Source organism: Dietzia sp. IBK-p2-16D, assembly GCF_057773085.1.
The window spans coordinates 519,045-631,963 of record NZ_JBYMTL010000001.1 but is presented as its reverse complement, the minus strand read 5'-3'; the positions used below and the strand labels follow the sequence as shown (position 1 = coordinate 631,963).

Annotated in this window: 110 protein-coding genes (2 of these 110 cut by a window edge); 62 read left to right on the top strand and 48 right to left on the bottom strand. The window is 70.3% G+C overall.

What is annotated here, in order from left to right; all coding sequences use genetic code 11:
- On the top strand, positions 1-264 hold the 3' end of the coding sequence (locus AC3DE3_RS03030) for a 4-hydroxy-3-methylbut-2-enyl diphosphate reductase (protein ID WP_260487959.1). The gene continues 717 nt to the left of window position 1, outside the view; 264 of the gene's 981 nt are visible here — the last part of the coding sequence; the start codon falls outside the window, past its left edge; its stop codon occupies positions 262-264.
- Positions 265-336: 72 nt separating this feature from the next.
- Here the strand turns inward: AC3DE3_RS03030 and AC3DE3_RS03025 are convergent, their stop codons facing one another.
- Both AC3DE3_RS03025 and AC3DE3_RS03020 read right to left on the bottom strand, forming a co-directional pair.
- Entirely contained in the window at positions 337-834 is a 498-nt protein-coding gene (locus tag AC3DE3_RS03025; RefSeq protein WP_488368903.1) for a DUF6542 domain-containing protein, read from the bottom strand.
- Positions 835-845: 11 nt separating this feature from the next.
- Positions 846-2,357, bottom strand: coding sequence for an AI-2E family transporter (locus tag AC3DE3_RS03020; protein WP_260487957.1), 1,512 nt, complete (start codon positions 2,355-2,357; stop codon positions 846-848).
- A 99-nt stretch (positions 2,358-2,456) separates the two neighbouring features.
- Here AC3DE3_RS03020 and ychF point away from each other — a divergent pair, with 99 nt between their 5' ends.
- Entirely contained in the window at positions 2,457-3,536 is a 1,080-nt protein-coding gene (ychF, locus tag AC3DE3_RS03015) for a redox-regulated ATPase YchF (RefSeq protein WP_260487956.1), read from the top strand.
- Between the two features lie 217 nt (positions 3,537-3,753).
- Positions 3,754-5,358: an MFS transporter gene (locus AC3DE3_RS03010; protein ID WP_488368902.1), complete on the top strand. Its 1,605-nt coding sequence runs from the start codon at positions 3,754-3,756 to the stop codon at positions 5,356-5,358.
- A 154-nt stretch (positions 5,359-5,512) separates the two neighbouring features.
- On the opposite strand, the gene AC3DE3_RS03005 is transcribed toward AC3DE3_RS03010, so the two are convergent.
- Positions 5,513-5,998, bottom strand: coding sequence for a hypothetical protein (locus AC3DE3_RS03005; RefSeq protein WP_260487954.1), 486 nt, complete (start codon positions 5,996-5,998; stop codon positions 5,513-5,515).
- A 300-nt stretch (positions 5,999-6,298) separates the two neighbouring features.
- The gene (locus AC3DE3_RS03000; RefSeq protein ID WP_260487953.1) at positions 6,299-6,871 is read right to left on the bottom strand and encodes a YdeI/OmpD-associated family protein; all 573 of its coding nucleotides are present in this window, start codon (positions 6,869-6,871) and stop codon (positions 6,299-6,301) included.
- Between the two features lie 117 nt (positions 6,872-6,988).
- Between AC3DE3_RS03000 and AC3DE3_RS02995 the strand changes: the two genes are divergently transcribed.
- Together AC3DE3_RS02995 and AC3DE3_RS02990 are read left to right on the top strand one after the other, a co-directional pair.
- Positions 6,989-7,351: an iron chaperone gene (locus AC3DE3_RS02995; RefSeq protein WP_260487951.1), complete on the top strand. Its 363-nt coding sequence runs from the start codon at positions 6,989-6,991 to the stop codon at positions 7,349-7,351.
- Positions 7,352-7,377: 26 nt separating this feature from the next.
- Complete coding sequence (locus AC3DE3_RS02990; protein WP_488369100.1) at positions 7,378-8,001, top strand: mismatch-specific DNA-glycosylase; 624 nt, start codon at positions 7,378-7,380, stop codon at positions 7,999-8,001.
- On the opposite strand, the gene AC3DE3_RS02985 is transcribed toward AC3DE3_RS02990, so the two are convergent.
- Together AC3DE3_RS02985 and AC3DE3_RS02980 are read right to left on the bottom strand one after the other, a co-directional pair.
- On the bottom strand, positions 7,980-8,597 hold the full coding sequence (locus tag AC3DE3_RS02985; protein WP_488368901.1) for a hypothetical protein: 618 nt from the start codon (positions 8,595-8,597) through the stop codon (positions 7,980-7,982). The genes AC3DE3_RS02990 and AC3DE3_RS02985 overlap by 22 nt on opposite strands.
- The gene (locus AC3DE3_RS02980; protein ID WP_260487947.1) at positions 8,594-8,998 is read right to left on the bottom strand and encodes a hypothetical protein; all 405 of its coding nucleotides are present in this window, start codon (positions 8,996-8,998) and stop codon (positions 8,594-8,596) included. The genes AC3DE3_RS02985 and AC3DE3_RS02980 overlap by 4 nt, the downstream gene beginning before the upstream one ends.
- Before the next feature lie 178 nt (positions 8,999-9,176).
- Here AC3DE3_RS02980 and AC3DE3_RS02975 point away from each other — a divergent pair, with 178 nt between their 5' ends.
- The gene (locus tag AC3DE3_RS02975; RefSeq protein WP_488368900.1) at positions 9,177-9,494 is read left to right on the top strand and encodes a VOC family protein; all 318 of its coding nucleotides are present in this window, start codon (positions 9,177-9,179) and stop codon (positions 9,492-9,494) included.
- Between the two features lie 36 nt (positions 9,495-9,530).
- On the opposite strand, the gene AC3DE3_RS02970 is transcribed toward AC3DE3_RS02975, so the two are convergent.
- The 7 genes from AC3DE3_RS02970 to AC3DE3_RS02940 all read right to left on the bottom strand — a co-directional run bounded on the left by AC3DE3_RS02970 (position 9,531) and on the right by AC3DE3_RS02940 (position 17,968).
- Positions 9,531-9,920, bottom strand: a complete 390-nt coding sequence (locus AC3DE3_RS02970; RefSeq protein ID WP_260487944.1) for a VOC family protein — start codon at positions 9,918-9,920, stop codon at positions 9,531-9,533.
- A gap of 66 nt (positions 9,921-9,986) precedes the next feature.
- Entirely contained in the window at positions 9,987-11,108 is a 1,122-nt protein-coding gene (locus AC3DE3_RS02965) for a Rossmann-fold NAD(P)-binding domain-containing protein (RefSeq protein ID WP_488369099.1), read from the bottom strand.
- A 232-nt stretch (positions 11,109-11,340) separates the two neighbouring features.
- Entirely contained in the window at positions 11,341-13,575 is a 2,235-nt protein-coding gene (locus AC3DE3_RS02960) for an NADP-dependent isocitrate dehydrogenase (RefSeq protein ID WP_488368899.1), read from the bottom strand.
- Between the two features lie 113 nt (positions 13,576-13,688).
- Positions 13,689-15,488 carry an ABC transporter ATP-binding protein gene (locus AC3DE3_RS02955; RefSeq protein ID WP_488369098.1) on the bottom strand — a complete coding sequence of 600 codons (1,800 nt, stop codon included), beginning with the start codon at positions 15,486-15,488 and terminating at the stop codon, positions 13,689-13,691.
- Between the two features lie 41 nt (positions 15,489-15,529).
- A complete protein-coding gene (locus AC3DE3_RS02950) occupies positions 15,530-17,122 on the bottom strand; it encodes an ABC transporter transmembrane domain-containing protein (RefSeq protein WP_488368898.1) in 1,593 nt (530 codons plus the stop codon).
- An 11-nt stretch (positions 17,123-17,133) separates the two neighbouring features.
- Positions 17,134-17,574 carry a hypothetical protein gene (locus AC3DE3_RS02945; RefSeq protein WP_260487939.1) on the bottom strand — a complete coding sequence of 147 codons (441 nt, stop codon included), beginning with the start codon at positions 17,572-17,574 and terminating at the stop codon, positions 17,134-17,136.
- Between the two features lie 160 nt (positions 17,575-17,734).
- Positions 17,735-17,968: a dodecin gene (locus AC3DE3_RS02940; protein ID WP_488368897.1), complete on the bottom strand. Its 234-nt coding sequence runs from the start codon at positions 17,966-17,968 to the stop codon at positions 17,735-17,737.
- Between the two features lie 70 nt (positions 17,969-18,038).
- Between AC3DE3_RS02940 and AC3DE3_RS02935 the strand changes: the two genes are divergently transcribed.
- Both AC3DE3_RS02935 and AC3DE3_RS02930 read left to right on the top strand, forming a co-directional pair.
- Entirely contained in the window at positions 18,039-18,812 is a 774-nt protein-coding gene (locus AC3DE3_RS02935) for an isocitrate lyase/PEP mutase family protein (protein ID WP_488368896.1), read from the top strand.
- Between the two features lie 68 nt (positions 18,813-18,880).
- Positions 18,881-19,345: an SRPBCC domain-containing protein gene (locus AC3DE3_RS02930; protein WP_488368895.1), complete on the top strand. Its 465-nt coding sequence runs from the start codon at positions 18,881-18,883 to the stop codon at positions 19,343-19,345.
- 45 nt (positions 19,346-19,390) lie between these two features.
- On the opposite strand, the gene AC3DE3_RS02925 is transcribed toward AC3DE3_RS02930, so the two are convergent.
- Complete coding sequence (locus tag AC3DE3_RS02925; protein ID WP_260487932.1) at positions 19,391-20,848, bottom strand: MFS transporter; 1,458 nt, start codon at positions 20,846-20,848, stop codon at positions 19,391-19,393.
- Positions 20,849-20,960: 112 nt separating this feature from the next.
- Between AC3DE3_RS02925 and AC3DE3_RS02920 the strand changes: the two genes are divergently transcribed.
- The 5 genes from AC3DE3_RS02920 (at position 20,961) to AC3DE3_RS02900 (ending at position 24,995) form a co-directional block, all read left to right on the top strand.
- On the top strand, positions 20,961-21,425 hold the full coding sequence (locus tag AC3DE3_RS02920; protein ID WP_260487930.1) for a MarR family winged helix-turn-helix transcriptional regulator: 465 nt from the start codon (positions 20,961-20,963) through the stop codon (positions 21,423-21,425).
- 180 nt (positions 21,426-21,605) lie between these two features.
- Positions 21,606-23,375 (top strand): lipase family protein, encoded by a 1,770-nt coding sequence (locus AC3DE3_RS02915; RefSeq protein ID WP_488368894.1) that lies wholly within the window; start codon positions 21,606-21,608, stop codon positions 23,373-23,375.
- 106 nt (positions 23,376-23,481) lie between these two features.
- Positions 23,482-23,826 carry an ArsR/SmtB family transcription factor gene (locus AC3DE3_RS02910; RefSeq protein WP_260487927.1) on the top strand — a complete coding sequence of 115 codons (345 nt, stop codon included), beginning with the start codon at positions 23,482-23,484 and terminating at the stop codon, positions 23,824-23,826.
- A gap of 3 nt (positions 23,827-23,829) precedes the next feature.
- Positions 23,830-24,345 carry an SRPBCC family protein gene (locus AC3DE3_RS02905; protein WP_488368893.1) on the top strand — a complete coding sequence of 172 codons (516 nt, stop codon included), beginning with the start codon at positions 23,830-23,832 and terminating at the stop codon, positions 24,343-24,345.
- Positions 24,342-24,995, top strand: coding sequence for a dihydrofolate reductase family protein (locus AC3DE3_RS02900; RefSeq protein WP_488368892.1), 654 nt, complete (start codon positions 24,342-24,344; stop codon positions 24,993-24,995). The genes AC3DE3_RS02905 and AC3DE3_RS02900 overlap by 4 nt, the downstream gene beginning before the upstream one ends.
- On the opposite strand, the gene AC3DE3_RS02895 is transcribed toward AC3DE3_RS02900, so the two are convergent.
- Positions 24,973-25,947, bottom strand: coding sequence for a pseudouridine synthase (locus AC3DE3_RS02895; protein WP_488368891.1), 975 nt, complete (start codon positions 25,945-25,947; stop codon positions 24,973-24,975). The two genes, AC3DE3_RS02900 and AC3DE3_RS02895, sit on opposite strands and share 23 nt — an antisense overlap.
- A 138-nt stretch (positions 25,948-26,085) precedes the next feature.
- On the opposite strand from AC3DE3_RS02895, the gene AC3DE3_RS02890 reads away from it, so the two are divergent.
- Positions 26,086-27,003 carry an endonuclease/exonuclease/phosphatase family protein gene (locus AC3DE3_RS02890; protein ID WP_488368890.1) on the top strand — a complete coding sequence of 306 codons (918 nt, stop codon included), beginning with the start codon at positions 26,086-26,088 and terminating at the stop codon, positions 27,001-27,003.
- Complete coding sequence (locus AC3DE3_RS02885; RefSeq protein WP_488368889.1) at positions 27,000-27,620, top strand: DUF2238 domain-containing protein; 621 nt, start codon at positions 27,000-27,002, stop codon at positions 27,618-27,620. The genes AC3DE3_RS02890 and AC3DE3_RS02885 overlap by 4 nt, the downstream gene beginning before the upstream one ends.
- On the opposite strand, the gene AC3DE3_RS02880 is transcribed toward AC3DE3_RS02885, so the two are convergent.
- Together AC3DE3_RS02880 and AC3DE3_RS02875 are read right to left on the bottom strand one after the other, a co-directional pair.
- The gene (locus AC3DE3_RS02880) at positions 27,557-28,168 is read right to left on the bottom strand and encodes an NAD(P)-dependent oxidoreductase (RefSeq protein WP_488368888.1); all 612 of its coding nucleotides are present in this window, start codon (positions 28,166-28,168) and stop codon (positions 27,557-27,559) included. The genes AC3DE3_RS02885 and AC3DE3_RS02880 overlap by 64 nt on opposite strands.
- Before the next feature lie 7 nt (positions 28,169-28,175).
- On the bottom strand, positions 28,176-29,534 hold the full coding sequence (locus tag AC3DE3_RS02875) for a cation:proton antiporter (RefSeq protein ID WP_488368887.1): 1,359 nt from the start codon (positions 29,532-29,534) through the stop codon (positions 28,176-28,178).
- 99 nt (positions 29,535-29,633) lie between these two features.
- On the opposite strand from AC3DE3_RS02875, the gene AC3DE3_RS02870 reads away from it, so the two are divergent.
- Together AC3DE3_RS02870 and AC3DE3_RS02865 are read left to right on the top strand one after the other, a co-directional pair.
- Entirely contained in the window at positions 29,634-30,653 is a 1,020-nt protein-coding gene (locus AC3DE3_RS02870; RefSeq protein ID WP_488368886.1) for an LLM class oxidoreductase, read from the top strand.
- 106 nt (positions 30,654-30,759) lie between these two features.
- Positions 30,760-32,148, top strand: coding sequence for a cryptochrome/photolyase family protein (locus AC3DE3_RS02865; RefSeq protein ID WP_488369097.1), 1,389 nt, complete (start codon positions 30,760-30,762; stop codon positions 32,146-32,148).
- A 12-nt stretch (positions 32,149-32,160) separates the two neighbouring features.
- Here AC3DE3_RS02865 and AC3DE3_RS02860 read toward each other — a convergent pair whose 3' ends face one another.
- Both AC3DE3_RS02860 and AC3DE3_RS02855 read right to left on the bottom strand, forming a co-directional pair.
- Positions 32,161-33,810 carry an arylsulfatase gene (locus AC3DE3_RS02860; RefSeq protein WP_488368885.1) on the bottom strand — a complete coding sequence of 550 codons (1,650 nt, stop codon included), beginning with the start codon at positions 33,808-33,810 and terminating at the stop codon, positions 32,161-32,163.
- A 17-nt stretch (positions 33,811-33,827) separates the two neighbouring features.
- Positions 33,828-34,718 (bottom strand): bile acid:sodium symporter family protein, encoded by an 891-nt coding sequence (locus AC3DE3_RS02855; protein WP_488368884.1) that lies wholly within the window; start codon positions 34,716-34,718, stop codon positions 33,828-33,830.
- Positions 34,719-34,869: 151 nt separating this feature from the next.
- Here AC3DE3_RS02855 and ilvD point away from each other — a divergent pair, with 151 nt between their 5' ends.
- Positions 34,870-36,609, top strand: a complete 1,740-nt coding sequence (ilvD, locus tag AC3DE3_RS02850; protein WP_488368883.1) for a dihydroxy-acid dehydratase — start codon at positions 34,870-34,872, stop codon at positions 36,607-36,609.
- Positions 36,610-36,660: 51 nt separating this feature from the next.
- On the opposite strand, the gene AC3DE3_RS02845 is transcribed toward ilvD, so the two are convergent.
- Complete coding sequence (locus AC3DE3_RS02845) at positions 36,661-37,056, bottom strand: VOC family protein (RefSeq protein ID WP_260487915.1); 396 nt, start codon at positions 37,054-37,056, stop codon at positions 36,661-36,663.
- A gap of 61 nt (positions 37,057-37,117) precedes the next feature.
- The gene (locus AC3DE3_RS02840; RefSeq protein ID WP_260487914.1) at positions 37,118-37,804 is read right to left on the bottom strand and encodes a phosphate signaling complex PhoU family protein; all 687 of its coding nucleotides are present in this window, start codon (positions 37,802-37,804) and stop codon (positions 37,118-37,120) included.
- A 160-nt stretch (positions 37,805-37,964) separates the two neighbouring features.
- On the opposite strand from AC3DE3_RS02840, the gene AC3DE3_RS02835 reads away from it, so the two are divergent.
- From AC3DE3_RS02835 to AC3DE3_RS02815, 5 genes are read left to right on the top strand one after another with little or no spacing between them, the layout of a single operon-like run.
- The gene (locus AC3DE3_RS02835) at positions 37,965-38,507 is read left to right on the top strand and encodes a DUF4242 domain-containing protein (protein WP_260487913.1); all 543 of its coding nucleotides are present in this window, start codon (positions 37,965-37,967) and stop codon (positions 38,505-38,507) included.
- Positions 38,504-39,616 carry an acyl-CoA dehydrogenase family protein gene (locus AC3DE3_RS02830; protein ID WP_488368882.1) on the top strand — a complete coding sequence of 371 codons (1,113 nt, stop codon included), beginning with the start codon at positions 38,504-38,506 and terminating at the stop codon, positions 39,614-39,616. The genes AC3DE3_RS02835 and AC3DE3_RS02830 overlap by 4 nt, the downstream gene beginning before the upstream one ends.
- Before the next feature lie 44 nt (positions 39,617-39,660).
- Positions 39,661-40,362, top strand: coding sequence for an ABC transporter ATP-binding protein (locus AC3DE3_RS02825; protein ID WP_488369096.1), 702 nt, complete (start codon positions 39,661-39,663; stop codon positions 40,360-40,362).
- 7 nt (positions 40,363-40,369) lie between these two features.
- Positions 40,370-41,557, top strand: coding sequence for an ABC transporter substrate-binding protein (locus tag AC3DE3_RS02820; RefSeq protein WP_488368881.1), 1,188 nt, complete (start codon positions 40,370-40,372; stop codon positions 41,555-41,557).
- On the top strand, positions 41,558-42,430 hold the full coding sequence (locus AC3DE3_RS02815; protein ID WP_488368880.1) for an ABC transporter permease: 873 nt from the start codon (positions 41,558-41,560) through the stop codon (positions 42,428-42,430).
- Between the two features lie 57 nt (positions 42,431-42,487).
- Here AC3DE3_RS02815 and AC3DE3_RS02810 read toward each other — a convergent pair whose 3' ends face one another.
- The 5 genes from AC3DE3_RS02810 to AC3DE3_RS02790 form a co-directional block, all read right to left on the bottom strand.
- Positions 42,488-42,766 (bottom strand): DUF7218 family protein, encoded by a 279-nt coding sequence (locus AC3DE3_RS02810; RefSeq protein WP_488368879.1) that lies wholly within the window; start codon positions 42,764-42,766, stop codon positions 42,488-42,490.
- Positions 42,767-42,886: 120 nt separating this feature from the next.
- Positions 42,887-43,369 (bottom strand): heme-binding beta-barrel domain-containing protein, encoded by a 483-nt coding sequence (locus AC3DE3_RS02805; protein ID WP_488368878.1) that lies wholly within the window; start codon positions 43,367-43,369, stop codon positions 42,887-42,889.
- Positions 43,370-43,409: 40 nt separating this feature from the next.
- On the bottom strand, positions 43,410-43,937 hold the full coding sequence (locus tag AC3DE3_RS02800; protein ID WP_488368877.1) for a DUF488 domain-containing protein: 528 nt from the start codon (positions 43,935-43,937) through the stop codon (positions 43,410-43,412).
- Positions 43,937-45,019: a DUF808 domain-containing protein gene (locus AC3DE3_RS02795; protein ID WP_488368876.1), complete on the bottom strand. Its 1,083-nt coding sequence runs from the start codon at positions 45,017-45,019 to the stop codon at positions 43,937-43,939. Before AC3DE3_RS02795 ends, AC3DE3_RS02800 begins: the two co-directional genes overlap by 1 nt.
- Before the next feature lie 86 nt (positions 45,020-45,105).
- Complete coding sequence (locus AC3DE3_RS02790; RefSeq protein ID WP_488368875.1) at positions 45,106-45,981, bottom strand: oxygenase MpaB family protein; 876 nt, start codon at positions 45,979-45,981, stop codon at positions 45,106-45,108.
- Between the two features lie 83 nt (positions 45,982-46,064).
- On the opposite strand from AC3DE3_RS02790, the gene AC3DE3_RS02785 reads away from it, so the two are divergent.
- Entirely contained in the window at positions 46,065-46,802 is a 738-nt protein-coding gene (locus tag AC3DE3_RS02785; RefSeq protein WP_488368874.1) for a CPBP family intramembrane glutamic endopeptidase, read from the top strand.
- Here the strand turns inward: AC3DE3_RS02785 and AC3DE3_RS02780 are convergent.
- The 3 genes from AC3DE3_RS02780 to AC3DE3_RS02770 are packed head-to-tail and all read right to left on the bottom strand — an operon-like array spanning position 46,777 to position 50,133.
- A complete protein-coding gene (locus AC3DE3_RS02780; protein WP_488368873.1) occupies positions 46,777-48,021 on the bottom strand; it encodes a multidrug effflux MFS transporter in 1,245 nt (414 codons plus the stop codon). The genes AC3DE3_RS02785 and AC3DE3_RS02780 overlap by 26 nt on opposite strands.
- Positions 48,018-49,601 (bottom strand): cation:proton antiporter family protein, encoded by a 1,584-nt coding sequence (locus tag AC3DE3_RS02775; RefSeq protein WP_260487900.1) that lies wholly within the window; start codon positions 49,599-49,601, stop codon positions 48,018-48,020. The genes AC3DE3_RS02780 and AC3DE3_RS02775 overlap by 4 nt, the downstream gene beginning before the upstream one ends.
- 28 nt (positions 49,602-49,629) lie before the next feature.
- The gene (locus tag AC3DE3_RS02770; protein ID WP_488368872.1) at positions 49,630-50,133 is read right to left on the bottom strand and encodes an LGFP repeat-containing protein; all 504 of its coding nucleotides are present in this window, start codon (positions 50,131-50,133) and stop codon (positions 49,630-49,632) included.
- Between the two features lie 156 nt (positions 50,134-50,289).
- Here AC3DE3_RS02770 and AC3DE3_RS02765 point away from each other — a divergent pair, with 156 nt between their 5' ends.
- Complete coding sequence (locus AC3DE3_RS02765; RefSeq protein WP_488368871.1) at positions 50,290-50,775, top strand: VOC family protein; 486 nt, start codon at positions 50,290-50,292, stop codon at positions 50,773-50,775.
- Between the two features lie 124 nt (positions 50,776-50,899).
- Here AC3DE3_RS02765 and AC3DE3_RS02760 read toward each other — a convergent pair whose 3' ends face one another.
- The 3 genes from AC3DE3_RS02760 to AC3DE3_RS02750 form a co-directional block, all read right to left on the bottom strand.
- Positions 50,900-52,597 carry a fumarate hydratase gene (locus AC3DE3_RS02760; protein WP_488368870.1) on the bottom strand — a complete coding sequence of 566 codons (1,698 nt, stop codon included), beginning with the start codon at positions 52,595-52,597 and terminating at the stop codon, positions 50,900-50,902.
- Between the two features lie 62 nt (positions 52,598-52,659).
- Positions 52,660-53,226, bottom strand: coding sequence for a protein-L-isoaspartate O-methyltransferase family protein (locus tag AC3DE3_RS02755; RefSeq protein WP_488368869.1), 567 nt, complete (start codon positions 53,224-53,226; stop codon positions 52,660-52,662).
- 70 nt (positions 53,227-53,296) lie between these two features.
- Positions 53,297-53,596, bottom strand: coding sequence for a hypothetical protein (locus tag AC3DE3_RS02750; RefSeq protein WP_488368868.1), 300 nt, complete (start codon positions 53,594-53,596; stop codon positions 53,297-53,299).
- Between the two features lie 196 nt (positions 53,597-53,792).
- Here AC3DE3_RS02750 and AC3DE3_RS02745 point away from each other — a divergent pair, with 196 nt between their 5' ends.
- The 8 genes from AC3DE3_RS02745 (at position 53,793) to AC3DE3_RS02710 (ending at position 62,491) form a co-directional block, all read left to right on the top strand.
- The gene (locus AC3DE3_RS02745; protein WP_488368867.1) at positions 53,793-54,704 is read left to right on the top strand and encodes a siderophore ABC transporter substrate-binding protein; all 912 of its coding nucleotides are present in this window, start codon (positions 53,793-53,795) and stop codon (positions 54,702-54,704) included.
- A 19-nt stretch (positions 54,705-54,723) separates the two neighbouring features.
- On the top strand, positions 54,724-55,746 hold the full coding sequence (locus AC3DE3_RS02740; RefSeq protein WP_488368866.1) for an iron chelate uptake ABC transporter family permease subunit: 1,023 nt from the start codon (positions 54,724-54,726) through the stop codon (positions 55,744-55,746).
- Positions 55,739-56,788 carry an iron chelate uptake ABC transporter family permease subunit gene (locus tag AC3DE3_RS02735; RefSeq protein ID WP_260487890.1) on the top strand — a complete coding sequence of 350 codons (1,050 nt, stop codon included), beginning with the start codon at positions 55,739-55,741 and terminating at the stop codon, positions 56,786-56,788. Before AC3DE3_RS02740 ends, AC3DE3_RS02735 begins: the two co-directional genes overlap by 8 nt.
- A gap of 14 nt (positions 56,789-56,802) precedes the next feature.
- Complete coding sequence (locus AC3DE3_RS02730; RefSeq protein WP_260487888.1) at positions 56,803-57,672, top strand: iron ABC transporter ATP-binding protein; 870 nt, start codon at positions 56,803-56,805, stop codon at positions 57,670-57,672.
- Positions 57,673-57,782: 110 nt separating this feature from the next.
- Complete coding sequence (locus AC3DE3_RS02725; RefSeq protein WP_260487886.1) at positions 57,783-59,018, top strand: glucose-1-phosphate adenylyltransferase family protein; 1,236 nt, start codon at positions 57,783-57,785, stop codon at positions 59,016-59,018.
- A gap of 80 nt (positions 59,019-59,098) precedes the next feature.
- Positions 59,099-60,085, top strand: a complete 987-nt coding sequence (locus tag AC3DE3_RS02720; protein WP_488368865.1) for an LLM class F420-dependent oxidoreductase — start codon at positions 59,099-59,101, stop codon at positions 60,083-60,085.
- A 113-nt stretch (positions 60,086-60,198) separates the two neighbouring features.
- Positions 60,199-61,428, top strand: a complete 1,230-nt coding sequence (locus AC3DE3_RS02715; RefSeq protein WP_488369094.1) for an acetyl-CoA hydrolase/transferase family protein — start codon at positions 60,199-60,201, stop codon at positions 61,426-61,428.
- A 94-nt stretch (positions 61,429-61,522) separates the two neighbouring features.
- Positions 61,523-62,491, top strand: a complete 969-nt coding sequence (locus AC3DE3_RS02710) for a hypothetical protein (RefSeq protein WP_488368864.1) — start codon at positions 61,523-61,525, stop codon at positions 62,489-62,491.
- 84 nt (positions 62,492-62,575) lie between these two features.
- On the opposite strand, the gene aqpZ is transcribed toward AC3DE3_RS02710, so the two are convergent.
- The 3 genes from aqpZ to AC3DE3_RS02695 form a co-directional block, all read right to left on the bottom strand.
- Complete coding sequence (gene aqpZ / locus AC3DE3_RS02705) at positions 62,576-63,352, bottom strand: aquaporin Z (RefSeq protein ID WP_488368863.1); 777 nt, start codon at positions 63,350-63,352, stop codon at positions 62,576-62,578.
- Positions 63,353-63,508: 156 nt separating this feature from the next.
- Complete coding sequence (locus AC3DE3_RS02700; protein WP_488368862.1) at positions 63,509-64,291, bottom strand: SIR2 family NAD-dependent protein deacylase; 783 nt, start codon at positions 64,289-64,291, stop codon at positions 63,509-63,511.
- Positions 64,288-64,968, bottom strand: a complete 681-nt coding sequence (locus AC3DE3_RS02695) for an Rv1157c family protein (protein WP_260487879.1) — start codon at positions 64,966-64,968, stop codon at positions 64,288-64,290. The genes AC3DE3_RS02700 and AC3DE3_RS02695 overlap by 4 nt, the downstream gene beginning before the upstream one ends.
- A 354-nt stretch (positions 64,969-65,322) precedes the next feature.
- Between AC3DE3_RS02695 and typA the strand changes: the two genes are divergently transcribed.
- Genes typA through AC3DE3_RS02675 form a run of 4 tightly spaced genes read left to right on the top strand, consistent with a single transcriptional unit; the run spans position 65,323 to position 70,406 of the window.
- Positions 65,323-67,245 carry a translational GTPase TypA gene (typA, locus tag AC3DE3_RS02690; RefSeq protein WP_488368861.1) on the top strand — a complete coding sequence of 641 codons (1,923 nt, stop codon included), beginning with the start codon at positions 65,323-65,325 and terminating at the stop codon, positions 67,243-67,245.
- Between the two features lie 10 nt (positions 67,246-67,255).
- Complete coding sequence (locus tag AC3DE3_RS02685; protein ID WP_488368860.1) at positions 67,256-69,115, top strand: ABC transporter family substrate-binding protein; 1,860 nt, start codon at positions 67,256-67,258, stop codon at positions 69,113-69,115.
- On the top strand, positions 69,112-70,008 hold the full coding sequence (mshB, locus tag AC3DE3_RS02680) for an N-acetyl-1-D-myo-inositol-2-amino-2-deoxy-alpha-D-glucopyranoside deacetylase (RefSeq protein ID WP_260487873.1): 897 nt from the start codon (positions 69,112-69,114) through the stop codon (positions 70,006-70,008). The genes AC3DE3_RS02685 and mshB overlap by 4 nt, the downstream gene beginning before the upstream one ends.
- Positions 70,005-70,406: a hypothetical protein gene (locus AC3DE3_RS02675; RefSeq protein ID WP_488368858.1), complete on the top strand. Its 402-nt coding sequence runs from the start codon at positions 70,005-70,007 to the stop codon at positions 70,404-70,406. Before mshB ends, AC3DE3_RS02675 begins: the two co-directional genes overlap by 4 nt.
- On the opposite strand, the gene AC3DE3_RS02670 is transcribed toward AC3DE3_RS02675, so the two are convergent.
- Both AC3DE3_RS02670 and AC3DE3_RS02665 read right to left on the bottom strand, forming a co-directional pair.
- Positions 70,377-72,041: a PH domain-containing protein gene (locus AC3DE3_RS02670; RefSeq protein WP_488368857.1), complete on the bottom strand. Its 1,665-nt coding sequence runs from the start codon at positions 72,039-72,041 to the stop codon at positions 70,377-70,379. The two genes, AC3DE3_RS02675 and AC3DE3_RS02670, sit on opposite strands and share 30 nt — an antisense overlap.
- Positions 72,038-72,715 (bottom strand): PH domain-containing protein, encoded by a 678-nt coding sequence (locus AC3DE3_RS02665; protein ID WP_260487867.1) that lies wholly within the window; start codon positions 72,713-72,715, stop codon positions 72,038-72,040. The genes AC3DE3_RS02670 and AC3DE3_RS02665 overlap by 4 nt, the downstream gene beginning before the upstream one ends.
- A gap of 99 nt (positions 72,716-72,814) precedes the next feature.
- On the opposite strand from AC3DE3_RS02665, the gene AC3DE3_RS02660 reads away from it, so the two are divergent.
- From AC3DE3_RS02660 to dapC, 3 genes are all read left to right on the top strand, one after another.
- Positions 72,815-75,394 (top strand): bifunctional FO biosynthesis protein CofGH, encoded by a 2,580-nt coding sequence (locus AC3DE3_RS02660; protein ID WP_488368856.1) that lies wholly within the window; start codon positions 72,815-72,817, stop codon positions 75,392-75,394.
- 86 nt (positions 75,395-75,480) lie between these two features.
- Positions 75,481-75,804: a ferredoxin gene (fdxA, locus tag AC3DE3_RS02655; protein ID WP_067718452.1), complete on the top strand. Its 324-nt coding sequence runs from the start codon at positions 75,481-75,483 to the stop codon at positions 75,802-75,804.
- A 5-nt stretch (positions 75,805-75,809) separates the two neighbouring features.
- Positions 75,810-76,922: a succinyldiaminopimelate transaminase gene (dapC, locus tag AC3DE3_RS02650; protein WP_488368855.1), complete on the top strand. Its 1,113-nt coding sequence runs from the start codon at positions 75,810-75,812 to the stop codon at positions 76,920-76,922.
- 173 nt (positions 76,923-77,095) lie between these two features.
- Here the strand turns inward: dapC and dapD are convergent, their stop codons facing one another.
- On the bottom strand, positions 77,096-78,064 hold the full coding sequence (gene dapD / locus AC3DE3_RS02645; protein WP_260487860.1) for a 2,3,4,5-tetrahydropyridine-2,6-dicarboxylate N-succinyltransferase: 969 nt from the start codon (positions 78,062-78,064) through the stop codon (positions 77,096-77,098).
- Between the two features lie 52 nt (positions 78,065-78,116).
- Here dapD and dapE point away from each other — a divergent pair, with 52 nt between their 5' ends.
- The 8 genes from dapE (at position 78,117) to AC3DE3_RS02605 (ending at position 84,857) form a co-directional block, all read left to right on the top strand.
- A complete protein-coding gene (dapE, locus tag AC3DE3_RS02640; protein WP_488369092.1) occupies positions 78,117-79,295 on the top strand; it encodes a succinyl-diaminopimelate desuccinylase in 1,179 nt (392 codons plus the stop codon).
- A gap of 82 nt (positions 79,296-79,377) precedes the next feature.
- Positions 79,378-80,178 carry an LOG family protein gene (locus AC3DE3_RS02635; protein ID WP_488368854.1) on the top strand — a complete coding sequence of 267 codons (801 nt, stop codon included), beginning with the start codon at positions 79,378-79,380 and terminating at the stop codon, positions 80,176-80,178.
- Positions 80,175-80,732, top strand: a complete 558-nt coding sequence (locus tag AC3DE3_RS02630; RefSeq protein WP_488368853.1) for an LOG family protein — start codon at positions 80,175-80,177, stop codon at positions 80,730-80,732. Before AC3DE3_RS02635 ends, AC3DE3_RS02630 begins: the two co-directional genes overlap by 4 nt.
- Positions 80,733-80,818: 86 nt before the next feature.
- Complete coding sequence (gene folP / locus AC3DE3_RS02625) at positions 80,819-81,631, top strand: dihydropteroate synthase (RefSeq protein ID WP_488369091.1); 813 nt, start codon at positions 80,819-80,821, stop codon at positions 81,629-81,631.
- A gap of 75 nt (positions 81,632-81,706) precedes the next feature.
- Entirely contained in the window at positions 81,707-82,075 is a 369-nt protein-coding gene (locus AC3DE3_RS02620) for a DivIVA domain-containing protein (protein WP_488368852.1), read from the top strand.
- A gap of 92 nt (positions 82,076-82,167) precedes the next feature.
- A complete protein-coding gene (locus tag AC3DE3_RS02615) occupies positions 82,168-82,335 on the top strand; it encodes a DUF3117 domain-containing protein (RefSeq protein WP_260487855.1) in 168 nt (55 codons plus the stop codon).
- A 78-nt stretch (positions 82,336-82,413) separates the two neighbouring features.
- Positions 82,414-83,901 (top strand): leucyl aminopeptidase family protein, encoded by a 1,488-nt coding sequence (locus tag AC3DE3_RS02610; RefSeq protein ID WP_488368851.1) that lies wholly within the window; start codon positions 82,414-82,416, stop codon positions 83,899-83,901.
- Positions 83,898-84,857 (top strand): putative RNA methyltransferase, encoded by a 960-nt coding sequence (locus tag AC3DE3_RS02605; RefSeq protein ID WP_488368850.1) that lies wholly within the window; start codon positions 83,898-83,900, stop codon positions 84,855-84,857. The genes AC3DE3_RS02610 and AC3DE3_RS02605 overlap by 4 nt, the downstream gene beginning before the upstream one ends.
- Here AC3DE3_RS02605 and glgA read toward each other — a convergent pair.
- Positions 84,846-86,012, bottom strand: a complete 1,167-nt coding sequence (glgA, locus tag AC3DE3_RS02600) for a glycogen synthase (protein WP_488368849.1) — start codon at positions 86,010-86,012, stop codon at positions 84,846-84,848. The genes AC3DE3_RS02605 and glgA overlap by 12 nt on opposite strands.
- 143 nt (positions 86,013-86,155) lie before the next feature.
- Between glgA and glgC the strand changes: the two genes are divergently transcribed.
- Positions 86,156-87,382: a glucose-1-phosphate adenylyltransferase gene (gene glgC, locus AC3DE3_RS02595; RefSeq protein WP_488368848.1), complete on the top strand. Its 1,227-nt coding sequence runs from the start codon at positions 86,156-86,158 to the stop codon at positions 87,380-87,382.
- Between the two features lie 18 nt (positions 87,383-87,400).
- On the opposite strand, the gene AC3DE3_RS02590 is transcribed toward glgC, so the two are convergent.
- Positions 87,401-88,009 (bottom strand): O-methyltransferase, encoded by a 609-nt coding sequence (locus AC3DE3_RS02590; protein WP_488368847.1) that lies wholly within the window; start codon positions 88,007-88,009, stop codon positions 87,401-87,403.
- Between the two features lie 198 nt (positions 88,010-88,207).
- Between AC3DE3_RS02590 and sigE the strand changes: the two genes are divergently transcribed.
- From sigE to tatB, 4 genes are all read left to right on the top strand, one after another.
- Positions 88,208-88,828, top strand: coding sequence for an RNA polymerase sigma factor SigE (sigE, locus tag AC3DE3_RS02585; RefSeq protein ID WP_260487849.1), 621 nt, complete (start codon positions 88,208-88,210; stop codon positions 88,826-88,828).
- A 137-nt stretch (positions 88,829-88,965) separates the two neighbouring features.
- On the top strand, positions 88,966-89,403 hold the full coding sequence (locus AC3DE3_RS02580) for an anti-sigma factor family protein (protein WP_260487848.1): 438 nt from the start codon (positions 88,966-88,968) through the stop codon (positions 89,401-89,403).
- Positions 89,404-89,413: 10 nt separating this feature from the next.
- Complete coding sequence (locus AC3DE3_RS02575) at positions 89,414-90,931, top strand: S1C family serine protease (RefSeq protein ID WP_260487847.1); 1,518 nt, start codon at positions 89,414-89,416, stop codon at positions 90,929-90,931.
- A 65-nt stretch (positions 90,932-90,996) separates the two neighbouring features.
- Positions 90,997-91,470, top strand: coding sequence for a Sec-independent protein translocase protein TatB (tatB, locus tag AC3DE3_RS02570; RefSeq protein WP_260487846.1), 474 nt, complete (start codon positions 90,997-90,999; stop codon positions 91,468-91,470).
- Positions 91,471-91,572: 102 nt separating this feature from the next.
- On the opposite strand, the gene AC3DE3_RS02565 is transcribed toward tatB, so the two are convergent.
- The 4 genes from AC3DE3_RS02565 to AC3DE3_RS02550 all read right to left on the bottom strand — a co-directional run bounded on the left by AC3DE3_RS02565 (position 91,573) and on the right by AC3DE3_RS02550 (position 95,850).
- Positions 91,573-92,712, bottom strand: coding sequence for an Mrp/NBP35 family ATP-binding protein (locus AC3DE3_RS02565; RefSeq protein ID WP_260487845.1), 1,140 nt, complete (start codon positions 92,710-92,712; stop codon positions 91,573-91,575).
- A gap of 39 nt (positions 92,713-92,751) precedes the next feature.
- On the bottom strand, positions 92,752-93,900 hold the full coding sequence (locus AC3DE3_RS02560) for a lytic transglycosylase domain-containing protein (RefSeq protein WP_488368846.1): 1,149 nt from the start codon (positions 93,898-93,900) through the stop codon (positions 92,752-92,754).
- A 73-nt stretch (positions 93,901-93,973) separates the two neighbouring features.
- Positions 93,974-94,525 (bottom strand): DUF1003 domain-containing protein, encoded by a 552-nt coding sequence (locus AC3DE3_RS02555; RefSeq protein ID WP_488368845.1) that lies wholly within the window; start codon positions 94,523-94,525, stop codon positions 93,974-93,976.
- Positions 94,522-95,850 carry a magnesium transporter MgtE N-terminal domain-containing protein gene (locus AC3DE3_RS02550; RefSeq protein WP_488368844.1) on the bottom strand — a complete coding sequence of 443 codons (1,329 nt, stop codon included), beginning with the start codon at positions 95,848-95,850 and terminating at the stop codon, positions 94,522-94,524. The genes AC3DE3_RS02555 and AC3DE3_RS02550 overlap by 4 nt, the downstream gene beginning before the upstream one ends.
- A gap of 69 nt (positions 95,851-95,919) precedes the next feature.
- Between AC3DE3_RS02550 and AC3DE3_RS02545 the strand changes: the two genes are divergently transcribed.
- The 3 genes from AC3DE3_RS02545 to AC3DE3_RS02535 are packed head-to-tail and all read left to right on the top strand — an operon-like array spanning position 95,920 to position 98,062.
- Positions 95,920-96,954, top strand: coding sequence for an HpcH/HpaI aldolase/citrate lyase family protein (locus tag AC3DE3_RS02545; RefSeq protein ID WP_260487841.1), 1,035 nt, complete (start codon positions 95,920-95,922; stop codon positions 96,952-96,954).
- Positions 96,951-97,457 (top strand): YflT domain-containing protein, encoded by a 507-nt coding sequence (locus tag AC3DE3_RS02540; protein WP_260487840.1) that lies wholly within the window; start codon positions 96,951-96,953, stop codon positions 97,455-97,457. The genes AC3DE3_RS02545 and AC3DE3_RS02540 overlap by 4 nt, the downstream gene beginning before the upstream one ends.
- The gene (locus AC3DE3_RS02535; protein WP_488368843.1) at positions 97,457-98,062 is read left to right on the top strand and encodes a suppressor of fused domain protein; all 606 of its coding nucleotides are present in this window, start codon (positions 97,457-97,459) and stop codon (positions 98,060-98,062) included. The genes AC3DE3_RS02540 and AC3DE3_RS02535 overlap by 1 nt, the downstream gene beginning before the upstream one ends.
- Here the strand turns inward: AC3DE3_RS02535 and AC3DE3_RS02530 are convergent, their stop codons facing one another.
- The gene (locus tag AC3DE3_RS02530) at positions 98,063-99,136 is read right to left on the bottom strand and encodes a magnesium and cobalt transport protein CorA (RefSeq protein WP_396119338.1); all 1,074 of its coding nucleotides are present in this window, start codon (positions 99,134-99,136) and stop codon (positions 98,063-98,065) included.
- Between the two features lie 140 nt (positions 99,137-99,276).
- Here AC3DE3_RS02530 and AC3DE3_RS02525 point away from each other — a divergent pair, with 140 nt between their 5' ends.
- On the top strand, positions 99,277-100,191 hold the full coding sequence (locus AC3DE3_RS02525; RefSeq protein WP_260487837.1) for a glycine betaine ABC transporter substrate-binding protein: 915 nt from the start codon (positions 99,277-99,279) through the stop codon (positions 100,189-100,191).
- Positions 100,192-100,298: 107 nt separating this feature from the next.
- On the opposite strand, the gene AC3DE3_RS02520 is transcribed toward AC3DE3_RS02525, so the two are convergent.
- From AC3DE3_RS02520 to AC3DE3_RS02510, 3 genes are all read right to left on the bottom strand, one after another.
- Positions 100,299-104,120, bottom strand: coding sequence for a multifunctional oxoglutarate decarboxylase/oxoglutarate dehydrogenase thiamine pyrophosphate-binding subunit/dihydrolipoyllysine-residue succinyltransferase subunit (locus tag AC3DE3_RS02520; protein WP_488368842.1), 3,822 nt, complete (start codon positions 104,118-104,120; stop codon positions 100,299-100,301).
- Between the two features lie 130 nt (positions 104,121-104,250).
- Positions 104,251-104,946: a hypothetical protein gene (locus AC3DE3_RS02515; protein WP_260487835.1), complete on the bottom strand. Its 696-nt coding sequence runs from the start codon at positions 104,944-104,946 to the stop codon at positions 104,251-104,253.
- A gap of 82 nt (positions 104,947-105,028) precedes the next feature.
- Complete coding sequence (locus tag AC3DE3_RS02510; RefSeq protein ID WP_488368841.1) at positions 105,029-106,363, bottom strand: D-arabinono-1,4-lactone oxidase; 1,335 nt, start codon at positions 106,361-106,363, stop codon at positions 105,029-105,031.
- A 141-nt stretch (positions 106,364-106,504) separates the two neighbouring features.
- On the opposite strand from AC3DE3_RS02510, the gene AC3DE3_RS02505 reads away from it, so the two are divergent.
- The 5 genes in view from AC3DE3_RS02505 to AC3DE3_RS02485 are tightly spaced (at most 55 nt apart) and all read left to right on the top strand, a layout consistent with a single transcriptional unit that may run on beyond the window.
- Complete coding sequence (locus tag AC3DE3_RS02505) at positions 106,505-107,143, top strand: TetR/AcrR family transcriptional regulator (RefSeq protein ID WP_260487833.1); 639 nt, start codon at positions 106,505-106,507, stop codon at positions 107,141-107,143.
- 25 nt (positions 107,144-107,168) lie between these two features.
- Complete coding sequence (locus AC3DE3_RS02500; protein ID WP_260487832.1) at positions 107,169-108,332, top strand: type III PLP-dependent enzyme domain-containing protein; 1,164 nt, start codon at positions 107,169-107,171, stop codon at positions 108,330-108,332.
- Positions 108,329-109,663, top strand: a complete 1,335-nt coding sequence (locus AC3DE3_RS02495) for a M20/M25/M40 family metallo-hydrolase (RefSeq protein WP_488368840.1) — start codon at positions 108,329-108,331, stop codon at positions 109,661-109,663. The genes AC3DE3_RS02500 and AC3DE3_RS02495 overlap by 4 nt, the downstream gene beginning before the upstream one ends.
- Positions 109,660-110,889: an MFS transporter gene (locus tag AC3DE3_RS02490; RefSeq protein ID WP_260487830.1), complete on the top strand. Its 1,230-nt coding sequence runs from the start codon at positions 109,660-109,662 to the stop codon at positions 110,887-110,889. Before AC3DE3_RS02495 ends, AC3DE3_RS02490 begins: the two co-directional genes overlap by 4 nt.
- Positions 110,890-110,944: 55 nt before the next feature.
- A protein-coding gene (locus AC3DE3_RS02485) for a DEAD/DEAH box helicase (RefSeq protein WP_488368839.1) crosses the window boundary here: on the top strand, positions 110,945-112,919 show its 5' portion. The gene runs 77 nt beyond the window's last position; only the first 1,975 of its 2,052 coding nucleotides appear in the window; it begins with the start codon at positions 110,945-110,947; its stop codon lies beyond the right edge, outside the window.

The following is a 112,919-nucleotide window of genomic DNA, read 5'->3' as shown; positions in this document are numbered from 1 at the left end:
GTGCGACTGGTGGAGGTCGCGCTGCAGGCGGGAGCCCGCGACGCGCACTTGGTGGACTACGCCAAGGAGATCGACACGTCCTGGTTCGAGGGCGTCACCACGGTCGGGGTCACCTCGGGCGCGTCCGTGCCGGAGATCCTCGTGCGGGGTGTGGTGGACCTGCTTGCCGACCACGGCTTCGGCGACGTCTCCACGGTGCGGACGGCGCAGGAGACCATCACGTTCTCGCTGCCCCGTGAGCTGCGGGTCCCCAAGAAGGTCTGATCGGTCGCCCCCGCCGGAGAAGCGGCGGGGGAGACGTGGTGTATCCGGAGAGCGCCGCGGCGCCCCCTGCCTTCAGCGGCGGGAGTGCGCCGGGGCGCTCCGCTGTACGATGGGGGCCACCGGACGGGAGTTCCGGGGACGCGGTTCCCACACGAAGGCCCGGATCAGGGCGATCCCGACCACCACGATCGTGGTGGTCATCATCAGCGGGAAGCGGGTCGCCAACGGCAGGATGATCGAGACGAGCTGCGTCCGCGAGAAGACGTCCGCGCCGGCACCGACGCCGGAGGTGACGTAGACCAGCGGCACCAGCACGGCCATGATGATCGGCGGCTGAACCCCGGCGACGAACACCGAGCGACGGACGACCGCGAGCACGGACACGAGGCAGCCGAGGAAGAACGTGATCGTGAACGCCGTGCCGAGCTCTCCGGAGATCGAGTCGATCGCCACGCCGGTCAGTGAGATCGCCACCGCCAACAGGACCGCTGTCCAGGCGGGAAGCCCCCTTACGGAGGACACCACGGACCGTTCGTCCGCCGGTACCCGGCCACTCCTGCGTCTACTCACGGGACATGACTCTAACCTTCGAGGCGTCGCGCGAGGAATCGGCCGAAGCGTCTCAGGGGGTTGGTCCTGCCTTCCGACGGCGACGGGCGGTCGCCGGTCACGGCGTCGGGGTCGACCGGGCCGGTGGGCGGATCCGCCTCGTCCGCAGACGGATCGGTGGCATCGGGGGTCGGGGGGACGACCTCGTCGTCGTCCCCTCCGGTCCCCACCGCTGTGGCGCCCGGTCGGGGCACCACGGGCGGGACCATCCCCGGCGCCCCGACCCCGAGACCCGGGCGCGCGTCCATCATCCCGGCCATGATGGCGCTACTGCTCTTGCGCAGGGGGGCGAAACGCGAGCTCGACAGTTCACCCAGCCAGGCCGTCAGGCGACCCTCGTCTGTCGCCGACGCGAGGTCGGAGGCGGTGACGTCCCCGGTCCGCAGATCGATCTGTTCGCCCAGATACCGCAGGATGACCGCGACCACGGCCAGGATCGGGACGGCGAGGAACGCGCCGACGATGCCGAACAGGGTACTGCCGGCGGCGACGCCCAACAGCACCACGACCGGATGCAGGTTCATCGCCCGGGACTGCAGGATCGGCTGGAGGATATTGCCCTCGAGCTGCTGCACGGCGACGATCACGATCAGCACGATGATCGCCGTGGTGAACCCATTGGCGACGAGTGCGATGAGGACCGCCAGTGCGCCGGCGGTGAACGCACCGACGATGGGGATGAAGCCGGCGAGGAACGTGATCACAGCCAGCGCCCACGCCAGGGGGACCCCGAGGACGACCAGGGCGATTCCGATGAGGGAGGCGTCGACGAACGAGACGATCGCCTGCGTCCGGATGAACCCGCCCAGGGTGTTCCACGCGCGGGTGGCGACCTCGGTGAGGTGGCGGCCGGCGTTGCGGCCGGCGATCCGACGGACGAACGGGAGGAAGCGCGGGCCGTCCTTGATGAAGAAGAAGGTGAGGACCAGCACCAGGACGAGGGTGACGACGAGGGAACCCACCGCGGTCACCCCGGTGAACACCCCGTTGGCGATCTGGTCGCCGCGATCCTGGAGGGTCGAACTGAGCTGACCCAGGACACCGTCGAGTTGCTCGTCACGGATGTTGAGCGGGGGCCCGCGGAGCCAGTCCTGGACCTCGCCGATCGCGTCGGAGGTCTGATCCGCGAGCTGGACACTCTGCTCGACGATCGACGGGGCGATCAGCGCGATGACCCCGGCGACCACCCCGAGGGACCCGACCAGGGAGATGAGCGCGGCCAACGACTTGGGGACGCCGTGTCGGGTCATCCACCCCGTCGGGGGCCACAGCACGGTGGAGACGATGAGCGCCAGCAGGATCGGGAGGATCCCCACCCACAGTGCGCCGCCGATACGGGACACGAGCCAGCAGGCGACGAGCAGGATGGCCAGCCGCAACGCCCAGTCGGTGACCCAGCGACCCCCGATGCCGATGAGGACGGACCGGTCGACGTGCTCCTCCTCTGCACCCGGCGCGGGAGGCGGTTTCGGCTCATCACTCATGCCCCACATGATGACAGAGGCCACGCGGGCGCGCTCACTGTCGAGGGCCGGGGTGGCGGGGCGGGAGCCCGGGGGAGGCGGGACGTAGACTCGGGCCTCGTGAGCCTCACCCTCGGAATCGTCGGACTGCCCAACGTCGGTAAGTCGACCCTGTTCAACGCCCTGACGAACAACGACGTCCTCGCGGCGAACTACCCGTTCGCCACCATCGAGCCCAACGTCGGCGTGGTCGATCTGCCCGACCCCCGCCTGAACCGACTCGCCGAGATCTTCGGGTCCGAGCGGATCCTGCCGGCCGTGGTCTCGTTCGTCGACATCGCCGGCATCGTCAAGGGCGCCAGCACCGGCGAGGGCATGGGTAACAAGTTTCTCGCCAACATCCGCGAGGCCGACGCCATCTGCCAGGTCGTGCGGGTCTTCGACGACCCGGACGTGATCCACGTCGACGGCAAGGTCGACCCGATGGCCGACATCGAGGTGATCGCCACCGAGCTGATCCTGGCGGACCTGGAGACCATCGAGAAGGCGATCCCGCGGCTCGAGAAGGACTCTCGCAAGGACAAGTCCCTCGTCGCGACCCTCGACGAGGTCCGCAAGGCGCAGGCAGTTCTCGAGGACGGCCGGACCCTGTTCAAGGCGCAGGACGAGGTGGACCGTACCCTGCTCCGGGACCTGCACCTCATGACCGCCAAGCCCTTCCTCTACGTCTTCAACGCCGACGAGGCCGTGCTCACCAACGAGGAGCGCCAGGCCGAACTGCGTGCCGCGGTGGCCCCGGCCGACGCCGTGTTCCTGGACGCGAAGGTCGAGGCCGAGCTCCTCGAGCTCGACGAGGCCGACGCCATGGAACTGCTGGAGTCGATCGGTCAGCACGAGCCGGGTCTGAACTCGCTCGCCCGCGCTGGCTTCCACACCCTCGGCCTGCAGACCTACCTCACCGCCGGCCCCAAGGAGTCGCGCGCCTGGACCATCCGCAAGGGCGACACCGCCCCCAAGGCCGCCGGCGTCATCCACACGGACTTCGAGAAGGGCTTCATCAAGGCCGAGATCGTCTCCTTCGAGGATCTGGACGCGGCCGGGTCGATGGCCGCCGCCAAGGCCGCCGGCAAGGTTCGCATGGAGGGCAAGGACTACGTCATGGTCGACGGCGACGTGGTGGAGTTCCGCTTCAACGTCTAGTAGGCACTCTGATCGCCCCGAATCCAGTCAGCGGATCCGGGGCGATCGGCGTTCGATGGGCGGATGTACCCGGCGGGCGACTCGCGTTCGTGTGCGGGCATCCAGGAGTATGCTGACGTGGTGTCAGTAACCTCTGGCGCCGAGTGACTCTGCTTCGAGAACGAAGGACCACGTGGGCGAACCGCAGATTTTCCCTCATCCCAAGCGTTGGTATGCGATGGCGATCGTGTCGCTGGCCGTGTCGATCATCATCATGGACGCCACCGTGGTTAACGTGATCCTGCCGGTGCTGATCCAGGATCTCTCGCTCAACGTGTCCGAGGCCGAGTGGGCGAACTCGATCTACGCGCTTGTCTTTGCGGCGCTGCTGATCACGGTCGGCCGCATGGGAGACCTGTTCGGTCGCCGACGGTTCCTGCTCATCGGCATCACGGTCTTCGTGCTGGCGAGCCTCATCGCCGCCGCAGCACCGAACGGCTCGGTGCTTCTCCTGGGCCGAATGCTGCAGGGTGTCGGCGGCGCGATGATCCTCCCCTCGACCCTGGCCACGGTGAACGCCATGTTCACCGGGCGCGAGCGCGGCATCGCGTTCGCGATCTGGGGCTCGACGATCGGTGGCATGGCCGCGGTCGGCCCGCTCGTCGGCGGATGGCTCGCGACCTACGTCAGTTGGCACTGGGCTTTCCTCATCAACCTGCCGATCGGCATCATCATCGTGATCGGCACGATCCGCTGGGTGCCCGAGACTCGCGATCTCCACACCGAGCGCGGAATCGATATCGCCGGGATCGCACTGTCGGTGATCGGCTTGTCTGCGCTGGTGTTCGGCCTGATCGAGGGCCAACGTTACGGATGGTGGAACATCGACACCCCGCCCTCGATCGGCGGCTGGACCTGGCCGTCGTCACTGTCGCCGGTGCCGTTCGCGTTTGCCCTCGGGGTGCTGGCGATGGCGGCCTTCGTGTCCGTTGAACGCAGGCGTGTCCGCGCCGGACGCCCGGTGCTGCTGGACCTCGGACTGCTCCGGATCCGGAGCCTGCGCTACGGATCGATCGCCGCGCTCATCGTCTCGCTAGGCGAGTTCGGCATGCTGTTCGCCCTCCCGCTCTACGTCCAGGGCGTGCTCGGATACACCCCACTCAACACCGGCCTGCTGATCCTGGCCCTCGCATTGGGTACGTTCCTGATCTCCGGTGGCACAGCCCAGCTCGCCGGCCGCATGGGCGGACGCAGCATCGTCCGCATCGGGCTGTTGCTCGAGATGATCGCGGTGATGGGCCTGGCGCTGAGCATCTCGGCCACAGCCGACGCCTGGGTCCTGGCCGCGTGGCTTTTCCTCTACGGCGTGGGCGTGGGTCTGGCCACAGCGCAGCTCACCAACGTGATCATGGTCGACGTCCCGGTGGCCCAGAGCGGGCAGGCCTCCGGGTTCCAGAGCACAGTGCGGCAACTCGGCTCGGCTCTCGGCGTAGCCATCCTCGGCACGGTTCTGGTGACCACTCTCGCCAACGCGGCGTCGTCAAACCTCGAGGACCTCGGTGGATTCACCCCGCAGGAACAAGAGCAGATCGTCTCGGCGGTGAAGGGGTCCGCGGGTACGGCGATTCCGGGCCTGGCTGAGATGCCGGGCTCGAACGAGGAGGTGCAGCAGGCCGCGGAGGATGCCATGGTCACCGCCGCCCGCGTCGCGACCTTCGGTGCAGCGGGTGCCCTGCTGATCGGGCTCCTCGCCACCGTGGGACTACCGGCGACGCCGCCGGTGCGCCGCGGGGACGAGGATGAAGAGGAACTCGCTCCCGAAGCGCAGCCGCTCGCCGACTGACAGCGTCGGACCGGACGAGTCTGACGCTGGGACGACTGCGCAGACGCCGGGAAAGGAAGGACGAGCTCTCCGGGGACCGCCCCTGACCGACCGAACAGGGTCGCGAGCGCCGAGCACCGTCAGGCGCTCTGTGCTGCGCCGTGATCGTCTCGCGTCACCACTGCTTCGTCTCCCATCCCGGTGGGGGAGCGATGTCGACCTCCCCGCACCGCCACCCGTCGTGGAATTCCTGGAATGCCGAAGGGGGAATGCCGATCTCGTACGACAACCGACGTAGGTCAGCGAACCATCTGCAGTACTCAGAGTCGTTGAAGTAGATCACTTCCCTCGGCGAACCGAGATGGCGAAGGATCTCGTCCGCCACGTCATCCACCGTTGTCGATGACTCGACCACAAGGCCGCCGACACGCGGGAACCCACCCTCTGTCGTCCGGAAGACTGCGTCCGGATCACGCTCCGGGAGGTTGACGCCCGACCGGAGATTCGCCGCGGCGGTGACGTCGATACGCCAGTAGCCGACTGCACCGAAGTAGGGAAGGGCCCGGATTCCGGTGAATCCGCGGCCGTGGAGTTGTTCGACTGCAGCCAGCAGGAGACGCCAGACCCGGTCGGTCTCGCACTGTGCCGTTCTGCGGGGCATCGCTCACCTCATTGTGGGTTGGTGGACCGACGATGCCTGCCAACGTCGGCGCGGCACGGATCATGTCATCCGGGTCCGACAGTGCAGCCCCAGCCGATCTCAGTGGCGACGCGGTGAGTGGATTCGGCGATCGGCAACTGAGTTGCTAAATCGTCGTGGTCAGCGGCGTGTGACGGTTGCTCGCAAACGAGAGGCGGTTGATCTCCGGTCTGCCGTCGATGCCCGCACGCTCGCCGCCGTGGTGAGGAGAATTGCTGGTGGGAGCGCGAGCGACACCCGGTGGCGGAGAGAGGGGCCCGGTCACGACCCCGTGAGCCGCGATATCAGGCGGGCCACCCGTCGCTCGAGAGCGTCCTCGTTGGTAGCGGTGAGCAGGGGCAGGAGCGCGCTGAAGCGTTCGGCCCGGGTGAGTCGCGCGAAGGCCGCTTTGGCAGCTGGTGCCGCCTCGAGGGCGATGTCGAGCGATTCCGGGGGTTGCGCGGTCGCCTGCCCGGGGTAGGCGCGGTCCCAGCGACCGTCGGACTTCGCGCGGTCGATCTCCGCGACGCCCCGCGGCCGCAGTCGCTGGTCTGCAGCGAGGCGCGCGACGATCTCGACGTTCCGCAGAGACCAGAGCGAGCGCGCTCGGCGCGGAGTGAAGCGCTGCACGTACGTCTGCTCGTCGTAACCGACGCGCTGGCCGTCGATCCATCCGCTGCACAGGGCTTCTTCGAGAGCCTCCTGATAACTGAGTGAGGTCGGAGACGTCACTCCCTTCTTCGCGAGCATCAGCCAGATGCCGGCGGAACTCTCGTCATTCCTGCAGAGCCACTCGCGCCATCGCTCTCTGGTCGCCAGTACAACGGGGGACTGCGGGCCGTCCGGTTGACTCATGGGCCCAGCCTCGCAGGTGATGCGGACACGCCTCGTCCTCAATCAAGCCGGGTCGGTGACCCCGACCGGGCCCGGTCACCCGGGACTCTCGGGGTCTCATCGCGCTAGCCTCTCCCCATGGTCGAGAAGGCGACAACCGTCGAGGAGTATCTGGGGGCGCTCGACCCCGCGCGCCGAGCAGAGCTCGAACGAATCCGGGCGCTCGTCAGACAGCTCGTCCCGGAAGTCGAGGAAACCATGAGTTACGGGATGCCGACGCTCATGTACAAGAACCGGGCACTGGTGTACTTCACCGCGTCCAAGAAACACATGAGCTTCTACCCCTCCTCATGGGCGATCCGGGAGCTGGAGGATCAGCTGACGGACCACCGAACTACCGAACACTCGGTCCACTTCACCCTGGCCACTCCACTGGCCGATGATCTGATCAGCGACCTCGTCCGTGTACACAGGCGTGAGATCGACGCCGCCGAGTCGTGACAGGCATCCCCCGGCGGCCCTCCCCGATGGGCGGGAGCCGTCCCGGTCGTGACGACCTGACCCGTTTCGCGACGGACGACCCGCACGCTATCGACGACGTCCTGCCCGCCGACACCAGCGGGCTACGGCTGCTCATCGTCGGGGTCAACCCGGGCTTGTGGACCGCGGCCGTCAACGCACCCTTCGCGCGGCCCGGTAACCGGTTCTGGCCGGCGCTGCACCGGGCCGGTCTGACCGACCACGTCGTGGACGCCGCGGCCGGCTTCTCGTCGGAGGACGAGAACCAACTGCTCGCGCGCGGCATCGGCATGACCAACCTCGTCGGGCGGGCCACCGCGCGCGCCGACGAGCTCTCCCGCGACGAACTGCGGGCAGGGGCGGAGCGCGTGACGGTGCTGGCCCGTGAGATGCGTCCTCATGTCGTCGCCGTCGCGGGCATAACCGCGTTCCGCATCGCATTCGCGCGGCCGAAGGCGGGCTACGGGGAGCAGGACACCTCGGATATCCCGGGTTGGCCCGGTGATGTCACGCTGTGGGTCGTGCCGCAGCCGAGCGGGTTGAACGCCCACGAGACCATCGATTCCCTGGCCGAGCACTGGTGTCAGGTCTGGAACGCCATCGAGGCGCGTCACGGGTCGGACAGCGGTTGACCGGCCGTGGACCCGGCCTGGGTCAGGCCGGCTTTCCATCCGGGCGCTCGTCCACCGTCGGGCGGTCGGATGAGCGCCATGTCGTGACCACTGCGAGCGAGTAACCAGGATGTGAGGGTGTTGGAGTTCCACATGTCGCCGTTGTGCAGTTCGTCGCGGCCCCAGGTCGCCGCCGGGAACTCCGCAACCAGCTCCAGCACCTGTCGCGCCCGGTCCCGGCTCCCGCTGACCCGACGGGGGCCGTTGACCGCCGAGCCGACGTCGGGGATCGCGCCGTCTCGCCAGCAGCGGACCTCGTAGCGGAAGACCCTGCACCTTCCCCACGAACGGAACCCGACCGCGCCCTCGGAGACGACACCACGGTCGCTGTCACCGGTGACCCACACGGGCGCCATCTCGATGGCGTGATCGTGACCGTCGAGGTGCACTATCAGTGCCGAGTGGTAGAGGTCGGCGCGCCGCCTGTGCTGGTGAATCGCGGCGACGATCTCGTAGAGTCGTCCGCTTCCACGGACGCACCGGCCACCGGCGCCGGCCCCGAGTGGTATCCAGTACAGGTCGATGCCGGCCAGCATCGGTCCTTCATCCGTGATCACCTCACAGATCCGATGTCCGAGCCAGTCGGCGGACGCGTCTCAAAGGCGATGATCGGTGTCGAAGGCCCGATGCCGCGTCGGCTACCCGGGTGGGTGACGAGGTAGGTCTCGAGCGCGGTGGAACGCTCTGGTTCCGGGAGGACGTGCCCCACGGTGGCGGATCGAGTTCCTCCGCGCAGCAGCTGTGCGTGACACGGATGCCGGAACGCCCGCCACCAGGTCTTCCGCCCGGGCCGACCGGCCACCACGAGGAACCGACTCCCGTCCGCGACGCACAGTGCGGGGAGACGGACCGACCGGCCCGAGACCGGTCCGGTATAGGAGATCTCGCCGAGCTCGCGCGGCAGCACGCGGCGGAACGGGCTGTCGAGTATCCGCAGGATGAGCCGGTTCAAGCGCATGCCGCCCCACCTCCTGGTGCGTGTCCCTCAGGTCTACTCCGATGGGTCGACCAACGCCATGGGCTCGACCAGCAAGATTGCGGGGGACTTCCCTTCTGTAGCGATCCGGCCCGACTCGAGGGGGATAGGATCCGGTTGTTCCGGCTCTCGACGAGGAGCAACGATATATAGGCGACTGATGGGCAATTGCACCGTCTCCGACGGATCGGCGGCGGAAGCGTGGTACTCACGTGTGCTCGGCCGGGGACCGGACGACCGGCCGATGCCGGGCCTCCTCGAATGGCATCTCGGAGACTCATTCGGACTCCAGGTGTGGGCCGAGCCGGGCCGGGCAGGGCACTCTTCGGTGGTGATCGGGGTCGATGATCTGGACAGGGAGGCGCGGCGCCTCGACGCTTCCGGGATCGACAACCCCGGGCCACAGCCCGGCGGTGGTCAGAGAATTCTCGTGGTCGAGGACCCTGACGGGAACCGCGTCGTGTTCGCGGGGGCCTGATATCTCGCGCCGAGCGGAACGCGCCAGCTCAGGCCGTCAGCGTGCATTCGAGGATGCGGTCCCCGGGCCCGAGCGCTGCGGAACGGTGTGCATCCCGACATTGACGACGTTGCCGGAGCGATCGCGGACGAAGAACCGCGTGACGCCCCATTCCTCCGCGGTGAGGGGATACACGATCTCCAGACCTGTCGCGACCGCCGTCTCGAACGCGGCGACGACGTCGTCGACGAATACCGAGACCGTGGGGTTCACGGCCGCGGTGGCATCACGGGTGAGCAGGCTGAGCTGGCGGCCGTGGGCGTCCGCGAGGGTCACGATCCAGCCGTGATCCATCACGACCTCCAGCCCGAGGATCGCCGTGTACTCCTGAACGGCCCTCGGCAGGTCGGAGACGGTGAGGTCCGGGACGATCCGCTCCACGTTCATCGTCCGATCCCAGCGCACCCGGCGGGTGAGTGCAACCCGGTTCGACGCGGAGTCCTCGTGAGGTCCCTATGTGGCGTCCGGCGTTCCGACCAGCGAATGGGGGAAGGCCGCTTCGCGCCCCTGGAAACGAAGGATGCTCGGGTTGACGATCACCCCGTCACGGATCTCGATGGCGCGAGAGAGGGTGAGGTCGCCGTCCCACGCCGCCGGGCCTTCCATGACGGTGCGCAGGAACGGGAGCAGTGCCTCACTGATCTCCCACGTGGCGGAGTTCCAGAGGTACGACGGGCTGTGATCGACCGCGTAGTAGTTCACCCCGTGGCCCACGGTGAACATCGGGTCGTCGAATCCCGTGGGCTGCGCCCATTCGAAACCCATTCCCGCGTCACAGGAGACGTCGATGATCAGGCTCCCCGCCGCGAAGCCTTCGAGGTCCCGGGTGCGCAGGTACGTCATGGGTGCGTCCACGTCCTGGAGTGTGCAGTTGACGACGATGTCGTGCGCGGCGAGGAAGGCCGGGAGCGGGATGTCGCCGCCGTCGGTGGGCACTGAGCCGAGATAGGCGTCGCCGCCATCGGTGTGGAGCTGGGTGATGTGCGCGCTGTGGATTGGGGAGCCGACGGCCGTCGCCCCTCGCTGCGTGAGGACCTGGATGTCGTGGATCCCGTGGGCACTCAATGCGGTGACCGCCCCGCGGGCGGTCGCCCCGAAGCCGATCACGACTGCGCTGCGTCGTGGCCCGTAGTTGCCGGTGGCTCCGATGAGACTCAGGGCGTGGAGGACCGAGCAGTACCCGGCGAGTTCGTTGTTCTTGTGGAGCACGTGCAGGCTGAAGTCACCCTGCCGGGTCCAGTGGTTCATCGCTTCGAAGGCGATGAGGGTGAGGCGCTGGTCGATCGCGGTCTGCGTCAGTCCGGCGTCCTGGACGCAGTGGGGCCATCCCCAGAGGGTGCGACCCGCGGGGATCTCGCGCACATTCGATGCCTGGGGCTTGGGAAGCAGAAGAACGTCGGCGTCCCGGACGACCTCCGACCTCTCGGCGACCCGACCCACCCGCGACTCCACGTAACCGGGCTCGAGCTGGAAGTCGGCGGCGTACCCGTGTTCGACGATCATCCGCGCCCGCACCTCCGGATCGATCCTGTCCAGGTGGTGCGGATGCAGGGGCAGGCGCCTCTCGTTCTCCATCGACGAGTTCGCGAGGACCCCGAGCGACAGGAGGGCGCGTCCCGGGGCGTCGGCGGACTCCCGCTGATCGGAGGTGGCATAGGACGGTTGAGCGGTGCCGGACATCCGGACTCCCATCATCGGGGAACCGGGGCCAGCTCCGACACGAGTGTAGTCCGGCCCGGTGACTGACCGCGCCCCCGCCGGATCACTCCGGCGGGGGCGCGGTGGGCTGGCCAAGGCGCGGCCGGGATCAGGCGAAGGCGCTGTCCAGGTGTGCGTTGAGCGTCGCGCTGGGACGCATCGCGTCCTTCAGCTTGGCGATGTCGGGCCGGTAGTAGCCACCGAGATCGACCGCGTCGCCCTGGACCTCCGTCAGTTCCTGCAGGATGGTGTCCTTGTCGGCATCCAGCTTCTCGGCCAGGGGGGCGAACCGGGAGGCCAGCTCGGCGTCCTCGGTCTGGGAGGCCAGCTCCTGCGCCCAGTACAGCGCCAGCCAGAACTGGCTGCCACGGTTGTCGAGCTCACCGGTCACGCGTGAGGGCGACTTACCGTTCTCCAGCAGCTTGCCGGTCGCGGTGTCCAACGCCTCGGCCAGGATCGTGGCCTTGGGGTTGTCGTACTTGCGCCCGAGGTCGTCCAGGCTCGCACCGATTGCGAGGAACTCCCCGAGTGAGTCCCAGCGCAGGTGGTTCTCCTCCACCAGCTGCTGGACGTGCTTCGGAGCGGAACCGCCGGCACCCGTCTCGTACAGACCGCCGCCCGCCATCAGCGGCACGATCGACAGCATCTTGGCACTGGTGCCCAGCTCCAGGATCGGGAACAGGTCCGTGAGGTAGTCGCGCAGGATGTTGCCGGTCACCGAGATGGTGTCCAGTCCACGCCACGCGCGCTCGAGGGTGTAGCGCATGGCGCGCACCTGGGACATGATCTGGATGTCCAGGCCCTCCGTGTCGTGCTCGGCGAGGTACTTCTCGACCAGCTCGATGAGCCTGGCCTCGTGGGGCCGGTACGGATCCAGCCAGAACACGGCCGGCATGTCGGAGGCGCGGGCGCGGTCCACGGCGAGCTTGACCCAGTCACGGATCGGCGCGTCGTTGACAGTGCACATGCGCCAGATGTCACCGGCCTCGACCTCCTGCGAGAGCAAGACCTCACCGGTCGCGGCGTCGACGATGTTGGCCACGCCGCCGGTCTCGACCTCGAAGGTCTTGTCGTGGCTGCCGTACTCCTCGGCCTTCTGCGCCATGAGGCCGACGTTCGGCACGGTCCCCATGGTGGTGGGGTCGAACGCTCCGTTGGTCTTACAGAAGTTGATGATCTCCTGGTAGATCCGAGCGAACGTGGACTCCGGGATGACGGCCTTGGTGTCCTTCTTGCGGCCGTCCGCGCCGTACATCTTGCCGCCGATGCGAATCATCGCGGGCATCGAGGCGTCGACGATCACGTCGGAGGGGGAGTGGAAGTTGGAGATGCCGCGGGCCGAGTCGACCATCGCGAGCTCAGGCCGCTGTTCGTGGCAGCGGTGCAGCTCCTCGATGATCTCCTCCTTCTTCGCCGACGGCAGGGTGTCGATCTTGGCGTAGAGGTCGCCCATGCCGTTGTTGACATTGATGCCGAGCTCGTCGAACAGCTCGCCGTACTTGGCAAAGGCGTCCTTGTAGAACACGCGGACCGCGTGTCCGAACACGATCGGGTGGCTCACCTTCATCATGGTGGCCTTGACGTGCAGCGAGAACATGACGCCGGTCTCCTTGGCGTCGTTGAGCTGCTCCTCGTAGAACTCCAGCAGAGCCTTCTTGCTCATGAACATGGAGTCCACGACGGTGCCCTTCAACAGGGATTCCGTCTTGAGGACGTGGGTCTCGCCGTCCGGCGTATCGACCTCCATACGCACGTCGCAGTCGCGGTCGAGGATGATCGACTTCTCGCCCGCGTAGAAGTCACCGTGGGTCATGTGCGCGACGTGGGTCTGCGAGGCCATGGACCACTTGCCCATGGAGTGCGGGTTGGCCCTGGCGTACTCCTTGACGGCCTTCGGGGCGCGTCGGTCGGAGTTGCCCTGGCGCAGCACCGGGTTGACCGCGCTACCGAGGATGCCGGAGTACCGCTCGGCGGTCTCCTTCTCCTCGTCGGTCTGCGGGTCCCAGGGGAAGTCGGGAAGGTCGTAACCCTGCGACTGCAGCTCGGCGATCGCCCTGGTGAGCTGCGGGACGGAGGCGCTGATGTTGGGCAGCTTGATGATGTTGGTGCCCGGTTCGTGGGTCATCCGCCCCAACTCGCCGAGATTGTCGGGGACCTTCTGCTCATCGGTGAGCCGCTCCGGGAAGGCGGCCAGGATGCGCGCCGCCACGGAGATGTCGCTCGTCGTGACGTCGATGCCGGCCGCATCGGCGAAGGTGCGCACGACGGGGAGGAACGCCTCCGTCGCCAGCCGCGGGGCCTCATCGGTGAGCGTGTAGATGATCGTCTGTCTGTCTGAGGTCATGGATGTCGACTCTTTTCGTCTCGAAGGCTGATCATGTTCTTGTGGAACGGGGTCAATTCGCCGACTCCATCATCACCCGAGTCGGACACCTGTGCGCCGTTTCACTGTGTCGTCTACCCCGGTCGTGTGGTCCCGGGCCCGATCGGTGCCCCCGCCGACCCGCCGGTGGTACGTCGGCCGACGGACCATGCGGACCACAGGTGCGCGTAGGTCCCGTCCCGGGCTAGCAGGTCACCGTGGGTGCCGCGTTCGACGATCCGGCCCCCGTCCATGACGAGGATCGTGTCGGCGCGGGAGGCCTGATCGAGCCGGTGTGCGATGACTAGGGCCGACCGGTCGCGGGTGACCTCGTCGGCGGCGAGTTCGAGCGCTCCGGCGCCTGCGGAACCGGCTTCCGCGGTGGCCTCGTCCATGACGATGAGGGCGGGGTCGAGCAGGAGCACCCGGGCCAGCGCCAGTTGCTGCGCGGCGACGGGGTCGAGTTGGATCCCGCGCGCGCCGACAACGGTGTCGAGCCCCGCCGGCAACCGGTCGAACCACGATGCGGCGTGCACCCGTCCCAGGACGTGGAGTAGTTCCGCATCGGTGGCGGCGGGCCTGGCCAGCGTGAGGTCCTGGCGCAGGGTCCCCGAGAAGACGTGCACCTCCTGGCTGACCGTGGCCAGGCGGGCGATGCGTTCGCCGTCCGACAGGGACGAGACCGGATGGCCGTCGACGAGGACCTCGCCGGAATCGGGGACGAGGAGCCCGGCCAGGAGCGCTGCCACGGTGGTCTTCCCGGCCCCCGATGCGCCGACGATCGCGACCGTCTGGCCGGGGGAGATGGCGAAGTTGATGTCCCGGACGGCCCAGGCGCCGCCGTAGCTGAAGCTGACGTCGCGCAGTTCGACGCGCCCCTGCGCCGGCTCGACCCCGCTGTCGGGTACCGGGACCGGCGGATCCACCACGACGCCCACGATGCGGGCGAGCGAGGCGTAGCCCGACTGCACGACGTCGAGGATGCGCATGAAGGTGTTCAACGGTCCCCGCAGTCGGATGATCATGAGGACCGCGCCCGTCACCGCGCCGACGGTCAGGGCGTCGGTGGCGACGAGGTGGTAGCCGACCCCCAGAGCGATCGCGAGCATGAGGAACTCGCCGAGCAGCATCCACACGTTGAGCACGAGCATGGTGGTCCGGGCCCGGATCCCCTTGCGGACGACGTCCCAGGAGGCGTTCCCGATCAGGGTGTGCATCCGGGCCTCGAGGGAGAACGCGCGGACCGTCGCACGGCCGCGGATCGCTTCCAGGACACGGCGGGCCCGCTCGGCCATCGCGGCGCGTTCCGCGGCGTAGCGATCGGGTGCCTTGGCCAGGTACTGGCGCGCGGCGAGGTAGTACAGGGGTGCGACGACGACAGGGATGACGACGAACTGCCAGTCCAGGGCGAACAGCGCGATCACCGTGGCCACGACCGTCAACACCGAGGTGGACAGGGTCGGGACCGTCTCCGTGACGGCCGAGGACAGTTCTGCCACGTCGTCGGTGGACCGACTGACCAGGTCTCCCGAACCGGCGTCCTCGACGCGGTGGGTGGGCAGTCCCAGCGCGGTGCCGACCATGTCCTGGCGCAGGTTGGCGATCACCCGTTCGGACAGTCTCGCCACGATGTAGAAACCGGCGGCGCTCAGCAGGGCGCCGACGACGGCGGCGGCGAGTAGTTGCCCCCCGATCAGCCACAGCGACCCCTGTGACTGCCCGGAGACGAGGTCCACGATGCGGCCCATGAGCTGCGGGATGAGAACCCCGGCGTAGGCACCGAGGCTCAGCAGGAGCACGGCCAGGGTCAGCCACCGTCCGGCGTGGCGGACCCGGCCCAACTGCCGGGCGACCTCGCGACGGACCTGGCCCGCGGAGGCGACCGGGAACCTCAGGGCACTGTCGGTCTTGACGGGAGGCGTCCGGTTCGTCGTCGTCATCTCCCTGCCCCCACGAGGACACCCTCCGCCGTCGCGCGGAGCTGATCCACGGTGAGGTGGGCGTCGGCCACCGCGCTCCATGCGGGGGCCCGGGTGAACACTAGGGTGATCCGGCCTGCTCGGTGACGGGTGACGTTGTCCGCGAGGTTCTGCTCGGTGACCGAGTCGACCGCGGTGGTGGGATCCTGCAGCACCAGGACCTCCGGACCCCAGGCGACGGCGCGGGCGAGGGCGACGCGTTGACGCTGGCCTCCCGAGAGCATCCGCCCGCTCTCCCCGACGCGCTTGTCGGGGCCCTCGGGGATGTCGTCGCAGCAGGCCACCGCGAGCGCCCGTTCGGCGGTGTCCCGATCCGGGTGGACGTTGTCGGCCACGCTCCCGTCGAACAGGTCCGCGGCGTGCGGCGCCACGACCACGCGCGTGCGGGGCAGCGACTCGAGCAGGTGCACCAACTCGGGGTCGCCGCCGTCGACGACGGTCAGGCCCGGAGGGAGGGCGTCGATGAAGCGTCGGGTGGCCGCGACGTCGACCTCGGAGAGGCGTTCGAAGTCGGCGCCGAGGACCTCACGGATCCGCTTGCCCGACGCCTCGGCCGATGCCCAGCGGGAGGCGAGGTTCCGGCCGAACATGGTCATGGGTACGACGAGGAACTGGGTGAGGCCCACCACCGTGATGAGCTCGCCGATCGTGACGTGACCGCCGAGGGCGAGCGCACCGGCGGAGATGCCGAGCGTTGAGACGAAGAGGGCGCCCGCGGCCTCGGTGGCGCCGTTGAGGCGGGCCTCGGCCGCGTCGGCGTGGACCGTTCTGCGATAGGCGGTGTCGGAGACCTCGTCGTAGCGACCGCGGACGGTGACGATGGCGCCCAGTCCCTTGAGGATGCGCAGCCCCTGCACGACGTCGGTGGCGGTGGCCGCGGCCTGGGCGATCGCCCGCTGCCGCTCGACGGACCGTTCCTGCAGCGGGCGCGCCACCCACAGTGCGACCACGACGAGCAGGGGCCCGCCGATCAGCGTGGCCAGACTCAGCCACGGGTTGATGCCGAACATCATCGCCGCGCCGTAGGTGATGGCGGCCGCCTCGGCGACCGGCATGACCGTCATCATGACGATGTCGCCGACGCGGGTGGTGTCCGAGGACGCGACGGACAGCAGGCCGCCGGCGGTGCGATCCCGGCCAGCGAACCCGCGGGGGTCCTGGATGCGGTCGGTGACCGCCGTCCGCAGGTCGTGGCTCACCAGTTGCTGGCTGCGGACCAACATGAAACGGGCGGTCCAGTTGGCGGCGATCGCCATGACGAACACGCAGCCGAGGATCGCTATCCAGAACCACAGCCGGTCGGGTGTGGAGGTGGCGATCGCATCGTCGACTGCTCGCCCCACGACCACCGGGGTCAGGCCGTTGCACAGGAACGCCACGGCCATGGCGCCGGACGCGACGAAGCTCCACGGCCGTTGCGACAAGGCGACCTTGAGGGTCCACCCGGACGCGTCGACGTGGGGGAGCTTCGACCTGCGCCCGCCCGGTCCGGGTAGCGCCGAGTAGTCGACGATGCTGCCCGTTTCCGAGGGCTGTGGGTTGTCGGGCACGAGGTGCGATGTTACCCGGCGGCTGCTCCGAGGCTCCCGTTGCGAGCTGCGCGGCCGCCGACGATCTCGACGCCGTGGGGATCGGCCACGCCGAACGCGAGCAGGGCCTGCCCGGAGGAGTCCAGTTCGTCCTCGATCGTCCGTAGCCAGCCCCTGACCACCTTGGCGGGCAGGCGGCGTCCGGCCGACAGTCCCACGACGAAGCCGGGGACCGGGACCTGTGACAGCACGGCCATCGAGCGGCGGCGGTCGCGGGAGGACGCCGTCCAGTCGGTGTCTCCGATGAGGATGGGCGAGGGCAGTGCGGCGTCGTACTCGTCGCAGGGCAGGATGAGCAGAGTGTCGCGCTGGCGGTCCTCGTAGCCGATGACGAGGTCGATGACGCCGGCGGCGAGCGGGGCGTCGTCGAGCGGGCGGCGGGACCAGTCGTCTGGGAGTTGTTCGAATCTCATGTCCGAGAGTTTTCGGCACCGCAGTGCGAATCGACAGGCCTGACCCCGGATCTGTGGAATGGGAGAAGCGGCCTGTGGGGAACTCGACCCGGGGGAACCGCAGCGCCGGTTCGCGCGTCACGCACCGGAGTGCATGAGTCCCGGGCGCCGCGGCCCGCACTCAGGATTCGTGTCGGAAGCCCACCTTGATGGAGACCTGCCAGTGCGTGACCGAGCCGCCGTCGAGTTTGCCGCGGACGGACTGCACCTCGAACCACTCGAGGTTCCGCAACGACTTGGACGCCTCCGCGACGGCGTTGGCGATGGCCTGGTCCGTACCGTCGGGGGACGACCCGACGATCTCGGTGATGCTGTAGACGTGGTTCACGACGACCTCCCTGGGTGTGATGCACATCACTCTACGGTGGTCGGGTACGGGGGTGCATCCCGTAGGGTCGGGGGAACGACGGCACCAGGAGGTTCCCATGACCGATGTCAGCGCACGCGCTGCCGAATTCTCCGACCGGCACGGCTCCGGAGACCTGCTGATCCTCCCGACGGTCTGGGACGTGTGGAGCGCCCGCGTCGCGGTCGATGGGGGGTTCACCGGACTCACGGTGGGCAGTCACCCCGTCGCCGACTCCCTCGGTAGCGCCGACGGCGAGAACATGGACTTCTCCGAATATCTTGCAGCGGTCAGGCGAATAACCGACGCGGTGGACGTCCCCGTCAGCGCGGACGTCGAGTCCGGGTACGGGCTGGAGCCGGGAGAGCTCATCGGCCGACTCCTCGACGCGGGGGCGGTCGGGGCGAACATCGAGGATGTGGTCCACGGCGAAGGCGGGAGGGTCCGCGAGCGGCAGGAGCACGCCGACTACATCGCCGGAGCCCGTCGCGCGGCCGACGAGGCGGGGGTCGCGTTCGTCATCAACGGCCGAACCGACGCGGTCAAGCTCGGAACCGACGTGTTCACGGATCCGCTGGCCGAGGCCGAAGCACGGATCCGGCTGATGGAGGACGCCGGCGCGCGATCGGTCTACCCGGTCGGGCTCTCGACGGCGGACCAGGTCGGGCGACTCGTGCAGGCTGTGACGATCCCGCTGAACGTCACCGCGCATCCGGTCAGGGGCCACGGAGCCGGGGACGCCTCCGCGCTGAGGGGCCTCGGGGTGCGACGGGTGTCGTTCGGCCCGCTGTGGCAGATGTGGCTCGCCCAGGTGTCGACGGACCAGCTCGCCCACTGGGGCTCTCCGAACTGAGGCTCCGCCCGGGTCCGGCCGCGAGCCGGTTCGCGACCCACCGCACCATCGCCGGACGGGAGATGCCCATGCATCCGCACCACGACGACCTGACCTTCGAGCGGGTCATACGGGCTTCGCGCCAGGCGGTCTGGGAGGCCTGGACCACGTCGACGGCGTTCGCGCAGTGGTGGATTCCGGAACCGTACCTCTGCCGGGTGGAGCACTTCGCGCCGCACGCGGGCGGTGGGTTCGTCACGTCGATGAGCGAGGACGGGCTGCATTTCTCGCCCCACATGGACGCGGCCTTCCTGGTGGTCGACGAGTGCGAACGCCTGGTGTTCACGAACGCGGTGGACAGCACCCTGCGTCCGACCAACCCCGCACCGGTGGCCGTGACCGGAGAGGTCACGCTCGGCGACCACCCGGACGGCACGAGGTATCGGATCACCGCGCGGCACGCCGACGACGAGGGGCGGGGCACGCACGAAGCGCTGGGGCTGGTGCAGGGCTGGACCCTCGTCACGGGGCAACTCGCACGATTCGTGGAGTGAGAACCACGCACGGCCCGCCCCACGTGCGGCCCGCCCCACGTGCGATCAGTGCGCGGGGGCGAGTTCTTGCTCGGCCTCGATCGTCATCGGGCCGGTGGGGGCAGTGGTCCGCCCGCGCGGGAGGAACAGAACCACCACGGCGCCGACGAGGGCAGCGCCCGCACCCAGGAGGAAGCACAGGTGGAACGTGTCCTGCGCCGGGATCCGGATGCCGCCGCCCAGGTCCGTCATCCGGCTGGTCAGTACCAGGGCCATGACGGCACCGGCGATGGTGGTTCCCATCGACCGCATGAGGGCGTTCACGCCCACGCCGGACCCTGCCTCGCTGGCGGGGGAGTTCTCCATGATGAGGGTGGGCATCGCCGCGTAGCCGATGCCGACCCCGGCGGAGGCGACGCAGGTCGCCAGCATGAGCTGCCAGGGCGCCGAGGAGAATCCGGCGCCGATGAGGTACCCGCCGGCGATGATCGTCGCACCGACCGCCAGCGTGACGCGCCCCCCGAGCCGGGTGAGCATCATGCTGGAGATCGGGGCGCAGACCAGCATGAACAAGCCGGCCGGCGCCATCCACAGTCCGGCCTGCAGCATCGTCTGCCCGAGCCCGTAGCCGGTCGCCTCGGGTAGCTGGAGGAGTTGTGGGACGACGATCGACTGCGCCATCATCCCGAAGCCGATGAGCAGGGCGGCGAGGTTGGTCAGCAGGATGGGCCGCCGGGCGCTCGTGCGCAGGTCGACCAGCGGGTGGGGGTGGCGGGTCTCGTAGAACCCCCAGGCCACGAGGACCACGGCTCCGCCGAGAATCGCGCCGAGGGTGAGGGGTGAGCTCCATCCCCAGTCGCCGCCCTTGGAGATGCCGCCGAGGACGGCCACCACGCCGACGGACAAGCCGATCGCGCCGACGACGTCCAGTCGCGAGTCGTCAGCCGGGACGCGGTGCGGGAGGACGAGGGCGGAGAGCAGGACCATGACCGTGGCCAGGCCGGTGGAGACCCAGAACAGGGCGTGCCAGTCGTAGGACTGGGCGATCCAGGCCGCGAAGGGAAGTCCCAGGGCGCCGCCGACACCGAGCGTCGCGCTGATGCCGGCGACGGCGGTGTTCTGCATGGACGCCGGAACCGTCTCGCGGACGAAACTGATCGCCACGGGGATGTACCCCATGGCGAGCCCCTGGAGAACACGACCCACGAGGACCGGTGCCAGGGTGGTGGACACGGCGCAGATCAGCGATCCGGCCAGCAGGAGAAGGGCGGAGACCACCAGGACGGGCTTGCGGCCGCGGAGGTCGGCCAGCTTGCCGGACAGCGGCATGGCCACGCCGCCGGCGAGCAGCGTGGCCGTGACGACCCATGCGGCGTTGCTCGGGGAGGTGCTGAGCAGGCGGGGCAGCTCACCCTGCAGCGGGATGACCAGCGACTGCATCAGTGCTGTGCACAGGCTGGAGAACCCCAGGGCCAGGATGATCACCAGTGGTGTGGCCGAGGCCCTGTCGGAAAACCGTGACATCGGTTCCTCTCGTAGACGCCGGCAACGCCAGCGTGTATGTACCATACATATCAATGATGTGTAGAGTACATATCCGGAATCGGTGTGGCAAGTGTGCGGGGGAGGAGTGGCCATGGCCTCGGCGAAGGTCCGGTGGTCGGACGGGCGCGGCCCGGCGGAGCGACAGCTCGCGGCCCTGTTCGGGCAACTGGACAGGCAGCGGCGAGCCCTCGAGGGCGCCATGCGTCTGGGCACCGCCGATCTGCGGTTGCTCTGGCTCTTCTCCGACGGTCACGCGCGCACGCTCAAGGAGATCGCCGCAGAACTCGGCCTGGAGCAGTCCACGGTCAACCGTCAGGTCAACGCGGCACTGGGGAGCGGCCTGCTCGTCAGGTCCCGACGTCCCGGTGGCTCCGCCTACGAGTTCGACCGCACCGAGGAGGGGCGCCGGGCGTTCGAGGACGACGCGGGCATCTCGCTCGGGGCATACGCTGCCGCGCTGGAGGCGATGGGTCCCGCCGATGCGGAGAAGTTCCTCGCCCTGGCCCGGGAGTTCCTCGACCACTTCCGCGGTGAGGTCGACTCGGCGGGCACCTGACCCGCGGTGGCCGGGCCCTCAGGGCGGGCGGAAGCCGCGACGTGGAGCGTCGCCCGGTCGGCGTCGACGGGCGGGAAGTCCCCGTTCAGGCCGGACGGGGGACGCCGCGGGCTAATTTTCTGGGAGGGGTCGAACCGCACGCCGTGTGCGGGCCCCGGCTCTCACCGGAGGAGATGGTCGATGCGCGAGGGGACTGGCGGGCACACCGACCGACGGAGGCGGATCGTCGGCGTCGCGTTGGCGATCGCGACGATCGCCCTGGGGACGCTACTGATCCTGGTCCACTTCGGCGTACCCGTGATCGTCACGCTCGCAGGGGCCGGCCTCGTCGTCGTCGGTCTTGCCACGGTCACCGGTGTCGACGGCGCCGGCGACACCGGGTGGCGGACGCGCGTCCCGGTGGGACTCGCCGCGGTCGCGGCGGGCATCGTGGTCCTCGCCTGGCGGTCGGCGAGTGTCCGCAGCCTGCTGTGGGTCATGGTCGCCGCGCTCGTCCTGCACGGGATCCACATCCTCGCCGGGGCGTTCAGGGGCGATGCCGACCGGAGGGTCGCGGGGGTCTTCAGCGGTGCGGCCGCAGTGCTACTGGGGCTGTTGTGTCTGGTCTGGCCGGTGCTCGCGATCGAGCTGGTCCGGTACGCGGTCGGCGCCTGGTTGGTGTTCATCGGACTGCGCGCCCTTGTGGAGATCGTCCTCACACGGGCCCGGGCACGGGTGGGCGAGCGCGTGCACGCCGGGCGCGCGCGGGTGCGCCGCTGGGGGCGCACCCTGGGGGCGGCCGCGGTGTTCCTGGTGGCCGTCGCGCTGGCGGTGGTCAGTGCGGTACTCCTCCGCGGCGACGAGCGGCCCGAGCCGGACGCCTTCTACACGCCGGTCGAACCGATCCCCGACGAGCCGGGTGTCCTGCTCCGTGCCGAGGCCCTCACCGCCGGGGTGCCGGCCGGGGCCGACGCGTGGAGGATCCTCTACACCACCACCCGGCCCGACGACACGGTGACCGTGGCGAGCGGCACCGTCCTCGCACCCGCGGGCCGGGGTGCGGACGAGCTGCCCTTGCTCAGTGTCGCCCACGGCACCACCGGGATCGTGCCGCGGTGCGCGCCGTCGCTCAGCGCCACCCCGTTCGCCGACGGCGCCGGCACCGCGCTCGAGGAGATGGTGACCGACCACGGCTGGGCCGGCGTGACCTCCGACTACGTGGGGCTGGGGACCTCCGGGATGCACCCGTACCTGGTGGGGCAGGCGGAGGCCCGCAACGTCCTCGACGCTTCCCGCGCGGCCCGGCAACTCGACGGACTCACCCTGGACGCCGACACAGTGGTGTGGGGCCACTCCCAGGGTGGCCACGGCGCCCTGTGGACGGGGCAGATCGCCGGGGACTACGCGCCCGAGCTCACCCTCAGGGGGATCGCCGGCATGGCGCCCGCGACGGACCTGTTCGATCTCGCCGAGGCCAGTAAGAGCGAGGTGGCCGGGAAGACCGTCTCCGCGTACATCGCCCGGTCGTGGAACGTGATCTATCCGGAGCTGGACCTGTCCGGGCACCTCAACCCGGGCACGGCGCACGGGGTGGCGAAGGTCGGCGACCTCTGCTTCAACGAGAAGGACGTCATCGCGGCTCTGCTGCGCGGCACGCAGATCCCGGAACAGGTCTTCCCCGACGCGGTCCTCGACGGCGACCTGGGGGAGAAGCTCCGGATGAACTCGCCGACCGGCCCGTGGCCCGCGCCCGTCCTGATCGCCCAGGGCCTGGCCGACCCGTTGGTCAAGCCGGCCATGCAGCAGAACTGGGTCGACGCGCGCTGTGCGGCGGGCGATCGGCTGGACTACCGCACCTACCCGGGTCTCGACCACAATGGTCTGGTCGCGGCTGACTCGCCGCTGACCCCGCAGCTGGTGCAGTGGACCCTCGACCGCTGGAGTGGGGCGGCGCCCACGCCGACCTGCTAGCCGGAGGGTCGGGTCGGGCCGGGCCGGGTCGGGCCGGGTCGGGGTGGCGGGGAGCATCATGCGTCGCCCCATTGACACTTGCCCATATCGGCATACGATTGTCGGTATGGCACGGGCAGCGACCACCTCGGACGTCTTCAACGCGATCGCCGAACCACAGCGTCGGCAGATCCTGGTCCTCCTGCGCGGCGGCGAGCGGTCGGTGACCGAGGTGGCCCTCGATCTGGGGATGACCCAACCCGGGGCCTCCAAACACCTCCGGGTGCTCCGCGAGGTCGGGCTGGTGCGCGATCGCCGGGACGGCAAGCAGCGACTCTATGACCTCGACGCCCGTGGGCTCCGGCCCGTTCACGAGTGGGCCGGAGGTTTCGAGCGGTACTGGAACGAGAGCTTCGACAAGTTGGACGCCTACGTCCGGGAGTTGGCGCGGGCAGAGGACGAGGAGGGATGACCCATGAGCGCGAACGGTAGAGGCGATCCGGTGGTGTCACCGACCGCGGATCGCGAGGTCGGGATCAGCAGATACGTCGACGCCCCACCCGACCTGGTGTTCCGGGCGTTCACCGAGGTGCGGCACCTGTCGCGGTGGTGGGGCCCGGAAGGGTTCACCACCACCACGCGGTCCTTCGAGTTCCGCGAGGGCGGGGTGTGGGATTTCGTCATGCACGGGCCGGACGGGACCGACTACCGGGAGTGGATCCAGTGGCGGGAGATCGTTCCGGGACGGCGGATCGGGCTCCTCCACGGGGAGTTCGCGGACGACCCCGACGCGTTCGAGTCGACACTCGAGTTCGTCACGGAGGGCGGCGGGACCCGCATCGACTTCACGACGGTCTTCCCCACGCGCGAACACCGGGATCGTGCCGTGGACGAGTACCACGCGGTCGAGGGTGGCCGGCAGACGTTGGACCACCTGGCGACCTACGTCGGCGAGCTGGCCGCCGACGCGGGCGGGCGGGCCGGGTCATGACCTCGCGGGTGCGGGTCCACAACTTCTCGGTCTCGCTCGACGGGTTCGGAACCGGCGAGGGGCAGAGCCTCGAGGCGCCGTTCGGTCACGCCGGCCACCGCCTGCTCGAGTGGGCCCTGCCGACGCGCACGTTCCAGGCGATGGGTTTCCACGGAGCGCAGGAGCCGTCGGTGGGCGTGGACGAGGCGTTCGCGAGCCGGTGGAACACCGGGGTGGGCGTGGAGATCATGGGCCGCAACAAGTTCGCCCCGTCGCGGGGCCCGTGGGACGAGCAGTGGCGCGGATGGTGGGGGGACGATCCGCCGTTCCACACCCCTGTCGTGGTGCTCACCCATCACCCGCGGCCGGTCCTGGAGCTCGGCGGGGGGAACAGCTTCCACTTCCTCGACGCCCCGCCCGCGGTCGCCCTGGACCATGCGCGGGGGCTCGCGGCGGGCGGTGACGTGCGGATCGGCGGGGGTGCCACGACCATCCGACAGTTCCTCGAGGCGGACCTCATCGACGAGATGCACATCGCGCTCGTCCCGATCCTGTTGGGCAGGGGTGTACGGCTCTGGGACGGGATGGAGGGACTGGAGGAGCGCTTCCACATCGAGGCCACCCCCTCGCCCGGCGGCGTCACGCACCTCAGTTTCCGGCGAGACCGTTGACGGGCGAGTGCTCCAGCGTGCGCCGGGTGACGAAGCGGCGCGCGGCTCCCGACAGCGGATCGGTGAACTCGAGCTCGCGGGCGAGGAGCTGGAGCGGGAGGTCCGGATCGTCGGGCGCCTCGGGCAGCAGCTCGGGGTAGCGCCGGTCACCGAGGATGGGGACGCCCAGCGCGGCGAGGTGCACGCGTAACTGGTGGGGCCGGCCGGTGCGGGGCCGCAGGACCGTGTGCACGACCGCGCGCCCGGTGACACTGTGACCGGCGGCGAGGAGGCCGACGTGGGTCTCGGAGTTCGTCGCGAGCCCGGGGTCGACGGTGACGCGGAGCTCGCCGCGCCGGGACCGGATGTGGTTGCGGTGGACGACCGGCAGCGGGCGCCCGTCGAGTGCGGGTGCACGGTCGTCCCAGTCGGTCGGGAGAGCGGAGACGGCGTCGTAGACCTTGGTGACCTCTCGCCGCTCGAACATCGACTGGTACGCGCCGCGCGTGTCACGTCGCGCGGAGAACAGGACCAACCCGGCGGTCTCACGGTCCAGACGGTGGATCGGCGTCAACGCGTCGTTGCCGAGGCGCCGACGCAGCCGGACGAGGGCCGTCTCGCGGAGGAACCGTCCCGACGGCGTGGTGGGGAGGAAGTGGGGTTTGTCGACGACGACGAGGTGATCGTCGCGGTACAGGATCTCCTCCCGGTACGGCAGAACTGTCTCGGCGGGCAGGTCGCGGTGGTACCAGACGAACTCGTGGGTGCCCAGCGGGGTGTCGTGGGCGATCGCCCGGCCGTCGGCGTCGACGATCTCCCCGGCACCGATCCGGCGGTGCAGTTCCCCCGGGTCCAGGTGGTCGAACCTGGACTCGAGGAACCCGGTGATCCCCGACCAGGGGCCGGTGGTCGGCACCCTCAGCCGCGTGGGCCCGACGCCGTCCTTGAACGGCAGGGGCGGGGGAGTGGACACGTGGTCATCCTCCCACCGCGCGAACGTCGGGAGGTCGGCCTTTCCCTCGCGGGCCGCACCGGCGACCGGTCCGCGCGGTGCCGCTGCTCCGAATACACTCGTGACCGAGCTCTTTCGCGCAGATCCGAGGATGACCCGATGGAACGGCATGGCCCCGGCACCGTCGCGGGTGACGGCGAACAGACGGCGCCGGTCATCGGTCCGGTGCCCGCACCGGGGATCCACGTGATGAGCTGGAACATCCGACGACCGGTTCCGCCCGCGTTCACCCGCGCGGCCGACAGGTGGAGTGGTCGTGCGCCCGCACTCCGGGCCCTGCTGGGGGCCGAGCGGCCGACCCTGCTGTGCGCCCAGGAGGTGCTCGGCGAGCAGGCCGCGACCGTGCTCGACGGGCTCGGCCGGGGTTTCGAGTACATCGGGCGGGGCAGGGGATTCGACGGTGGCGGCGAGGCGTGCCCGATCTTCTACGACACGGCCAGGCTCGACCTGCTGGGGTGGGATCAGATCGCGCTGTCCGACACCCCGGATCGTCCCGGTTCGGTGTCCTGGGGAAATCTCTTCCCCCGGGTGCTCGTGGCGGCACACTTCCGGGACCGCGCCACCGGCCACGAGTGGCGGGTCGTCAACACCCACCTGGATCCCCTCTCGCGACGTTCCCGCGTGCTCTCGGCCCGCGCCATCCGGAGTCTGCTGGGCGGCGGGGACGTGCCGACCGTGGTGACCGGGGACCTGAACGCCGGCCCGGCCGACCCGGCGGTTCGTGACCTGCTGGCGCGGGGGGAGCTGATCGACAGCTGGAGCGCGGCGGAGCACCGGCGGACCGAGTCGTGGGGCACGTATGCCGGCTACCGCGAGCCGCGACGAGGTGGCACCCGGATCGACTGGATACTGGTCACGTCACAGGTTAGGGTCACCGACGCCGCGATCAACCCGCGGCGCCACGAAGGTGCGTGGCCGTCGGATCACCTTCCGGTGCAGGCCGTGGTCCGGCAGGGCAACGGTCGCCGGGCAGGGCGGGACCCGGCGCGAGACGAGGAAGGGGGTCGGGCGACGTGATCGACGACTTCCTCCGGCCCGCCGAGACCGGAGCGCAGCGGATCGCGGACGCACTGCGCCTGCTCGGTGTCCTCAGCGTGGTCCTCGCCGTGCTCTTCCACGACCTCACCGACGCGGCCATCGTCGCGTTCGCGCTACCCGGCCTCATGTTCCCCAGGTTCCTCGGAATGCGGCCGTGGGCGGACATCCTGGTGTCCGTCGCCCTCCTCGTGGCGGCGTGGAGCAACGTCATCGACCTCTACCGGGCCGTGACCTGGTGGGACATCCCCGTGCACTTCGTCCTCGCCGGCGCGATGGCGGTGGTGACCTACCTGTTCCTGGCCCGCCGCGGAATCGTCCGTTCACCGGGCGCCCGCGGCTTCTCCACCACCGGGGGACTCGTGCTGACCACGGTGCTGGGACTGGCGCTCGGTGCGCTCTGGGAGATGGTCGAGTGGTTCGGTCACGCCTACCTCACCGACGACATCTACGTGACCTACGGGGACACGATCGGCGACATGGCGGCGGGAGGCCTGGGCGCGCTGCTCGGCGGCTGGCTCATGGCCCGCGGGCCTCAGCTGCTGATGCCCACCGATCTGCCCACGAGAGAATCGTCCGAGACCACCTCGAGCAGGTAGGCCGCCAGATCCGCGCGCGGGACGGTCCCGCCCAGCCGACCGCCGTCACCGACCTCGTGGGCGCGCCATCGTCCGGTGCCCGCGGCGTTGGTGAGACCGGTCGGGCGGACGACGGTCCAGTCGAGCCCCGACTCCCGCACGACGGCCTCCTGCGCGTCGTGGTCGGCCAGCGGGGCGGCCAGCACGACCTTCATCAGGAGACGGAGTGGCAGCGGCATCTGGGCACCGGAGTCCCCGGCACCGAGGGAGGACTGCACCACCAACCGTCGGGCCCCGGTGGCCGACATCGCGTCGACGACCGCCCGTGTGACCCCGGTGCGCTGCCGACGGACCCCCTTGGCGCCGCCCACCGTGACGACCACGGCGTCGGCCCCGTCCACAGCCCGGCGGGCCACCTCCGGGTCGGTCGCACTCCCGGTCACCACCACCGCACCCGCGGGTGCGCTGCCACTGCGCGAGACGACCGTGACCTCGTGACCGGCATCGAGCGCGAGCTCGGCCACTCTCGCCCCTGTCCCCTGGGAACCCCCGATGACCGTCAGCTTCACCGGTACCTCACTTCGTCGTCGTCGTCGTCGTCGTCGTGTCCGTCGCGTCGGGGAGCTCGTCCCCACGTCTCACCGACCCTATCGGCGGCCCCTCGGGGCCCGACGCCCGCCGCCGGGAACGGTCCGGCCGGTCGTCGAGGGTGCGCACCAGCTCCGCGAGCATCGGGAACACCAGCACGGTGACGGCCCCGGCGGCGACGAGGACCGAGGAGATCTCCGCGCCGAGGAGCCCGTTGTCCACGGCGACCCCGGTCACGGCGACGATGATCGGCAGCCCCGTGGCGGCATAGAGACCCACCCGGGCGCGCTCGCGTGTCGTGGTCAGGCCCGGGCTGGTGCGCACGAGGGTCTCGGACACCCACACCCCGCCCCCGCGGATCACGAGCATGCTCGCCACCGCCGCGACCAGGATCCCCGGCGCGGCGGCGACCGCGTTCACACTGATCGCCATTCCCGACACCACGAAGAAGACGGGGATGAACACGCTGTACCCCACGGTCTCCAGCTGGTGCGTGAGGACCTCGGCCAGCCCCCGGCCGGGGACCTCGTCGCCCGGGCGGAGCTGATCGGCGAGCACGTCCACCAGACGCCGCAGGATGATGCCCGCCGCGAACGCACCCAACACCACGTCGAGCCCGAAGACCGTGGCCACGACCATCATCGCGGCCAGCAGCAACAGGACGGTGCGCATCGCCAGCTGGCTCGTGGTGGTGGTACCGCGCACCAGGGCCCGCCCCAGGCCTGGGATGCGCAGTAGGTGTGCCGGGACCACCAGGGTGACCAGCGCGGCGGCGAAGAACAACCCCACGGCCACCAGGGAGGACCCGACACTGCGCGTGCCGAGCAGCACGGCCATCACCAGGACCGGCCCCAACTCGCCGACGGCTCCGTGGGTGAGGACCGCCCGGCCGACGGGCGTGCCGTCATGGCCCGCGCCCTTGAGGATCGGCAGCAGTGTCCCGACCGCCGTGGAGGTGAGCAGCAGCCCGATCGCCACGGAGGTCTCCCACCGCCCGGACACCAGCCATCCCACCCCGGCGGCCAGGATCATGCTCACCAGCCACGTCCCCGCGGCGCGCCGACCACCGCGTCCCGTCACGGAGGACACCTCCAACTCGAACCCGGCCAGGAGGAACAGCATCCCCAGGCCCAGCTCGGCGAGCATCGCCACCCCGCCGCTCTCGACCGCCAGACCGAACCCGTTCGGACCGACCAGCATCCCGCCCACGAGGAGCAGTACGACGCCGGGGACCAGTGACCGCGTCAGCGACGACAGCACCGGCGCGGCGAAGACGACCAGCACGACCCAGAACAGCGAGACCAGTTCGGTCGAGGAGGCCTCCGCGGCCAGCAGGGTCGTGGTCAACGCGTCGCCTCCTGCTCGGTGGATGAGGGGGATCTTAATCCAGAGCACGGGTGTCGGGCCGCGGGCGGGCGGCGGGGAGGGCGTGCGAGGGTGGAGGGCATGACCGACTCGCCGTGCACCCGCTCCGACGGTGACCCCCGCGAGTTGCCGGGTTTCCGCCGTACCTACGCGCCCGGACGCCTCACCCTCGGCCTGGGTTTCCCCCTCCGGACCGGGGCCGACGGGGACGAGATCTGTGACGCCGACGCGCAGGCGCAGGTCGCGCAGGCCGCCGAGGCCGGTGGGTTCGCGGCCCTCTACGCCCGTGACATCCCGTTGCGGGTGCCGTCGTTCGGTGACGTCGGGCAGGTCTACGACCCGTGGGTGTTCCTCACCTACATGGCCGCTCACACCTCACGGATCGCGTTGGGCACCGCCGGCATCGTCCTTCCCGTGCGCCATCCACTGCACGTCGCCAAGTCCGCCGCCAGCCTCGATCGGCTCTCCGGTGGTCGGTTCCTGCTGGGCCTGGCGTCGGGGGACCGGCCCGAGGAGTTCCGGGCGTTCGGTCTGGAACAGGGCGGGCGCGGCGAGAGATTCCGGGAGAACGTGAGGGTCCTGACGCACGCCATGACCACCGAGATGCGGGGCATCCGGTGGTCGGCCGGGTGGATGCACAGTGCGGACGTGGTGCCCAAGCCCAGCGCCTCGTCGGTACCGACGATCATGATCGGCTCGTGTCAGCAGAGCGTGGCCTACCTCGCCGCGCACGGCGACGGGTGGATGACCTACCCGCGGGACTTCGACGCCCAGCGGCGGACGGTCGTGCGGTGGAGGGACGCGGTGGCCGCCGCGGCGGCCGACCGGGGTGAGGGTGTCGGTGACGACGGCGAGGTGTTCAAACCCTTCGCGCAGTCGCTGCAGATCGACCTGGCGGAGGACCCCGGCGAGACCGCCTCCCCGATCAGTTTCGGGTTCCGGGTCGGCCGGCGGGGTCTGGTCGACCACCTCGAGGACCTGCGGGGGATCGGGGTCAACCACGTGCAGCTGGGTCTGGGGGCCTCCCGTCGCCCGGTGGGCGAGGTGATCGCCGAGCTGGCCGAGCACGTCGTGCCGCTCTTCCCGGCCCTCGCGCACTAGCGTCGCGGCCGACTGGCGAGGGGCCGGACGTCTGCCATACTCGGGGGTCACGGTGGCGGATCCCGGTCGATCCGCCGCGAGCGCCGACGAGGGAGGGCCCGTGGGCATCTCGATCCTCTGGTTCCGCCGCGACCTGCGACTGTCGGATCACCCGGCGCTGCTCGCGGCGGTCGAGTCGGGGGACGAGGTGCTACCCGTCTTCGTGCGCGATCCCGCGCTGCTGGCCAGGGCCGGCGCGCGGGCCGACCGCCTGACGGCCTCGCTCGCGGCGCTGTCGGCGGACACCGCCGGAGCGCTGATCGTGCGCACCGGCGATCCCGCCCGCGTGATCCCCGGGTTCGCCGCCCTCACCGGCGCCCGTGAGGTGCACATCAGCCGCGAGTCCACGCCCTACGGCCGGCGCCGCGACGAGCGCGTGCGGACCGCGCTCGAGGCCGACGGCCGCCGGCTGGTCGAGACGGGGTCGCCGTACGCCGTCGGGCCCGGCCGGGTCCTCAACGGCAGCGGTCGTCCGTATCAGGTGTTCACCCCGTTCTCCCGCTCGTGGCACGACCACGGGTGGCCCGAACCCGGACACCGGCCCCGGGACATCCCGTGGGCGGACGCCCCGGCCGGGGAGCTCCCCGGCGCCGGCGGCGCGAACAGTGACGCGACCGATGACGCGGGCCGCGACACGACCCGCGACGCGGGGGAGTCCGCGGCCCTCGCCCGATGGCGGTCCTTCCTCGAGGACGACCTCGAGCACTACGGACAACAGCGCGACCGACCCGACCTCGACACCACGAGCCGCCTGTCCGCGCCGCTGAAGTACGGGGAGATACACCCGCGCACGATCCTGGCCGACCTCGGGGCGCACCCCGCCGCCGATGGGGAAGGGGCCCGTCGCTTCGTCACCGAGCTCGCGTGGCGGGAGTTCTACGCCGACGTCCTGTGGCACCACCCTCGGTCCGCCTGGCGGGATCTGCGCGACACCCTCGCGGGGATCCCCTACGACCGCGGCCCCGAGGTAGACGACCTCGTCGAGGCCTGGCGACAGGGCCGCACGGGCTACCCGCTCGTCGACGCGGGCATGCGTCAGCTCCTCGCCCAGGGGTGGATGCACAACCGTGTCCGGATGGTCACCGCGAGCTTCCTGGTCAAGGACCTCCACGTGTGGTGGCCGGTCGGCGCGCGTCACTTCCTCGACCACCTGCTCGACGGCGACCTCGCCTCCAACAACCACGGATGGCAGTGGGTGGCCGGCACCGGGACCGACGCCTCGCCGTTCTTCCGCGTCTTCAACCCGGTCACCCAGGGACAGCGCTTCGACCCCGAAGGGGAGTACGTCCGCCGGTGGGTCCCCGAACTGCGGCACCTACCCGGCGCGGCCGCGCACGAGCCCTGGCGGTGGCCGGACGGGCATGACCACGGGTACCCCGAGAGGATCGTGGATCACGCCGAGGAGCGGCTCGAGGCGCTGCGTCGGTACGACCTCGTCCGGGACCGCTCTCGCTGAGGGACGGCGGGGTCAGTCGTCCGCGAGACGGAACTCGTAGAACCGGTCGATACCCAACTCGGCCGCGGCGGAGGTGCCGTCCGACTCGATATAGCCGACGTACTCGGCGTAGGCCCGCCACTGAGCCTCCAGCTGAGCCACCTTCCCCGGGTACCGGTCGGCCAGGTCGACCAGTTCGCGGGGATCCTCCGCGAGGTTGAACAACCGCCAGCTGTCGCCCTCGCCGTACGGGGGAGCCATCCACAGCAGCTTCCAATCCCCGCACAGGACCGACCGGCACTCGAGCATTTCGAAGCACAGTGCGTCCAGCCCGCCGCGGACCGGTTGGAGGGTGTGCCCGGTGAGCATCGGCGCGAGACTCCGTCCGTACAGCGGTGGCACCGGCCTGCCGTCGACCTCGGTGGGTCTACGGACTCCGGCAAGGTCGAGCATGGTCGGCAGGATGTCGGCGACGTGAAGCAGTTCGTCGGTCACCACGCCCTCCCGGGTCACCGGGCCGCCCGCCACGATGAGCGGGGTCTGGGTGCCGCCCTCGTAGGTGGTGGTCTTGAAATAGGACAGCGGGGTGTCCGCGACTTCCGCCCACGCCCCGCCGATCGAGACGAACGAGCCGATCCGGCCCATGTTGGCCAGGCTGTTGTCGAACTCGGCCTCGATCGTCTCGACGGTGTTGGGCTGGTAGAACTCGGGCTGCTTGGGGTTGGCGCCGTTGTCCGAGAGGAAGAACACGACGGTGTCCTCGCGCTTGCCGAGCCTGTCCAGTTCGTCGAGGAGACGCCCGAGCTCGTGGTCCATCCGCTCGATCATCGCGGCGTAGACCTCCATCTTCCGGGCTTCGCGGCGCCGGTCGTCATCCGACAGCTCATCCCAGGCGGGGAACAGGCCGCTACCCGGGTTGACCTCGAGATCGGACGCGATCAGGCCGATCTCCTTCATCCGCTCCATCCGCTCCCGCTTGATCGCCCCGTAGCCGGCGTCATAGCGACCGGCGTACCGGTCGAGATCGGAATCGGGGGCCTGGAGTGGGTCGTGCGGGGCGGTGAAGGCGAGGTATCCCAGGAACGGACGGTCGTCCTCCTGCTCGCGCAGGAATCCGATCATCCGGTCCACGAACGCGGTCGAGGTGTAGAAGTCCTCGGGGAGTTCGTCGGTGCAGAAACGGTCGTCGTCGGCGTACAGCGTCTGCTTGCCCTCGAACACGCTCAACGGTCGCGCGTCGTGGAAGTGGCTGGCCCCTCCGCCGAGGAAGGCGAAGCTGCGTTCGAAACCACGAGCCGCCGGGCGGGTGTCCTCGGTGATCCCGACGTGCCACTTGCCGGCCAGGTAGGTGTGGTATCCCGCGTCACGCAGCAGCTCCGCCATCGTCGGCACCGAGTGGTTGAGGTATCCCTCGTACCCGGGCTGCATGTACTGGTTCTTCGCGTGTAGCGGCTGCATCACACCGAGGCCCGCCTGATGGTTGTCGCAGCCGGAGAGCAGCATCGATCGTGTGGGCGCGCAGAGCGAGCTGGTGTGGAAGCCCCGGAACCGGGCGCCGGACTCGGCGAGCTCCTGGAGGTGGGGCGTGGCGATCTCACCACCGAACGGCTGACAGTCGGAATACCCCATGTCGTCCACCACGACGACGAGGAAATTGGGCCTGGAATCGGTGCCGGTGGTCATGCGACCATCCTCTCCGGTCAGCTGCCGTCACGCTCCGGAATGTCGGCCCCTATCGGCGTGAGCAGGAACTCGGCGTCGCGGCTCATCGCCCGCGCGGCGCCCAGCAGCACCACCAGGCCCAGCGTGTTGACGAGTGTGACGACGACGATCGGCGCGGGATCGGAGAAGTTCGAACTGGCCACGATCATGGCAGCGGCCGTGTTGCGTTGGGCGGTGGCCAGGCCGCCCACCTTCTTCAGATTGTTGTGTCCGTCGCCCATCATGTAGCCGATGAACAGCGAGATGCCGATGACGACGAGCCCCGTGAGGATCGCCCGCCACAGCTCCGGGTCGCCCATCTCCGGCAGATAGCCGATGATCACGCTGGCCAGCAGCCCGTAGAGCGTGATCGAGGAGAGCCGGGCCGCCCACGGTTGGATCACAGCGGCAAGCGGGACGAGGTACTCACGAACCGCCATCCCCACCGCCATGGGTACGATCATCTGGCCCAGCAGTGCGAGGATGATCGACCAGGCATCGACGGTGACGTCGTCGATCACCGTGGGAAGCAGGATCGGCATGAGCACGACGGTGCCCACGATGAGTACCGTCATCACGGTCGCGGCCAGGGAGATGTCCTGTCGCGACTCGCGCGTCAGCGCGATGAGGAACGGGGCGCCGGCGGACAGGCCGAAGACCATCAGACCGGCCTCGTACATGGGCTCGAGATCGGCGACCGTCACCGCCAACGTCATCACCGCCGGGACGAGGACGAGGTTGGCCAGCACCATCCGCACCAGAAAGTGCCAATTCCGCAGGTGCGCCAGGAAATTGGACGGCTTCTGGGTCAGGCCCACGTTGAGCAGACTGGATACCACGAAGACGACGACCAGGACGGCCGAGATCTGCCGGAACAGCTCGAAGACCACCGATTACGCTCCTCGTCTCGACGCTCGCGTCGCCACCGACGCTACCCAGCTCGCCCCGGGACTTCCGGTTGATGCGCGGGATCCGTGGCCGGTCGGGTCGCGGCGGTGGGTCCGACCGCGCAGCGCGGCGGCCAATGCCTAGGCTGAGTCCATGAGCTCCGGAAGCGATACGCCCCACCACCAGAACGCCGCTGCCGACAGCGGCCCCGACATCAAGCCCCGCAGCCGCGACGTGACCGACGGGTTGGAGAAGACCGCCGCGCGCGGCATGCTCCGCGCGGTGGGCATGGGCGACGACGACTGGGTCAAGCCGCAGATCGGCGTGGCCTCGTCCTGGAACGAGATCACCCCGTGCAACCTCTCGCTCGACCGGCTGGCCAAAGCCGTCAAGGAGGGCACCCACGCCGGGGGCGGCTACCCGCTGGAGTTCGGCACCATCTCGGTGTCCGACGGCATCTCGATGGGACACGAGGGGATGCACTTCTCGCTGGTCTCGCGTGAGGTGATCGCCGACAGCGTCGAGACCGTCATGAGCGCAGAGCGGCTCGACGGCTCCGTGTTGCTCGCCGGCTGCGACAAGTCGCTGCCCGGCATGCTCATGGCCGCCGCGCGCCTGGATCTGGCGAGCGTCTTCCTCTATGCCGGCTCCACACTGCCCGGCTTCGCCACGCTCTCCGACGGCACGGAGAAGCAGGTCACCATCATCGACGCCTTCGAAGCCGTCGGAGCCTGCTCGCGCGGCCTCATGAGCCGCGAAGACGTCGACACCATCGAGCGGGCCATCTGCCCGGGCGAGGGCGCCTGCGGCGGCATGTACACCGCCAACACCATGGCCAGCGCGGCTGAGGCGCTGGGCATGTCCCTGCCCGGCAGCGCGTCGCCGCCGGCCCCGGACCGTCGCCGCGACGACTACGCCAAGGCGAGCGGTAAGGCCGTGGTGGAGCTGCTGCGCAAGGGCATCACCGCCCGCGACATCATGACCAAGGAGGCGTTCGAGAACGCGATCGCCGTCGTGATGGCCTTCGGTGGGTCCACCAACGCCGTTCTCCACCTGCTCGCGATCGCCAGCGAGGCCGAGGTCGAGCTCACCCTCGATGACTTCGCCCGCATCGGCGCCAAGGTCCCGCACCTGGCCGACGTCAAGCCGTTCGGCGCCCACGTCATGACCGACGTGGACAGGATCGGCGGCGTCCCCGTGGTGATGCGGGCTCTGCTCGACGCCGGTCTGCTCCACGGTGACTGCCTCACGGTCACCGGCCGCACCGTGGCCGAGAACCTCGCCGACATCGCTCCGCCGGACCCGGACGGCAAGGTGCTGCGCGCGATGTCCGAGCCGATCCACCCGACCGGCGGGATCACGATCCTCCACGGGTCCCTCGCCCCGGAGGGCGCGGTCGTCAAGTCGGCCGGATTCGACTCGGACGTCTTCGAGGGCACCGCCCGTGTCTTCGAGCGCGAGCGCGCAGCGATGGATGCTCTCGAGGACGGCACCATCACAACCGGGGACGTGGTCGTCATCCGCTACGAGGGCCCGAAGGGAGGACCCGGTATGCGGGAGATGCTCGCGATCACCGGGGCGATCAAGGGCGCCGGCCTGGGCAAGGACGTGCTGCTGATGACCGACGGGCGCTTCTCCGGTGGGACCACGGGGTTGTGCGTGGGCCACATCGCCCCGGAGGCGGCCGATGGCGGCCCGATCGCGTTCGTCCGCGACGGTGACCGTATCCGGCTCGACGTCTCGAAGGGCACCCTCGAGCTGCTCGTCGAGGAGTCGGAGCTGCAGGCCAGGCGTGACGGGTGGGAGCCGCTCCCGCCGCGCTACACCCGCGGCGTCCTCGCCAAGTACTCCAAGCTCGTGCAGTCGGCCTCCACCGGGGCGATCTGCCGCTGACCCCCCCCGGCGAGCGCGCGACACCCGGTTGCGGTCCCCGGCAACCGGGTGTCAGCCGGCTTCCGGGTCCGGCTGGTGGAGCCCGAAAACATTGCCCTCGGTGTCGAGGAAATAGCCCTGCCACGCCATTCCCGGGAGCGCATGCTTGTCCAGCGCGACGGCGCCCCCGGCCGACAGGATCATCCGGGCGGTGGCATCGAAGTCCTCGCACCCCACGGTGAGAACGGCGCCCTGGACCGGCGATCCGGCCGGGGGCGGGTCGCCGGTCCGCTGCATGATCGCGCCGTTGATACCGGGCTGGTCTTCGGGCCCGGAGGTCACACCGAAGTACGGGACCCCGGCGAAACCGCTCCAGTCCTCGACCGTCCAGCCCAGTGCGTCGGCGTAGAACCGGCAGGCGCGCACGGGATCGGAGGCGTGGATCTCGAAGTGCACCGGGCGGGACATGCGGTCTCCTCAACGACGCGGTGGGCTCACCCTATCCCTCACCGAGACCACGGGCCAGCCCTCAGTCCAGGACGGTGCCGTCGTCGAGGTGGGAGATCGAGCCCCCCTCGGGGCGTTCGCCCGTCGCGAGGTAGACGACGCGGTTGGCGATGCTCACCGTATGGTCGGCGAACCGCTCGTAGTACCGCGCCAGGAGCGCGAGATCGACGGCCGCGACGGAGCCGTGGGGCCAGTCCTCGCTCGAGATCTGCTTCATCAGGTCGGAGTGGAGACGGTCGACGGCGTCGTCCTCGGCATCGAGGGTGCGGGCCTTGTCCGCATCGTGCTCGACGAGTAGCGCGGTGAGCCGGCGCGCCATCTCCCCATCCCGCTGCGCGAGCTCGCGGAGAAGGGGAACGAGGGGCTCGGGGACCACGGACTGCGGGTGACGCCGCCGGGCGACCCGGGCGATGTGGCCGGCCAGCGCGGCCATGCGGGTGAAGTGCTCGACGATGTAGATCCCCGAGACCACCTGACGGAGATCGCCGGCCACCGGGGACTCGAGCAGGAGGAGCTCGAACGCGTGCTGCTCACTGGCCTCACGGAGATCCTCCAGTTCCGCAGCGCCGTCGATCACCTCGATGGCGGCGAGTTCGTCGCCGTCGAGCAGGGCCGCGCTGGCGCGGTCGAGCAGGCGGATGTTGGTCTCGCAGAAGCGGACCAGCTGGTCGGAGAATTCATCGAGCTTGGAATGGAAGACAGTGCGCATGACACGACTGTAGTGCCGGTTCGATGACGGACGGCTCCCGTTCTCCCACTGTTCACCGTGCAGCCCTCCGGAAAGGGGGAGGCGGCCGGGAATAGTTAGACAGAACGGTCTGTTCTCTCTACCGTTAGGCCATCACGAGACGTCCCGAAAGGACTTGTTCATGACCCTCTTCCTCTACGAGATCACTCCGTCGCCGGAGCAGCAGGCCGATCCCTCCGGTCTCGTCGATTCCATCGCCGCCGCCCTGACCGGCAGTGGTGCCGAGGTCATCGAGACCCAGGTGACCAAGGGTGCCTCACGCGTCTTCACGATCGTCGAGCTGGCGGACGGCCCCAACGGAGCCTGCGACACCGACGCCCCGGTCCTCGATGCCGGCACGATCGACGCCGCCGAGGTGACCGCGCCCGCGCAGGTCCGCCTGGTCGGCACCGACCTGGAGACCATCAAGGCCGCCCGCCCCGAGGCCGGTTACCTGGTCGAGTGGGACATCCCCGCGGAGATCGACATGGACACCTACCTCACACGCAAGAAGGAGAAGTCCCCGAAGTACGCCGAGATCCCCGAGGTCTCCTTCCTGCGCACCTACGTTCGCGAGGACACGGACAAGTGCCTGTGCTTCTACAACGCCCCGGACACCGATTCGGTCGTCCGCGCCCGTGAGATCGTCTCCACCCCCATCTCGCGACTGCACGAGCTGTCGTGAGCACCGCCGCGACGCAGATCCCCGTTCTCGGGACGCCCCGAGTCCGGCTGACCGCCGGCGGTTTCGGTGACGTCGACGTGGCGGAGCTCGTCGCGGTGATCGACTCGGTCGCTGCGCGGGCGTCAGCCCTGGACCGCGACGAGGCGGACCTGCGGGAGGACATCGCCGCTCTCGCCGGACTCGGTCTCTTCGACGTCGACCGCACCCCGGTCGCCGTCGCCGCCTCGGTCATCGAGGCCGTGGCCACGGAGAGTCTGGCGGTGGCGTTCGCGTCCTGGGCGCAACGTATGACCGCCGCCTACCTACGGCACGCGGCGGACCGCTCCGACGCGGCGGCCCGGACCTACCGGGCGGTCGCGGACGGCGGTCGCCCGGGTGTGACGGGCATGGCCGCCGCCCAGCGGCAGGTCGTCGGGCTGGGCAAGGTCCCCATCACCGCCACTCCGGTGTCGGGGGGGTACCGGATCGACGGACCGATCGCGTGGGCCTCGAACGTGTACCCGGACAGCATCATCGTTCTCGCCGCCAATACCGAGGACGGGCGCAGCCTGGTGCTCACCTTCGAGGCGTCGGCACCGGGGGTCGAGATCAGGAACGCCCCGGACCTCCTGGCGCTCAACGCGACAGCCTCCACGATGATCGGTCTCGACGGCGTGGTGGTCCCGGACGAGCAGGTGCTGGGGGAGGATCTCGCCGATTTCCTGTCCGGCGTGCGTCCCCAGTTCCTCATCCTGCAGGCGGCCTTCTGCTCGGGCGTCGCCGCGCGTTCCCTCATCGAGGCCGAGGGCCGTCTCGAGGGCCTGGGCGCCTTCTACGCCGACGAGCACGACGACCTGGCGGTGCGGCACCAGCACATGCATGCCGAACTGCACCGCCTGGGCGCCACACCGGCCGAGGCCGCGCTGGGCGATCTGCTCCTGCTGCGGCTCGACGGTGCGGAGATCGCGCCGGCGGCCACTCGCCTCGAGGCGGTCCTCTGCGGTGGCATGGGATACGCCCAGGCCGCCCCGGCCAACCGCCGTATGCGTGAGGCGGCGTTCCTGCCCGTGCAGTCCCCGTCGCAGTCCCAGCTGCGCTGGGAGCTCGACCGACTGGGGGTCTCCTCGTGACCGCTGGTGTCCTCGCCAGGCCCGTCGCGGTGAGCGTGACGGGCCTGCAGCACCGGCTGCCCGGTGGGAGGCTGCTGTTCGATGACCTCGAGCTTCAGGTCCGCTCCGGTGAGTCGCTCGTCCTGCTGGGGCCGTCAGGAGTCGGCAAGTCGACGCTCCTGCGGCTCCTCGCCGGGCTCGAGGAACCTGCCGGCGGCGAGCTGCGGGTGGGATCGGACGACACCGGTGACACCCGCGCGCACTCCTATGCGGTCGTGTTCCAGAAGCCGCTGTTGTACCCATGGCTGTCGGTCCGCGAGAACGTCGCGCTGGGTGGGCGTTTCCGGGCACTGCGCGGCCGGGTCGACCCCACCCATGTCGACGGTCTGCTCGAGCACTTCGGTATCGCCGAGCTCGCCGACTCGCGTCCCGACGAGATATCGGGCGGCCAGGCGCAGCGCGTGGCTGTCGTCCGTGCCGCGGCGACGCGTCCGGAGATCCTGCTGCTCGACGAGCCGTTCAGCGCACTCGATCCCGTGACACGGGCGGACTCACAGCGATGGCTCGTCGGAGTGACCGCAGACCTCGGGGTCACCACCGTCATGGTCACGCACGACGTCGACGAGGCGCTCGTCGTCGGTTCCCGTATCGCACTCCTGGGATCGTCGGGCCGCGTCCAGCAGGAGTGGACCAACCCGACCCACGGCTCCCAGGAGTCCGATCCGGCCCTGCGCGGCAGCATTCTCGCCGCGTACCGGACGGCCTGACCCGGCGATGGTGCACGAACGCGGGGCCCGTGGCCCCCTCCTCGACCGGCGCACGCTCCTGAGGGCCGGAGGCGCCCTCGCCGTGGGCGCAGGAGCGGTCGGTGGTGCGGCCTCCCTCGGCAATCTGGTCACGACCGCCACCGCCCCCCGCGGCGTGGCCACCGACGAACTCCGTATCGGCTATCTGCCCATCACCGACGCGGCCCCGCTCCTGGTGGCGCACGGAGACGGGTACTTCGACCAGCAGAAACTCATCGTCGGGCGTCCGGTGCTCTTCCGCTCCTGGTCCTCGCTCATGGAGGCCTTCCTCACCCGCCAGGTGGATCTCATCCACCTGCTCATGCCCTCCGCGGTCCAGCTCCGGTACGTCATCGGCGCCGACGTCAGGATGGTGAGCTGGAACCACACCGGTGGAGGGGCCATCACGGTCGCGCCGCACGTCACGGACGTCGCCCAGCTCGCGGGCACCCAGGTGGCGATTCCCGGCTGGTGGTCGATCCACAACATCCTCCTCCAGCGGGTCCTGCGCGCACATGGGCTCACCCCGGTGGCCCGCCGTGCCGCGAGCAGGTCCGAGGGGACCGTCGAACTCGTCGTCATGGGGCCCTCGGACATGATTCCCGCGCTGGCCACCGGGTCGATCTCCGCGTTCACGGTCGCCGACCCGTTCAATGCCGGCGCGGTCGCCCGGGGCGTGGGCTCACTGCACATGCTTCTCGACCAGGTGTGGCGGGACCACGCGTGCTGCGTCACGGTGGTCCACCAGGACCTGATCGACAACCGCCCCGACACCGTCCAGTCCCTGGTCGACGCCGCCGTCGCCGCGCAACTCGGGATCCGCGCCGACCGCACCGCGGCCGCGGCCATCCTGTCGGGGAAGGGGTACCTCCCGCAGCCGCCGAAGGCGGTCGAGGTCGCGATGGCGGGGACCGCCCCGGACCCGGATGGCGGCCCGCCCCGGCCCCGGATCGACTTCCACCCGTACCCGTTCCCGAGCTTCACCTCCGAGCTCGTCCGCCAGATGCGGACGACCGTCGTCGATGGAGAGACCCGTTTCCTCGACGGTCTCGATCCCTTGAGAGTCCACGACGAGCTCGTCGACGACCGTTTCGTCCGCGCCGCGATCGCCCGGCACGGCGGGCCCGCGGTCCTCGGTCTCCCCGCTTCCCTGACCCGACCCGAACGGCTGATCTAGATGACGCGCACCGACTCGACCCCGGACCCGGCCACCGACCCCGTGGCGGTGGAGGCCGCCGGCGTCGCCGCCCCGGCCCCCGGCACCCGCGGCGGACGTCGGACCTCCGGGACACGGCCGTCAGGTCTTCTCCAGCGCTGGGCCGCCGGGCTGCTGGGACTGCTCATCGGTCTGGGCGTGTGGACCCTGCTGACCTCCGGACTCGTCACAGACGATCCGGTGCTCGGCGGAATGTCTCCCGCCGAGACGTGGTCCGGATTCGGCGACCTGCTCGACAGGGGAGTGCTGCTGTCCGACGCGGCGGTGAGTCTGTACCGCCTCGTCGCGGGACTCGCCGTCGCCGCGTTCCTCGGGGTGCCACTGGGGCTCTGGCTGGGACTGCGGCGTACCGCGGAGGCGGTCGCCGGGCCGCTCGTGCAGTTCCTGCGGATGATCTCGCCGCTGTCCTGGGCGCCGGTCGCGATCGCGGTGTTCGGGATCGGCAACGAACCCGTGATCTTCCTCGTCGCCGCCGCAGCGATATGGCCGATCATGCTCTCGACCTCAGCCGGCGTGAACGCGATGGACCCCGGGTACCTCGATGTGGCCCGGACCATGGGTGCCAGCGCCTGGGAGCGCCTCACCCGCGTGGTCATACCCGCTGTCCGGCCGGCGATACTCGGTGGAATCCGACTCGCGCTGGGCACGGCGTGGATCGTGTTGGTACCCGCCGAGATGCTCGGCGTGCGGTCCGGCCTCGGCTACCAGATCCTCAACGCCCGCGACCAGTTGGCCTACGACCAGGTCATGGCCGTGATCCTCGTGATCGGCGTACTCGGGTTCGCGCTGGACGCCCTGTCCCGCCTGGTCTTTCGCGACCGCTCTGCACGTTGAGCTTTCCGCTCGTCGACCGCCGACCGCGTCGGGTTCACACCGGACGGGCGGACGCGATCAGTGGTCGCGCAGTGCCGTGATCAGGTCAGCCTTGTTCATGTCCGAGCGGCCCTCGATACCGATCTCCCGGGCCCGATCCCGGAGTTCGTCGACCGTCCAGTCCTCGTAGGACCCGGATTCCCCGCCCTTCCGGCCGATATTCGAGCGGGACTCCCCAGCCGACGCATTGGCGATCCTGGCCGCCTTCTCCTTGCTGGCGCCGTCCTGACGAAGGGCCTGGTAGATCTTCTCGTCCTTGATGTTCGACGCCCCGTTGTCGTCGTTCCTCCCGGCCACGGTGCCCTCCTGTCGTGGACGGTCGTGCCGTCCTCCACCCGGTGCTCCTCGTTCATGATCCGGTGTAGCAGGTCGCGGGGACGTGTGTCCACGCCGGAATCCGTTCGGACCGCGCCCGGCTCAGGCCCTGCGCAGCTCGGAACGCAGGTGGTGGGTGAGGGGATGGCCGACCGCGGCCATGGCGAACGTCGTGGTGATCCGGTCACCGACGACCTCGTACCGCCGGTGCGTGGTGTCGACCTGCTTCGCGCTGGCGCTGTTGTGCACCCGCGAGTGGAACTCCAGGACCAGGGTGTCCGCCTCGGCGACGAGCGTCCCCTCGCACAACTCGGTCTGCCCGGTGGGCTGGGCCAGGACGAATTCGGCGGTTCCCCCGCCGGGGAGCCGCAGGTAGCCGGTCTCGGTGTGCATGGGTGATCCGGTGGGGCTCCACGTCCGTTGGACGTAGTGAAGGAAGGGCTTGCCCACGTCGGTGAGCGTGATCTCCTCGGTGTAGGTGAAGTCGTCGATCGTCGGGTACGAACCGGCCCCCTCGCCTTTCCAGGTGCCGAGCAGGGCGGCGACGGGGGTGAGGTTGGGGGCCAGGGTCGAAATGGGGTCCATGGCGCGAGACTAGGCCATCGGCGAGCCCGGCCGCGCGGGGTCAACCGTCCCAGACCGGTTCGCCGTGCTCGTCGATCCGCAGCCCCTCGCTCGTACTGTGCTCGGTGATCTTGCCGGTGTGCATCAGATGTCCCACGGGGAGTCCGTGAACGGTGGCCACCACGTCCGCGACGATCCGGCGATGGCATCGCCACCACACCGATTCCGAGCACATCACCGCGACCCGTCGCCGCCTGGCATCGGCGACGACCCGGTCCAGGGCGGTGCGGAACGCGGGGTCCCGGGTCCAGGCACTGTAGGCGCGGAACGCCTCGACACGCCACCAGGTGTCGGGGGAGGCCCTGCGGTGATCGGCCGTGAGGCTGCGACGACCACCCAGGTCCTCTTCCCACCGATAGTCGATCCCCGCCTCGCCGACGATCTCCGGCACCGCGCCCTTGGCGGCGGCGGAGTTCGCGCGGCTCCCCGGGAAGCGCCGGATGTCCACCAGGAGTTCGACGCCCGCGCCGGCGAGCAGTCGTGTCAACTCGTCGCGGTCCAGACGGCCGTGCCCCACGGTGAGCAGCATCAGTGCCCGGAGTCCTCTCCCACCCCGGTTCGTGGGGCCCCGCCGCGATGGCTGCGCGTGTCCGGGACCCCGTTGTCCGTGCCGGCCTCGTCGCCGGGCCCGGGGTGCGAGTCGGCGTGTGAGGCGGTGTGTGAGTCCGTGTGGGAGGCGTCGTGTGAGTCGGAGCGCCGCTTCGGGAGCAGGTGCATGACCGTCACGATCACGGCGCCCACCGCGAGGCCGAAGACCAGTGCGCACACGGTGTCGATGAGCCACGCGAGGACCGCACCGACACCGGCGACGCCCGCCGCGGGCTCGGCCAGGACGTGCACGAGGTGGTACGGCGCGGTGACGCCGAGTTCGTCGAGTCCGACGAGGAGGATGTGGCCGCCGACCCACAGCATGGCGAGCATGCCGACGAAGGAGATCACCTCGAGCACGGTGGGCATGGCCTTGACCAGGCCGTGGCCGAACCGTTGTACGCCGGGGGACTCCCTGCGGGCCAGGTGGAGGCCGACGTCGTCCATCTTCACGATCACCGCGACGACGCCGTAGACGAGCGCGGTGATGCCCAGGCCGACGACGACCAGGATGATCGCCCGGGACCAGAACCTCTCGTCGGCGACCTCGTTGAGAGAGATCACCATGATCTCGGCGCTGAGAATGAAATCTGTGGTCACGGCGCTGCGGACCATCTTGGCCTCGGCGTCGGGACCGCGGTCCACGACGGGGGCCGCCTCCTCGTGGTGCCCGGAGATGCGCTCCCACACCTTCTCCGCCCCCTCGTAACAGAGGTAGAGCCCGCCGAGCATGAGGATCGGGGTGAGGATCCACGGCACGAACTGGCTGAGGAGGAGGGCGAAGACGATGATGATCGCCTTGTTACCCAGTGACCCGATGGCGATCTTCCGGATCATGGGCAGTTCGCGGGACGGGTCGACGTCGCTGACGTACTGGGGGGTGACGGCGGTGTCGTCGACCACCACGCCGGCCGCTTTGACACCGGCACGGCCGGCGGCGGCCGCGACGTCGTCGGCGCTGGCCGCGGCCATGCGTGCGAGTACTGCGACGTCGTCGAGCAGAGCGGCGAGTCCACCGGCCATGACAGACCTCACTTCTCAACGGGCGGGGTATCCCCGCGGACGACAGGACCGACCCCGAGGGTCGGTCGTCACAGGGTAGCGCCGCGTCACTCGATCGCGTCGAGCACCCAGCGCAGTGAGGAGACCCCGGTACGGCCGAGCGCCTGCCCGAGTCCGCTGGATCCGAGTGGCCCGTCCGGGAGTCCGAGCATCGTCCGTGCCCACCCTGGTAGCGCTGCGACAGCGCCCTCGCGCAGCAGTGCGTAGGCGGGCTTGTCGGCCATCCCCATCGGTGGTCCGTCGAGCAGGAAGTGCCGCGCGTCGAGAGCGGCGGGGGAGGCCTCGAGCTCGGGGCGGAACTCCGCCAGCGCCTCCTCGAGTTCGCGCACGCTGAGGGGCACGTCCCTGGCGCCCAGCATGAGGCCGGTCCTGGAGGACTGGCGTACGTACTCGTCACGTTCGGCCGGCGTCAGCCGCTCACGCCCGTAGAGGCGGTGGCACTCGAGGAAGCTCCAGATCTCGGCGACGTGCACCCAGCGCAGCAGGTGGGGGTCGCGGGCATCGTAGGGGCGTCCCCGGTAGTCGGTTCCCACGACGGCGCGGTGCGCTCCGTTGATCGCCCGGATGAGCCCGGAGGCGTCGGAGATCGTGCCGAACGTCGTGGTCGCGATGAACTGTGAGGTGCGTTGGAGCCGTCCCCACGGGTCGCCACGGTAGTCGCTGTGGTCCGCCACCCCGGCCATGGCGAGCGGGTGCAGGGACTGCAGCAGGAGCGCGGTGAGTCCGCCGGCGAACATGGAGGCGTCCCCGTTGACGCGGCAGATGGCGTCGTCCGGGGAGTTCCAGCGCGCGCCCTCGGAGTGCCAGATCTGCTGCCTTCTCGCATCGGCGTCGTCGCCCGCCACCCGGGAGCGGACCACCATGCCCACCCTGCGGCGGGCGCCGGTCAGGGCGCGGGACGCGGTTGAGGACACCGTTGCCATGGCGGACTCCCTCATCGTGTGAAGTGGTCGTCCGCGTCACCATACCCCCGGTACGGACGGGGTGCGCGGTATCGTCGCGACTGATGACCGCGATGATCCCGTCCCTGTCCGGCAGCTCCCGAGTACGGGGGGTGGCGGGCGTCGGCGCCGTCCTGGCCACGCTGGTGGCGATCAATCTCACCGCCAACCTGGCGGGTCTGCCCTTCCGCGAGTGGATCGTTCCGCTCGCCGTTCTCGTGTTGGTCGTGGTCGCCAAGGCGCGGTGGATGCGGTGGGCGGACCTGGGTCTGGCGGCGCGGCACATGCCGCGCGGGCTGGCGTACGGACTCGCGGCGACCGTCGTGGTAGCGGCCGTGGTCACGGCCGGGTGCCTGATCCCGGCGACCAGTCCCTTTTTCCTGTCCGAGCGCTATTCGGACCTTCGTATGGCGGTGTTCTCAGCGTTGGTCCTGATCCCCTTGATGACGGTCCTGCCGGAGGAGTTCGCCTTCCGTGGGGTCCTCCAGGGCGCTCTCGAGCGGACCTTCGGCACGACCGGGGTGTTCGTGATCGGGTCACTGGCCTTCGGCCTGTGGCACGTCACGTCGTCGCTCGGGCTCACGGCCGGCAACGCCGGGCTCGCGGACGTGCTCGGCACCGGGGTGGTGGGTCAGGTCGCGGGGATCGGACTGGCGGTGGCCGCGACCTCGGCGGCGGGGGCGGGGTTCATCTGGATCCGCCGCCGCAGCAGCAGCCTCCTGGCCCCGATCGGCCTGCACTGGGCGTTCAATGCCGTGGGAGCACTCGCCGCCGCGCTCACGTGGCGCGCACTGGCCGGCTGACCACCGCCCACGTCGCCGCCACGACCAGGGTGGCGTTCACCCCCATCACGACGAGCAGCGGGACCGCCGAGTGCGGTCCGGCGAGCCCCGTGAGCGGGGAGACCACTGCGGCCAGGGCGAACTGGGCGGCCCCCAGGAGGGCCGACCCGGAACCGGAGTGGCCCCGGGTGGCCTGCATCGACAACGCCGCGGCGTTGGGCAGGATCACCCCGACGGACAGGGTGAGCAGGACGAACCCCACGGTGACCGGTGCCAGCCCCAGGGTTCCGGCGGGGGAGAGTGCGACGACGACGACGAGGTGGACGATCGCCGTCACCATCCCGGCGACCCCGGTGAGCAGGAGCTTCTCGGGCGCGAACCTGCCGACGAGCCGGGCACCCGCGAGGTTCGAGACCAGGATCCCCAGCGCGTTGACGGTGAACGCCACCGAGTACGCGGTGGGGGACAGGCCCACCATGTGCTGATAGATGAACGGGCTCGCGGAGATGTAGCCGAAGAGCACGCCGAAGGTGAAGACGAACACCGCAACGCGCGCCACGAACGGGCCGTGGGTGGCGACGATCCTCATGTCCGACAGCGTCGACACCACGCCACCGGATCGTCGGGATCCCTCGGGCAGGGACTCCGGCACGGCGATCACGACCCCGATGACGGTGATCGCGGACAGCCCGGCCAGCAGCCAGAACACGCCCCGCCAGCCGCCGAACGGGACGACGGCCCCGCCGATGAGCGGTGCGATGACCGGGGCGACGGACTGGATCGCCATGAGGGTGGCGAACGCCCTGGCCACACCCGGCCCGCGCCCGACGTCCACCACGACGGCCTTGCTCAGGACGATCCCGGCGGCCCCGGCGAGACCCTGGGCGACGCGGCCGAGAACCAGCACCCAGACGGAGGGGGCGAGGGCGCAGATCACGGCGGCGAGCGCGGTGCCCACCGAGCCCAGGATGAGCAAGGTCCGACGTCCCACCCGGTCGGAGAGCGGCCCGATCACCAGCTGCCCCGCCGCCAACGAGACCATGAACGCGGTGAGGGTCAGCTGGGCGGTGGAGGCCGTGATCCCGAACTCCTCGACGATCAGCGGCAGCGCCGGCAGGTAGGTGTCGGTGGCGAACGGCCCGATCGCCCCGGTCAACGCCAGTGCGAGCAGCATCGTGGCTGGCACCGACGTGGTGGTCGGCGGGGTGGGCGTGGTCGTGGTGTGTTCCGAGGACGTCACTCCCGCACTCCTGCGGCCTCGGCGGCACTGTCGGCCAGACCGACCCCGGTGCCTTCGAAGATGTGGAACGCCACGTCGGCTCCCCGTGCGATGAGTTCGTCCCTCTCGTCGTCGTACTGGGCGACCACCGCGATGGTGCCCTCGAAGTCCCGCGCGTCCACCTGCTCGAGGGCGATGAGGTTGGAACCGTGGAACGGCATGGCCAGCACTATGATGTCCACCTTCTCGTCGTTGACACAGCGGTCCCAGAAGTCGTCGTCGGTCGCATCGGCCTCGATGACCCGGACCCCCTGCTCGCGGAGCCCGGACGCCTTCACGGGGTCGTTCTCCACCCCGACGACCGTCAGACCGTACTCGTCCGTGAGACGGTCCCGCACCGCGCGGCCCACCCGCCCCACCCCCAGGACCAGCACCCGGGCGTGACCGATGTCGAGCGGGGCGTCCTCCGGGTGGGTGCGCTCGTCCCGCAGGGTGGGCACGAGCGAGGACAACCGTGCCACGAGGCGGGTCCCCCGGTGGTTGACCAGCGTCGAGAGCACGAAGCTGGCGGCCACCGCGACCGATACCACCACGAGCCAGTCCTGTTCGACCAGCCCCGCGTCGACCCCGGTCGCGGTGACGATGAGACCGAACTCCGAGAAGTTCGCCAACGCGAGCCCGGCGAGGATCGAGGTGCGCTTGCGCAGCCCGAACGCCGCCAGCACCAGGGTGAACACGGCGGCCTCCAGGGGCAGCAACGCCACGAGGAGAAGGCCCAGCAGCAGCGTCTCCGGGGTGGGCGTGACATGGAGCCCGATCGAGACGAAGAAGCCCACGAGCAGGAGTTCGCGGAGACCGAAGAGGGTCCGGGACAACTCGGCCGCGCGCGGGTGCGAGGCCAGGAGGACCCCCACCACCATCGCCCCGAAGTCGCCCTTGATACCGACGCTCTCGAACAGCCAGTAGCCGGGCACCAGCGCCATCGTGATCCCGAAAAGCGCCTGCAGTTCACCATGGCCGAGCCGGCTCCAGGCGCGGCGGACGAGCCACACGGCGGGGATCAGCAGCGGTAGCGCCAGCGCCCACGGGCTCGGAGGGGCGCCCTTCATCGCGGTGAGGAACACGACCGCCACCACGTCCTGGAGGACGAGGATGCCGATCGCGACCCGGCCGTACAGGGTGTGGGAGTCGGACCGGACGTCGAGTACCTGGACGACGAACACGGTGCTGGAGAACGACAGTGCGAACCCGAGCAGCGCCACCACCTGCCAGTCCGCGTCGGCGAGAAGCCGCACCCCGATGGTGGACAACGCGCCCAGGAACCCCGCGGTCAACCCCGCCACGGCCAGGAGGTTGACCGCCGTCGTGGCCATCACCTCGCGTCGCAGCAGCATCCTCACGTCGAGCTTGAGCCCGATGGTGAACAGCAGGATCGTCACCCCGAGGTCGGCGAGTGAATCGACCACGGGTAGGGCCTCGATACCGGGGGCGTGCAGGATGAACCCCGAGGCGAGGTATCCGATCAGGGTGGGCAGGTGCATCAGCCGGGCCACGAACCCGCACCCGAACACCACGACGAGGTAGATCGCGATGGTCTCCACCGGGGCTACCCGCCCGGCGCGGGGATCGTCACGGGACCTCGACGACCGGCCGACCGTCCAGGAACGCGATCGTGCCGTGCTCGAACGCCGAGATCCATCCACCGTCCGTGGTGGTCTCGTCGGAGACGGGGAAACCCAACTCGCCCGCGGGCCCGCCCGCCTCGTCGTAGGCGGCGAGGATCTCACCCTGGACCACGAAGGCGCGCCCGGCCGGCGTGAGCACGATCGACCCACCCTCGAAGTCTGTGACCGACCCGCCCTCGACCGCCGTGGCGGGCCCCGTCACCCGGCCGAGATCGCCCTGTTCGCCACCGAGTTCCTCCCAGCGATCCGCGACGGCCACCGGGATGTCGACCGTGGACTCGGCAGGTCCGGGGACGGGGGTCGAGTTCGTCGTCGTCATCTCCTCCGACGTCATCGGCGCGGCGGTGCCACCCGATCCGCCGCCGTCGTCTCCGGAGCACGCCGTGAGGCCGACGCCGAGCGTGGTGGCGAGGGCGAGAGCGGCGAGGACACGCGTCATCCTGTCCATGTCGCGATTCTAGACGCCCGCCCACCGGGCCCACCCCGCCCACCGCCGCCGCCGATGCCGAACCGTGATGCCCGAGTCCTTTCCGGGGGCGCCGGGCCGGTGGACACTGGCAGCGGGAGACCCGTCCGACCGGGCGAGCCCCGGGAGGAGGCCGCGATGGCCGTGATGACCACGTGTCTGTGGTTCGCCACCGAGGCGGAGGAGGCCGCGGAGTTCTACTGCTCGGTGTTCCCCGACTCGCGCGTCCTCGCCGTGGACACCAGTCCCGTCGACACCCCGGGACCGAGGGCGGGGGACGTGCTCACCGTGGAGTTCGAGCTCGACGGACGGCTGTTCATCGCCCTCAACGGCGGCTCGGACCCCGAGTACACCGACGCGATCTCCCTCGAGATCCGGTGCGCCGACCAGGCGGAGATCGACCACTACTGGAACGGGCTGCTCGCAGGAGGGGGCCGCGAGGTCCAGTGCGGGTGGCTGATCGACCGCTACGGAGTGCGCTGGCAGGTCGCGCCCCAGTCCCTCTACGACCTGTGGCGGGGCGAGGACCGGGACGCGGCGGCGCGCGCGTTCGCGGCGATGATGGACATGGTCAAACTGGACGTGGCCGCCATCGACGCCGCGGCTGCGGGCACCGACGCCTGACCCGGACTCCCGCCCGTCTGGCCTACGAAATCCGCTATCCGCATTCCGGATCCGCTACTCGACATGGAGAAGCGGATCCGGAATGCGGATAGCGGATCTGCGGGAACGCGGGAACGCGGGTGGGTCAGAGTCCGGGGCGCTTGCCGATCGTCAGCGTGACCTCGCCGGTGTGCGCGAAGAAGTCCTCGCCCTTGTCGTCCACCACGATGAACGCGGGGAAGTCCTCGACGTCGATCTTCCACACCGCCTCCATGCCGAGCTCCTCGTACTCGATGACCTCGACGTGCTTGATGCAGTCCTGCGCCAGTCGCGCGGCGGGCCCGCCGATGGAGCCCAGGTAGAACCCCCCGTGGGTGGCGCAGGCATCGGTGACCTGCTTGGAGCGGTTTCCCTTGGCCAGCATCACCATGGAGCCGCCCGCAGCCTGGAACTGCTCGACGTAGGAGTCCATGCGGCCGGCGGTGGTGGGGCCGAACGACCCCGACGGCATGCCCTCGGGCGTCTTGGCCGGCCCGGCGTAATAGACAGGGTGGTCCTTGAGGTACTGGGGCATCTCCTCGCCGGCGTCCAGCCGCTCCTTGATCTTGGAGTGTGCGATGTCGCGGGCCACGACGAGCGGACCGGTCAGCGCGAGCCGGGTCTTGACCGGGTGCTTGCTCAGCTCGGCGAGGATCTCCGGCATCGGCTTGTTGAGGTCGATCTTCACCGCGGCGCCCTTGCCCGTGCCCGAGACGCCGTGGGTGGCGGCGTCGAGCTCGGCGTCCGTGGTGGCGGGCAGGAACCGGCCCGGCTCGAACTCGAGTTGCTCGAGGAACACGCCCTCCGGGGTGATCTTGGCCTTGGCCTGGCGATCGGCGGAGCAGGACACCGCGATCGCGACGGGAAGCGAGGCGCCGTGCCGGGGCAGGCGGACCACGCGGACGTCGTGGCAGAAGTACTTGCCACCGAACTGCGCGCCGATGCCGATCTGCTGGGTGAGCTCGAAGACCTTCTCCTCGAGCTCGACGTCACGGAAGCCACGCCCGGTCATCGCGCCCTCGCGGGGGAGCTCGTCCAAATAGTGGGCCGAGGCGAGCTTGGCGGTCTTCAGCGCGAACTCCGCCGAGGTTCCGCCCACCACGATCGCCAGGTGGTACGGCGGGCACGCGGCGGTTCCGAGGGAACGGATCTTCTCCTCGATGAACTGCATCATCCGCTCGGGGTTCAGGATCGCCTTGGTCTCCTGGTACAGGTACGACTTGTTGGCCGACCCGCCGCCCTTGGCCATGAAGAGGAACTTGTAGGCGTTCTCCCCGCCCGGCGTCGTATTGGCGCCGATCTCGATCTGCGCCGGAAGGTTCGACCCGGTGTTCTTCTCGTCCCACATGGTGATGGGCGCGTTCTGCGAGTAGCGCAGGTTGAGGCGGGTGAACGCGTCGTACACGCCGCGTGCGACGGCCTGCTCGTCCGGGCCGGGCGTGAGAACGTGCTGTCCACGCTCGCCCTTGACGATGGCCGTCCCGGTGTCCTGGCACATGGGGAGCACCCCGCCGGCGGCGATGTTGGCGTTCTTCAACAGGTCGAGGGCGACGAACTTGTCGTTGTCACTGGCCTCGGGGTCGTCGAGGATCTTCGCGACCTGTGCCAGGTGATCACTACGAAGGTAGTGGGAGATGTCGTGCATCGCCGTCTCGGTGAGCAGCCGGATCGCCTCGGGATCCACCCGCAGGAACGTCAGGCCGTCGGGACCCTCGACCGTGGAGACGCCCTCGGTGGTGAGGAGGCGGTACTCGGTGGTGTCCTCCCCGACGGGAAGGAGGTCCTCGTAGAGGAAGTCGGCCATCAGAGGCTCCTGGTTCTGCAGGTGGACAAACTTCCCTCAGGATAGTGGCCGGGGTCACCAGGTCAGAATCGGGTGTGGAGGAGGGGGACGAACCGGTACCGCCCGTGATCGGTGATCTCGACACCGTCATCCGTCCGTCGTACGCGGTGCATCACGCCGGCCCAGGGCGCCACCAGGATGCCGCCCGGCGCCAGTTGGTCGGCCAGCTCCGTGGGGAGGTCGTCGGCCATGGCCGAGACGAGAATGCGGTCGAAGGGTCCCAGTGCGGGAAGACCGAGGACGCCGGGTTCCGCCCGCCGGACATGTACCCAGGGTTGTCTGATCGCGGACCGGGAGCGCTCCACCAGTTCGGGAACCAGCTCTACCGCGAACACCGACGCCTCAGGGCCCCCGAGCTCACCGAGGATCGCAGACGTCCACCCGCTGCCCGAGCCCACGTCGAGGGCCCGCATCGCGGGAAACGGTTCCAGGAGGGCGAGCATCGCCGCGACGGTCGACGGCTGCGAATTGGTCTGCCCGAACCCGATGGGCAGGGGCGCGTCGAGTTCGTGGTCCGGGGCGACCTCCGGCGGGAGGAAGTGGCGTCGATCCTGCGCTCGCATGGCCTCCGTGATGCTGTGGGTGTTCACCGCGACATCTCCTCCCGCCGGGCGGTGGCCGCGCCGGGTCCCGTCCGCGCTCCACCGGCCCCCCCGTGCGCTACGCCTCGCCGAGGACCCGCGTCCCGCCCTCGGGGTCGAGGTCGTCGATCGCGTCGTGGGGCTCCGCCGGGACTCCCCCGTCCTCGGGCTCGGGGGAGTCGACGTCCGGACGCTCGGCGGCAAGCTTCTCGTCGAGGGTGTCGTTCTCCTCGACGGGCTTCCACGACTCCGGGGCGTCGACGGTGAGGTCCTCCCCGTCGGTGGAGATGACGTCCGCGTCCAGCCCCTCGCTGCCGTCGAGGGTGTTCTCGTCGTGGTCGCCGTCGGTGTCCTGGTCGAATTCGCGATCGGTATCCATGCCGTCGATTGTGCGACGACGGGGGACTCTCTGCATCCGGTCAGGCCGCGGGACGGCGAGTCGACGGCCACTCGCTCGACCGGCCGGGTGAGTCACGTCAACGCCCCCAGGTGAGGTAAGCCATACTTAAGACTTGCCCAGGAGCCGCGAGGGCGTTTAAGGTGAGCCTAACCTTCCGAACCAACCTTGGAGTGACATGAAGCGATTCCCCAAGATCGTCGCGGCGACGGCCGCCATCGCGCTGACCGGTGGCGCCCTGACCGCCTGCGGGAGCTCGGATGCACAGTCCGCGGGGAACGAGGGTGAGGGGCCGACCCGCGTCGTGCTCACCAGCCACGCCGCGGCCGATACGCTGGATGAGCTCGATCTCGAGGATCGCGTCGTCGGACTGGTGAAGACCGGCGTCTTCCCGGAGGCGCTGGACACGTACTCGGGCGACGAGTACACGGACATCGGCAGCCTCAAGGAGCCGAAGATGGACGTCATCGCCGAACTGGGCCCCGACCTCATCCTGTTCGGTAACCGCACCCGGGAGATGGAGCCGGAGTTCGCGAAGATCTCCGACCAGGTGATCGCGGGCGACCCCGACACCTCCGAGACGATCGCGTCGAACCGCGCGAAGGTGGAGGAAATCGCCGCGCTGTTCGGAGCCCAGGACAAGGCCGCGGACGAGCTCGCCGCGATCGACGAGATGGTGTCCGCCACCAAGGCCAAGGCAGAGGGCGCCGGCACGGCCCTCGTGCTCATGACGTCCGGCGGCAAGGTCACCGGGTACGGACCGGGATCGCGCTTCGACCTGATCTTCAACGAGCTCGGCATGACCCCCGCCGGCGAGCTCGAGGCGGAGGGGAGCCACGGTGCCCCGCTCAGCTGGGAGCAGATCGCAGAGCTGAACCCCGACCACGTCTTCGTCATCGATCGCGACGCCGCGATCGGCGCCGAGGGGGAGGCTGCGGCCGCCCTGCTCGACAACCCGCTCTTCAACCGCACTGCTGCCGCGACCAACGACAACGTTCACTTCCTGGACGGCCAGAACTGGTACCTCGTCGGGGGCGGCCTCGGGGTGCTCGAGGCGATGATCGACGAGATCGACTCCGCCGTCTCCTGACGGTGGACACCACTCACTGATGACGACGACCCTGGTCGAGCGCCGGCCGCAGCGTACTTCGCTGTGGCCGGCGCTCGGCGTCGTTGCGCTCGTGGTCTCGCTCGTCGCGAGCGTGTTCGTCGGAGCGGCGAACATCACCGTGTGGGACGCGCTCACCGGGGGGCTCACCGAGGCGCACCGCGTCTACCTCGTCGAGGCCCGTCTCCCGCGCACGGCGGCCGCCGCCCTCGCGGGAGCCTCGCTGGCGATCGCAGGACTGCTGATGCAGCTGCTCACCCGCAACCGCTTCGTGGAACCGTCGACCGCCGGCACCGTCGAGTCGGCAGGGTTGGGTCTGGTGGTGGTGGCGATCATCGCGCCCGGCGCCCCGATCGTGGCCAAGATGCTCGTGGCCATGGTGTTCGCGCTCGCCGGGACCGCACTCTTCCTCGCCTGTATCCGGCGCGTCCCGGTGTCGGACTCCTTCGTGGTTCCCCTCATCGGCATCATGCTCGGGTCCGTGGTCGGTGCGGTCGCCGCCTTCCTGGCCCTGTCCCGGGATCTGCTCCAGATGCTCAACTCGTGGATGCTCGCCGATTTCTCCGCGGTCCTGGCCGGGCGGTACGAGTTGTTGTGGCTGGTGGCGGTGCTCGGCGTCCTCGCCTACATCGCCGCCGACCGCTTCACCGTCGCCGGTCTGGGCGAGGACGTCTCGACCGGTCTCGGCCTCGACCACAAGACCGTCGTCGCGGCCGGGATGGCCATCGTGGCGGCGGTCGCGGCCGTCGTGGTGGTCACCGTGGGTGCCCTCCCGCTGCTCGGACTGGTCGTCCCCAACGTGGTCTCCCGGCTGGTGGGCGACGACGCCCGCCGCGGCCTGCCACTCGTGGCGCTGCTCGGGGCGGTGACCGTCCTGGTCTGCGACATGGTGGGCAGGTCGCTTCCGGGCTTGTTCGCCGGCGGCGCACCCGGTGCCGGAGAGGTCCCCGTGGGCACGATCGTCGGGATCCTCGGCGGCGCGGTGTTCCTGGCCATGATGCTCCGAGGAGTGCGCAATGCCTGAGACCGCCATCCTCAGCGCCCCGCCGGCGGGCCTCATCCACGGACGGACCCGAGCGGAGTCGGACCGCCGCCGTCGGTGGATCGTGGTGATCGTGTGCGCCGTGGTCGCCGTCGCGGCGATCGCCGCCCTGATCCTCTCCGGGCTGCCGGCCACCGTCGGGTCGAGGGCCTGGTCCTACTCGCTGGACCGACTCTCGCGCCACGCTGTGGCGATCGTCCTGGTCTCGGTGGCGGTCGGCGTCTCGACGGTGATCTTCCAGACCGTCACCGGCAACCGGATCCTCACGCCGGCGCTGATGGGTTTCGATTCGCTGTACCTGCTCATCCAGACGATGCTCGTGTTCTTCATGATCCCGCGCGACGCCGCCGTCATCGGCGGTCTGACGAGCGGTGGTCTCTCCGGGTTCCTTGGTCAGACCGCGATCATGGTGGTGGCGTCGACCTCGCTGTACCTGTGGCTGCTCGGGGGCCGGAGGACCGATATCCACCTGTTGTTGCTGGTGGGTGTCGTGTTCGGTGTGTTCTTCCGCTCGGCGTCCTCGTTCTTCCAGAGACTGTTGGACCCGGCGGCCTACCTGCAGGTCCAGGACGCCATGTTCGCGAGTTTCCGCGGGGTCCAACTCGACGTTCTGGTGGCGTGCGGGGTCATCGTGGTGGCGGGGCTCGTCGTCGTGGCGATTCTCGGTCGACGGCTCGACGTGATGCTCCTGGGACGCGACCCCGCCGTCGCGCTCGGCGTGAACCACCGGAAGGTCACGATCGTGATCCTGGTGGTGGTCTCCTTCCTCGTCTCGGCCTCGACCGCGCTGATCGGACCGGTGATGTTCTTCGGGCTCATCGTCGCCAACGCGGCGTACGCACTGCTCGGCACCACCCTGCACCGGTACACCCTCCCGGTGGCCTCGCTGCTGGGCGTGATCGCCCTGGCGGGGGGCGAGATGGTCCTCGGCGCCCTCGGCGTGGAGTCCGCTCTGAGCATCGTCATCGAGTTCGCCGGTGGCCTGCTGTTCCTGTTCCTGCTCCTGACCAACCGCGCACGCTGAAAGAGAGGCACGTCATGTCCCTTCTCCCGTTCCGACGCCGCGGCGACCGCACCGGTGAGAACCCGTGGTCGGCCGGCTGCGGCATCGAGGCGCGGTCGGTGTGCTCGTCCTACGGCGACACCCGGGTCCTCCATGAGGTCACGGCATGCTTCGCGCACGGTGGCGTCACCTCTCTCATCGGCCCCAACGGCGCCGGAAAGTCGACGCTGCTGGGAGTCATGAGCCGACTCCAGGCGGCGGATTCCGGGACGGTGCTCGTCGACGGGGTCGACGTGTCGGTCAATGGTGGGCGTGAGCTGGCCCGCCGTCTCGCCGTGCTGCGCCAGGAGAACGCCGTGTCCATCCGACTCACCGTGCGTGAGCTCGTGGGCTTCGGGAGGTTCCCCCACAACGGTGGCCGTCCCGGCCCGGACGACGCCGAGCACATCGACTACGCACTGGGGGCGATGGAGCTCGAGGACCTCGCCGACCGGTATCTCGACGAGTTGTCCGGTGGGCAGCGTCAGCGCGCCCACATCGCGATGGTGCTCGCCCAGGACACTGACTACGTCTTGCTGGACGAGCCGCTCAACAACCTCGATCTCCGGCACGCCACCTCGATCATGCGCTTGCTGCGTCGCACGGCTGCGGATCGGGGCAAGACGATCGTGCTCGTCATCCACGACATCAACATCGCCGCCGCCTACTCGGACCGGATCATCGCGATGAAGGACGGCCGGATCGTCTCCGACGGCACCCCGGCCGAGATCATGCGCACCGATGTGCTCAAGACGGTGTACGACATGGAGATGCAGGTCGCGGAGGTCGCCGGCCGGTACGTGGCTCTGTACTTCGACGGAGAGGCCGAGCTGGACGAGTGCGGCGTGGCGATGTCCACGGCCTGATCGACGGGACACGACATACCGCGAGCAGTGGGAGTGTGCGCCCGCTCCGGTTACAGTGTCGTTCTCGGACGGGGTGGGGTACCCGCAGCCCACCGGAGAGGAGTTCCCGCATGGCGCCCTTATCGGCGGTCACCATCGTCCTCGCGGGCGGGGCCGGGTCGCGGCTGCGCGCACTGACCAGGGACCGGGCCAAGCCGGCGGTACCGTACGGGGCCGGGTACCAACTGATTGATTTCTCCTTGAGCAACGCCGCCAACTCGGGACTCCGGGACGTCTGGGTGGTGCAGCAGTTCCATCCGGTGTCCCTGGGATCCCACCTGCGCAGTGGCCGCCCCTGGGACCTCGATCGACTCGACGGCGGCCTGCTCGTACTGCACCCGTCGCAGGGCACGGGCCGGGACGGTTTCCACTCCGGGACCGCGGACGCACTGTGGAAGCAGGTCGAACCCCTGCGGGAGGCGGCGCCGGACGTGACGGTGGTCGTCAGTGCGGACGCCGTGTACCGACTCGACTACGACGAGTTGGTCCGCGACCACCTGAACTCGTTCGCCGAGCTCACCATGGTCACCACGCGGGTGGCCCCCGAGGACGCCTCCCGCTACGGGGTCGTCCGCGTGGGCGAGGACAGGACCGTCACCGGGTACCGCTACAAGCCGGACGCCCCCGAGGGCGACCTGATCTGCGCGGAGATCTTCGTCTTCAACACCGCCGCCCTCATCAGCCGACTCGAACGTGCCCACGAGGACGTCGTCTCGGCGGGGGGCGACTCCGACATGGGCGACATCGGGGACAACGTGCTGCCCGCCATGGTCGAGGCCGGGCATGCCCGTGAGTGGAGGCACGAGGGCTACTGGCGGGACGTGGGGACCGTCGAGTCCTACTGGGCCGGGCACATGGACCTGCTCGGCGAGCCCCCTGTCCACGAGCTCGATGTCCCGGGTTGGTCGCTTCGTTCCGCCTCGACCTACAGCGGGCCGGCGAGGGTCGGGGAGACGGCGGAGGTGTCCGGCTCGCTGCTCGGTCACGGTGCGGTCGTCCACGGGGCGGTCGAGCATTCCGTCGTGGGGCCCGGCGCCGTCATCGAGACGGGGGCGCGGGTCCGCGACAGTGTGGTCCTGCCCGGAGCCGTGGTCCGGTCCGGGGCGCGCGTGGAGACCGCGGTCGTCGACGCCGACGTGGAGGTCCCCGTCGACGCGAGGATCGGCGAGCACCAGGCCGGTGCGACCGAGACGACAGTGCGCGTCGCACTGTTGGGGACCGCTCCGGACGGTCCCCGTCCGCCGGGGTTCACCCTGGACCCGGGGACCCTCGATCCGCCAGACGACGACGAGGACCGCACCCTCTGATCCGGCGGCGTCGGATCCCCGGTCCGAACCGGTGGTGAGGTCGGCCACCCGGGACCTGTCGTCGGGCTAGGCTCGCGCACATGCGATTCGGACTCTTCCTGCCCCAGGGTTGGCGCCTCGATCTGGTCGACGTGCCGGCCGCCCGTCACTGGCCCGTCATCTCCGACCTGGCAGCCCGCGCCGACGCCGGGCCGTGGGAGTCGCTGTGGGTGTACGACCACATGCACACCTCGCCGCTCACGTCGACCGAGGCGACCCACGAGGCGTGGAGCCTGATGTCGGCCCTGGGTGCGACCACGTCCCGGGTCCGGCTCGGGCAGATGTGCACCTGCATCGGCTACCGGAACCCGGCACTGCTGGCGAAGATCGCCGCGACGGTCGATCACATCTCCGGCGGCCGGGTGGAGATGGGGATCGGGGCGGGCTGGTACGAGCACGAATGGCGCGCGTACGGCTACGGTTTCCCCTCGGCGGGCGAGCGACTGGCGATGCTCGACGAGGGCGTACGCATCATGACGCAGGCGTGGTCCGACGGCGTCGTCTCGCTGAACGGCGAGCACTACCGGGTCGACGGGGCGATCGTCCAGCCGCAGCCCCTGCAGGAGGGCGGCATCCCGATGTGGATCGCGGGCGGGGGCGAGCGGAAGACTCTCCGGACAGCGGCCCGGTACGCCGACTACACCAACTTCGACGGCACCGCGGAGGGCTTCGCCCACAAGTCACGGATCCTGCGCGGGCACTGCGAGGACATCGGGCGGGATCCGGCCGAGATCACCAGGACCGCGAACTACAACGTGGCGATCGGGGAGACGGAGAAGGACGTCGAGGATCGGCTGGCGACGCTGAAGGACCGGTTGGCGAAGCACGTCGGGGCTGACGAGGCCGAACGCCAACTCGGCGCCTACCGCGGCCTTCCGGCCGTGGGGACACCGGAGCAGATCATCGAGAAATTGTCCGAGCTCAAGGCGCTCGGAATGGAGTACGGCGTCTTCTACTTCCCCGAGATCGCCACCGACACCTCCGGGCTCGACCTGTTCGAGCGCGAGGTCATCCCGGCGCTGGCCTGAGCCCACTCGGCGCATCCCGCGCCCCGGTCAACGAGAGCAGGTGCCCTGTGACGAGGAACGTCGAGTACGAGGAACTCCCGGCGGAAGCGGTTCTCGACCACGTCACGCCGGGGATGCACGTAATCGTCCCCATCCAGAACGCCGCCCCGCCGGCGCTGCTCCGCGCACTGGACTCGGGGGCCGACGGTCTGGAGGACGTGACCATCCACCACATGGACCCGTGGGAGTCCCTGCCGTTCATGGAGGGTGCGTACCCGGGCAGGCTCCGGCACGTCGACTACTTCCTCGGGCGCGGGTCGCGGGAGAACTTCCACCGGGGCCACTGCGACCTGATCCCGGTCGACTTCGCGCAGGTGCCCGCGACCCTGCGGGAATTCTCGCCTCCCGGGTTGGCGATCACCACCGTGTCGGAGATCGACGAGCACGGCTTCTTCTCGATGGGCACCAACGCCGACTACGTTGCCTCGTTCATCGGGCAGGTGCCGTTCTTCGTCGAGGTCAATTCCCAGATGCCCCGCACCTTCGGGCGCAACCACATCCACATCTCGCAGGTCGCGGGCGTGACCCGCAATGACACCCCGATGATCACCATGGAGGCACCGCCGCCGGGGGACATCGACAACGCGATCGCGGAGATCATCGCCGAGCGGGTCCCCGACGGCGCCTGTCTCCAGCTGGGGGTCGGCAGGCTGCCCAACGCTTTCCTGTCGCGGCTGGCCGGGCACCGGCATCTGGGGATCCACACAGAGGCGTTGTCGGACGGGGTGATGGACCTCGTCGAGGCCGGTGTGGTGGACGGCTCCCGCAAGACCGGTCGACCGTTCAAGCACGTCACCACGTTCGCTCTGGGATCGCAGCGACTCATGGACTGGCTCCACAACAACCCGTCGGTGGCGATGCTCCCGGTGGACATCGTGAACGACCCGAGAGTGATCGGCCAGGAGCACAACCTCTATTCGATCAACGCGACCAGCGAGGTGGACCTGTTCGGCCAGGCGGCCTCGGAGACCATCGGTGGCCGCTACTGGTCCGGTGCCGGGGGACAGGCCGACTTCGCCCGCGGGTGCACCTTCTCTCCGGGAGGTCACGGGTTCATCGTGACGCCGTCCCAGACCTCCAAGGGCGTCAGCCGGATCTCGCTGTCACTCACGCCCGGCAGTCCGGTCACGACCCACAAGAACATCATCGAGAACGTCGTCACGGAGTTCGGTATCGCGGAGCTGAGGGGCAAGTCGGTCGCCGGACGGGCCGCGGCACTGATCGCCATCGCGCACCCCGATCATCGCGAGCGGCTCAGCAGGGAGGCGAGGGAGGCGGGCCTGCTCCCTCGTGCCCACCACTAGGCGGCTGGACGAGCGGTGGCACCCGACCGGTGGCACCCGTCTGGGGGCGGGGTTACGTTCCTGAAGCAACCCGACCCCTGAAAGGGAGGCAGCTGTGGACCCCATCATCTGGATCATCATCGGGGTGATCGCGCTGATCGTCGTCATCGCGCTCATCGCGATGGCCATCAGGAGCAGCAACCGCAAGAAGCTCACCGAGGCCGCGGAACTGCGGCGCACCGCGCGTGAACGCGAGAACCAGCTCGAACAACAGGATGCCGTCGCCCGCCAGCAGGAGCACCGCGCGAGCGCCGCTCAGCAGGAGGCCCGTGCCAAGGCCGCGGAGGCCGACAAGCTCCGCGCCGAGGCCGAGCAGCAGCGTGGTGCCGTAGACGAGCAGAAGCACGACGTCCGGCGGATGGAACAGACTGCCCACAAGCTCGACCCCAAGGGCCGGGCCGATGACCTCAACCGCGACCGCGACCGCGACGGCGGCCGTGGCCCGGGCCATGACGACCGTCACGATGGCCGTGGTCTCGGCCATGACGACCGTGGCGGCGACCGTGGCCCGGGCCATGACGACCGTCACGATGGCCGTGGTCTCGGCCATGACGACCGTGGCGGCGACCGTGGCCTGGGCCATGACGACCGTCACGATGGCCGTGGTCTCGGCCATGACGACCACCTCGGTGACCACGATCGCGGCATGACCCCCGGTGACAGGGTCTCCGACGAGGGGCGAGGCGGCGTCACCGATCGAGGTGTCGCGTCCGGTGCCGGTACTCACGCCGGCACCGGAGCCGGGGTGGGCTCCTCCGCGGCTCCCGGGGCCGGGATCGGTTCGGGCACCCATGCCCACGGGCCGGGCACCGGGACCTCGGGGGGCACCGGGGTCGGCATGGGTGACGTGGGCGGGCGCCACGCCAGGGCCGACGATCCCGCTGGTTCCGACCGGCTCGGAGAGACGGGGCGCGGGAGCGTGACACCGGGAGACACCGTCGACCCCGATGTCCGACGGGACGAGAAGCCGGGGATCGTGGACAAGATGCTGGGCCGGACCGACCGGGATGAACCCCGGCGCTGACCCGACGGGCCGCCACCGCACCGCGGATCGGCCTGACGCAGGAGGGCCCGCTGGAGACGCTCGTCTCCGGCGGGCCCTCCTGCGTCAGGCCGAGACGGACGCGGATCGGCCGTTCGCGGCGCGACCGCCGAACAACGGGCCGTACAGCGCGCCCGCGATGAGCGCACCGACGATCGGGGCCACCCAGAACAGCCACAGCTGGCCAGGTGCGCCGCCGCCGTTGAAGAACGCCACCGCCGTCGACCGTGCCGGGTTCACCGATGTGTTGGTGATGGGGATGGAGATGAGGTGGATCAGCGTCAGCGTGAGGCCGATGGCCGCGGGCGCGAAGCCGACGGGGGCCCGGCGATCGGTGGCGCCGAGGATGACCCACACGAAGAGGGCCGTGAGCACGATCTCGATGAGCAGAGCAGAGAGCAGACCGTAGCCATCGGGCGAGTTGGCCCCGTAACCGTTGGCGGCCATGCTGCCGGTGGCCTCGAACCCGTCCTTGCCGCTCGCGACCACGAGGATCAGCGCGCCCGCGACCAGACCTCCGACGACCTGACTGACGATGTAGACGGGGGCCTTGGCCCAGGGCAGGCGGCCGGCGACCGCGGCGCCGATGGTCACGGCGGGGTTGAAGTGGCCACCCGAGATGTGTCCGAACGCGTATGCGGCGGTGAGGACGGTGAGCCCGAACGCGATCGCGACACCGAGGTAGCCGACGCCGACGGGAATGTCACCGGTATCGGCGGTGGCGATCTGGACCGCCGCGAACACGGCGGTGCCGCAACCGCCGAGGACGAGCCAGAACGTGCCGATCACCTCGGCGGCGATGACCGAGGTGATGGAGGGGACGGATGGGGATGAATCAGACATGGCGTGATCTCCGGTCCTGACCTCCGCGTGAACGGAGGAGCGGGAACACCGGGCGTGGGTCCCTGCGCGCTACGCTAGCGCGCCCTCCCGGCCCCAGGGAGGTTTCCGCCAGCCGTTCGTGCGGCGGCTCGGGGAGGGGAGTGCGGCCCGAATGGCTCAGGGGGACAGGAGGACGGGCAGTGCCTGACCTGCGGTCGCCCGCACCCGGACCGCGAGCTCGGATCCGAGTCCCGACGGGCCGGGGTTCACCTCGATCACCGGCACCTGCGCATCCGCCGCGAGACCGGGCAACGACGCCGCGGGATGGACCAGGCCGGAGGTCCCGACGACGAGCACCGCGGCAGCCGAGGTGACCGCGTCGACGGCCGCGTCCCAGGGCCGGCCGGGGAGCATCTCGCCGAACCACACCACACCCGGACGGGCCCGCCCACCACACCGGTCGCAGGCCGGCGGGGTGAGGCGGTCGACCGGCTCGGCGGGAGGAGGACCGACGTCCATCGGTGTACCGCAGGTATCACAGCGGTGGGCGAACAGGCTGCCGTGGACGTGGTGGACCCGGCTGGAACCAGCGCGCTCATGCAGGTCATCGACGTTCTGGGTGACCACCACGACGTCCCGGTACGCTTCGGCGCGGGCGACCGCGACGTGCCCGTCGTTCGGTCTCGCCCCCGAGACCAGGTGTTCGCGCCACCTGTACCAGGCCCACACGGTGTCGCGATCGCGGGCCCAGGCCTCCGGGGTGGCCAGAGCGGTGGGGTCGTACCGTTCCCACAGTCCCGTCCGGGCGTCGCGGAAGGTGGGCACGCCGCTCTCGGCGCTCATCCCGGCACCGCTGAGAACGACCAGAGGCCCGTCGCCGGCAAGGGCGAGACGGGCCTCGGTCAGGTCCTGGTCTGGGACGGCGCTGCGCCCGACGGGCGCGCCACCGTCGCCGGTCACCGGACGAACGCGGTCCCCACGGTGGGGAAGGCGACGCAGTTCGCGGTCCCGCCGTCCTCCAGGTTCGTGGTGACCCCGCCCTGCAGGAGCATGAGGACCTGACCCGCGCCGGTGTCCGCGACGCCGTTGACCGTGGCCGGCCCGCCCTCGTTGATGCCGTTGTAGGTCAGGACGGTGGAACCGCGACGACCGTTGGAGATGTTGATCCACTCCACGGTCATGGGCTGGGCCTGCTGGGCCGCGACTCCCTCGGTACCCAGCGCGGTGAAGATGAAACCGAGCTTGCCGGGGTCGATGCCGGGAAGCGGGAGATCGGCCGGCCCGGGGACGGCGGTCGCGGCGCCGACGGCGGTCTGGTCGCCGCCGATGCACTGCTGCATGATCGTCGGGTACGCGAACTGCGCGATGACCGGGCCGTTCTCGGGAAGCGGGGTCCCGGGCTCGCCGGTGCCGCGGAAGAACCCGACGAGGCGGGCGATGGTGCCCCGCGTGTCCTCGGGGATCCACTGCTGCTCGGAGAGGTTCTCGATCGCCTGCAGCACGGGCTCGGTCGGACGTCCCAGTTCGTCGAGCGACTGCGCGCTGGCGGTGGCGGGTGCGGCGAGACCGACCGCGAGGGCGGCTACGGCACCGAGGCCGAGGGTCCGGAACGAGGTCCTGAGCGAGTGGCGGATCACTGGCGAGTCCATTCTTCGGCTGGGCGGGCGGACCGGCTGGCGGGCCGACCGGTCGACCGCTAGATATTCTCATAAGTGTCCCGAGTCACGGACACCGGGACTCGGATGGAGAGGCGATCTGGTGCTGATGTTACAGAAGTTGTGCGTGATGTAAATAACACCACCGTGGTGCTTCTGTCGGGAGCGTCTCACGATAGGGAGATCGTCCGGTATAGCAGGTAATGTGGATTCGCACGCGCGCTCGACCGGACGCGCCTGTGGATCGCGGCTGACACACGCCGCTGATTCCCATTACGCGCCCGGCGGCCCCGAGCCGCCCCGGGCGCGGTAAGCCTCCGAGGGAGAACCCAGCGTATGGCCTTGACCGAGTTCCGCAACGTCGCCATCGTGGCGCACGTCGATCACGGGAAAACGACACTCGTCGACGCGATGCTGCGTCAGTCCGGAGCGTTCGACGAACGCGCCGAGCTCGTGGACCGCGTGATGGACTCGGGTGACCTCGAGCGCGAGAAGGGGATCACCATCCTCGCCAAGAACACCTCCGTGCGCCGGCACGGCGCGGGGGCGGGTGGCGCGGACCTCGTCTTCAACATCATCGACACCCCGGGTCACGCGGACTTCGGCGGCGAGGTCGAGCGCGGACTGAACATGGTCGACGGCGTCGTCCTGCTGATCGACTCCTCGGAGGGCCCGCTGCCGCAGACCCGATTCGTTCTCCGCAAGGCGCTCGCCGCCTCGCTGCCCGTGATCATCGTGGTCAACAAGACCGACCGACCCGACGCGCGGATCGACGAGGTCGTCGAGGAGGCGCAGGACCTGCTCCTGGATTTGGCCTCCGACCTCGAGGACCCCGACGCCCAGGCCGCCGCCGAGCACGCCCTCGAGCTGCCCGTCGTGTTCGCCTCCGGGCGCGCCGGCAAGGCCTCCATCACCCAGCCGGCCAACGGCCAGGAGCCGGACGCGGAGAACCTCGACGACTTCTTCAAGCTCCTCTACGAGGTGATCCCCGCCCCCCGCGGCGACGCCGACGCCCCGCTGCAGGCCCACGTCACCAACCTGGACGCCTCCAACTTCCTGGGCCGGATCGGCCTGGTCCGCATCCACAACGGTCGACTGCGCAAGGGCCAGCAGGTCGCGTGGATCCACCACCTGCCGGACGGCGAGACGGAGACCAAGTCGGTCCGGATCTCGGAGCTGCTCGCGACCGAGGGCGTGGAGCGCGTTCCCACCGAGGAGGCCGTCGCCGGCGACATCGTGGCGGTGGCCGGCATCAGCGACATCATGATCGGTGACACCCTGGCCGATCCGGAGAACCCGGTCGCGCTGCCCGCCATCACCGTCGACGAGCCCGCGATCTCCATGACCATCGGCGTCAACACGTCGCCGCTCGCCGGCCGCAACGGCGGCACCAAGCTCACCGCGCGCATGGTCAAGGCCCGTCTGGACCAGGAGCTCGTGGGCAACGTCTCGCTCAAGGTCCTCGACACCGAGCGGCCCGACGACTGGGAGGTGCAGGGTCGTGGCGAGATGGCGCTGTCGATCCTCGTCGAGACCATGCGCCGCGAGGGCTTCGAGCTCACCGTGGGCAAGCCCCAGGTGGTCACCAAGCGCATCGACGGCAAGGTCCACGAGCCGATGGAGCACATGACCATCGACGTGCCGGAGGAGTACCTCGGCGCGGTCACCCAGCTCATGGCCGCCCGCAAGGGCCGCATGGAGCAGATGAGCAACCACGGCACCGGATGGGTCCGTATGGAGTTCCTGGTCCCCGCCCGCGGCCTGATCGGATTCCGCACCACCTTCATGACCGAGACCCGCGGATCCGGCATCGCCAACTCGGTGTCCGCCGGGTACGAGCCGTGGGTCGGGGAGATCCGCTCGCGCCACACCGGTTCCCTCGTGGCGGACCGGGCCGGAAAGGCCACCGCCTTCGCGCTACTGGGCCTCGCCGACCGCGGCGACTTCTTCATCGAGCCCGGCTCCGAGGTCTACGAGGGCGTCGTGGTGGGGGAGAACCCGCGCTCCGAGGACATGGACGTCAACATCACCAAGGAGAAGAAGCTCACCAACATGCGTGCGGCGTCCTCCGACGCGACGGAGACGCTGTCCAAGGCCCGCAACCTCTCCCTCGAGGAGGCCATGGAGTTCTGTGCCGGCGACGAGTGCGTCGAGGTGGGCCCGGACGCCATCCGCGTGCGCAAGGTCGCTCTGACCGCGACCGAGCGGGCCAAGGCCCGCAGCAAGGCCAAGTCGCGCGAGCAGCAGACCGTCGGCTAGACCGGTAACGATGACGACGAGGGGGGCGTCGGTGCGCCGGCGGGGTGCCGCCGTGCTGGGCGCAGCGCTCGCCCTCGTCGTCGTCGCCGGCTGCGTCGCCGACCCCCCGCCTCCGACGGTGGTGGGTGACGAACGCTCCGACGGTGCGTCGGTCAGCCTCACGGCCGGCGGTCTCCTGCTTGCGTTGAGCCGGGTCGAGGCGGGGTTCAACCCTCACCTCCTCGCGGACCAGGGCCTGGACACCGACCTCGTGGCCTCGCTGCTGTTGCCGAGTGCGTTCGTCCGGGGTGCCGACGGGGAGCCGGTGCTCAACCGGGACCTGTTGGTCTCCGCCGAACTCGTCCCCGGCGCTCCCTCCACGGTCCGGTACGCGATCGATCAGCAGGCACAGTGGTCCGACGGCGTCCCCGTGGCCGCCGAGGACTTCGAGTACCTGTGGCGGCAGATGACCAGCCAACCCGGCGTCGTCGACCCGGCCGGATACGAGAGGATCGTCGAGATCCGATCCGGCGCGGGGGGCAAGGTCGTCGACGTGGTCTTCGACTCCGTGCCGGAGCACTGGCAGGCTCTGTTCACGCACCTGCTGCCCGCCCACATCCTCAAGGGTGCCCCCGACGGGTTCCAGGGATCCATGCAGAGCCTGCCCGTCATGAGTGCCGGCCCGTTCATGATCCGCGCGGCCGACATCGGCCGGGGCGAGATCGAGTTCGTCCGCAACGACCGGTACTGGGCCCGCGCCCCCGAGCTCGACCAGATCGTCGTGCGACGGGCCACGGGCGCCGGCCAGCTCGGCGCCGCGTTGAGGGACGGACCCGGGTCGATGGCCCTGGTCTCGGCGAACCCGGTGGCGGCCGACGTCTCCTCGACGGTTCCGGGTGTCACCACCGCCCCGGTCGAGAGCGCGGCGCAACTCGAACTCGCGCTCAACGCGGTCGCCCCGGCGGTCACCGATCCCGCGGTCCGTCGCGCGGTCTCGGCGGCGATCGACCCCGAGGTGGTCGGGCGGATCGTCACCGGGGAGTCCGAGCCCACGGTGTCCTCGTTCCCGTTCCCGGAGCGATCCACCGACACCCCCACCGCCGACGAAGGGGTCGTCGAGCGCACGCTGACCGAGGCGGGGTTCACCCGCGCGGGCCCGCGGTGGCGCCGCGACGGGACCCCGCTGTCCGTCACCCTCGGGGTCGAGGCGTCGGACGACCGGGCCGTGACCGCCGCCTACACCGTCGCCGACCAACTGCGCGGCGCGGGGATCGGTGCCCGGGTGTGGGAACTCGACCCCGCGGCCCTCTATGCGGATGCGCTACCGCACGGGCTCGTCGACGGCGTGGTGGGCTGGCAGCGGGTCGACGGGCGGCCGGAGGTCGCGGCGGAGTCGCGCTTCGCCTGCGGAAGCCCTGCGGTCGTCCGCACGTCGGCGTCGGCGTCGGTGTCGGCGTCGGCGTCGGTCTCCCCGTCCCGCCTCCCGACCACGGTGACGAGCCTGATCCCACCCGAGCCGGACACGGGGGAGACCCCGGCGCCGCGGACGAGCGCCACGACGACGGTCACCTCCACCCCGACCACCCCGTCCCGCACCATCGGCCGCGGCGCGCCCGCACGGGCCGGCGACGTGGCCGGGATCTGCGATCCCGAGCTCGATCGCGTGCTCGGGGTGGCGGGTCCGGGAGGCGACACCGATCTGGCCGCCGCGGGCAACCGGGTCGCCGGGCTGGCCCTGCGCGTGCCGCTGGTCCGACCGTCCCTGCTGCTCGCCACCGACGGGGTGGACGTGAGCGGGGCGGATCCCGCACGGCCGGGCCTCGACGGACAGGGCCCGAGGCGGGTCACCGACGTGTTCGACACCGCACCCACCTGGAGGAGGACCGGATGACACCGTCCACCGCGACCCCGTCCGCGACCGGCCTGCGCGCCCTGTTCGTCCACGCCCACCCCGACGACGAGGCGATCACCACCGGCGGCACCATCGCCGCCCTGGTGGCCGCGGGCGCCGACGTCCGCGTGGTCACCTGCACGCTCGGAGAGGAGGGCGAGGTGCTCGGCGGCGAGCTGGCCGGACTCGTCGCGGACCGCGCCGACCAGCTCGGCGGGTACCGGATCGGCGAACTGGCCGGTGCACTGCGCGCACTCGGGGTGGGCCGCGCCCGGTTCCTCGGTGGTGCGGGCCGGTGGCGGGACTCCGGGATGGCCGGGACCCCGTCGGCCGACCACCCGCGCGCGTTCGTGGGATCGGGCAGGGAGGCGGTGGACGAGCTCGTGACCGTCCTCGACGATTTCCGGCCGCACCTCGTGGTGACCTACGACCCGAAGGGCGGCTACGGGCACCCGGATCACATCCGGGCCCACGAAGCGGTCCACGCCGCGATCGAGGAGGCCACCCATCGGCCGGACCGGGTGGCGTGGACCGTCACCGCGCGGTCCGAGGTCAGCCGGACCCACCCCGATCCGCCCCCGCACCTGCGCCACTCGGAGGACGACGAGCTGCCGTCCGTTGCGGATTCCCGGCTCACTCACCGCGTCCCGCTCGACGACGCGGACTACGCCGCCAAACTCGAGTCCCTGACGGCCCACGCGACGCAGCTCGAGCTGGTGCCCGGCCCCGAGGGCGAGCCGTGGTTCCTCGCGCTGACCAACGGGGTCCTGCAATCCGTCCCCCAGGTGGAGTGGTACATCGCGCGGGACCGCGCCGAGAGTGACGGGCCGTACGTCAAGTGCCAGCCGGGGTCCGCGCACCTGCTCGACGGGCTCGGCGAGGCGCGGTCGTGACCGCCGCCGCCCCGTCGGTGCGCCGGGCCCCCGCGGCTGAGCTGGCGATCGCCCTGGTACTGCTGGCGGTCGGCGCGGCGGCCAGCTGTGTGCTCGCGTCGGCGTGGCTGACCATGTACGTCGGTCCCGTGCCGCTCCCGATCAGCGTCCTCGCCGCCGGGGCCTGGTCGCTGTTCCTGGTCCGGGTCGCCTCGATGTGGTCGGACAGGAAGATCGTGGCGGCGTTCCCCGCCCTCGTGTGGATCCTCACGCTCGCCGCGATCAACCTGGGCCCCGGAGGCGACACGCCCGTGTCGATCGGCCTGCGGGCGCTCGCACTCCTCGCTTTCGGTGGCCTCATCCCGCTGTGGGTGGCCACCCTGCGGCCCTCACCCGTTCCGGACACCCATCGACGGTGAGACGCGGCCCTCGTGGGCCCCGGCGTGATTCCACACGTCAGTGATCCCGGGCGTCAGCGCCTCGGCCAGCGCCCACGCTTCGTCGGCATCGATGTCGACCACCGAATAGACGCCGTTGCCCGCGGGGGTCGCGGCAGACGCCGTCGCCACGCCGGCCGTCCGCTGGAACACCGACTGGGTCACGGTCCAGCCGATGATCCCGTCGGCCTCGAGGATCGAACGCTTGGCCGTCCACGATCCGCTGGACGTCACCAGCATGTCCGGCAGCAGGGCGTGTCCGAGCATGCGGATGCGGTCCACCGACAGCAGGAGGAAGAACACCAGAGCGGCGGGGATGCCCCAGCGAACCCAGATGTCTGCCGACGGGCCCGAGTCGATCCGGACCAGCACGATGACCCCGGCGACGACCCAGAACGGGAGCAGGCCGCGGGTGATGCGCCGACGGGCCGCTTTCCACGGGTGTCGCCGCAGAGGGACCGTCACCGGCGTCTCGTCACCCAGGATGCGGATCGCCACCCGACGCACGTCCTCGATCGGCGCCTGCGGCAGCAGGGTGGACGCGGTGGCGCCCTTCTTGGTGCCCGTCATGATGGGCTCGAGCCGGCCGCCCCCGAGCATCCGCAGGTAGACGGGCAACCGCAGCTCCACACCACGCAGCCGTGCCTTGTCCAGCGCGATGTGCTTGCGCCGCAGGACACCGTTCTGCACGTAGAGCAGTTGACCACGTTCGGTCAGCGCGTACTTGCCGTACCGGATGGCGTAGGTGATGACCGCCAGGACCCCGGCCACCATCCAGATCCCGATGCCCTTGCCGATGACCGCCCAAGGCTGCCCCAGCGAATCCAGCCAGGCGATGGTCCCCTCGACCACCGCCAGGCCCATGATGCGGTCGTGCATGTCGCCCATCTGCCAGGTGACGAGCCACAGGGAGAACAGGACACCGAACCCGATGAAGGAGAACGGTGCGAACCGCGACCAGGTCACCTTCCACCGGGCGATGTCCTCGCCATACTTCGACCCCCACTGCTCCTCGTCCTCCACGCCGAGGGACGGGTCCAGGGCCCGTCGGTGCTTGAGCAGCTCGTCGCGGAGTGGCTCGACCAGCGTGGTGTCGATGGCGTCGAGGCGGAACCGCTCGGCGTCGGACTTTCCGGAGTCGGCCCGCCCGGTCCCCACCTCCACGATCGAGACCTTGAGGACCCGGTGGAAGAGGTCGGATTCCGTGTCAACGCTGCGGATCCGCTGGCGGGCGACGGTGACCACCTGGCGACTGAAGAACCCCTTCTTCAGGATGATGTGCGTGCTGCCGACCTGATAGCTGGTCGACAGCCACCGGAGGACACCGCCGACGATCACCAGGGAGACGATGACGATCTCGAACCAGTAGTTGCTGCGGTTGGAACCCAGCCACAGCGAGATGAGGAAGAGCGGGAGGAGGCGGGTGAGCATCCCCAGCGGGTACACGAGCAGCATCCGCCAGGACAGGCGCTCCCAGGGGGCTGCCGGGTCGATCTTCCCCGCCACCGCGGGGTCGTCGGTGCCGGAGACCTCCTCCGCCGGTTCGGCCACGGGGGGCTGTGCGGTGTCGACGGAGGAGCCGACCTCGTCGTCGTCGTTGTCGTCCGGCCCGGTCACGTCCCGTCCTCCGAATCCAGGTTCGCGATCGCGATGAGGTGCTGGGCCAGGGTCTCCGCGTCGGCCAGGTTCAGACCCCGGATCTCCACCGTCCCCTGGGCGGACGCGGTGGAGGCGTTGACCGTCGCCAGTCCGAACCACCGCTCGAACAGGGTGCGCGTGGTGTACACGGTCTGCAGGCGGGCGAGCGGCGCGATCCGGAACTGGGTGGTCCACCAGCCCTTGCGGGAGCACACCGCGGTGTCGGAGACATCCCACCGCGCCACGACGTAGCGCCACCACGGCGCCACGACGATGCTCATGAACGCGAACGGGATCGTCACCGCGACGGCGACCCAGTTCCAGAACCCCATGACGTTGTCGCCCCAGAAGTACCACCCCACCTGCAGACCGGCGAGGACCGCCCAGGACCAGATCCCCTCCATCACCCACAGCAGCGGCGTGCGCTTCTCGATCCGGTGCCGGGGTGCGGTCACCAGTACCCGATTGGTGGTGAGCAGCGCGTCACCGGTGTCCGGCAGGGTGTCACCGCCACCCGGCAGCTCGCCGCCGGCGTCGCGCTCGTCGAGGGTCGGGCGCGGTTCGCGGAGCGCGTGCGCGCCCCCCTCGCCGGGGGCCGGGCTGGACACCAGGGGATCCCCGTTCGTGCGGAGGGGGACTGCGTGATCGGGCATGACGGTAAGACTAGTGGGAGGGAGCACACCGCAAGCCCCTGACCTCACGTGGAGCACGCCGTGCTCGCCGAGTCCCCGAGGTGGGGCATCATCACGGGCATGGATCACGTACCGACCCCCGCCGATCCCCAGCCCACGGCGTCGGCCATGCGGCGCGCCCTGCGCCGGGCCTCCGACGGGCTCACCCTGGACGTCACCGAGGCCGCCGTGCTGCTCGCCACGCGGGGCGAGGACCTGGCGCGGCTGACCTCCCTCGCCGCGGCCCGCCGGGACGCACGGCTGGTGGACGAGGGGCGCCCCGGGGTGGTGACGTACTCCCGCAAGGTGTTCGTCCCGCTCACCCGCCTGTGCCGGGACCGCTGCCACTACTGCACGTTCGTCACCGTGCCGGGCAGGCTCCGCGCGGCGGGCGAGGGCATGTTCCTCGACCCCGACGAGGTCATCGACCTGTGCCGCCGCGGTGCGCAGGCCGGGTGCAAGGAGGCCCTGTTCACCCTCGGGGACCGGCCGGAGGACCGGTGGCCCGAGGCCCGGGAGTGGCTCGAGTCCCGCGGCTTCTCCTCGACGCTGGACTACGTGCGCGCCATGGCCATCCGGGTGCTCGAGGAGACCGGGCTGCTGCCGCACCTCAACCCGGGCGTGATGAGTTGGTCCGAACTGTCCACCCTCAAGCCGGTCGCCCCGTCGATGGGCATGATGCTGGAGACCACCGCGACCCGGTTGTTCACCACCCCGGGCCAGTGCCACCACGGCAGCCCGGACAAGGACCCGGCGGTCCGGTTGCGCACCCTCACCGACGCGGGCCGCCTCGCCGTGCCGTTCACCACCGGGATCCTCGTGGGGATCGGCGAGAACCGCACCGAGCGCGCCGAGAGCCTGCTCGCGCTGGCCGGGCTCGCCCGCGAGTTCGGCCACCTGCAGGAGGTGATCGTCCAGAACTTCCGCGCCAAGCCGGACACCGCGATGCGCGCCGCGGACGACGCGGACACCGACGAGTTCCTCGCCGCGATCGCCGTCGCCCGACTGGTGCTCGACCCGCGCGTCGCGGTGCAGGCCCCGCCCAACCTCGTCGACCGCGACGACGTGCTGGCCCTGATCGACGCCGGTGTGGACGACCTGGGTGGCATCTCGCCGCTCACCCCGGACCACGTCAACCCCGAGCGCCCGTGGCCGCACCTCGACGAGCTCACCGCCGACCTGGCCGCGCGCGGGTGGACGCTGACCGAACGACTCACCGCGCACCCCCGGTACGTCGGTGCGGGAGACGCGTGGATCGACCCACGGGTGGCGGGCCACGTCCGTGCGCTGGCGGACCCGTCGAGCGGGCTCGCCGTGGTGGGGGACGACGACGAGGTGGTGCAGCCGCAGGGACGGCCCTGGCAGGAGCCCGACGACGACTGGGACTCGAGCGGACGGACCGATCTGCACACGGCGATCGACTCCGAGGGCCGCAATACGGACACCCGGTCGGACATCGGCGAGGCCTTCGGCAACTGGGACGTCATCCGGGCCCGCGCGGCGGAGCTGGGCGCGGCAGCGCTGACCCCCGAGCGGGCGGACTCCGAGGTCGTGGCGGCGCTCCGGGCGGCGGAGAACGACCCCGCCGGGCTCACCGACGAGCAGTACCTCGCCCTGGCGACCGCCACCGGGGACGGTCTGGCCGCCGTGGCGGGGCTCGCAGACCGGATCCGCGCGGACGTGGTGGGGGAGACGGTGACCTATGTGGTCAACCGCAACATCAACTTCTCCAACATCTGTTACACCGGCTGCCGCTTCTGCGCCTTCGCCCAGCGCAAGGGTGACGCCGACGCGTTCTCGTTGTCCGCCGCCGAGGTCGCCGACCGCGCGTACGAGGCATACGTATCCGGCGCGTCCGAGGTGTGCATGCAGGGCGGTATCGACCCCGACCTGCCGGTGTCCGGGTACGCCGACCTCGTCCGCGCGGTCAAGGCGCGGGTGCCGTCCATGCACGTCCACGCCTTCAGTCCCATGGAGATCTCCAACGGTGCCTCCCGATCCGGCGTGGGGGTTCGGGAGTGGCTCACCGAGCTCCGCGCCGCGGGGCTGGACACCATCCCGGGCACGGCGGCGGAGATCCTCGACGACGAGGTCCGGTGGGTGCTGACCAAGGGCAAACTGCCGGCCGCCGAGTGGATCGACATCGTCACCACCGCACACGAGGTGGGGCTGCGGTCGAGTTCGACGATGATGTACGGCCACGTCGACACCCCCCGCCACTGGGTGGCCCATCTGCGGACCCTGCGCGGCATCCAGGAGCGCACCGGAGGGTTCACGGAGTTCGTCCCACTGCCCTTCGTGCACCGCAGCGCGCCGCTGTACCTGGCCGGCGCCTCGCGGCCCGGACCGACCCGGGAGGACAACGTCGCGGTCCACGCCCTGGCGCGGATCATGCTGCACGGGGCGATCGACCACGTCCAGACGAGCTGGGTCAAGCTCGGGGTCGCGGGGACGCGCACCATGCTGCGGTCCGGCGCGGACGACCTGGGCGGGACCCTGATGGAGGAGACCATCTCTCGGATGGCCGGTGCCGAGAACGGCTCCGCCAAGACCCCGGAGGAGATCGAGGAGATCGCCACCGGCATCGGGCGCCCGGTCCGTCGTCGGGACACCGTCTACGGACCCGCCCACCAGCCCATCGGGGTGACCGTCGTCACATAGGTCCGCCCGCGCGCGGGGCGGCTTCCGCATCCGCGTGGCCTGTGACATACGATGCAGGTCATACCGCTACGAGGAAGGTGGCTGACGTGACCTACACGATCGCAGAGCCGTGCGTCGACGTGATGGACAAGTCCTGCGTCGAGGAGTGTCCTGTCGACTGCATCTACGAGGGTGGACGGATGTTGTACATCCACCCCGACGAGTGTGTCGACTGTGGAGCGTGTGAGCCGGTCTGTCCCGTGGAGGCCATCTTCTACGAGGACGACGTCCCGGACGAGTGGACCGAGTACAACGCCGCCAACGCGGACTTCTTCGTCGAGCTCGGATCGCCGGGTGGCGCGGCCAAGGTCGGCAAGGTCGATTACGACCACCCGATGGTCAAGGCGCTCCCGCCCATGAACCAGGAGTGACCCCGGTGGTGTCGCGCCCGGAGCGTCGACCGCCCGGGCGCGCGCTCCCGGTGTTCCCCTGGGACACCCTGTCAGGCGCGCGATCACGCGCCTCGGCCCACCCGGACGGTCTGGTGGACCTCACCGTCGGCACGCCCGTGGACCCGGTCGCCCCGGTGATCCGCGAGGCGCTCGCCGCCGATTCGGACCGGCCCGGATACCCCACGACCGTCGGCACCCCCGCCCTTCGGCGGGCCGCGGTCGACGCGCTCGAGCGCCGATACGGCGTCACGGGTCTGACGCCCGACGCCGTCCTGCCGGCGATCGGGACCAAGGAACTCATCGCGGGCCTGCCGGCCCAGCTGGGGCTGGGGCCGGGCCACACGGTCGTCGTGCCCGAGGTCGCCTACCCGACCTACGAGGTCGGGGCACTGCTGGCGGGCGCCACCGTGGTCCGGGCCGATTCGCTCACCCAGCTCGGCCCGTCCTCGCCGACCCTGCTGTATCTCAACTCGCCGTCGAACCCGAGCGGCAAGGTGCTCGGGGTGGACCACCTGCGCAAGGTGGTCGTCTGGGCACGCGATCGCGGCGTGATCGTCGCCTCCGACGAGTGCTACCTCGGTCTGGTGTGGGAGGGCGAGGCGCCCTCGATCCTGGATCCCCGCGTCTCCGACGGCGACCACACCGGCCTCCTCGCACTGCACTCGCTGTCCAAGACCTCCAACCTCGCGTCGTACCGCGCCGGGTTCGTCGCGGGCGACCCCGCCCTGATCGCCGAACTGCTCGCGGTGCGCAAGCATGCCGGGATGATGATGGCTCTGCCCGTCCAGTCGGCGATGACGGCTGCGCTGGGCGACGACGCCCACGAGGCCGAACAGCGCGAGCGGTACCGGGCCCGCCGTGAACGCCTGCTGCCGGCGGTCGAGGCGGCCGGATTCCGGATCGACCACTCCGAAGCCGGGTTGTACCTGTGGGCCACCCGCGAGGAGCCGTGCCGCGACACCGTGGACTGGTTCGCCGAACGCGGGGTGCTGGTCGCGCCGGGCGAGTTCTACGGACCCGCCGGGGCGCGGCACGTCCGCATCGCGCTCACCGCCACCGACGCCACGGTGGACGAGGCCGTGCGCAGACTGGGCTGACCGGGCCTCCCGCGTCGCCCGGTCTCCCGGGTGGCGCGGCCTCCCGCGTCGCCCGGGCCTCCCGCGTCGCCCGGCCTCCCCATCGAAAAGGACGTTCCGCGCACCCGCCTCTCGGGCGATGTGTGCGGAACGTCCTTGTCGTTGGAGGTCGACGCCGCCGGCGAGCGTCGGGGTCAGTCGTTGGCGTGCAGGTCGGCGTTGAGCTCGACGCCCTCGCGCTTCCACGGCACCGCCTCGACGGCACCGGTCAGGGAGTTGCGGCGGAACAGCAGGTTGTCCATGCCCGAGAGCTGCCCGGCCTTGACCGGTTCCCGCTCGGCCCACGCGCCCGCGCGGACGTCGACCTTGGTGCCGGCGGTGACGTACAGTCCGGCCTCGACCACGCAGTCGTCGCCGAGGGAGATCCCCACGCCCGAGTTCGCACCGAGCAGGCAACGCTCACCGATCGAGATGGTCTCCTTGCCGCCTCCGGAGAGCGTGCCCATGATCGAGGCGCCGCCGCCGACATCGGAGTCGGTACCGACCACGACGCCCGCCGAGATGCGGCCCTCGACCATCGACGCGCCCAGCGTGCCGGCGTTGAAGTTGACGAACCCCTCGTGCATCACCGTGGTGCCCTCGGCGAGGTGGGCACCCAGGCGGACGCGGTCGGCGTCGGCGATGCGCACGCCCGACGGGACCACGTAATCCACCATGCGCGGGAACTTGTCCACGCCGTACACCGTGACCGGGCCGCGGGCGCGCAGCTTGGCACGCACCAACTCGAACCCCTGGACGGCGCACGGTCCGAAGTTGGTCCACACGACGTTGCTCAGCTTGCCGAACAGGCCGTCCATGTTCGCGTAGTGCGGTTTGATGAGGCGATGGCTGATGAGGTGGAGACGCAGGTAGGCGTCGTACGCGTCGGCCGGCGGCGCGGTGAGGTCCTCGATCTCGACCCGCACGGCCACCCTCTCGACCCCGCGGTCGGCGTCGGGGCCGGTCAGTGGCGACAGCTCTGCGGGGACCTCGTCGCCGGACAGGACCCGGTGGCCGCTGGAGGGCGCGGCGCCCAGCGCCGGCTCGGGGTACCACACGTCGAGAACGGTGTGGTCGGACGTCAGGGTGGCGATTCCGGTGGCCACGGCTCCATGTGCACTCATGGCCCCGATGCTAGCGGTCGGCCCCGACGAGCACGGGTCGCGGGCAACTAGGGTGGGGGCCGTGACAGCCGCCCTCGATCTGACCGCAGACCCGGTCCACCTCACCCGCGCACTGGTGGACATCCCCAGCCCCTCCCGCGAGGAGGACGCGATCGCCGCCGCCGTGCAGAAGGCCCTCGAAGCGACCGTCGCGGGCTTCACCGGGCCGGCCGCGGGCCGGACGGAGGTGATCCGGGACGGCAACCGGGTTCTCGCCCGGACCACCCGGGGGCTACCGACCAGGGTCGTCCTGGCCGGGCACCTCGACACCGTCCCCCTCGCCGACAACGTCCCGTGCCGGGTCACCGGCGACGGGGAGGACCTGGTCCTGCACGGATGCGGGACCGTGGACATGAAGTCCGGGGACGCGGTCTTCCTCCACCTGTTCGCGGCCCTGGCGGACTCGGAGGACCTGGCGCACGACCTCACGCTGGTGCTCTACGACTGCGAGGAGATCGAGGCCACGGCCAACGGTCTGGGCGTCCTCGAACGCACGCATCGCGACTGGCTGACGGGTGACGTGGCGATCCTCGGAGAGCCGACCGGCGGGCTCATCGAGGCCGGGTGCCAGGGGACCCTCCGGATCCGGGTCCACGCCCGCGGTGTGCGGGCGCACTCGGCACGGAGCTGGCTGGGCGACAACGCCGTGCACCGGCTCGCACCGGTTCTCGGTGCTCTCGGCGCCTACGAGGCCCGATCGGTGGACATCGACGGGTGCGTCTACCGCGAGGGACTGCAGGCGGTACGGATGGCGGCGGGGGTCGCCGGCAACACCGTCCCGGACGAGGCGTGGCTCGACGTGAACTTCCGCTCGGCACCGGATCGCGACACCGACGCCGCACTCGCGCACGCGCTCGACGCCCTGGGACTGACCGACCTCCCGCGGGTGGCGGAAGGGGAGACCCCGCCCGCCGAGCCCGGGCTGTACTGGGAGCTCACGGACCTCTCACCGGGGGCACTGCCCGGCCTCGCCGCCCCGGCCACGGCGGATCTCGTCCGTGCGGCCGGCGGGAGGGTCCGTGCCAAGTACGGGTGGACCGATGTGTCCCGTTTCGCCGCCCTCGGCATCCCCGCGGTCAATCTCGGGCCCGGTGACCCCGGGATGGCGCACAAGCGCGACGAGCACTGCCCGGCGGCACAGATCACCGAGGTCGCCCGCGTCCTGCGCACCTACCTCACCACGCGGGGCTGAGACGGACCGGGGATCGACCGCGTCCCCGGCCTTCGCCACTGCTCAGCCCCATCACCACTGCACAGAAGGAGACCCCCGGCCCATGGCCCCCAGCGACCCCGTCCACATGCGAGGCCCCGTCCTCGTCCGTCGTGAGAAGGGTGGCGGGCACACCACCACCGATCAACGACTACTGGACAAGAACCAGGACACCGACTGGCTGCACACCGACCCGTGGCGGGTGCTGCGCATCCAGAGCGAGTTCGTCAACGGCTTCGGTGCCCTGGCGGAGCTGTCGGACGCGGTGAGCGTGTTCGGATCGGCGCGCACCCGGCCCGGGGATCCCGCGTACGAGCAGGCCGTCGAGCTCGGCCGGGCGCTCGTCGAGGCCGGATACGCGGTGGTCACCGGGGGCGGTCCCGGGCAGATGGAGGCCGCCAACAAGGGCGCGTGGGAGGCCGACGGCCAGTCTGTCGGCCTCGGCATCGAGCTGCCGCAGGAGCAGGGGCTGAACCGGTGGGTCGACCTGGGGCTGCACTTTCGCTACTTCTTCATCCGCAAGACGATGTTCGTGAAGTACACGCAGGCCTTCGTCTGTACGCCGGGCGGCTTCGGAACTCTCGACGAGTTCTTCGAGGCCATCACGCTCGTGCAGACGGACAAGATCACCCGGTTCCCGATCGTCCTGCTCGGCGTGGAGTTCTGGGCTCCGCTGACGGACTGGATCCGCGGCACGTTGGCCGAGCAGGGGATGATCTCGGCGTCCGATCCGGATCTGTTCCTGCTGACCGACTCCGTGACGGAGGCGGTGGAGTACATCCGCGAGGCGCACCACCGGGCCGCGTTGTCCTCGGAGGAGCGGGAAGACCTGTACGGCGAGGAGCACCGCGGGGTGGAGCGGTGACGGCCCCGGTCCCCGGTCGGCGGGTCTGCGTGTACTGCGCCTCGTCCACCTATGACCCGGAGTTGCTGGCCATCGCCACCGAGACGGGGGATGCCATCGCCCGGCGCGGGTGGTCGCTCGTGTCGGGGGGCGGCAACGTCTCGATGATGGGTGCACTCGCCGAGGCGGCGCGCGCGGGAGGCGCCCGCACCGTCGGTGTGATCCCCGAGGGCCTGCGGGTGCGGGAGGTCGCCGACACCGCGGCCGACGACCTCGTCGTCGTCACCACCATGCGTGAACGCAAGCGGGAGATGGAGGAGCGCTCCGACGCGTTCCTCACCCTGCCCGGCGGGATCGGGACCATGGAGGAGATGTTCGAGATGTGGACGTCCGCCTCCCTGGGCTTCCACCACAAGCCGGTGGTGCTCTACGACCCCATCGGTTTCTACCGGCCGCTGCTCGACTGGGTGGGCGGTCTCGCGGAGCAGGGACTGGTCAAGCCCGAGGCGTTCGCCAGCCTGGTGGTGTGCGACGACCTCGATGCCGCCCTCGACGCCTGCGGAGGACGACGGTGAACCCTGCCGGTGCCGGTGCCGGTGCCGGTGCCGCGCCGGCGCCCACGCTGTGCGGCCGCCCGGTCCCGGTCGACCGACCCCTGGTGATGGCGATCGTCAACCGCACACCGGACTCCTTCTACGACCGCGGGGCCACGTTCACCGACACCGCGGCGATGCACAGGGTGGACGAGGTGGTGGCGGCCGGGGCGGACATCCTCGACATCGGTGGCGTCAAGGCCGGGCCGGGCGACCTCGTCGACGCGGAGGAGGAGATCCGCAGGGTGGTGCCGTTCGTGGCGGCGGTCCGCGACCGCCACCCGCACGTCCTCATCTCGGTCGACACCTGGCGCGGCGGGGTCGCCCGCCGCGCGTTGGCGGCCGGGGCGGATCTGGTCAACGACACCTGGGCGGGCCACGATCCCGGCGTCCTCTCCGCCGCCGGTGAGGCGGGCGCCGGGTTCGTGTGTTCCCACACGGGCGGCGCGGTGCCGCGGACGCGGCCGTTCCGCGTGGGGTACGCCGACGTCGTCCGCGACGTCGTCGGGGAACTCACCGCCGCCGCGGATCGGGCCCTCGCGGCGGGCGTCCCGGCGGACGGCATCCTCGTCGACCCCACCCACGATTTCGGCAAGAACACCTTCCACGGCCTCGAACTGCTGCGCCGGATGGACGAGATCGTCGCGCTCGGGCACCCCGTCCTCATGGCCCTGAGCAACAAGGACTTCATCGGCGAGACGCTGGACACCGGCGTGGACGACCGCGCGGAGGGCACCCTCGCCGCGACGTCGGTCGCCGCCTACCTGGGTGCGCGGGTGTTCCGCACCCACGACGTCCCGGGGACCATGCGCGCCCTCGAGATGGTGGCGTCCATCGTGGGGACCCGCCGACCTGCTCGGACCGTGCGCGGCCTGGCCTGAGGCGCGGCCCCGTGGTGGGCGACCCGTGTGCCAGACTTGTCCCGCAGGTCGTCACTACAGGAGGGGAGCGCACGCATGCTCACCATCGTCGTCTACGTGGTCGTCACCCTGATCGTGGCGGCGGGACTGTTCGCCCTGTCACTCGTCGTGTTCGGCCGTTCCGAGGTGCTGCCCCCCGTGGCCCGGGGTCACACGGTCACCCGTCTCCCGGAGGGCCCGCTGTCCGGCGGGGACCTGCGCGCGGTGCGTTTCGGCATGTCCGCCCGCGGATACACCATGGCCGAGGTCGACTGGGCGCTCGAGCAGGCCGCAGCCGAGATCGACCGGTTGCGCTCGCTGTCGGGAAAGGATCCCGCCCCGGGCGACGGCACCGGGGAGGGCGCCTCGCGGACGGGGATGGACGGTCGTCCCGCTACGCCGTCCGGACGCGGCCGGACGCGCTAGAATCGAGACCATCCACTCAGTAGTACCGATCGCGGGGACGTGCGCCCGTACAGAGCGCCGCCCCACGGACAAGGACGAAGGGAAACGACTCGATGGCGGCTATGAAGCCCAGGACCGGTGACGGACCGATGGAGGCGGCCAAGGAAGGCCGTGGGATCGTCATGCGCGTCCCTCTGGAGGGTGGCGGACGCCTGGTCGTCGAGCTGACCCCCGACGAGGCGAGGTCGCTCAGCGAGGAGCTGTCGCAGGCCATCTCCTGATCTCTTCGCCCCACCGATGCCGGCGCATCCGACCCTCGTGGCGGGTGCGCCGACTCATATCCCGGAAGGTCCTCCCCGATGTCCGCCGTCCCCGGTCGTCCCCTGCCCTCGGTCCGTGTCATCTCCGGTCCCGCACCCGATGGCGCCCTACCCGTTCGCACCCGGGCCCCCGAGCCCGGGCGCACGCCGCGTGGGCTCGCCGTCGAGGCGCGGGTCCGTGTGCTCGACGGGCGGCCGGTGATCGAGGTCGAACTGGAGGATTCCGCCCCGCGTTCCGGATGGGCGGGGGCGGTGGACCACGGACTGGGCTACCGGCGGGCGGGTGCCGCGGTGGCCCGGCACCTGCGCGACACGCGGGCGAGCGGTCCGGCGACCGTCGCCGTGCCCGGTGCGGTGCCGGCCGCCCGGGTGGGTGACCTGGTCCTGGGGTACCTGGTGGGCGCGCGGGGCCAGGATGTCTTCGCCGCGGACCCCGCTCCGGTCGTCCCCGACCTTGTCGTGGAGGTCGCACCCGGGTCGGGAGACGGCAACGACAACGACGACGACGACAAGGGGATCGTCTCCCGTGCGGTGGCAGCGGCCGAGGAGGCCGCCCGGGCCACCGCGATGGCCCGCGATCTCGCCGGGGCCCCCTCGGATCTGAAGACGCCGGGGTGGCTGGTGGCCCGGATGGCCGAGGCACTGGGCGCGGCGGGGATGCGCACCGAGGTCATCGAGGGGGACGGGCTCGTCTCCGGCGGGTTCGGTGGCGTGCTCGCGGTGGGCGGGGGCTCCGCGGCCGAACCGCACGTCCTCGTGGCCCGCCGACCCGGTTCCGGCCCGCGGGTGCTGCTGGTGGGCAAGGGCGTCACCTTCGACACCGGGGGGATCTCGGTCAAGCCCGCCGACGGGATGCATCTCATGCGTACGGACATGGCGGGGTCGGCGGCGGTCGTGGCGGCGGCCGCGGCGTTCTGCGCTGACGCCTCGCCCCGGTACGCGGAACTCGATCTGACCGTGGTGGTGCCGTCGGCCGAGAACATGCTGTCCGGTTCCGCCTACCGGCCGGGTGACGTCGTCACCCACGTGGGTGGCACCACCTCGGAGGTCACCAACACCGACGCGGAGGGACGGATGGTCCTCGCGGACGCGCTCGCCCACGGCGTCGCGGAATGCGATCCGGAGGTCGTGGTGGACGTGGCCACCCTCACCGGGGCGATGAAGGTGGCGCTGGGGATGCGCACAGGTGCGGTGATGGCGAACGACGACGACCTGGCCGACCGTGTCGCCGCGGCGGGGGCCGTGGCGGGGGAGCGCTGGTGGCGGCTGCCGCTCCCCGCCGACCTGCGGTCGGCGGTCCGGTCCGACGTCGCCGACCGGCGCCAGGCGCCCAAGGGCCCGGGGGCGATCACCGCCGCGCTGTTCCTCGAGGGCTTCGTCGACGGGCGGCCCTGGGCGCACCTCGACATCGCCGGACCGGCGCGCTCGCCCGAGGAGATCGACGAGGTCGGCCCCGTGGCCACCGGGTTCGCGACCCGCACGCTGGTGGCGCTGCTCCGCGACCTCGCGGACCGGCCACGCCGGTGACCGGAGGACCGACGGGGTCCGTGCCGGGCGGCCCGCTGGCACTCGACCGGGCCGTCCCGCTGTTGCGGTGCCCGGCCTGTGGCCGGGCCATGCGCGCCGCCGACCGCGCGATGGTGTGCGATGAGGGGCACTCGTTCGACCGGGCCCGGCAGGGCCACCTCAGTCTCTTCGGTCCCCGCGGTCGCCGGTTTCCCGGCGACGGTCCGGACCAGGTGGCGGCGCGCGACCGTGTCCTCGGATCGGGGCTGTTCGACCCCCTCGCCGCGACCCTCGGCGACGTCGCCCGGCACGGACTCGGGCGCGGGGCCGTCGCGCGCGCGGCCCACGACCTTTCCACCGCTCCCATCGGTCCGGTGGTGCTCGAGGCCGGAGCCGGCACCGGTTTCTACCTCGCCGCGGTCGTGGACGCCGTGGCCGGGACCGGGCCCGGATCGGGGGTGCTCGGGATCGGCACGGAGATCTCGACCGCGGCGGCGCGGCGGCTCGCCCGGGTCCACGACGACGTGGCGGCCCTGGTGTCGGACACGTGGGACGGGCTCCCCGTCGTGGACGACTGCGTCGATCTGCTGCAGGTGGTGTTCGCCCCCCGCAACACCGCGGAGTTCGCCCGGGTCCTCAGGCCGGGAGGGACGTTGGTCGTCGCCGTCCCGGGGCCGGGGCACCTCGAGCCCCTGCGCTCCGCCGGGGGCATGCTCGCACCGGCAGCCGACAAGGGCGAGCGTCTGGATGCCGACCTGTCCGGTGACTTCGAGCCGGGTGTGGTGCACACCGTCGACGTGGACACGGAGGTCCCCGCGCCCGTGGCGGTCGACCTGGCGCTCATGGGGCCGAGCGGTGTGCACCTGGACCGGGCGCGATTGGTGGACCGTCTCGGGACGCAGGACCGGCCCGTCCGGCTGCACGTCGAGGTGCGGACCTACCGTCTGCGACCCGCCGGGGGATCGCTACAGCAGTGAGGCGTACATCCGGTGGGTCTGCTCCGCGATCGCCTGCCACGAGAACCGGGTCCCGGCCCGCTCCTTGCCCGCCCGACCCATCCGGGCGGCCTTGTCCGGATCCGCCACCAGCTCGTTGACCGCGGCGGCGAGGTCGGCTTCGAACGCCCCGGTCGCGGATTCGTCGTAGTGCACGAGGGTGCCCGTCTCGCCGTCGACCACGACCTCCGGGATCCCACCGACATCAGACGCCACGACGGCGGTGTCGCACGCCATGGCCTCCAGGTTGACGATCCCCAGCGGCTCGTAGACCGACGGGCAGGCGAAGACCGTCGCCGCGGAGAGGATCTCGATGACCTCTTCGCGGGGAAGCATGTCACGCAACCAGAACACCCCGTCGCGGGTGGACTGCAGGTCGGCGACCAGCCCCTCCATCTCGGCGGCGATCTCGGGGGTGTCCGGCGCGCCCGCGCAGAGCACCAGCTGCGCGTCCGGGTGGAAGTCGCGCGCGGCACGCACGAGGTGCGGTACCCCCTTCTGACGGGTGATCCGGCCGACGAACGCCACGATCGGGCGGTCGGGGTCGACGCCGTGCCTGCGCAGGACGGACTCCTCGCCGGTGAAGGTTTCGACGGGTGACCACACGGAGGTGTCGATGCCGTTGAGGATGACGTGGATCCGGTCCGGTTCGACCTCCGGGTAGACGCGCAGGATCTCGTCCTTCATCCGGGCGCTCACCGCGACCACCGCGTCGGCGCCCGCGAAGGCGTTGCGTTCCGACCACGACGAGACGCGGTATCCGCCGCCGAGCTGCTCGGCCTTCCACGGCCGGCTGGGTTCCAGTGAGTGAGCGGACACGACGTGCGGGATGCCGTAGAGCTGCCCCGCGAGGTGCCCGGCGAGGCCCGTGTACCAGGTGTGGGAGTGGACGAGGTCGGCGCCCTCGGCCGCGACGCTCATGCGCAGCCCGGCCGAGAGGGTCTTGATCGCGGGGTTGGCGTCCGCACCCAACTCGGGATCCGGCCGGAAGGCGCGGGCGGTGTCCCGGTCCGCCCCCATGCACAGCACGTCCACCTCGCACAGTGGCCGCAGATTCGCCACCAGTTCGGTCACGTGCACGCCTGCCCCGCCGTAGACCTCCGGCGGGTACTCCCTCGTCATCATCGCTACTCGCACACCGGCCAAGGTAGTCCCTCGGGCCCCCGCCCGAGGCGTGCCCGGCGAACACCGCCCGACCGCGGGGTTACGGTTCGGTACTGGGCGGGGGCAAACCCCACGATGACCGGTCCGGGTGAGGGCGGAGTCGATACGGTGGGGGCGTGAGGAATCAGCCGCACGTCCTAGCAATCGTCCTCGCCGGTGGCGAGGGCAAGCGACTCTTCCCGCTCACGGCGGATCGCGCGAAACCCGCGGTGCCGTTCGGGGGGTCCTACCGCCTCATCGACTTCGTCCTGAGCAACCTCGTCAACGCGGGGTTCATGCAGATCTGCGTCCTCACCCAGTACAAGTCCCACTCGCTCGACCGCCACATCGCGCAGGTCTGGCACATGCGGGGGATGGGCGGCGAGTACGTCGCGCCGGTGCCCGCCCAGCAACGACTCGGGCCCCGCTGGTACACCGGGTCGGCCGACGCCATCCTGCAGTCGCTCAACCTGGTCTACGACGAGAAGCCGGACCACATCGTCGTGTTCGGCGCGGACCACGTGTACCGGATGGACCCCAGGCAGATGCTGGACCACCACATCTCCACCGGCGCCGCCGTGACCGTCGCCGGGATCCGGGTGCCGCGTAGCGAGGCGTTCGCGTTCGGGTGCATCGACGCGGGGGATGACGACCTCATCCGTGGTTGGGTCGAGAAGCCCTCGGACCCCCCGGGGACGCCGGACGATCCGGACGCGACCTTCGCCTCCATGGGCAACTACATCTTCACGACCGAGGCGCTCATCGAGGCACTCAAGGCGGACGCGGAGAAGCCCGACTCCACCCACGACATGGGCGGCGACATCATCCCGGCACTCGTGGAGCAGGAACGTGCCTACGTGTACGACTTCGCCCTGAACAACGTGCCGGGGGAGACCGAGCGCGATGCCGGTTACTGGCGTGACGTGGGCACCATCGACGCGTTCTACGACGCCCACATGGACCTGGTGTCCGTGCACCCTGTGTTCAACCTCTACAACTCCCTGTGGCCCATCCGGACCCAGCAGGACAACCTGCCGCCGGCGAAGTTCGTCAACGGCGGCATGTCGCAGGAGTCGATGGTCGGCTCGGGGACGATCGTCTCCGCCGCCACCGTCCGCAATTCGGTGCTGTCGAACAACGTCATCGTCGAGGACGGTGCGGTCGTCGAGGGCAGCGTCCTCATGCCGGGCGTACGCATCGGACGCGGAGCCGTGGTCCGCAGGGCGATCGTCGACAAGAACTGCCACATCGGCGACGGCGACCTGATCGGGGTGGATCGCGAACGCGACCTCAGCCGGTTCCCGGTGAGTGCGGGCGGTGTGGTGAGCGTCGCGAAGAACACCTCCACCTCGCTGCCGGGGTGATCCCCGACCGCGGACCGGTCAGAGGGTGACCACGGTCAGTCCGGCCCCCACCGGCAGCACCGTGACGTGCGCGCTCTCCGGGAGATCCGCGGACTCCGGCAGCGGGGCGTGCTCACCGATGAGGACCAGTGCGCCGCCGACCCGCAGCAGTTGGTGGGATCGCGAGATCACGCGCGGCACCGAGTGCGCGGGCACGTCCGCGACCACGAGGTCGTAGGCGCCGTCGGCGAGTTTGTCCGCCACCTCGAGCGGCCGGGCGGCGATGTAGCGCGCCGACGAGGCGGGATGCCCGGCGCCGCGGACGGCCGACCGCGCCGCGTCGAGATGATGCGGATCGTCGGTGATGCAGGTGACCACGGCTCCGGAACCGGGCCCGGCCGCCGCGAGGATGGCCAGCGCGGGGACCCCGGGCGCGGGGGTGATGCACACGGCGGCGCGCGCGCCGGTCAGCCGGGCGACCAGGCGGATGGCATCCGCGGTCAGGGCATCCGGCGAGGCGGCGCCCAGCTCGTCGGCCTCGGCCCGTGCGGAGGCGTACAGGGAGTCGTCGACGAGGGCGGCGCTACGCTGCGCCACCCCGTCGAGCCCGGGGCGATCGGTGGCGGGGACGTCAGAGGAATCGGACACCTGAGCAGCGTATCGCCGTCCGGCGAGCGAACGGTGACCAACGCGCGGTGATCTGATCGGTATCAGACTCTCAGGGGTATCTCAGTACGCGTATACCGTGAGGACAGGCCGATGGGGGAAGGTGGGGAAGGTCGCGCCACGAGGGTGCGGCTCACCACCGCGCGGGCTCCGGCCCGTGCCGGAAGGCGGCGGCAGCGTATGTACTCACGAACCGTGCACGGTACGGCGACCGCTCCGGACAACCGCGACGAGTCGGTCGGGACCGCGCGTTTCGACGCCACCGGCGACGCTGCGGACATGCCGTCCTGGTCACAGCTCGTCGCGCAGCACGGCGATCGCGTCTACCGCCTGGCCTACCGTCTCTGCGGGAACGCCCACGACGCCGAGGACATCACGCAGGAGGCGTTCATCAGGGTGTTCCGCTCCCTGGACCGCTACAAGCCGGGAACCTTCGAGGGCTGGATGCACCGCATCGTCACCAACCTCTTCCTCGACTCCGCGCGTCGGCGCGGGCGCATCCGCTTCGAGGCCCTCCCCGAGGACGCCGAGCGGGTGCCCGGCCGCGAACGCAGTCCGGAGCAGGTGCTGTCGGAGGAGACGTTCGACCCCGTCCTGCAGACCGCGCTCGCCAACCTGTCCCCGGAGTTCCGCGCGGCCGTCGTGCTCAGCGATATCGAAGACCTCAGTTACGAGGAGGTCGGCCGGATCCTGGGTGTCAAGATGGGCACCGTCCGGAGCCGGATCCACCGGGGCCGCGCCGCGTTGCGGGCCGAGCTCGAGGCCGCCGGGGTGACCGGCGCGCATCAGCGCATCGACTGACCCCTCGGGCGACCGGTGCCGGACGCGGGGCGCCCGGCGACCGGCCGCAGGGGTGGGAACCTCGTGGGTGCGTCGGACGTTGACACCGTGACGGGGTTCGAGACGAGCCCGCGTGATGACCGGAGAAGGGGAGGGGCGTGGACAGACACCTCCACGGACGCGGACCCGTACCCGGCCCGGAGTTCACGTTGTCCCACGACTCGGCGCGGGAAGTGGTCGACAGGACCGGACCACCACGTCCCAGGGAGAGCTTCCTGTCCACCGACCACCTGTCGACCGAAGCCGCCGCGGCCTACGTCGACGGTCGGCTCCCGAACGCCGGGCAGGCGCGCGCGGACGCCCACCTCGCACGGTGCGGGCACTGTCGTCGGGAAGTGGAGGACCAGCGCGAGGCACGCCGTGCCCTGCGCAGCTCCGGCCCCATCCGGATGCCCCGGGAGCTGGTCGAGCGGCTCCGGTCCCTCGAGGACTCGCCCCGGCCCTCGCCCGGGACCGAACCCGGTCCGCTGGCGGATTCCCACCCCGGGCAGGGCTGGGTGAGGCTGCTGCGCCGGTTGTGGCACCGCGGCCACTAGGGTGGGCCGGGTGGAGGACGAGACAGGCGTGCCCGGGCACGCGGCGCGCGAGGGCGACCCCGACCGTCCCCTGCGCGAGCCCGCTCCGATCCGGCGGCCGGTCGTGGACGAGAACGACGTCGCCCTGTTCTCCCGACCCGACGGGGTCACGGGAGGGTTCGATCGGTCCCGTACCGCCGGCCCCGGTGACGACGGGCAATCCCTCGACCGGGTCGCGGACCCCGTGCTGGCACAGGCCTTCGCTCCCGCCCCGGGCGCTGCACGGGGCATCGAGCGCCATCCGACCTGGCAGGACGACCCGGACGCGCCTCAGCCGCCCCCTCCGGATCCTTGGCGTGACCCCCACGCCGCGGTCGGCTACGGTGCGCCCGCGGTCCGCGCCGCGCCGGATCCCGAGCCCGTCGACCTGTCCGGCGCGGACGAGGCCCCGCCTCCCAGGCTGTCGCTGACCGAGGCCCTGTTCGATCGTCGGCTGAGCAGACAGGCCCTGGCCGGGGTCGTCGCGGCCGTCGCCGTCGTCGCCCTGACCGGCGGTGCCATCGGCGCCGTCGTGGCCGACTCCGCGCGGGTCCTCACCACCTCCACCGTCCGGATCGCCGATGCCCCGGAGAACGTGCTGGACGGCGACAACCCGGTCGGCGAGATCGCCCAGCGGGTCCAACCGGCGGTCGTCAACATCCAGGTGTCCACCCCGTCGGCCCGGGGTGAGGGGTCGGGGATCGTCATCGACCCGCAGGGCTACATCGTCACGAACAACCACGTCGTCACGATGGACGGGGCCGCCGACCGCGCGGACATCGACGTCATCTTCCCCGACGGCTCGAGGGTCTCGGCGGAGATGGTCGGACGGGACCCCGCCACCGACCTCGCCGTCCTCAAGGTGGAGGACGTCCAGAACCTCACCGTGGCGACCCTGGGGGACTCGGACGACGTCGAGGTGGGGGAGCAGGTCATCGCAATCGGCTCGCCGCTCGGGCTCGCGCGAACGGTCACCGAGGGCATCGTCTCGGCGACCAGGCGGCCGATCGCACTCGGCGAGTCCACCTCCGACGGGGACGTGGTGATCGACGCGATCCAGACCGATGCCGCCATCAACCCCGGCAACTCCGGCGGACCGCTGATCGACGGAACCGGTGCGGTGATCGGCATCAACACCTCCATATTCACCCAGTCCGGTGGCTCCATCGGTCTCGGATTCGCCATCCCCGTCAACGACGTCCGCGACATCGCGACGTCACTGATGACCGAGGGCTCGGTCCGGCATGCCACCATCGGCGTCAACGCCCGCAAGGCCGACAACGGGGCGGTGGAGGGCGCGGAGATCGTCAACGTGCGCGAGGGGTCGCCGGCCGAGGAGGGCGGCGTCCGCGAGGGCGATGTCGTGACCCGGGTCGGTGACCGGAGGGTGCGGTCCTCGGACGAGCTCGTGGTGGCCGTTCGTCGTGCCGGTGCGGACGTCGACGTCCCGGTCGAGGTCATCCGTGCCGGCACGCGGGTCGAACTCACCGTGCGTCCGGTGCTGGGCTGACCCGGGGGGTGGCCCCGACCGGATCGGACTCCCGGCGGTGAGCCCGGCAACGTATCCTTGCAGCGATGTTCACAAACGTGGGGTGGTCCGAGCTCCTGGTGCTCGGGGTCGTGGCGCTGGTCGTGCTGGGACCCGAGCGCCTACCCGAGGCCGCCCGGTGGCTGGCGTCGGCGATCCGCAAGGTCCGTGAGTTCGCCAGCAGTGCCCAGCAGCAGCTCAGGGACGACTACGGCACGGAGTTCGACGAGTTCCGCGAGCCCCTCAAGCAGCTCAACGACCTGCGGGGACTGAGCCCTCGCGCGATGGTCACCAAGCACCTGCTCGACGGGGACGATTCCCTGTTCTCCGGGGACTTCGGGGCCGCGGCCCCGGCGGGGGGCGCCGCGGGCGCCGCCGGCGGGTCGGTGGCCGCCTCGGGGACGCCGTCCGCCGACCGTCGCCGGACGACCGCACCGCTCCCGGGCGGCGTCGAGCCGTTCCACGACCCCACCTCGTCGACGCCCTCCTCCGGTCCCGTATGGGACAGCGACGCCACCTAGGTCGACCCACGGCGAGGCCGTGTCCAGGCTGGCACCGGCGGCTGGCCGGATCGGCGGAGGCGCCGGTGGGAACGGCCGGAGGTCGAGCCCCGGCAGCCCCCGTCAGAGGTGACGGGTGGTGTCGATCCCGAGGTTCATGCCGGCCAGGCCCCGGGGGCGCACGGCCAGGCCGTCCGCGATCTCGCGATACGCGCGACCGGACGGGGAATCCGGCTCCGCGAGCACGATCGGGGTGCCCTCGTCCCCGTGTTCGCGAACGGCCTGCTCCAGCGGGATCTGCCCCAGCAGCGCGACGGGTGCACCGACGGAACGGGACAGGTTCGCCGCCACCTCCGCGCCGCCCCCCGAGCCGAACACGTCCATCCGCGTGCCGTCCGGAAGTTCGAGCCACGACATGTTCTCGATGACGCCGGCGATGCGCTGACGGGTCTGCAGCGCGATCGATCCGGCCCGCTCGGCCACCTCCGCGGCGGCCTGCTGGGGCGTGGTGACCACGAGGATCTCGGCGGACGGGATGAGCTGGGCGATCGAGATCGCCACGTCGCCGGTGCCCGGGGGCAGGTCCATGAGCAGGACGTCGAGGTCGCCCCAGTACACGTCGGCGAGGAACTGCTGGAGGGCCCGGTGCAGCATCGGCCCGCGCCACACCACCGGGGTGTTGCCCTTGGTGAACTGTGCGATCGAGATGACCTTCACCTCGTGCGCGACCGGCGGCAGGATCATCTGTTCGACCTGCGTCGGACGTGCATCGGTGCCCAGCATCCGCGGGATGGAGTGTCCGTAGATGTCGGCGTCCAGGACGCCCACGGACAGCCCACGTGACGCCAGCGCGGTGGCGAGGTTGACCGTCGCGGTGGACTTGCCCACCCCGCCCTTGCCCGAGGCGACCGCGTAGACACGGGTCAGGTTGCCGGGCTGCGCGAACGGGATGACGGGCTCGGCGGCGTCCCCGCGCAGATGCTTGCGGAGCTCGGTACGCTGCTCGTCGCTCATCACGTCGAGCTCGACGGTGACCTCACCCACGCCTGCCACGTCGGACACGGCTGAGCGGACGCGGTCGGTGATGGTGTCCCGCATCGGGCAGGTGGCGACGGTCAGATAGATGCCGATGTCGACCCGGCCGGTGGCGGGGTCCACCTCGACGCCCTTGACCATGCCGAGCTCCGTGAGCGGCTTGCGGATCTCGGGGTCATCGACCTTCGCCAGTGCGGCGCGGATCAGTTCTTCGCTGGGTGCACTCATGATGTCCCGAGTCTAGGCGTAGCGGCACCCGGTGACGATTCAGGCAGGGGGCGGCGGCACGCAGAACGGAGGGATACACGGCAACTGGATCACGGGCAGGCCCATCGGGGCGGGTGCCGGGGACGCAGCCGGAGAGGTCGCCTGCACTTCGGGCGCGGGCGTCGGTGACGCGCTGGGTGTCGGTGGGGCGCTGGGTGTCGGTGGGGCGGGTGGGGCGGGTGGGCGTCGGACCTCCGAGCACCCGGGGACCGGGGCCTCGGGCTCGCCCGGCGCGACGGACTCCGGTGCCGCGGTGGGCTCGCCCTCCCATCCGTCCGGGCACCGCTCGGGTGGCGTCGGGGGTTCGATGGTGGGTTCGGGCTGGTGGATCTCCGGCAGGTCCGATGGCAGCGGGAACGCGTTGACCGCGTAACCGTGAGCCCAGGCGTTCACGTTGGCGACGTAGGCCAGGGAGTTGTTGTACGCGAGGACCGCCCTGGTGCGGGCCGCGGGGTCCGCCATCGACCCACCCTGCCCGCACAGGAGGGTGGCGGCCGCCAACGCACCGTCGTAGATGTTGTTCGGATCGGCCACCCCGTCGTCATTCCCGTCGCGGCCGAGACCGGCCCAGGTCGACGGGATGAACTGCACCGGACCGACCGCGCGGTCGAATTCCCGGTCGCCGTCGAAGCGGCCACCGTCCGTGTCGGTGATGACGGCGGTACCCGGGAGACTCCCGTCGAGGCGGGGGCCGAGAATCCGCCCGATGGTGTTGCCGTGGACATCGAACCGACCACGGCCCTGGTTGGACTCGACCTGTCCGATCCCGGCCAGGAGCGTCCAGTCCATCTCACAAGCGGGCTTCTCCGTGTTGAGACGGTCGGTTGCCCGGTGGAAGGCGTCGAGGGCGATCCCGGGGATGCCCAGTGGACCGTCCGGGACGGACGCCGGCTCGATGTGGGCGGCGCCGGGATCCTCCGGTGCGGGGGACTCCTTCTCCGGGGACGGCCCGGTGGTGAGGGAGGTGGGAGGAGCCTCGGTGACCGTCGGCGTACTGGGCGAGGATTCCGCCAGCGGGGTGATCTCCGGTGGAGCGGGACGGCTGGTGTCCACGCTCAGTCCGACGGCCGAGAGCACGGCGATCGCGCTCGCGGTGACGGCGGCACTGGTCAGAACCCGGCGATCGGCTTTGTGCGCGAAATGGCGCAAGACTTCCCCCTACGACTTCCCGGTCTGCGCAGCGGCCGTGCTGCGCCCCCACGACGTTCCGTCCCGGCCGAGGCTACCCCCGACCCTTCCCATCTGAATCGGTTTTACTGTGATCGGCGTTACTCGAACCCGGGTCGAATGCGGCGAGGAGGGTCTCGATCCGTTCGACGGAGTCACGGAGGTCATCGAGTTCGCGACGCAGGTAGTCGCGGGTGACCGTCTCGCCCACGGACAGCCGGACCGACGCCAGTTCGCGGGCGAGGAACTCCGTGTCCGCCTTGGTCTGCGTGGCGCGGAGGCGGTCCTCCCTGACGGACTCCTTGTCGCGGTCCTCCTGGCGGTTCTGCGCGAGCAGGATGAGCGGGGCGGCGTACGCGGCCTGGGTGGAGAACGCGAGGTTGAGCAGGATGAAGGGGTAGGGGTCGAAGCGTAGGGCGACCACCGCGACGTTGATGATGATCCAGACGATCACGATGATCGTCTGGATGAGCAGGTAGGTGCCCGTACCGAAGAACCGTGCGACGGCCTCGCTGTAGCGCCCGACCGCATCGGAGTCGAAGCTGATCCGCGGTCGGCGCGAGGTCATCGGCATCGAGAGTGATGACCGGGTGGTGGGTTCGCTCATCCGGTCGTCTCCCTGTCGTCGTGCAGGTCCAGATCCCGCCAGTCGTCGGGCAGGACGTGGTCCAACAGGTCATCGACCGCCACCGCCCCGAGCAGGTGCCCCTCGTCGTCGACGACCGGACCGCACACCAGGTTGTAGGTGGCGAAGAACCTGGTCACGGAATCCACCGAGTCCGAGGGCCGCAGCGTAGACAGGCTGGTGTCCACGGTCTCGGCCACCATGGTCGACGGCAACTCCCTCAGCAGCGCCTGGATGTGCACGCACCCGAGGTACTTTCCCGTCGGTGTCGCCGTGGGGGGTCGCACGACAAAGACGAGGCTCGCCAGAGCCGGGCTGAGATCGGGATTGCGGCAGTGGGCCAGGGCCTCGGCGACCGTCGTCTGCGGCGACAGGATGATCGGCTCGGGGGTCATGAGCCCACCCGCGGTGTCCGCGTCGAACGAGAGCAGGCGCCGGACCGGAGCCGAGTCCTCGGGGTTCATGCGTTCCAGGAACGACTCCGCGTCCTTCTCCGGCAATTCGCCGAGCAGGTCCGCCACGTCGTCGGGATCCATCGCCTCGAGCACGTCCGCGGCCCGCTCCAGTTCGAGTCGCGTGACGATCTCGGTCTGCTCGTCGTGGGGCAACTCCTGGAGGATGTCGGCGAGTCGTTCGTCGTCCAGGGTCCGGGCGACCTCGAGGCGGCGGACCTCGGGAAGGTTGCGCAGCGCGTGGGCGACGTCGGCCGGGCGGAGGTCGGCGTACCGCTCCACCAGGCTCTCGGCGCTGTGCTCGGGCGTGCCGATGGCGTCGTCGTCGAGGCCTCGGATCCGGCTCCACGGGTGGATCGACACCTCCCCGCGTCGGCCCAGGGAGGCGCGCCCGCGACGTGCCCGTACCGCGATCCGGGACACGAGCCAGTCCCGCGAGCGCTGGCGCTCGATCTCCACGTCGACCACCTGGAAGCGCGCGTCCTTCTGGTCGCGGCTCTTCTGGGCGCCGCCCGACTGGTCGGAACCGACCTGGTCCCGCTCGACGCCGATCACGGAGTCCACCAGTGCGCCCAGCACCAGGTTCTCTCCGGGGCGGGACTGGAACCGGTGCAGATTGATGGTGCCCGAGACCAGGGAGACCGAACGGGGGTCGATCGAGACGACCCTGAGCATCGGGACGAAGATCCTGCGCCGCGTGGGCAGCTCGACCACCAGACCGATGACCCGGGGGGGCTTGTGCCGGGACCGCATCGTCACCACGACATCCCGGATCCGTCCGATGTCGTCCCCGTCAGGGCCGATCACCGGCAGTCCGGCTAGCCTGGCGACGAAGGCCTTGTTGAGGTTCGCCATGACGACCAGGCTAGTCACCGGCGGGCTGCGCCCGCCCGCCATACCGGACGTAAGGGAGTGCCACCCACGATGACCGCAGCCCCCCACGCGACACCCGCACCGTCAGAGGACGCCGCCGCCGCGATCTCCGGACTCCGCGCCCGTCCCAGGCGGACGGTCCTCGCCGTGCCCGGCAGCAGCGTCAAGATGATCGAGAAGGCCAGGGCCCTTCCGGTGGACGAGGTCTTCCTCGACCTCGAGGACGCGGTGGCCGGACCCGCCAAGGAGGAGGCCCGTCAGAACGTCGTGGCCGCGCTGACCGGCGGTGACTTCCTGGCGCCGACGGTGGTGGTCCGCGTCAACGCGTGGGACACCGAGTACACGGTGCGTGACGTCACCGAGGTCGTCGGGAGGGCCGGCGGCCGTGTCGACGCCCTCCTGCTACCCAAGGTGCGGTCCGCGGCGGAGGTCGTGGCCCTGGACCTGGTGCTGACCCAGGTCGAGAAGGCGGCCGGTCTACCGGTTGGCCACATCGGGATCGAGCCCCAGATCGAGGACGCCATGGGGCTGACCAACATCGACCAGATCGCGACGGCGAGCCAGCGCGTGCTCACGCTCGTGTTCGGCCCGGCCGATTTCATGGCCTCCATCGGGATGCGCACCCTGACCGTGGGCGAGCAGCCGGAGGGCTATGCCCCGGGCGACGCCTACCACCACGTACTCATGACCATCCTCGTCGCCGCCCGGGCCCACGGACTCCAGGCGATCGACGGGCCGTTCCTCAAGGTCCGTGACACCGAGGGGTTCCGTCGTGCGGCCGGCCGCACCGCGGCACTCGGATTCGACGGCAAGTGGGTCCTGCACCCGGCACAGGTCGATGCGGGCAACGAGGTGTTCAGCCCCCGCCAGGACGAGTTCGACAAGGCGGAAGCCATCCTCGCGGCCTACGCGCGGTCGACGTCCGTGGAGGGCGGGGCCCGCGGTGCGGTGATGTTCGGCGACGAGATGCTCGACGAGGCCAGCCGTAAGATGGCATTGGTCGTCTCCGCGCGGGGCCGCGCGGCCGGGATGGCCGTATCGGACCGGACAGGCGCAGGAACGGACCCGGAAGGACGGACCCCATGAGCTCACCCGTGAACCCCGCGGGCGGACGGACCCGGACCGGGCAGACCCCCGGGTTGCCCACGCCGCCGACCGGCTGGGTGGTGGGGTCGTACCCGACCTACGCGCAGGCACAGGCTGCGGTCGACCATCTCGCCGACGAGGAGTTCCCCGTCCACGAGGTCACCATCGTGGGGGTCGACCTCATGCAGGTGGAGCGGGTGACCGGCCGACTCACCTGGCCCAAGGTCCTGCTCGGCGGACTGGCCACCGGTGCCTGGCTGGGGTTGTTCATCGGTCTGCTGCTGGGGATCTTCACCCAGCCCATGTGGGGTGTCGTCCTCACGGGTCTGGTGGGAGGGTCGGTCTTCGGCATCGTCTCGGCCTCGTTGTCCTACGCGGCCACCCGGGGCAAGCGTGACTTCGCCTCCACCTCTCAGCTCGTCGCGGGACGGTACGACGTGCTGTGCGAGCCCGCCAACGCCGAACGGGTGCGTGACGAGCTCGCCCGGCTCGGACTCAAGTAGTGCTGCCCGGCGGTCCGGCGGGTTCCCCGGACGTCCTCTCCACGGTGCGGGCCCACCTGATCGAGCACTACGGACCGGATCCGCAGGAGGCGTCGGTGACGTTCCTCGGCGCGTCACCCATCAAGATCCTCCGGTTCGTGGACATCGAAACAGGCGTGGTGCGCTATGTCTCCCTGGGGTGTTCCGCCGAGCCGATGGGCGACCCCTCCGCGCTGGTTCCCGACCCCACCGCCCCGCGTGCGGAACTCAGTCTGGTGCTGCGCGGTGGCGTTGACGGACTCGTCCGTGCGCTGGCGGTGCTCGCTGCTGCGCCCGCCGTCGAGGGACTGGTGTTGTCCGAGGGTGCGCTGATCGACCTCGGCGAGCCGCTCTGGCCGGGTGCGGCCTTCACCGGGGTCGTCCTGCGCGCCCCCGACGTGCCGGACGTCCCGCTGCCCGGCGACGCAGCGCCGGTCACGGTGTTCCGGGCGGTTCCGGTCACCCACACGGAGGCGGCGTGGGTACGGATGAAGGGTGCGGCCGAACTCGAGGAGGCATGGCGGGAGGCCGGTATCGACGTCACCGATCCCGGCCGCTCGGCGGTTAATCCCGGCTTGACCCGCTGATCACAGCCAGCCGTTTCGACGGAACAGCAGGAAGAGCCCGGAACACATCGCGACCATGACCCCCAGCACCACGAAGTAGCCGTATCGCGTGTCGAGCTCGGGCATGTGACGGAAGTTCATGCCGTAGACGCCCGCGATCATCGTCGGTACGGCCGCGATGGCGACCCACGCGGAGATCTTGCGCATATCGGTGTTCTGTTGGACCCCGACGATCGCCGCCGCCGCGCTGACGAGCGAGGTGCTCTGCTCGTCCAGGGTCGTCACCTCCGCCGCCGCCTGCGCGTGATGGTCCTGGACGTCGCGGAAGTAGTGACGGATCTCGCCGGGGATCAGGTCGAGGTGGTCGACGGAGAGGCGGCGCAGGGGCGTGGTCAGTGGCCCGATGACGTGTTTGAGTTCGAGTAGTTCCCGCTTGAGGACGTAGATCTGCTCGATGTCCACCGGGATGTGAGGCGTGAAGAGCGCCGACTCCAGTTCGTCGATGTCCGCGGCCAATCCCTCGGCGGCCTCGGTGTAGCCGTCGACCACCCGGTCCGCCACCGCGTGCATGACCGCCGCCGGCCCGAGCGCGAACCTCCCGGGCGAGTGCCCCAGCTCGCTGCGGATGTCCACGGTGACCGTCCGGTCCCCGTGTCGGACGGTCACCACGAAGTCCCGGCCGAGGACCACCAGCACCTCGCCCGTGGACACGATGTCGCTGACCTGTGTGACGGTCTCGTGAGCCAGGTAGCGCACCGTCGACATGCTGAGTACGAGAGCGTCGTCGTAGGCCTCCAACTTGGGCCGTTGCTGTCCGCTGGTCGCGTCCTCGGTGATGAGTTCGTGCAACTCCAGCTCCCGGGAGAGCGCCTCCATCTGCTCGGGATCCGGGTCGTCGAGACTGATCCAGACGAAGCCGCGACCGGTGTCGCGTACCAGGCCGACCGCCTCGCGGAGTGCGACGTGGTCGTGGGCGCGCACCCCGTCGATGTAGACGGCGCACTCCGCCGACGGTCGTGGCGTCGGCGCGGTCGGCCGAGTCGGTCCGGAACCGGGTTCGGCGGACGACGGGCGTCGTGGTGGGATCGCGGGCACCCGGCCCCCTTTCCTCGTCTCGCCTGACAGTATCCGCCCAGCGGGGCGTCGGGGCGACGACGGCCGTGCGGGGCTGGGAGAATGACCCACATGGTCTCCGCGTCGCCTGACGCGGCCGGTGTGAGGAAGGACGTGGTCGGGTGCGGCGGACGTGGGAGCGGACCGGGCGTGGTGCCGTGGTGCTCGCGGGAATCGTGGGGATGGCGCTGTCCGGCTGCCAGGCGCAGTCGTCGATCGTCCCGGCCCACCGGGACGATCCTGTGGTCGTGGTCGAGACGGCCTCGTTCGGCGAGGCCGAGATCGTCGGCCACATCTACGGCAACGCCCTCGTGCGGTCCGGATGGCGGGTGACCGCCCGCCCACAATCCGGGACCCAGGACGAGGTGATCGAATCGGTGGTGGCGGGGGAGTCGACCTTCACGCTCGGGTTCACCGGTGAGCTGCTCCGGAGGTTCGACCCGAATTCCACCGCGGTCGGGTCCGACGAGGTATACACCGCCATGATGGCCGCACTCCCCGAAGGGGTGACCGCCGCTGATCCGGCGCCCGCCGAGGACGCCCCCGTGTACGTCGTCACGCGGCACACCTCCGAGTCCCAGGGTCTGCGCACGATGTCCGATCTGGCCGGGAGGTGCGGTGGATTCACCCTCGGTGCGCGGGAGGAGGCCCTGGCGGATCGCGAGTTGGCGTCCGCCGTCGGTGCCACCTACGACTGTGGCTTCGGCCGACGGGTGGCGATGGGTCCGAACCCCCGCGCGGTGTTCGACTCCCTGCGTGCCGGAGAGATCGGGGTGGGGCTGGTTCAGTCCGCCGACCCGGTCCTCCATCCGGAGGACATCGTGCCGTTGGACGACGACGAAGACGCGATCCTCGCGCAGAACCTGGTGCCGGTGTTCCGCAAGGGCTCGCTCTCGGAGGATCAACTGGCCCTGGTCAACCGGATCAGCGGGGAGCTGACCTCGGATGATATCCGGGAGCTCCTGTTGGGGATCGAGTTCGGTTCCGCGACCCCCGTGTCGTTGGCGAACTTCTGGCTGGACGAGCACGGCTACTGACGTCACGGTGACCAGGCCCGGACCCGGGCCCGTGGCGTGGTCACCACCGTGGTGGAACACGACGGAGGGCCCGACCGCCGAGCGGTCGGGCCCTCCGTCTCACGCCGTCAGTCGAACGCCTGGTCCACCAAGGCCTTCTGCTCGACCGCGTGGACCTTGCTCAGGCCCGTGGAGGTCGCGGCCATCGGTCGACGCGAGACCCGCTTGATCGGCGGGAACTCCGGGATGACCTCCGGCAGGTTGAGGGCGAGGAAGCTCCACGCACCCTGGTTGGCCGGCTCCTCCTGGACCCACCGGACCTCGGTGAGGTTCGGGTAGTGCCCGAGGGCTTCACGCAGGCGACGGAACGGGATCGGGTGGATCTGTTCCAGTCGGACGATCGCGATGTCGTCGCGGCCCTCCTTCTCCTGGCGGGCGGCGAGCTCGTAGTAGAGCTTCCCGGAGACCAACAGCATGGTCTTGACCTTGCCCGCGTCCTTCGAACCATCAGCGAACGTCGGGTCGTCGATGACGGAACGGAACTTCCCGGTGGTGAAGTCCGAGATCGCGCTGACGGCCTTCTTATTCCGCAGCATCGACTTGGGCGTGAAGACCACCTGCGGTCGCTTGATGCCGTCGGTGGCATGACGACGCATGAGGTGGAAGTAGTTCGCCGGGGTCGACGGCTGGGCGACGGTCATGGAACCCTCGGCACACAGCTGGAGGAACCGCTCGATGCGGCCGGACGTGTGGTCCGGGCCCATCCCCTCGTGGCCGTGCGGCAGGAGGAGCGTCACCGACGACTTCTGGCCCCACTTCGCCTCACCGGAGGAGATGTACTCGTCGATGATGGTCTGCGCGCCGTTGACGAAGTCACCGAACTGCGCCTCCCACAGCACCAACGCCTCCGGGTCACCCACCGAATAGCCGTACTCGAACCCGACGCCCGCGTACTCGGTGAGCGCCGAGTTCCACACCTCGAACCGGCCCTCGGCGTCCTCGAGGTTCTGCAGCGGCGAGTAGGTCTCGGAGGTGGTCTTGTCGACCACCACCGCGTGGCGCTGGGTGAAGGTGCCGCGCTGCGAGTCCTGCCCGGCAAGCCTCACCGTCCGGCCCTCCCTGACGAGGGAGCCGATCGCGAGGAGCTCCGCGAACGCCCAGTCGACGTTTCCGTTGTAGGCCATCTTCTGGCGCGCCTCGTAGACCGGCTTCACGCGCGAGTGGATGTGGAAGTCCTCGGGCAGGTTTCCGAAGGCGTCGCCGATGGCGTGGATGACCGACTCGTCCACCGCTGTCACCAGACGCTTGGGCAGCGGCTGGTTGGGCAGGATCGACTCGGACGCCTTCACCGGGTGCTTCTCGAGTTCACGGACCTCGTTGAAGACCCGTTCGAGCTGGCCCTGGAAGTCGCGGAGGGCATTCTCCGCCTCCTTCTCGGTGATGTCGCCACGACCGACCAGATCCTCGGTGTAGGACTGACGGACGCTCTTCTTGCCGTCGATCACCTCGTACATCCGCGGCTGCGTCATCGACGGGTCGTCGGCCTCGTTGTGTCCGCGACGGCGGTAGCAGACGAGGTCGATCACGACGTCCTTCTTGAACTGCTGACGGAAGTCCATCGCCAGACGCGCCACCCGCACACATGCCTCGGGATCGTCACCGTTCACGTGGAAGATCGGTGCGCCGATCATCTTGGCGACGTCCGTGGAGTACTGGCTGGACCGGCCGGCCTCCGGCGCCGTCGTGAACCCGATCTGGTTGTTGACCACGATGTGGATCGTGCCGCCGGTACGGTAACCGTCGATCTGGGAGAGGTTGAGGGTCTCGGCCACGACACCCTGGCCGGCGAACGCGGCGTCACCGTGCAGCATGAGCGGCACGACCGGGTACTCCGCCCGCCACTCCGGGTCCTCGATGAGGTCCTGCTTCGCCCGGACGATGCCCTCCAGGACCGGGTCGACGGCCTCGAGGTGCGACGGGTTGGCGGTGAGCGAGACCTTGATCTCGTTCTCGCCGAACATCTGGTACTGGATGCCCTCGGCGCCCAGGTGGTACTTGACGTCTCCCGAGCCGTGGGCGGCCGAGGGATCCATGTTGCCCTCGAACTCGGTGAAGATCTGCCGGTACGGCTTGCCCACGATGTTCGCGAGGACGTTGAGCCGCCCACGGTGCGGCATGCCGATGACGACCTCGTCCAGCCCGAACTCGGCGGCCTCGTCGATGACGGCATCCATCATGGGGATGACCGACTCGGCGCCCTCGAGGGAGAAGCGCTTCTGGCCGACGTACTTGGTCTGGAGGAAGGTCTCGAAGGCCTCGGCCGCGTTCACCTTGGACAGGATGTACTTCTGCTCGGCGACGGTCGGCTTGTCGTCGACACCCTCGAGGCGCTCCTGGATCCACTGGCGCTGCTCGTTCTCGAGGATGTGGGTGTACTCGATACCGATCTTGCGGCAGTAGGCGGCGCGCAGTGCCGACAGCACGTCCCGCAGCCGCATCTTGTCCTTGCCGACGAACCCGCCGACGGAGAACTTGCGGTCGAGGTCCCACAGCGTGAGCTCGTGCGAGTTGACATCGAGGTCCGGGTGGAAGGTGCGTCGTCGCTTGGCGTGCCTGCCGTCGAGCGGGTCGATGTCGGCCATCAGGTGGCCGCGGTCGCGGTAGGCGGCGATCAGCTCGAGGACGCGGGCGTCCTTGTCGACCCGGGGATCGGTGATGTCCTGACGCCACCGGACCGGCTCGTAGGGGATGCCGAGGACGTCGAAGATCTCGTCGTAGAACTCATCGGCGAGCAGCAGTCGGTGGATCTCCCTCAGGAACTCGCCGGACTCGGCGCCCTGGATGATCCGGTGATCGTAGGTCGAGGTCAGCGTGGTGATCTTGCCGATCGCGTTGTTCGCCAGTTGCTCGTCGCTCGCGCCCTGGAACTCGGCCGGGTACTCCATCGCGCCCACGCCGAGAATGGCGCCCTGGCCCACCGTGAGACGGGGGACCGAGTGCACGGTGCCGATGCCGCCGGGGTTGGTCAGCGAGACGGTGACGCCGGAGAAGTCCTCCATCGTCAGTTTGCCCTCACGGGCGCGGGCGACGATGTCCTCGTAGGCGTCGAGGAAGCCGCGGAAGTCCAGCTTCTCGCAGTGTCGGATCGCCGCGACGACCAGGGAACGACCGCCCTTGGTCTTCATGTCGATCGCCAGACCGAGGTTGATCCCGGACGGGGTCACCACGTTCGGCTTGCCGTCGACCTCGTCGTAGTGGTTGTTCATGTTCGGGTAGGCCTTGATGGCCTGGACCATGGCGTACCCGATGAGGTGGGTGAAGGAGATCTTGCCACCGTGTGTGCGCTTGAGGTGGTTGTTGATGACCACCCGGTTGTCGATCATCAGCTTCGCCGGGACCGCGCGGACCGACGTGGCGGTCGGCAGCGTCAGCGACGCGTTCATGTTCTTGACGATCGCGTTGGCCGCCCCCCGCAGGACCTTGCTCTCCTGCTCCTCGGGCGGGCTGTAGACGGGGCGGGAAGGCTTCTTCGCCGCCGCGTCGGGTTTGTCCCGGGTCTCCGGGGTGCGTACCGGGGCGGGCACGCCCTCGCCGCGGGCCTTGCGCTTGGGCGAGGCGTCCGACGCGGGCTTGGCGGCGATGTCCTTCGCCGACGCCTCCGGGGTGACGTCGTCAACAGTCAGCTCGGACGCCTTCTTGTCCTGCTTCCCCGCACCTCCGCTGTCCCCACCTCCCGACCGCGGCCGGCTGCTCTTGCCGGAGTCCCCACCCGACTTGCCGGGGGAGGTGCCGTTGGTCGAGCCACCGCCGGAGGAGGAGGCGGCCTCCGGGTTGGCGTCGAAGAACTCGTGCCAGGACTTGTCCACGGAGGACGGGTCCTTGGCGAACCGCTCGTACATCTCGTCTACGAGCCACTGGTTCTGTCCGAACTGTGAGACGTTGTTGCTCACGATCTCTTGGTGCCTCTCTGGGTCTGTGGTGGGTTTCACACGTCGATTGGATCCAGGCTAGACCTTCTGCCCGCACAGGGCTCCGCGATCTCACCTGACAGGGGGATGCCGCCGGGCCGTCACCCGTGGTTCATGTGGCCGGCCAGGAGTCCGGGGGCGCACCGAACGTCGACGCGGCGGTCTCGACGACCGTGCGGCCCAACCTCCGGTTGCCCCATCCGCCCACGGCGGCACCGAGGCCGGCGGGGGCCATCTTGCCCAGGGCCAGACCCGCCCGCTTGACGGCGAACTTCCGGACGAAACGGCTCATCATCCGGCGGTTGACCGATGCCAACCCGGGCACTCGCAGGGCCCGACCCGCGAGAGAACCGCCTGCCGCCGACCCGCCTGACGAACCGACCGCGTTGGCCAGGAGGGCGGTGCCGGAGGCGCCCAGCATGACCGTCATGACCAGCAGCTCCTCGTGCTCGCCGTAACGGACGTCGACGCCGTGGACCTCGGCCACGGCGAGGGTGTAGAACGCGGTCGCCTCGAGGAACACGAGCGACTCCGCGCCGATCGCTCCGAAGGCGATGACGGTGCCGATGCCCGGGACGGCGGCGGTGGCCCCGACGGCGGCGCCGGAGGCGGTGACCGCGTTGAGGAACCGGCTGTCCAGTCGCCCGAGGATCTGCGAGGGGCTCTCGTCGGGGTGGCTCTCCCGTAGCCCGCGGACATAGGCGCGGGCGGCACCGGCCTGGCTACGGATCGCCCGGCGCAGGGCGGCCGTGATCACCCCCGCGGCCGGACCGGAGATCTCTGATTCAGCGGGGACTCGATCGGGCACTGGTCACTCCTGGGGTTCGGGGCGGCGAGGGGCTGGGCCGGGTTCGAACCCCCACCGTACGTAACCGGCGCGGGACCGTGTCCTACGGCAGCACACGCTCGGTGTATTCGTTGGCGAAGACGCGGTCGGGGTCGAGACGGTCACGGACGGAGACGAAGTCGTCGAAATGGTCGACCATCGCGGCCAGGTCCTCGGCGGCGCGGGTGTGCATCTTGCCCCAGTGCGGTCGCCCGCCCGCCGCGAGGAAGATCGCCTCCGCCAGTTGGAAGAGTTCGGTGTGGTCCATCCGGTGGTATTGGTGCACGGCGACGTAGCAGACCTCCCGTCCGTACGCGGTGGACATCCACACGTCGTCGGCGGCGGCGAACCGGACCTCGACGGGGAACGGGGTGACGATCCCGGAGCGATCGATGGTGTCCCGCAGGTCCCTCAGCACCCCGGCCGCCGCCTCGACGGGTACCGCGTACTCCATCTCGCGGAAGCGGACTCGTCGCGACGAGGCGAACACGCGGTAGCTGCGGTCGGTGAAGTCGCGGGCCGACAGCGCCCGTGAGGCGAGCCGGTTGAGGCGAGGGGTGAGCGCCGGTCGTCGGGTGGCGGTCCTGCACACCATCTCGAACGCCTCGTTGGAGAGGAACTCGTCGCTGACCAGTTCCCGGATCCGTCCCACCGGCCGGAGTTCGGTGTCGCCGGGGAGTCTGGTGTTCCGCTTGACGTTGATCGCGTCCGTGTGGGGGAACCAGAAGAACTCCGCGTGGTCGGCGGACCGCGCGAAGCCCTCCAGGTCGGTCAACGCCGCCGACAGCGTCCACGGTCGCTCCTCCGCCCGGAGGGCGAAGGCGGGGACGCAGCGGATCGTCATCTTGGTGATGATCCCCAGTGCCCCGATACCGAGACGGGCGGCCTCGAACACCTCCGGTTCGGACTCGCGCGAACACGTGAGCACCGTGCCGTCAGCGGTGACGAGTTGCAGTCCCACCACGGTGGCGGGGAGCCCGGGTGCCGCGCACCCCGTGCCGTGCGTCCCGGTCGACACCGCGCCGGCGAGGGACTGCTCCGCGAAGTCACCGAGATTCGGCTGCGCCAGACCGAGTTCCCACAGAAGCGGTCCCAACCGGTGCAACCGGGTGCCCGCCCAGACGGTCACGTCGGCACCCTGCACACGGCCATCCCCGTCCCGGGTGGGGACGATGGACTCCACTCCGGCCAGGTCGTCGAGCGACACGAGCACGCCGTCCGTCGCCGCCGCCGGTGTGAAGGAATGGCCCGCGCCGACGCACTTGACCCGGGTCCCCCGGTCCGCCGCCCGCGCGACCACGTCACTGACCTCGGCGACGGTGGTCGGGAGCGCCCGGCCCGAGGGTGACGCCAGCACGTTGCCGGCCCAGTTCTGCCAGGTCACTCCCGAGGTCGTCATGGCTGGACACGTTACCTGTGGGGAGCGGGATGCGATGCGGACCTGGACCATCGACCTGAACCGGGGGCCACGCGCCCGCGAGGTCGGGGGACGATGCGGTTAACGGTGTCCACGTCACGCTCGCCGACGTACGATGGACGAGTGACCAGACGACTTCCTGCCGATCAACGCCGGGCGCAACTTCTCCAGGCCGCCCTCGAGATCGCCGAACACGACGGCCTGGGTGCGGTGACCGTCCGTGGTGTGGCCGAACGTGCCGGCGTGTCGCTGGGCGTCGTCCACTACTGCTACACGGATAAGGAAGAGCTTCTCCGCGAGGTAATCGGGGCCGTGAACTCGGAGGTGCACCAGGCCGCCCACGCGTTTGTGAGCGTCGACTTCGATTCCGGGATCCGCGGGACCGAGGGGCTGCGCCGTCGACTGTACGAGGCGATCGATCTGATCTGGGCGGTCATCTCCGCGTCGCCCGATCGGCAGTTGCTCACCTACGAGATCGTGTCGTACTCGCTGCGGACCCACGGGTTGCCCGAGGTCGGCCTGGCCCGCGACCAGCAGGAATCCAACGAGGCGATCGTCCGCTCCGTGCTCGAGCGCACCGCGCAGTCCGCCGACGTCCGCTGGGCGATGGGGCTCGACGACATGGTGCGCGTCGTCCTGTCGATCATCACGGGCATCAGTCTGAGGTGGCAGATCTACCGCAACGACGACGAGGCAAACGATCTTCTCCACAGGGCCGTCGACCTCGTCGTCCGGGACGCGCGGCCGGTCGACGGTGCCTAGCGCGGCGGGTGGGGGACCACCCGGCGTGGTCGACGTGCTCGAGGCCGCGACCGCCGGGTTGGAAGCACCCCTCGCCGCGCTGCACCTACCGAGCCTGCGGGCGAACCTGGCCGACCTGCGGCAGCGGGCCGGGGGTACGAGGATCCGCATAGCGAGCAAGTCCGTGCGAGCGCGTGGCGTCCTGCGCGAGGTCCTCGGCGACGGACTGCGCGGCGACGAGACGGTCCGCGGGATCATGGCCTACTCGCTCGACGAGGCGTTGTGGTTGGTGGAATCGGGTTGCGACGACGTCCTGATGGGATATCCGACCGTCGACCGCTCGGCGCTCGCGCGCCTGGGAGCCGATCCACTGGCACTGGAGTCGGTCACACTCATGGTCGACGATCCGCGCCAGCTGGCGATCGCGCGGGAGGCGGGGGCCACCGGAGCGAAGGTGTGCATCGACGTCGACTGCTCTCTGCGGCTGGGGCCGGTCCACCTCGGGGTGCGACGGTCCCCGCTCCGCGGACCGGACGACGTGGCGCCGCTGGTGCGTCACGCTGTCGACTCCGGCTTCAGGGTGACGGGCGCGATGTTCTACGAGGCGCAGGTGGCCGGGGTGCCGGACGACGTCCGGGGGATCGGCATCGTCAAGCGACTGTCCATGCGCCGGCTGCTGGGCATCCGCCGGGCGGTCGCGTCGACGATCGAGGAGATCTCCGGGCGGCCACCGGAGATCATCAACTCGGGGGGCTCCGGATCCGTCGCCGAGAGCGCGGCGGCACCCGCCGTCACGGAGGTCACCGCGGGGTCGGGCCTGTACGTCCCCGGACTCTTCGACGCCTATCGGACGTTCACCCCTCGGCCGGCGTTGATGTTCGCCCTCCCCGCCGTACGGACGCCGGCCCGGGGCCTGACCACATTCCTCTACGGGGGATATGTCGCCTCGGGCGTCCCCGGGAGTGACCGTCTGCCCGTTCCGGTCGCACCGGCGGGCATGCACTACCTGGGCAGGGAGGGGGCCGGGGAGGTCCAGACTCCCGTGCACGGTGAGGTGGCCATCGGTGGGCGCGCGTGGTGGCGCCACGCGAAGGCCGGGGAGCTGTGCGAGCGGTTCGACACACTGCACGTGGTGGACGAGACTGGGAACGGGCCCGCCGTGGTGGACCGCTGGCCCACCTATCGTGGTGAAGGGAAGTGTTTCGGATGACCGACGCCCAGCAGGCGTCCGAGCAGGCGCGGGAGCGGATGCATGCCGAGGCCGTCGCGATCACGGCAGACCTCGTGTCGATCGATTCGACCAACACCGGTGACCCCGCGACGATCGGCGACGGCGAGACGAGGGTGTGCCGCCGGATCGCGGAGTACCTCGACGAGGTCGGCATCGCGAGCGAACTGGTGGAGTCGGTCCCGGGTCGCGGGAGCCTGTTCGCCCGGGTCGAGGGCTCCGACCCGGGGGCGGGTGGCCTGGTCGTGCACGGGCACGTCGACGTCGTGCCCGCGGTCGCCGAGGACTGGACCGTCCCGCCGTTCGCCGGCCAGATCCGTGACGGTTGGCTCTACGGGCGGGGCACCGTCGACATGAAGAACATGATCGGCATGATGCTCGCGGTCGTCAGGCACTACCGGCGCGAGGGCATCGTCCCGCGGCGCACACTCCTGCTCGCGTTCTTCGCGGACGAGGAGGCCGCCGGGATCATGGGTGCCAAGTGGATCGTCCGTGAGCGGCCCGAGATCTTCGACGGCATGACCCAGGCACTCAGCGAGGTGGGCGGGTGGTCCGTGCCCGTCGACGGACGCCGCCTCTATCCGATCGCCGTCGCCGAGAAGGGCGTCGCCTGGGCCACGGTCACCGCGCACGGTACCGCCGCGCACGCGTCCCGGCCTACCCGGGACAACGCCGTCGCCGCCATCGCCGGCGCGGTTCACCGCGTGGCGGACCTGGAGTTCCCGGTCGAACCGACCGAGGCCAACACGGCGCTCGCCGCAGCGGTCGGACGGATCGCCGGTGGAAGCGGTGAGATCGCCGACCTTCCGGAGCGCCTCGAGGTCCTCGGGCATTTCGGGCCCCTCGTGGCGGCGTCGCTGTCCCACACCGCCTCCCCGACGGTCCTGTCCGCTGGGTACAAGACCAATGTCATCCCCACCGAGGCGCACGCGGAGATCGACTGCCGTGTGCTCCCCGGGGGCGAGGACACGTTCCGGGCCGAGATCGAGCAGGAACTCGGCCCCGACGTCTCTGTCGAGTGGATCTGGGAACCGCCGATCGCGGCCCCCGCCGACGCCCCGTTGGTGGAGGTGATCCGCGACGCCGTCACCGAGTCCGATCCCGATGCCGTGGTCGTGCCCTACCTTCTCCCGGCCAGCACGGACAACAAGCACCTGGCCCCGCTCGGGATCGATGGGTACGGATTCGTCCCGCTGCGGGTGCCGGACGAGTTCGACGTCTTCGGTCATTTCCACGCGGTGGACGAGCGGGTACCGGTGGACGCACTGCACTTCGGAGCCGACGTGCTCGCCCGCGTGCTCCGGTCCGCGTGAGGGGCGCGCTCACGGGTAACCCCGCGCCGCGTACCCGGTTGCCGGCGGACGTCTGGGTGCTGGTCGCGGCGGCGTTCGCCGTCGCGATCGGCTACGGACTGGTCGCCCCCGTGCTGCCCCAGTTCGCCCGCAGCTTCGACGTTTCGGTGACCGCGGCGTCGGTCATCGTCAGCGCGTTCGCCTTCTTCCGGTTGGTGTTCGCCCCGGCCGGCGGGTTCCTCGTCGACAGGCTCGGTGAACGATGGGTCTACATGTCCGGCCTGCTCATCGTGGTGGTCTCCACGTTGGCGACGGGGCTGGCCCAGAGTTACTGGCAACTCCTGGTGTTCCGGGGGCTGGGCGGGCTCGGGTCGACCATGTTCACCATCTCCGCCATGGCCCTGCTCACCAGGCTGTCGCCGCCCGGCGCGCGGGGTCGGATCGCGGGGCTGTACGCCACGGCCTTCCTCATCGGCAACATCGGCGGCCCCGTCCTGGGCGGACTGTTGGCGGGGTTCGGGATGCGCATCCCGTTCTTCGTGTACGCGGGCACTCTGCTGGTGGCGACCGGCGTCGTGGCGGTCTTCCTGCGAGGGGGCCGACGCCCCTCGGCCGACGACGGGGCGACCGGTCAGGAACCCCTCCTGGTGGGCGAGGCACTCCGGCACAGCGGGTATCGCGCCGCACTGATCTCCAGTTTCGTCAACGGGTGGACGTCGTTCGGTGTGCGGGTCGCGATCGTTCCGCTGTTCGCCGCGGCGAACTTCGATGCCGGAGCCGGCATCGCCGGGACCGCCCTCGCCTCGTTCGCGGTGGGAACCGCATCAGTGGTCTCGTTCGCGGGATGGCTGTCCGACAGGTACGGGCGGCGCCCGATGGTGATCCTGGGGCTGGTGATCTCCGGTGTGACGACCCTCGTCCTGGGATGGTGCGACACCGTCCCGCTCCTGGTGGCGGCCTCGGTCATCGCCGGGATGGGCGCGGGCATCCTCAACCCGTCGCAGCAGGCCGCGGTCGCCGATGTGATCGGCGCGGACCGGGCCGGCGGCAAGGTCCTCGCAACCTTCCAGATGGCCAGCGACTCCGGTGCGATCCTCGGCCCGATCGTGGTGGGACTCGTGGTGGACCTGCTGGGCTACAAGACGGGCTTCGCCGTTTCCGGCGTGCTGCTGCTGGTGGCCGTGGTCCCCTGGATCGTCGCCGAGGAGACCCACGGGTCCGCGGATCGCGCGACGACGGGGGAGTGACCTGCGCACGGCGTGTCGCTCATCGGGCCCCCGACGCCGTAGCATGTAAGACCTCATGGACAACAACGACGAGGACCGTACCGCCACCGCCGGCGACGAGGTCGACACCGACGCCAGCACCCCCGAACCAGCCGCCGCCCCCGCGGACTCCGGCACCGCCACCGCCACCGCAGCCGCCTCATCGGCGGGAGGAGAGGACGAGCCCGAGGTGACCTTCGCCGACATGGGGCTGGCACCGGCCGTCGCGCAGGCGGTCAAGGACGTGGGTTACGAGGTCCCCTCGGCGATCCAGGCGGCGACGATCCCGCTGGTACTCGAGGGGCGGGACGTCGTCGGGCTGGCGCAGACTGGTACGGGCAAGACCGCCGCGTTCGCGTTGCCGATCCTCTCGCTGATCGATCCGGCGGTGAAGAGCCCCCAGGCCCTGATCCTGGCCCCGACCCGCGAGCTCGCCCTCCAGGTCGCCGAGGCGTGTGTCACGTACTCGGCGAACATGCCCCAGGTGAACGTCCTCCCCATCTACGGCGGTCAGGCGTACGGCATCCAGCTCTCCGGGCTGCGGCGCGGTGCCCAGATCATCGTCGGCACCCCCGGCCGTGTGATCGATCACCTCAAGAAGGGCACCCTCGACCTGTCGGGTCTGCGTCACCTCGTCCTCGACGAGGCCGACGAGATGCTCGCGATGGGCTTCCAGGAGGACGTCGAACGGATCCTCTCGGACACCCCGGAGTCGACCCAGGTGGCCCTGTTCTCGGCGACCATGCCCGCGGCGATCCGTCGGATCTCGCAGAAGTACCTCACCAATCCGACCGAGGTGAAGGTCGCGTCCAAGACCTCGACGGCACCGACCATCTCGCAGCGATACGTGCTGGTCAACCACCGGGACAAGCTCGACGCCCTGACGCGGATCTTCGAGGTCGAGGACTTCGACGCGATGATCCTGTTCGTGCGCACCAAGTCCGCGACCGAGGAACTGGCGGAGCGGCTCCGGGCACGCGGGTTCTCTGCGGCGCCCATCAACGGTGACATCCCGCAGAATCTCCGGGAGCGCACCATCGAGGCGCTGAAGGACGGACGCACGGACATCCTGGTCGCCACCGACGTGGCCGCCCGAGGCCTCGACGTCCCGCGGATCAGCCATGTCGTCAACTACGACATCCCGCATGACACCGAGTCGTACATCCACCGCATCGGTCGCACCGGCCGCGCCGGCCGGAGCGGTCAGGCGCTGCTGTTCGTCACCCCCCGGGAGCGGCGACTCCTCTCGCAGATCGAGCGCGCGACCCGCCAACCGCTGACCGAGATCCAGCTCCCGAGTGTGGACGACGTCAACGAGATGCGGATGGCCAAGTTCGCGCAGTCGATCACCGAGAGCCTCGAGGACCCGAGCATCGCGCTCTTCCGCCGCCTGGTGGAGGAGTACGCCTCCGAGCATTCCGTGTCGATGTCCGACATCGCGGCAGCACTGGCGACCCAGTCGCGGAATTCGGACGACTTCCTCATGCGTGAGCCCGAGCGTCCGCAGCGCCGGGACGATCGCCGGGACGATCGCCGCGATCGGCCGGAACGGGAGTTCTCCGACGGCCCGCGGCCGTCGCGCTCCGGGAAGAACATGGCGCAGTACCGGATCGCGGTGGGCAAGCGGAACAACGTCAAGCCCGGCTCGATCATGGGGGCCCTGGCGAACGAGGCCGGTCTCCGGGGCGGCGACATCGGACGCATCTCGATCCGATTCGACCACTCCATCGTCGAACTCCCGGCGGATCTCCCCTCGGACCAGCTCAATTCCATGAAGGGCATCCGGGTGGGCGGTTCCGAGATCGACATCCGCCCGGATTCGGGCGCACCGTCCGGGCGCCCGTCCTCATTCCGGGACGACCGGGGTGGCAAGCCGCGTGGTGGCGGGCCCCGCCGCGATGACCGCGGTGACCGCGGCGACCGTGGTGACCGTGGCGACCGTGGTGACCGTGGCGACCGGTTCAACGACCGTCGCGGTGACCGACGGGACGACAAGCGCGATGACCGCGGGG

What these genes read in the sequence shown, in the direction of transcription:
- AC3DE3_RS02845 (WP_260487915.1), bottom strand. Translation starts at nt 37,056, where the DNA reads ATGTCCCGCCCGGTGCACTTCGAGATCCACGCCTCCGATCCCGTGCGC.
- AC3DE3_RS02870 (WP_488368886.1), top strand. Translation starts at nt 29,634, where the DNA reads ATGACCGACTCGCCGTGCACCCGCTCCGACGGTGACCCCCGCGAGTTG.
- aqpZ (WP_488368863.1), bottom strand. Translation starts at nt 63,352, where the DNA reads ATGTCTGATTCATCCCCATCCGTCCCCTCCATCACCTCGGTCATCGCC.
- AC3DE3_RS02610 (WP_488368851.1), top strand. Translation starts at nt 82,414, where the DNA reads ATGTCCGCCGTCCCCGGTCGTCCCCTGCCCTCGGTCCGTGTCATCTCC.
- AC3DE3_RS02980 (WP_260487947.1), bottom strand. Translation starts at nt 8,998, where the DNA reads ATGCGCTTGAACCGGCTCATCCTGCGGATACTCGACAGCCCGTTCCGC.
- AC3DE3_RS02960 (WP_488368899.1), bottom strand. Translation starts at nt 13,575, where the DNA reads ATGACCTCAGACAGACAGACGATCATCTACACGCTCACCGATGAGGCC.
- AC3DE3_RS02725 (WP_260487886.1), top strand. Translation starts at nt 57,783, where the DNA reads ATGGCGCCCTTATCGGCGGTCACCATCGTCCTCGCGGGCGGGGCCGGG.
- AC3DE3_RS03020 (WP_260487957.1), bottom strand. Translation starts at nt 2,357, where the DNA reads ATGAGTGATGAGCCGAAACCGCCTCCCGCGCCGGGTGCAGAGGAGGAG.
- AC3DE3_RS02545 (WP_260487841.1), top strand. Translation starts at nt 95,920, where the DNA reads ATGACCGCAGCCCCCCACGCGACACCCGCACCGTCAGAGGACGCCGCC.
- AC3DE3_RS02730 (WP_260487888.1), top strand. Translation starts at nt 56,803, where the DNA reads ATGTCCCTTCTCCCGTTCCGACGCCGCGGCGACCGCACCGGTGAGAAC.
- AC3DE3_RS02785 (WP_488368874.1), top strand. Translation starts at nt 46,065, where the DNA reads ATGACCGCGATGATCCCGTCCCTGTCCGGCAGCTCCCGAGTACGGGGG.
- AC3DE3_RS02995 (WP_260487951.1), top strand. Translation starts at nt 6,989, where the DNA reads ATGGTCGAGAAGGCGACAACCGTCGAGGAGTATCTGGGGGCGCTCGAC.
- AC3DE3_RS02815 (WP_488368880.1), top strand. Translation starts at nt 41,558, where the DNA reads ATGACGCGCACCGACTCGACCCCGGACCCGGCCACCGACCCCGTGGCG.
- AC3DE3_RS02740 (WP_488368866.1), top strand. Translation starts at nt 54,724, where the DNA reads ATGACGACGACCCTGGTCGAGCGCCGGCCGCAGCGTACTTCGCTGTGG.
- AC3DE3_RS02900 (WP_488368892.1), top strand. Translation starts at nt 24,342, where the DNA reads ATGACCTCGCGGGTGCGGGTCCACAACTTCTCGGTCTCGCTCGACGGG.
- AC3DE3_RS03000 (WP_260487953.1), bottom strand. Translation starts at nt 6,871, where the DNA reads ATGAGTCAACCGGACGGCCCGCAGTCCCCCGTTGTACTGGCGACCAGA.
- AC3DE3_RS02840 (WP_260487914.1), bottom strand. Translation starts at nt 37,804, where the DNA reads ATGCGCACTGTCTTCCATTCCAAGCTCGATGAATTCTCCGACCAGCTG.
- AC3DE3_RS02750 (WP_488368868.1), bottom strand. Translation starts at nt 53,596, where the DNA reads ATGGATACCGATCGCGAATTCGACCAGGACACCGACGGCGACCACGAC.
- AC3DE3_RS02770 (WP_488368872.1), bottom strand. Translation starts at nt 50,133, where the DNA reads ATGGACAGGATGACGCGTGTCCTCGCCGCTCTCGCCCTCGCCACCACG.
- AC3DE3_RS02905 (WP_488368893.1), top strand. Translation starts at nt 23,830, where the DNA reads ATGAGCGCGAACGGTAGAGGCGATCCGGTGGTGTCACCGACCGCGGAT.
- AC3DE3_RS02795 (WP_488368876.1), bottom strand. Translation starts at nt 45,019, where the DNA reads ATGGCCGGTGGACTCGCCGCTCTGCTCGACGACGTCGCAGTACTCGCA.
- dapD (WP_260487860.1), bottom strand. Translation starts at nt 78,064, where the DNA reads ATGAGTGCACATGGAGCCGTGGCCACCGGAATCGCCACCCTGACGTCC.
- AC3DE3_RS02685 (WP_488368860.1), top strand. Translation starts at nt 67,256, where the DNA reads ATGACGACGAGGGGGGCGTCGGTGCGCCGGCGGGGTGCCGCCGTGCTG.
- AC3DE3_RS02540 (WP_260487840.1), top strand. Translation starts at nt 96,951, where the DNA reads ATGAGCTCACCCGTGAACCCCGCGGGCGGACGGACCCGGACCGGGCAG.
- AC3DE3_RS02820 (WP_488368881.1), top strand. Translation starts at nt 40,370, where the DNA reads ATGGTGCACGAACGCGGGGCCCGTGGCCCCCTCCTCGACCGGCGCACG.
- AC3DE3_RS02615 (WP_260487855.1), top strand. Translation starts at nt 82,168, where the DNA reads ATGGCGGCTATGAAGCCCAGGACCGGTGACGGACCGATGGAGGCGGCC.
- AC3DE3_RS02965 (WP_488369099.1), bottom strand. Translation starts at nt 11,108, where the DNA reads ATGGAGAACGAGAGGCGCCTGCCCCTGCATCCGCACCACCTGGACAGG.
- AC3DE3_RS02745 (WP_488368867.1), top strand. Translation starts at nt 53,793, where the DNA reads ATGAAGCGATTCCCCAAGATCGTCGCGGCGACGGCCGCCATCGCGCTG.
- AC3DE3_RS02925 (WP_260487932.1), bottom strand. Translation starts at nt 20,848, where the DNA reads ATGTCACGGTTTTCCGACAGGGCCTCGGCCACACCACTGGTGATCATC.
- sigE (WP_260487849.1), top strand. Translation starts at nt 88,208, where the DNA reads ATGTACTCACGAACCGTGCACGGTACGGCGACCGCTCCGGACAACCGC.
- AC3DE3_RS02970 (WP_260487944.1), bottom strand. Translation starts at nt 9,920, where the DNA reads ATGAACGTGGAGCGGATCGTCCCGGACCTCACCGTCTCCGACCTGCCG.
- AC3DE3_RS02800 (WP_488368877.1), bottom strand. Translation starts at nt 43,937, where the DNA reads ATGCTGCTCACCGTGGGGCACGGCCGTCTGGACCGCGACGAGTTGACA.
- AC3DE3_RS02495 (WP_488368840.1), top strand. Translation starts at nt 108,329, where the DNA reads ATGACCGACGCCCAGCAGGCGTCCGAGCAGGCGCGGGAGCGGATGCAT.
- AC3DE3_RS02935 (WP_488368896.1), top strand. Translation starts at nt 18,039, where the DNA reads ATGACCGATGTCAGCGCACGCGCTGCCGAATTCTCCGACCGGCACGGC.
- AC3DE3_RS02805 (WP_488368878.1), bottom strand. Translation starts at nt 43,369, where the DNA reads ATGGACCCCATTTCGACCCTGGCCCCCAACCTCACCCCCGTCGCCGCC.
- AC3DE3_RS02765 (WP_488368871.1), top strand. Translation starts at nt 50,290, where the DNA reads ATGGCCGTGATGACCACGTGTCTGTGGTTCGCCACCGAGGCGGAGGAG.
- AC3DE3_RS02910 (WP_260487927.1), top strand. Translation starts at nt 23,482, where the DNA reads ATGGCACGGGCAGCGACCACCTCGGACGTCTTCAACGCGATCGCCGAA.
- AC3DE3_RS02915 (WP_488368894.1), top strand. Translation starts at nt 21,606, where the DNA reads ATGCGCGAGGGGACTGGCGGGCACACCGACCGACGGAGGCGGATCGTC.
- tatB (WP_260487846.1), top strand. Translation starts at nt 90,997, where the DNA reads ATGTTCACAAACGTGGGGTGGTCCGAGCTCCTGGTGCTCGGGGTCGTG.
- AC3DE3_RS02890 (WP_488368890.1), top strand. Translation starts at nt 26,086, where the DNA reads ATGGAACGGCATGGCCCCGGCACCGTCGCGGGTGACGGCGAACAGACG.
- AC3DE3_RS02975 (WP_488368900.1), top strand. Translation starts at nt 9,177, where the DNA reads ATGGGCAATTGCACCGTCTCCGACGGATCGGCGGCGGAAGCGTGGTAC.
- AC3DE3_RS02665 (WP_260487867.1), bottom strand. Translation starts at nt 72,715, where the DNA reads ATGCCCGATCACGCAGTCCCCCTCCGCACGAACGGGGATCCCCTGGTG.
- AC3DE3_RS03005 (WP_260487954.1), bottom strand. Translation starts at nt 5,998, where the DNA reads ATGCCCCGCAGAACGGCACAGTGCGAGACCGACCGGGTCTGGCGTCTC.
- AC3DE3_RS02735 (WP_260487890.1), top strand. Translation starts at nt 55,739, where the DNA reads ATGCCTGAGACCGCCATCCTCAGCGCCCCGCCGGCGGGCCTCATCCAC.
- AC3DE3_RS03010 (WP_488368902.1), top strand. Translation starts at nt 3,754, where the DNA reads ATGGCGATCGTGTCGCTGGCCGTGTCGATCATCATCATGGACGCCACC.
- AC3DE3_RS02920 (WP_260487930.1), top strand. Translation starts at nt 20,961, where the DNA reads ATGGCCTCGGCGAAGGTCCGGTGGTCGGACGGGCGCGGCCCGGCGGAG.
- AC3DE3_RS02835 (WP_260487913.1), top strand. Translation starts at nt 37,965, where the DNA reads ATGACCCTCTTCCTCTACGAGATCACTCCGTCGCCGGAGCAGCAGGCC.
- typA (WP_488368861.1), top strand. Translation starts at nt 65,323, where the DNA reads ATGGCCTTGACCGAGTTCCGCAACGTCGCCATCGTGGCGCACGTCGAT.
- AC3DE3_RS02660 (WP_488368856.1), top strand. Translation starts at nt 72,815, where the DNA reads ATGGATCACGTACCGACCCCCGCCGATCCCCAGCCCACGGCGTCGGCC.
- AC3DE3_RS02510 (WP_488368841.1), bottom strand. Translation starts at nt 106,363, where the DNA reads ATGACGACCTCGGGAGTGACCTGGCAGAACTGGGCCGGCAACGTGCTG.
- AC3DE3_RS02790 (WP_488368875.1), bottom strand. Translation starts at nt 45,981, where the DNA reads ATGGCAACGGTGTCCTCAACCGCGTCCCGCGCCCTGACCGGCGCCCGC.
- AC3DE3_RS02945 (WP_260487939.1), bottom strand. Translation starts at nt 17,574, where the DNA reads ATGAGATTCGAACAACTCCCAGACGACTGGTCCCGCCGCCCGCTCGAC.
- AC3DE3_RS02715 (WP_488369094.1), top strand. Translation starts at nt 60,199, where the DNA reads ATGCACGTAATCGTCCCCATCCAGAACGCCGCCCCGCCGGCGCTGCTC.
- ilvD (WP_488368883.1), top strand. Translation starts at nt 34,870, where the DNA reads ATGAGCTCCGGAAGCGATACGCCCCACCACCAGAACGCCGCTGCCGAC.
- mshB (WP_260487873.1), top strand. Translation starts at nt 69,112, where the DNA reads ATGACACCGTCCACCGCGACCCCGTCCGCGACCGGCCTGCGCGCCCTG.
- AC3DE3_RS02860 (WP_488368885.1), bottom strand. Translation starts at nt 33,810, where the DNA reads ATGACCACCGGCACCGATTCCAGGCCCAATTTCCTCGTCGTCGTGGTG.
- AC3DE3_RS02620 (WP_488368852.1), top strand. Translation starts at nt 81,707, where the DNA reads ATGCTCACCATCGTCGTCTACGTGGTCGTCACCCTGATCGTGGCGGCG.
- AC3DE3_RS02760 (WP_488368870.1), bottom strand. Translation starts at nt 52,597, where the DNA reads ATGGCCGACTTCCTCTACGAGGACCTCCTTCCCGTCGGGGAGGACACC.
- AC3DE3_RS02565 (WP_260487845.1), bottom strand. Translation starts at nt 92,712, where the DNA reads ATGAGTGCACCCAGCGAAGAACTGATCCGCGCCGCACTGGCGAAGGTC.
- AC3DE3_RS02720 (WP_488368865.1), top strand. Translation starts at nt 59,099, where the DNA reads ATGCGATTCGGACTCTTCCTGCCCCAGGGTTGGCGCCTCGATCTGGTC.
- AC3DE3_RS02990 (WP_488369100.1), top strand. Translation starts at nt 7,378, where the DNA reads ATGGGCGGGAGCCGTCCCGGTCGTGACGACCTGACCCGTTTCGCGACG.
- AC3DE3_RS02635 (WP_488368854.1), top strand. Translation starts at nt 79,378, where the DNA reads ATGGCCCCCAGCGACCCCGTCCACATGCGAGGCCCCGTCCTCGTCCGT.
- AC3DE3_RS02555 (WP_488368845.1), bottom strand. Translation starts at nt 94,525, where the DNA reads ATGAGCGAACCCACCACCCGGTCATCACTCTCGATGCCGATGACCTCG.
- AC3DE3_RS02940 (WP_488368897.1), bottom strand. Translation starts at nt 17,968, where the DNA reads ATGTGCATCACACCCAGGGAGGTCGTCGTGAACCACGTCTACAGCATC.
- folP (WP_488369091.1), top strand. Translation starts at nt 80,819, where the DNA reads ATGGCGATCGTCAACCGCACACCGGACTCCTTCTACGACCGCGGGGCC.
- AC3DE3_RS02930 (WP_488368895.1), top strand. Translation starts at nt 18,881, where the DNA reads ATGCATCCGCACCACGACGACCTGACCTTCGAGCGGGTCATACGGGCT.
- AC3DE3_RS02550 (WP_488368844.1), bottom strand. Translation starts at nt 95,850, where the DNA reads ATGGCGAACCTCAACAAGGCCTTCGTCGCCAGGCTAGCCGGACTGCCG.